This window comes from Actinosynnema pretiosum, assembly GCF_024171695.1.
GTDB classification, from domain to species: domain Bacteria; phylum Actinomycetota; class Actinomycetes; order Mycobacteriales; family Pseudonocardiaceae; genus Actinosynnema; species Actinosynnema pretiosum.
Genome location: NZ_JAMTCF010000018.1, coordinates 55,456 through 169,581 on the forward strand (window position 1 = coordinate 55,456; position 114,126 = coordinate 169,581).

A 114,126-nucleotide genomic window follows, 5' to 3' on the forward strand; every position below is an offset into this window, starting at 1 on the left:
CGTCCACCCGCCAGGCCAGCAGCCGCAACCGGGCGCTGTGCCGACCGCCCGCGCTCGGGTGCGGCCTGCGGCCGTCGGGCAGCGCCCCGTGCGCGGTCCACAGCAGCGTGGCCAACCGCGCCGCGTCCAGCCCGCCCGCCAGCTCCGCGCCGCGCACCGTGCGGCGGTCGGCCAGCGCCTCGACCAGGGACGTCGACGGCGGCGCCGGGTCGGGCAGCCGCACCTGGCGCTGCCACGGCAGCGGGGTGAACGGCGTGCGCGGCTCGGGGCGGGGGCCCTGGTCCGGCTCGCCCGCGTGGTACCTGCTGGCCACCAGGTACCCGCGATCGGCCGCGCCGCCGTGGATCGGCTCGGGCGGCGCGGGGGACTCGGCGGTCAGCGCGACCAACCGGCACACCACCCGTTCCTCCTCCGGTGGCACGCCGAGCCGGTTGAGCAGCATGTGCAGCTGCGAGGCCCACACGTGCGCGGGCAGTCCGGCCTCGCGCACGTGGTCCGCCCAGTACGCGATCGCGCCCGTCGCGTTCGCGTCCAACTCCTCCCAGCGCGCGGCCAGCTGCGGGCCTCGGGCGGTGTGCAGGGACCTGGCCACCGCGTGCGAGGCCACCCCCGGCGGGGCGACCGGCTCGTCCGCCCGCCGCCACCCGGACGCCAGCGACCGCAGCCACGACGCCGCCCCCGCCCGGTCGAGGCCCACCGCGCTCGCGGTCGCCATCACCAGCTCGACGGCGGCGGTGAACCGGGCGCCGCGCGTGCGGGTCGCGCGCAGCACGGCCACCGCCACCTCGGTGCTGCGGCAGAACACCTCCTCGGCGATCGGGAGCAGCTCGGGACCGCCGTAGCGCGCCACCTCCGGCTCGTACCGCACCTCCCGGACCTCGCCGTGCTGCCACTCCGGGTCGTCGGCTGGCGTCGGGGCGGCGGTGGGTGTCGGGGTGGCGGCAGGCTTCGGGTCGTCGGCGGGTGTCGGGTGCTCGACCCCGGCCACGAGCGCGCGCAGCTTCTCCGGCAGGTCCGCGTCGCGCGCCCGCACCCGCAGGTGCGGGCCGCCCTCGCCGTACCGCACGAAGAACCACTCGCCCGTCATCGCCGGGGCGAGCACGTCGGCGATGAACGCGTCCACGTGCTCCACCGCCCACGACAGCCGCACGTGCGCACCGGTCCACGTCATCGGGCCTCCAGCGGGCTCAGGTCGTAGGTGAACCCGGACCCGCGCGGGCGGCCCACCACGAGCAGGTACAGCAGGCAGTGCGCGGCGGGCGCGCCGACCAGGGCCTCCAGCGCGCCGTCGTCCGCGCTGCGCGCCGGTCGGCAGAACGCGCCGGTCCCGGCCGCCGCCTCGCACACGTGCTGCGCGGTCGCGCCCGCCGCGCGCAGCAGCGCGCGGTAGCCGTCCGGGCCGCGCGCGGCCACGGCGGCGGACGGGTCACCGGTGGTGACCAGGGCCAGGTTCGCGGACGCCACGTCGATCACGGCGGGCGGGTGCCCGAACACCGGGGCCAGCGAGGGCACGGCCGCGCCGGGGGAGATCAGGCGCAGGCCGTCGTCCACCGCGTACCAGCCGTCCGCGCGGCCCTCGGCGTCGCGCACGGCCAAGCGGTGCCGCAGCTGCCCCGGCGACCGCGCGACCGCGCGCGCCACCGCGTCCAGCACGGCGGCGGGGAGCGGCCTCGGGTCGGCGGCGATGCCGCGCGGGCCGACGCCGGAGCTGCGCGCGGGCGGCGGCGCGGCGGGCTCGCCGGTCTCCCGGTGCGAGGACACCCGCACCACCGCGCCGTCCGCGTGCGCGCGCAGCCCCAGCCGTCCGGCGTGCTCGACCAGCGCCGCCGCGACGTGCCCCACCTCCAGCTCGGTCAGCACGTCGCCGAACTCCCGGTAACCGGCGGAGAGCCGGTCGCGGCGGCGCACCAGGTCGACCTCCACCGCGTCGCCGAGCGCGGGCGCCCCCGTCCCGACCAGCTCGCGCCGCACCGCGTCCAGCACCCACCGGCCGCCCGCCACCAGCACCAGGTCGACGGTGTGCGCGGCCCGCGCTGAGGGGTGGAGGCGGTGGTCGTTGTACTGGTTCCACGGCTCCCAGCGCAGCGGGGTCGCCACCGCCGTCAGCAGGTGCGCCAGCGCCGCCCCGAACCGGCCGTGCGCGGCCAGCGCGCGCAGCGGGGCGCGCGGACCGGGTGGTGGCGCGGTGGCGGGGGACGGGCCCGGTTCGACCACCCGGCCGGGGCCGTGCGCGTGCGCCTCGGCGAGCGCCGCCCGCTCGGCCCCGGTCACGGGAACGGGTGGGGCAGCGGGGGACCGGACAGGCGCAGGCGCGGGAGGCCGGTGGTGCGCCGGTTCAGCTCGCCGAACGTCATCGGCGCCGATCCCGGCACGATCACCTTCGCGGAGAACAGCCCCAGCCGCTCGCGCACCACCGGGTCGCTCTGGTCCACCGCGATCACCTCCAAGCCGAGCGCCTCCCAGCGGCGCACCCAGTGCTCCAGCAGCGCGTCCAGGTCGCCGGTCGGCACGTCCGGGACCGCCAGGTCGCGCTCCGGTCCCGGAACCAGGAAAGCGTGCCGCCCCAACGCTTCCGGCAGGCCGTTGACGTTGACGTGGTCGTCCATCGTGCGCACCAGCCGGGGGTCGCGCAGCATCCGCCGCAGCCGCTCCGGGTCGTAGTCGCCGGGGTCGGTCCGGTACCGCTTGGCCCCGGCCTCCACGTCCATCACCACCTCGGCCGCCGCCGCGCGCACCGCCGCGTCCGGGTCGAGGCCCGCGCCCGCCGCGTAGAACGCGCAGGGCAGGTTCGGTTGGTCCGGCTGGCCTGGCTGGTCCGGCAGGTCCGGCAGGCCTGGCTGGTCCGGCCGGTCCACCGCGCGGCGGGCCAGTGACAGCACCGACGGCACGCCGAGGTCGTTCGTGGCGTCGTACAGCTCCAGCCGGTAGCCCAGCTGCTCCAGGCGGTCCGCGACGTGCGCGGTCAGCTCGTCGTCCGAGCGCAGCGACGGCAGCGGGGTGCGGCCGTACCAGGCGGTCAGGAACGCGTCCCGCTCGGCGACCTCGAACAGGCCGTGCAGCACCGCCTCGGTGAGGCTGTTGCCGGTGCCGCACCCGTTCGAGGTCTCGTCGACGAACCTCGGGCCGGTCGACGGGCCCCAGTAGGCGACGTGCTCGGGCACCGCGATCGGCCTGGCGCGGGTGTAGGACCAGCCGTGCACCCAGCGGGTGCGCGTGTCCGGGTGGTACGGGGTGATGTGCGGCGAGGGCAGGTCGGGCAGGCCGAGGCGGGTGGGGTCGAGCGCGCGGTCCGGGCCCAGCTCGGCGAACGAGGCCTCCAGGGTGGTGGTGACCCGGCGGGGGCGCAGGCCCGCGTGCCGCTCCACCGCCTCGCACAGCGCCACCCGCTCGGCGTGCGCGTAGTCGCCGGTGCGGCCGAAACCGGCCTGCCCACCGACCAGTTCGGCGCTCACCGCCGCCACGGCCAGGTCGCCGATCCGGTGCAGGCCGCCTACCGGGCCGTGCCGCAGGTCGAGCAGCTCGCGGCGGAGGGAGTCGTTCGCGGTCAACGGGTTCGCGCCGCGCAGCGAGCCTGGGTCGACGGGGATCGGCGCGCGGACGACGGTCGCGGTGTGCGGCGAGTCCTCGGGGAGCGGGCCGCAGGTGGGGCAGCCGCCTGGTCTCGGGCGCACCCGGTGCTCGCTGACCGTGCCGAGGTCGGTGCGCAGGGCCAGGACGCGGTCGCGGTGGGCGGCTGGGTTGGCTAGGACGCGGTCCAGCAGTGCGGTGATGGCCGGGCGCAGGGCAGGGGACGCCAGGCCGCCCAGGCGCAGGGCCGGGTTCGCGCGCGGGGTTGACGGGCCGAGCGCGGCCAGGTGGGCGTCCTCGGCGCAGGGCAGGCACACCCCGCCTCGGTCCAGGACCGGGCCGATCAGCACCAGCGCGCCGTCGAAGCGCACCGGCAGCACGGGGTCGTCCGCGTTGAGCCGGTCGAGGTCGTGGAGCTGGTATCCGGTCAGCTCGATGACTTTGACGACCTCGACGATTTCCACGGCGCTCACCGGAAGGCCGCCAGACCGGCCGCGGTCAGGACCGGGCCCAGGGGGATCGGGGTGACCTCGCCGGTGAGCGCGCGCAGTGAGGTCTGGAGGGTCTCCTCGGTGTCGCGCAGGCCGTGGGGCCAGTGCCAGTCGCGGTTGCTCCACGGGGCTGCTGCCGCGGCGGGCTCGGGGAGCGGTGCGGCTCCGCACAGCAGCGTTGGAGTGGGGTCGCCTTGCGCGCCAAGGGCTTGCTCGGCTTGGGCGCGTCCGGCTGCGGCCAGGGCGGCGAACGCGACCGCGTCGGCGGCTTCCGCCTCCACGGCCCAGGAGAGCTCCGCGCCAGCGGAGCGCACGACCGCTCGGACCACGCCTGGGGCCAGCCGGGTCACCTCGACCTCGGCGGGCAGCGCGAACCTGAGCACCACGGCCTTCCACCAGCGCCTCGCGGTCGGGTCGGTCGACCAGTCGGGCTCGTCCACCGGCTCGCCGGGCAGGGTGCGCGCTGCGGTGCGCAGGGCCAAGCCCTTGGCGTGCAGTGGATCCGCGCCGAGCAGCACGCCGGGTGGGGCGAGTCGGGACGCGGAGCGGAGCAGGGCGTCGAGCCTGGCGGCGTGCTCGGTGACGCCGAGGCCGATGTGGTCGCCGGAGGCGGCGAGCTTGACCGGGAGCTGCGGCAGCGCGCCGGGGAGCGGGGTGGGGACGGGGCCGAGTTCCGCGTCTCCCAGCACTTCCAGGGGTGAACCGCCTGGGTTGTGGGGGCGGGCCGTGGACAGCCAGGGGTGGTAGTCGGCGCGCAGCGGGTCGAGGCGGGCGACCAGCACGGCTTGGTGCGGGGGGCCTGAGGGCGGTACGTCGTACCACATGTCGACCACCTCGGTGGACGGGTCGGGCAGCCCGGCCAGCGCGCACACCAGGCGGTGCGCGGCGGCGGACGCGACCAGCGCGGCCAGCACTTCCGGCGGTTCACCCGGCGCGCCCGCGAGGCGTTCGGCGACGGCTGTCGCGTCGGCCAGCACGGCGGCGGTGGGGCCGGGGGCGACCGCGAAGCCGACGTCGGCCGCGCACCCGGCGGCGATCGCGTGTTGGCCCGCCACGAGCAGCAGGCCGGGGCCTGGGCGTGGTGGGGCGACGTCCAGACCGGTGGCGGTGAGCGCTCGGTGCGCGGCGGCGGCGAGCGCGCCTTCGCCGACGACCTCGGCGCGGGTGGCGCGGAGGCGTCGCCAGGAGTCCAGGGGGTTGGTGGCGACCGACTCCAGCCAGCTCGCGATGTCGGGTGGGGGGTGGTCGGCGCCGCCCCGGCCCCAGCCTGCGGGCACTTCCACCAGCAGGTCGTGCTCGTGCAGTTGGCCGATCAGCAGTTCCAGCGCGCGGGCCACCACCGGGGAAGCGTTTTTGGGCGCGGCCAGCTGTTCCGGCGGAACGCCGTCGGCCAGCGGGGCGGCCAGGCGCTCCCAGATCGTCCACAGGCCGCGACCGCCGTCGAGCGTGAAGCTGGAGCGCCAGCCGCGCACGTGCAGGCCGTTGTCGGTGGGCGTCGCGTGCACGATCGGCCGCAACCGCAGCAGGACCTCGTTCACCGGGCCGCCTTCGCCATCCGTGCGACCTGCTCGTCCCACGCCACCCCGGTCACCCGCTGCACCGCCCGCACCAGCAGGCTCGCGGCCAGGTACCGCTCGACCGGGGTCACGTCGCACACCGCCAGCAGCCGGTAGAGCGCGTTGGTCCCGTTCCGGTAGACGGTCACCGGGCGCAGGTAGTCGGGGTGGTCGAAGTCGACCTCGATCAGTCGTCGGTGGTACTCGCCCGGCGCGTCCAGGTGGTCCCGGTGCCACCGCCGCAGCGCGTCGGGCTCACCCAGCTCCAGCGCGCGCTCCCCGAGCAGGTCGGTGGGGCCGGTGGGGAGTTCGCCCCGGTCGAAAGCGGCTTCGCCGAGTTCGCGGGTCGCGTCCGACCAGCGCGCCCAGACCGTCCCTAGCGAGCCGTCCAGCACCGAGCGCACGGTTTCCTCGGCGGCGTCCGCGTTGCGCTCCCAGAGCGCGTCGAACCGCGTTCGCAGCGCACCGTTGGGGTCGCTGTGCGCCAGGAAGCCCTCCAGGTGGGACAGGAACGAGTGGTAGCCGTTGGCGATCCCGGCCGGGAAGCGGCTGGCGTGCGCGGCCATCGCGATCAGCGCGAGCTGGGCGCGGCCCTGGCTCGTGCGGTCGGTGGACACCGCGTCGGTGATCGCCGGGACGCCCAGGCGCAGGCAGCGGGTGCGCAGCTCCACCAGCTCGGTCGAACCGGTCAGGCGCAGTATTGAGGTCAGGTCGGTTGGTTCGACCAGCACGGTGTTGTCCGGGTGGATCGGCTCGTAGGGTGGGGGGATAAGTTCGGCGATCCCGCTCTGCCGCGACCGTTCGAGGAGTTCGGCGTCGGTTGTGTCCACTGTGGATGGATGGTCGGTCAGGTGCGCCCGCAACCGGTCGGCGACCAGGGTCGCGGATTGGTTGATCGTCTCCGGGGGACCGTCCAGGCGCACCCGCACGTGCGGCCCGCCCAACCAGTGCCGCTCCAGGTGCCCGACCGCGCCCGCGTCGGTGGCCGCCGCGAGCGCGGGCAGCACGGCGGTGCGGAGCAGGGGCGCCTTGACCGGGTCGCGGTAGTGGCAGACGACGTCGATCACGAGTTCCTCCAGTAGGTTTCCGCGACCAGTTCGACCACTCGGCCGTCCGGTGCGGCGGTTCCCGGCACGGGCAGCGCCTCGGTCAGCCGCACCCCGTTCGGGAAACCTGCCAGCAGGCGCGGCAGGCAGCGCAGGTGCAGCGGGTCGCCGAGGTCGGCGTACTGCGGCTTGCGCGCCGTGAGCGCGTGCCGGTACGCCTCGGCGGAGTCGGGGGCGGCGTCCGGGCCGACGAACACGTGCTCGGGCAGGCCGTGCCTGGCGCGCAGCAGGGCGACGTCCAGCGCGGCCTGTGCCTCGGTGCGGATCGTGGGTGGGGTGGGGAAGCTCCAGGACCGGCGGGCCAGCACGGTGTTGCGGTGCGTCAGCGGGCCGAGTGAGGTGACGCCGTTCTTTGTCGCGCGCGAGCGCAGGGCGTCGAGGTCGATCCAGCCGCAGGACAGGTCCGAGTACAGCGGCGCCTGGCGGTCCGGGAGCGCGATCGGGACCATGAAACCCAGGTACAGCACGTCGAGCGGCTGACCGGCGCGGGTCACCCGGACCTCGTCGGTGACCGGGTCGTGCCGCACGTCCAGGTCGTCGGCGGGCAGGTCGGCCCAGCGGGCGTCCTCGCCTACCTCGCGCGCGCCTACCAGGGGGTGCAGGTTCGGGTTGAAGCCGCGCACGGGGCGGAACTGCACCGGGTCGTCGGTGTGTCGGAGGACCTGGGCGGTGACGGCCTCGCGTGCGCCGGGTAGTAGGGGGAGGAAGCGGCTGGTGAACTTGCCGAACCCGGAGTAGATCCGGTTGACCACCAGGCGGCCGTCGCCGGTGGGCTGGGCGAAGAAGCTGTAGGAGCCGGGACGGCGGGTGGTCCACGCGGGCAGGAGTTCGGCGGCCCGGTCGAGGGTGGCGTCGGTGATTGCTCCATTGTGGACTGTGGAGGTCAGTTCCTCGCGCACGGCGAGGAGTTCGAGCGCGGCGGGGTCGGTGAGGGTGGTGGGGGTGGTGGCGCAGGCGGAGGTGCTGTCCTGCCAGGCCTGGGTGATCGGGCCCGCGCTGTCGGCCAGGGAGGCGGCGCCGCCCTCACCGAAGCGCTCGGTGAAGCGGGATCGGATCAGGCGGCGGAGCAGGACGTGCTGGTCGAAGGCGATGAGCAGCGGGGTGAGCAGGGTCAGCTCGGGGAACGCGCCGAGTGGGGTGGTGGTCGGTTCGGGGAGGACGACGTCCTCGACCAGTGGGGGGATGTCGGACAGGTCGGCGCCTACTGCGGCGCCCAGGTCTTGCCAGGCCTCGGACAGCTCGGTGAGGACGGCTGATCTTGCGGGCGCTGGGGTGTGGGCGAAGGCTGCGGTGGTGGTGGCGATGGCGGTCAGCTTGGTGGCGAGGGTGGTTGTTTTGGTGGAGGGGGTGGGGGTGTTCGTGGTGGTGGGGAGGGTGTCGGGCGCGGAGGTGGTCAGCCAGGTCGCCAGCGCGGTCAGGGGGTCCGGGGTCTGCGGGTGCACCGGGGGGATCGGGGTGAGGAGGCCCATGTCCTTTGCCCGTGCGACGAAACCTCGTGCCGAGGCCGCCGAGTCTTTGGGTAGGCGGGCTGCCAGTGCTGATTCCACGTCGGGCAGGGTGAGGCCTGTCGGGCTGGCGTCGCGCACCAGCGCGATCACGAACCGCAGTGGGCCGGTGGCGGCTACGTCCACTTCCTCCTCGCGGGTGATGTCCGCGCGGCCCGTGCCCTTCACCGGGGTGTCGCGGCGGAACAGCACGCGGTCGCCGCGCAGGCGCAGGCCCGCCGCTAGGCGGTGCGGTAGGAGGGGGCCCAGCGCGTCGGTGAACCTGGTCACCAGCAGGCGGTGCGCGGCCGGGTGGGACACCGGGGTTTGGGGTGGTGAGGGGTGGGGCGGTGGGACCGCCCGGTCGTCCCACGTCGACCAGCCCACGTGGGTGTACCAGGACAGGGGGCTGGTCTTCGCGGTGGCGCGCAGGGCGTAGCGCAGGAGGGTCGGTTCCGCCTTGCGCGCCTTGCGGTCCGGGGTGCCCGAGGCGCGTGCGGTGCGGTCGAGGCCGTGCAGCAGGTCGGGGCCGGTGAGGGTGCTGGCCAGGCGGAGCGCGTCCGCCGCGCAGACCTCCGCCAGCCATGACCTGGAGGTCGCGAGCGCGTCCGGCCAGGCGGCCAGGGTCGCGGCCTCTGCTGTGGCGCGGGCTTCGTGCGCCGCCAGCCACTTCGCCAGCAGGGGGATCCGTTCTGGTAGGTCGCCCAGGGGGCGGGCGGGGTGCGGCGGGCGGTCGTTGTGCACGTCGCGGCGCAGTGGGAGCACGACCGCGCGGTGGAAGTCGGCGGGGTGGTGCGCGGCGCTGTCGTGCAGGGCGTCGGCCAGGTTCGGGGCCAGTGCGGCGAGGTCGGACTGTGCGGCGACCAGCGCGGCGAGCGCGGTGCGGAAGTCGGAGCGGGTGGGGCGGGGGTGGGGCAGCGCGGCCACCCGGACCAGCGCGTACGGCGCGAGTTCGGTGCTGGTGCCGTCGCCTGTCATCGGGTGCTCCTGGATCGGTCGCTGGTGGGGCCGGGGACGTTCGTTCGGGGTGTCCCCGGCCCCGTTCGGTCAGCCCTGCGGTAACTCCGGCTGCTGGCAGCAGCAGCACGAGGTGCTGCTGCACGAGCAGGCCGCCGTGGACGCGCCGGTCTCCGGCAGGGCGACCGCGTCGCGCATCGCCGTGACGGCCAGGTCGCCCAGGTCGAGCTCGGATTCGTCGAAGGTCAGGTCCATCGCCAAGTCCTCTCCGTGATCGTGCTGCGGTTCCCCGAATCGGGATCGGCGCAGGTCAGCGCGCGCCTGCCCGAGTGGCGGGGCTCGGGCCGCACGCTCCCACGTCGCGGTATACGTCGGGTATGCGCCGGGATTGACCTCCCCTATGGGCGCGTGCGGGAGCGACCCGAGGCTCCGGGTAGGACATAACTGAGGGTGAGCGGGTGAGTGGGTGAGCAGGGCGTCGGGGCGTCGGGACCAGGGGCGGTGGAGGAGCGGGGATGGTGGTCCGTGCGGGGGTGCGCGCGCAGCTGGGTGTGGCGATCCGGCTGTTCGGCGGGCCCGAGCTGAGCGGTCCCGAGGTGCGCGGGGTGGTGCCCCTCGGGGTGAAGGCGCGCACGCTGCTCGTGGTGCTGGCGCTAGAGGCGGGGGTGGCGGTGTCGACCGGGCGGTTGCTCGACGCGCTGTGGGAGCAGGAACCGCCGCGCAGCGCGGGGAAGAACCTCCAGCTGTACGCGAGCAGGTTGCGTCGGTGCCTTGACTCGGTGGGGGGCGGGGGCGGTAGCGGTGGTGGCGGTGGGCTGGCGCGGTTGTTGGTGCACGTCGGGCACGGGTATCGGTTGGACGTGCGGCCCGAGTCGGTGGACGCGCTGCGCGCGGCCGAGCGGGCGCGTGGTGGGGTGGCGGCGTTGCGGGGTGGGGACGCTGCGGTGGCCGAGGTGGAGCTGGGGGCTGCGTTGGCGGGGTGGCCGGTGGACGGGCTGGTGGGGTTGGTGCCGTCTGAGCCGGTGGTGGCGGTGGCGGGGTTGTGGCGGGAGCGCAGGTTGGCTGTGGTGGAGCACTTGGCGGCGGCGAAGGTGGAGTTGGGGGCGTGGGAGGAGGCGGCCGATTTGCTGGCCGCGCAGGTGGCGGCCAACCCCACTCGGGAGTCTGCGCACGCCGCGTTGATGCGGGTGCTGGTGCTGCGGGGGGATCGGGTGGGGGCGGTGGAGGTGTACCGGCGGTTGGGGCGGGCGTTGGAGGCGGAGTTGGGGGTTGGGCCGGGGGCTGAGGCTCGGGAGGTGTTCGAGGCGGCGTTGGGGCGGGGGTGAGGTGGGGGTGAGGTGGGGGAGGATGTCGGGCCTGTGCGGGAGGGTGTGGTCGTGGAGACGACCTTGCAGGTGACGATCGACTGCGCCGATCCCCGGCGGTTGGTGGCGTTCTGGGCCGAGGCGTTGGGGTACGTGCCCGAGCCGCCGCCGGGTGGGCACGCGACGTGGTGTGAGTACTGGGTGGCTATGGGGGTGCCGGAGGAGGAGTTCTTTGACGGTGCCGGGGAGGAGTCGGAGTCGGTCGTCGACCCGGCTGGGGTGGGGCCGAGGGTGTGGTTCCAGCAGGTGTCTGAGGTGAAGGCGGGGAAGAACCGGGTGCACCTGGATTTGAAGGTGGGGGGTGGGCGTGAGGTGCCGTTGGCGGTGCGGGTCGAGCGGGTGACGGCGAAGGTGGCGGGGCTGGTCGCTGCGGGGGCGAGTGTGCTGCGGGTGATGGACGAGCCTGGGATGGGGCACTACGGGGTGGTGCTCCAGGACCCGGAGGGCAACGAGTTCTGCGTGGTGTGAGCTTCGGGGCGCCGGTTTTGCGGGGGTGCGGTTCAGGACGTCGCCTCGCCGGCGGGGCAGGCCTCCAAAAACGAGAGGGACGAGCCCTGCCGGCTGGTGGTTGTTCCGGGGGTGGTGCGGTTGTACCCCTGCGGTGGTCCGGGTCCCTCGTCTCCGTTTGGCCTCCTTTCAGGCAAGCACACTCGTCAAGACGCCGTTTGACCAGGCAGTCTGCCGCGCGGTGCGGCGGCGTCTTGACACCTGCGCTCGGGCTTCGCCAGGCCACACGGAGACGAGGGACGCGGGAGTGGGGCTGCTTGGGCTCGCTGCGCTCGCCCCGCAGCCCGCTAGTGCGGTGAGGTGTGCGGGCCGCGTGCCACCAGGAGTGCGATTACCGCTAGTGCTAGTGCCAGGCCCAGTAGGCCGAAGCCTAGGGTGCTCGCCGTTGCGATCGCGCCCACCAGCAGCGGGCCGCCCGCGTCGCCCAGTTCGCGGCCTACCTCGGCCGCGCCCATGGTCTGGCCTACCCGTTCCTGCGGGGTGTGCGCGGCCAGGTGGGCGAAGCCGATCGGTGTTGCCAGGCCGGTGCCCGTGCCGATTGTCAGCGCGGCTGCCAGCAGGCCGGGCACGCCGGGGAGTGCTGCGGCTGCCACTGCGCCCGTTGCGGCCAGCAGCAGGCCGCCTGCCATGCCTGCCGTGTCGCCGATCCGGCCCGCGTCGCGCCATCGGCCTGCCAGGGGTTGTACTAGTGCTGCCGTGGCCGCCAGCAGGGAGACCACGGCGCCGGTCGCCAGTGGGCCCAGGGGTGCGCCCGCCACTGGGAGGAAGCCGACGCCGACCGCCAGGACCGCCGTCGCGCCCGCCAAGGTCGCGGTGGGGCGCAGGAATGAGGCGGAGCCCAGGCGGCGGGCCAGGTCCAGCACGGTTTGCCTGGTCCTGGGGAGTGGGGGGACGGTGGGTACTGCCGCTAGCGACCACGTGGCCACGGCCAGTGCCAGGGTGGCCAGCACGCCGAACAGGAGCGGGTGGCCGCCCAGGTGGATCAGGACGCCGCCCAGCAGTGGGCCCAGCGTGTAGCCGAGACCCTTCCAGGCGCCGTAGCCGCCGAAGACTCGGCCGTGGGTGGTTTGTGGGGAGAGTCTGGCCACCAGGGTGCTCGCGGCCGGGGAGAACGCTGCGGCTGCGGCGCCTTGGGCGAGTCTGGCCAGGCCGACCAGGGCGGGGTTGCCCGCCAGCACGAACGCGGCCGAGGCCGTGGCGAACGCCAGGAGGCCGGCTAGTAGGACGGGGCGCGGGCCGATTCGGTCGGTGAGGGCGCCGAAGACCGGCTTGAGGACCACCTCGGCGCCGTCGTAGACGGCCAGCAGCAAGCCCAGTGCGAGCAGGGACGCGGCGTCGCCGGTGTAGTCGCCGAGGCTCGCGGCGATGCTGTGCGCGCCGAAGGCGGTGACGAAGCCCGCCGCGTAGAGGGGGAGCAGGCGGGCTCGGGGGGAGTCGTGGGAGTCGGGCACGGTGGCGTTCACATCTGGTGCAGTGCTTGGAAGACGCGGTTGGTGTAGTCGGACAGGCGGTCGGCGCAGTGCGCCAGCCTTCGGTCCGCCTCGGCTGCCTCGGGGGAGCCGAACAGGTCGCGCACCTTCACGTCCCGGTGCCAGCGCTTCAGCCGCTCCAGGCTCTGCTCCTCCTCTTCCAGTTCGGCCATGGTGAACTTGCCGTTGCGGATCTCCTTGTCGATCTCCGCGTCGAACTTGCCGCAGTCGGCCAGGAACTCGGTCCACTCCTCGGCGCGCTCGGCGGTGAACATCGCCTCCAGGCGGGCGGAGTCGGTCTCTGCGCGGCCGGTGGCGTCCAGCACGAGCACCTCGCCCGCACCTCGCTCGGCCAGTTCGACGACGCGGGTGACGCCGTCGGCGAACACCGGCGCGTCTGGGACGACCCAGGCGCCCTGTCCCAGTGAGAGGGCGCCGATGCGGCGCAACTCCCGCCACACCGCGACCCGGTGCCTGCTCGGGGTCGCTGGGACTTGGACGACGAGCACCAGCCAGGGGGAGGGAGAGGGGGAGCGTTGATCCGTCACGGGGGTGAATGTAGCAGCCGTTACAAACGGTGTGGTGACGGATTGTGGGGAAATTTTTGGAAAGCCTCGGGAAACGCGCCTGACCGCGACCCGATCCCCACGCGGATCGGGTCGCGGCCGGTTCCGGGGATCAGATGAGGGCGAGGGTGGCGGTGCTCGTGGCGGACGAGATGCCCGAGCCGAGCAGGCAGTCGAGCAGGTCCAGTGACAGCGCCGTGACGACCAGCGTGCCGGTCGACCCGCTGAACTTGCCTGCCGTGATCAGCCCGGTGAACGTCGTCACCAGTTGACCCGCGACCGCGACCGTGGTCCTGGTGTAGTCGAAGAAGCTGCTCTCACCGGTGTTCCACAGGATGCTCACCGTGCCTGACTGCGAGCCCGGCACGGTGACCAGGCAGGACAGCTCCACGGCGTCGCTGTTGGCGATCTGCGCGCTGGTGACGAGCGGGTCGACCAACGATGTGCAGGGACCCAGGTTCAGGGTCTCGCCGACGGTCGTCGAGCCTGCTGTGGCGGTGATGGGCGGGGTGTAGGTGGTGACGCCGGTGCCGAGGGCGCAGGTCGCGTCACCGGGGGCGGCCTGGGCCGGGGCGGAGAACAGCAGCAGGGACGTGAGCGTGGCGGCGACGGCCGCGAGGAGGCGAGTTCTCATGCCCCTAACTCCAGCCCTCGCCAACCCCCTGCGGCAATCGCCGTCGCACTACCGGGAAGCGCTTTCACGCCGGTGTCCGAACCATTCCCGGTCGTGCCGGGGAAGTGGGTCGGAGGTCTGGTCCAGGTGGGTGAGTCAATCGGTAACGGGACAACCCGACCGGGAAGTTCCACGACGGGGAAGGGGAGGAAGGGAAAGATCCGGCCGCGACGGCCGTGACGGTCGCGCGGCGGGAGGTTCCCCTCCCGCCGCGCGACCGGTCTCACGGGTGCAGCAGGCCCGCCGGTTTGCTCAGCACGGTCAGCACGGTGTCCAGGCCGGTCAGGCGCAGCATCTTGTGCACCGGCGGCGGCGGGCCTACCAGGCTGAACGCCGCCTGCTCGGCCTCCGCCCGCTCGTGCGCGCCGATGAACACGGTCAACCCGCTGGAGTCGCAGAACGCCAGCGAGCTCAGGTCCAGCACCAGGTGGTGCCCGCAGCCCAGCGGCACCCCGGCGATCGCCTCCCGCAGGCGTGCCGCGCTGCGGTGGTCCAGCGCGCCGGCCGCCGTCACGACGTGCCTGGTCGCGGTGGTCGTGCTGGTGATCGTCAGCTCGCTCACGCCGGTCCCACCCCGAACGCGAGCACCGCGGCGTCGTCCTTGCCTCCGCCGCCTGCCAGCCGCTCGGTCAGCTCGTCCACCACGTCCCGCGCCGAGCCCGGCCGCACCCCGTCGAGCAGGTCGTCGCCGAGTCCGTCGGTGTGCAGCACGAGCACGTCGCCCGCCGCGAGCCTGGCGGTGCGGCGGGTGAACCTGGGCGCGGCCAGCAGCCCCACCAGCTGCGCGCCGGGCGTGTGCAGCACCTCCACGGCGCCGTCCGCGCGCACCACCAGCGCGGGCGGGTGGCCGCCGCTGGCCAGCGCCACCGCGAACCCGTCGTCGGTGGGGCGCAGCACGCCCACCACGGCCGTGCAGAACTCCGGCACCCCGTCGCGCTGCCCGCGCAGCACCTCGTTCAGCCTGCCCAGCGCCGCCGACGGGCCGGACTCGGTGATCGCGGCCCCGCGCAGCGCGTACCTGGCCACCGAGGTCAGCTCGGCCGCTGCGGGGCCGCGCCCGCTGACGTCGCCGACGAAGAACCCCAGCCGGTCGCCGCCGCACAGCGGGTACACGTCGTAGAAGTCGCCGCCGACCTCGTCGGAGTTCGCCGCGCGGTAGTGCGAGGCCACCTCCAGGCCCGGCAGCGACGGCAGGGTCGGTGGCAGCAGGGTGCGGCGCAGCGCCTCGGTGAGCCTGCGGTGGTGTTCGCGGTCCCGCTCGGCCTCCTGCCTGGCCCGCACCAGCTCCCGCTCGTACGAGCGGCGCTCCCGCGCGTCGAACACGGTCAGCCGGATCAGCTGCTGCTGCCCGTCCGAGCCGTTCTTGGCCTTCGCGGTCACCAGCACCGGCAGCCGCTGCCCGTCGGCGGCGACCAGGTCCAGCGCGATCTCCCTGGCCTCGCCGTGCATCCGCAGCATCGGCGCGTAGTGCGTCTCGTGGTACAGCTTGCCGCCCACGGTCAGCAGGTCCACCAGGTACCGGCGGCCCACCAGCTCCTCGCGGCGGTAGCCGAGCCAGTCCAGCAGCGTCGAGTTGACCTTGGCTATCTCGCCGTCCAGCAGCGTGGACAGGTACCCGCAGGGCGCGTGGTCGTACAGGTCCTCGACGCTGTCCTCCAGCAGCGCGGAGAACGCGACGGCGGCCTCGTCGCCGTCGAGGTCCGGCACCACGCGCTGGTCGGTGGGTCGGGTCACGGCTGGCTCCTCCCCGGCTGCTCGGCCAGGAATCCGCGGATGGCGTCGGTGGTCGCCTCGGGGGCGCTCAGGTTCGGGCAGTGCCCGGTGGCGTCGAGCAGCACCATGCGCGCGCCGGGGATCGCGTCGCGCACGTACGCGCCGATCCGCTGGTCGGCGATCACGTCGTTGCGGCACTGCAGGACCAGCGTGGGCAGCGACACGGCGGGCAGGTCGGCCCGGTTGTCGGAGGTGAAGGTGACCCGCGCGAAGTGCCTGGCGATCGCCGGGTCGGTGCGGCAGAAGCTCTCGGTCAGCTCCTCGCCCAGCTCGGGGCGGTCCGGGTTGCCCATGATCGCCGGGGCCATGGCGGCGGACCAGCCGAGGTAGTTGCTGTCGAGGGACTCCAGGAGCTCCTCGATGTCCGCCGGGCTGAAGCCGCCACGGTAGTCCTCGTCGTCCACGTAGCGCGGCGACGGGCAGACCAGCACCAGCGCGCCGAAGCGGGACGGGTCGCGGTTGGCGGCGAGCACGCCGATCATGGCGCTGACCGAGTGGCCGACGAACACCGCGTCGCGCAGGTCCAGGTCCGCCAGGACCTCCAGCACGTCGGTGGCGTACCCCTCTAACGTGTCGTACTTGTCGCGCCGGTAGGCGGTCAGGTCCGACTTGCCCGCGCCGACGTGGTCGAACAGCACCACGGGGTGCTCGGCCTCGAACGCCGGGGCCACCAGGCGCCACATGTTCTGGTCGCAGCCGAAGCCGTGGGAGAAGACCACTGGCCGACCGGTCGGCGAGCCGGTGACCAGCACGTTGTTCCTGCTGCGGATGTTCATGAGCGGGAAGTATCTCATTGCGCCGTTCGCTTGGGACGACATCACTCGTTCGTCCTAACATCGGCACGAACGGGTAGATCCTTGAGGGGCTAGGGCATTTCTTGGTCACGGGGAATTGCGGATAGGTGGGGCATCCCCCGTGCGGGTGGGTGAAGTGCGGTCACGAAAGAGGGGTGCTCACCCGAACGAGTAGTCCTACCGATGCTCCGGGGCTGGCCGGATCGCCACGATGATCACATGCCCCCTGGGCGGAACCTGCTGGTGCACCTGCTCTGCTTCGCGGTGTCGGCGGGGCTGGCGCTGGCCCCCCTCTTCCCGATGAGCGAGGAGATGACCTTCGGGGATTGCTGTTCCTCGGGTTCCTGCTGTGGGTGCTGTCGGTGCCGAGCACCGTCGCGGCCGGGATGCGGCGGCGTGGTCGGCTCGACGCGAACGTGGTGCTGCCGCTGCTGCTCCTGTCCGGCGCGCTGGTCCTCGCCGCCGTGCTGTTCTCCTGGCCGCACGTCCCGGCGGGACCGCTCGACATCGGCGACGCGGGCCGGGTGGGGCTGCTGATCTCCGTGTTCGGCGTTCCGCTCCTGCTGGCCTGGGTCGTGTTCGAGGTGCTGGCGGCGCGCCTGGACCGGGGGGACCGGCCGCTGGTGCGGTGACGCCGCGATGATGATCGGGTGGACGAGGTCGAGGTGGTCGTCGCGCACCACGAGCGGGCGACGTTGCGGGTCGGTGGGGTGTTCCTGAAGGTCGACGCCGACCGGGCGCGGGCGGACGTCGAGGTCGCGGCGATGGGGCTCGCCCCGGTGCCCACGCCCGAGGTGCTGTGGCGCAGGCCGCCGGTGCTGGCGCTCGGCGCGCTCCGGGGCGCGGCGCTGGCCCGGATGGGGGAGCCGTCGAGCGCGCCCGCTTCGGCGTGGGCGGCGGTGGGCGCGATGGCGCGGGCGCTGCACGACGCGCCGCCGCCGTGGCCGGGGCGCTCGGCGGAGGAGGTGGCGGCGGAGGTCGACGGGGTGTGCGCGTGGCTGGTGGACAACGGCGTGCTGTCCACCGACGTGGTCGCGCGGGCGGTGAGGGCCGCCGCTCCCGCGCTCCGGCCGTGGACGCCGGTGTTCACCCACGGCGACCTGCAGGTGGCCCACGTGTTCCTGGACGGCGACGAGGTGACGGGTGTGCTCGACTGGTCCGAGGCGGGTGGGGGAGACGCCGCCTACGACCTGGCCTCGTTGACGCTCGGGCACCCGGAGCGGCTCGGCGACCTCGTCGCCGGTTACGGGGACGTGGACCTCGACGTGGTCCGCGCCTGGTGGGCGGCGCGGAGCCTGAAGGCGATCCGGTGGCTGGTCGAGCACGGGATCGAGCCCGCGCCGGAGCTGGCGGTGCTCAGCCGCCTGGGCTGAGCAGCTCGCGCCGGGCGGTCCCGCCACCGAGGGGGACCGCCCGGCGCGAGCGGTCAGCCCGTCGCCACCGCGAACACGTGCAGGCCGTCGTCCACCGGCAGCACCACCGCCGCGATCCGCTTGCCCTCCGGCGCGGTGTACGGCTTCGTCGCGAAGATGTGCGTCGCCACCGACTCGTTCCCGCCGCCCGACTGGTTCCGGTACGGCGTCGTCGCCACGACCACGTTCCCGTACGCGGGCGCCGACCCGCCGCCGCCGAGCGTCCAGTCGCTGAAGCCGAGCTGCGTCGTCGCGGTGGTCCCGTCGGTGAACTCCACCACCGCGTCCTTGGCCCGCTGCCCGTTCGTCGCCGACCCGACGAACGCCAGCCGCGTCCCCTCGGCGGTGATCCGCTGCTTGTTCGCCACCGCGTTGTCCGGCAGTCCGGCGGGGGAGTCCGGCCAGGTGAACGCCAGGCCGTCGACCGATCCGGTCCCGCCCGCGACGAGTCCGGCCGCCGCGAGGGCCTGCCGCGAGTAGCTGTACCCGCCGCCGTCGAAGTCCGCCGCGCCGGTCGCGTCGTCGGAGATCCCGGCGTTGTCCACGGCCGCGAGCATCGAGTCCTCCGGCGCGACCTTCACCACCAGCGGCAGCTCCACCGGTTCCGCGCCCGCCACCAGCACCCGCACCGAAGCCGGGTAGAAGCCCCGCGCGGCGTCCGGCGCGGCCGTCACGGTGAACTCGGACCCCGTCACCGGGCCGAACTCCAGCCCCGGCGGCCCGGACACCTCGTAGCGCACCTCGGGATCGCCGTCGTACAACCGGGTCTTGACGATCCGCGCGGTCAGCGTCCCGCCGGGCTGCACCACCGGGGCGCCCGGCTCCACGGCGAAGTGGAACGGCTGGTCGTGCCTGATCGGCTTCTCGCCCTGCCGGAACGACGGCGGCGCGTCAGCGGCCCCCGTGCCCCACGTGGTGGGCGTCGTGGACAGGGTGAAGTCCAGCTTCCCGCCGCGCCGCACCAGCGAGTCGTCGACCCAGGTCCTGGTGCTGGCCCGACCGTTGACCTTCAGCGCGCGCACGTACTTGGTCTGCGCCGACGCCCCCGGCGCGGTGATCCGGATGTCCCGGCCGCCGTCCCGGTGGATCGTCGCCGAGGTGAACAGCGGCGCGGACAGCACCAGCTCGGCCCGCGACGGCACCTGCGGGTACAGGCCCAGCGCGGCGAACACGAACCACGACGACATCGCGCCGAGGTCGTCGTTGCCCGGAATCCCGCCCGGCCCGGTGGTCCACAGGGTGTTCACGACCTCCCGCACGGTCTCCTGGGTCTTCGCGGGCCGACCGGTGTAGTTGTACAGCCACGGCACGTTCAGCGACGGCTCGTTGTCCAGCTCCGACTTCGCCCCGCCGTGCTTGGAGAGCGCCCAGCTCCCGTCCGCGTCGTGGAAGAAGTCGTCCAGCCGCCGGTTCACCCGCTCCGCGCCGCCGAGCGACTCCACCAGCCCGGCCACGTTGTGCGGCACCATCCAGGTGTACTGGGCGCTGCTGCCCTCCACGAACCCGTTGCCGGTGTCCGGGGTGAAGCCGGGCGCCCACTCGCCGCTCTCGTCCCGGTTGCGGACGTACCCGCCGGTGCTGTGCGCCACCGGGTCGTAGTTGTTCTGCCACCACTGGGCCCGCTCGGCGAACCGCCGCGCCGTCGCCCGGTCGCCGGTGCGCTCGGCGAGCTGGCTCAGCGCGAAGTCCGCCCCGGACACCTCCAGGGTCTCGGCCGCGCCACCCCAGGCGTTCGACACCGACGGCATGTAGTTCAGCCGCAGGTACTTGTCGAGCGAGGGCCGCTGCCCGACCGACATGACCGCCCAGCCCTCCTTGCTCAGGTCCAGCGCGGTGGGCGTGGTGGCGGCCTTGACGAGCGACTTCGTCGCGGCCCGGACGTCGAACCTCTCGCCGCCGAACGCGAGGATGCCCGCGAGGGCCTGGGCGGACGGGTCGCCGCTCATCACGTGCGTGCCGCCGGAGGCGTGCGTCCAGCGGTCCCAGACGCCGTCGTTCTGCTCGGCCTGGTTCAGCAGCGACTGGGCGATGTCCGAGCCCACGTCCGGTTCGAGCAGGGTGAGCAGCTGGACCTGCGAGCGGTAGACGTCCCAGCCGGAGAACGTGGCGTACTGGGCCTTCTGCCGCCCGGACACCTTGCGCGCCCTGCCGTCGAAGCCCGCGTACCGGCCGTCCACGTCGCTGAACACGTTGGGGTGCAACAAGGAGTGGTAGAGCGCGGTGTAGAACTTGGTCCGGTCGGCGTCCGAGCCGCCGCCCACCTCGACCTTGCGCAACTGGTCCTGCCAGGCGCGGTAGGCGTCGTCCCGCAGGTCCTCGAACGGCCTGCCGGTGTTCTCCGCGCGCAGGTTGCGCAGCGCCCCGTCCTGGCTGACGTACGAGATCCCGACCCGCACGCCCACCGTCGAGCCGGGCTCGAAGCCGAGGTACGCGCCGGAGCCCTTGCCCAGCACGGGCCAGCCGTTCGTGCCGTAGGTGGTGCCGCCGCGCGCCGAGGTCGAACCGGGGGTGACGGTCGTGTCGGTCCAGGTGCCGGTGCCGGTGAACGGGCGGTCGAACTCCAGGGCGAAGTGCAGGGTGTAGTAGCTGCGCCTGCCCGCCTGGTTGATGTAGCCGCAGAAGTTGCCGCTGGTCACCGAGCCGGTGACGGTGCGCCTGGCCGCGTCCACGGTCGTGCTCGCGTCGCTGCTGCCCACCTGCGACTTGGCGGTGTTCACCAGCACCGTGGCCGGTTTCCCCGCCGGGAAGGTGAAGCGGCCCGCGCCGGTGCGGGCGGTCGCGGTCAGCTCCACCTGCGCTCCGGACTTCAGCCGCACGTCGTAGCGGCCGGGCTTCGCGGTCTCGTCGGCGTGCGCGAAGTCGCTGGCGTACAGCGCGTCGGTGGCGTCCGAGGCCGGGCTGGTGGTGACCTCGCCGACGTGCGGGAAGATCGGCACGTCGCCCGACCCGCCCGCGCACCCGGTGCCGGACATGTGGGTGAGGCTGAAGCCGCGCAGCCGGGTCGCGTCGTGCCGGTAGCCGCCTGGCGCGGCGGCGCGCAGGGTGTTGCCGCGCGTGCCCTCGGGGCTGAAGGAGAACATGCCGAACGGCAGCACCGCGCCGGGGAAGGTGTTGCCCAGGTTGGTGGTGCCGATCAGCGGGTCGACGTGGGCTGCGGGATCGGGGACGACCAGGGGTGCGGGCTGGGCGGCGACCGGGGTCGCCATCGTGGCGGTGAGGACCGCCGCGAGCGCGGTGACCAGTGCTCCTCTTGGGTGCATGGTCCTCGAACGTACTGAGAGTGCGCGGCTGTACCCAGAGCGTGAGCGTGTTCTGTCGTCAACCGGACAGGTGGTGCTGCGGGCGGGGCGACGATTCTTGCGCTCCCCGTGCAACCCGCGGCGGCCGAGGGCCGCTATCTGAAGATCATGAGAACCCTCAAGCTCTCCGCCGCCACCGGGCTGGCCGTGCTGCTCGGCGCCGGGCTGGCGGGCGGCGTCGCGCTGGCGCAGCCGTCGTCGACGGCACCGGCGGCCACCCCGTCCTCCACGGCCCCGGCGGCGACGCCGTCCTCCACCCCGGCGGCCACCCCGTCCTCGACGCCCGCGCCGACGGGCTACAGCGTCACGCCGTGGCTGTCCGCGAACATCCGCGAGTGCCCGTACACGTCCTGCGAAGTCGTCGGCCGGACCACCGTGGAGCAGGCGCTGCCCGCGTACTGCTGGACGCACGGCCAGACGATCACCGACTACGGCATCACCAACGACGTCTGGGTCGCGGTCGGCTTCGGCCCGTCCGGCAGGCGGCACTACGTCAGCGCCGTGTACCTCAGCGGTGACGAGCGCGGCAACCTGCCCGCCCACCTGACCTGCGGTCCGATCCTGGTGCCGCCGGTGCCGAGCGCCAGCCCGACGCCGACGCGCGGGACCGTGGTCCTGCCCACGCCGTCCAGCGTGCCCAGGGCCGAGCCCGCCCCGTCCAGTTCCGCTCAGCCGCAGCAGGTCCCGGCCAGTTCCATCCAGCCGGAGCCCGCCCAGTCGAGCGTTCCCCAGGCCGAGCCCGCGCCGTCGAGCTCCGTCCAGCCGGAGCCCGCGCCGTCCAGCACCGCCCCGGCCAACTGACCCCGGCGAGCTGACCCACCGCGAGCTGATCGCGGCGGGCTGATCGCGGCGGGCTGATCGCGGGGCGGCGGGACTACCCGGTCCCGCCGCCCCACCGCCACGGCCCGCCCGCCAGGAACCCGTCCAGCACCCCGGTGTGCCCGCCGGGCAGCAGCGACTTGTCCCGCGCCCAGCCGTCGTCGTGGTACGTCGCCAGGTGCCGCTCCGCCGCGTCGCACACCAGCGTCACCACCCGCCCGCCACCGCGCTCGCGCAACCGCGCGGCCAGGTGCAGCGCGCCCCACAGGTTCGCCCCGGTCGACCCGCCCACCGCGAGCCCGGTCCGCGCCCTGGCCAGCCGCGCCCCGGCCACCGACGCCGCGTCCGGCACCGGGATCACCAGGTCCACCACCCCCGGCAGGAACCCCGGCCCCATCACCGGCCGCCCGATCCCCTCGATCCGCGACGGCATCCCGGTCGCGTAGTCGGCCGCCCCGGTCACCCAGCCGGGGAAGTGCGCCGAGCGCTCCGGGTCCACCACGGCCAGGCCCGTGCGCAGCCCGTGCGCCCGGATGTGCCTGCCCAGCGACGCGGACGTCGCCCCGGTCCCCGCGCCGACCACCACCCAGTCCGGCTCGCCCACCTGCGCGAACAGCTCGGCCGCCAGGTCGTCCCCGCGCCAGTCGACCACCCGCGCGGCGTTGGCCTGCTGGTCCAGGTGGTGCCCGCCCAGCTCGGCGGCGAGCCTGCGCGCCTCCTCGTGCACCCCGGCGGGCGGGGTGAAGAAGCGGGGGGTGAAGCCGGTGACCCGCCTCGGCCGCCCCGGCACGACCACCAGGTGCCGCACGCCCAGCAGCCGGGCGAAGTGCGCCTGGGCGAGCGCCCCGGTGCCGCCGGTCGCCTCGACCACCACGCCGGACTCGGTGAGCTGGCCGGAGGCGATGGCGTGCCGGAACAGCGCGCGGGCCGAGCGGTGCTTCAGGGTGCCGGTGGGGTGCGCGGACTCGTCCTTGAGCAGCAGGTCGACGCCCCACTCCGGGGGCAGGTCGAAGCGCAGCACCGGGGTCGGCGCGGCGGCCACGCGCTCGGCGTCGAGCAGGGCCAGCGCCCGCGACGCCCACCGGTCGGAACCCACACCACCGGGTGTACCACGGCGCGGGGCGGGGGTGGTCCGGCTAGCTCGCCGTTTCGCCGACGGCGATCGCGAAGACGCCCGGCAGCGCCGCGAACGCCTCGCGCGCGCACCCCGCCAGCTCCGCCCTGCCCGGCGATCCCGGCAGCCCGGCCCAGCGCTCCTGTGCCCGCTGGAACGCCGCCACCAGCACGTCCACCGCCAGCCGCAGCCGCAGGTCGTCCTCGGGCAGGCCGGTGCGACCGCGCAGGACCTCCAGCGCGGCCAGGCTCGTGCGGTGGCAGAAGTGCAGGCCGTGCGCGTCCACCGACGGGACGCGGGCGGCCAGCTGCCTGCTCAGCAGGAGCCGGTCGGCCCAGCCCTCGTCCGGCATGTCCGCCAGGGTCGCGAGCAGGGCCTCCTGCAGCAGGTCCACGACCTTCCCGCGCCCCTCGTCCCGCGCCAGCCTGGCCAGGAACGCGCGCCACATGTCGTGGCCGGGCGCCGTGGCCACGTCCTCCTTGCTGGTGAAGTACCGGAAGAAGGTCCGCTTGGACACCTCGGCCGACTCGCACAGCTCGTCCAGGGTCGTCGCCGCGAACCCCCGGTCGGTGAACAGCTCCAGCGCGGTCGCGACCAGCGTCTCGCGGGTGCGGTGCTTCTTGCGCTCGCGCAGCGTCTCCACGCGGCGAGTCTAGGGCGCGCGCCCGGTTGGCCGCTCGGAAGCTTGTGCCACTGAGTGGCACTTTGGGCTAGGGTCGGTCGCGGGCACACCCCAGCCCCTCCCGAGGAGGACCACGAAGTGCGCGCACTGCTCGTCGACCACTCCGCGCCCCGCCACCTGCGCCTGGGCGAGGCGCCCGACCCCGTCCCCGCGCCTGATCAGGCGCTGGTGCGGGTCGCCGCCACCTCCCTCAACCCCGGCGAGCTGACCGCCCTCGCCGACCTGCCGGGCGGCGCCGTCCCCGGCTGGGACGCGGCCGGTGTCGTCGTCCGCGCCGCCGCCGACGGCTCAGGACCCGCCGAGGGCGCGCCCGTCGTCACCCTCGGCCTCGCCGGGGCGTGGGCCGAGCTGCGCGCCGTCGACACCGCCCACCTCGGCCCCGTCCCCGGCGGCGCGGACCTCGGCCCGATCAGCACCGTCCCGGTCGCGGCGGGCAGCGCACTGCGCGCGCTGCACCGCCTCGGCCCGCTGCTGGCCCGCCGGGTCCTGGTCACCGGCGCGACCGGCGGCGTCGGGCGCTACGCCGTCCAGCTCGCCCGACGCGCGGGCGCGCACGTCGTCGCGGTCACCTCCGACCCGGCCGGGAGCGCGGACGGGCTGCGCGCCCTCGGCGCCCACGAGGTGGTCGGGCCCGACCTGGCCACCGAGCCCGTGCACGGCGTCGTGGAGCTGGTCGGCGGACCGGTGCTGGTCGCCGCGCACGCCCTGCTCCTGCCCGGTGGCACGCTCGTCTCGGTCGGCCGGGCCTCCGGCGGCGAGTCGGTGTTCACCGGCGCGGCCTTCGAGGGGACCTTCCTGCCGGACCGGGTCATCACGACGTTCTTCCTGCCCGCCAGCGGCCCCGGCCTCGGCGCCGACCTGGCCTGGCTGGCCGCGCGGGTCGCGTCGGGGGAGCTGGACGCGGGCGTGGCCTGGCGCGGCTCGTGGACGCGGGCGGACGAGGCGGTGGCCGCCCTGCTGGACGGGCGGCTGCGCGGCAAGGTGGTGCTGGAGCTCGACTAGTTCCCGGTCGGGTGGAAACCGTTGCGCCGCAGGGGTTCCCGTCACCTGCGGCGCGCGGTGGCTTGGCCGGGTGGGGTGCCGGGTACTTCCCCGCGTTTGCGCGCTCTTCGGTGGAACCGTTGCCGGGCAAGGGAAAACCCGCCCCCGCGTTGCCGCGCGAGAGCGGGTCGAAGATCCCCGTGTCGCAGGTTCAGACCATGCGCACCGCCTCCGGCGCCCGGCTGAGCGGGCTGCCCTCCGGCTTGAGGCCCAGGTCCGCTCCCGTGCGCACCTCGGCCGAGTCGATCAGGATGTCGTGGTGGTCCGGGTGGTGGCGGGCGTCGAAGCCGACCACCCGCGCCGCCCCGCCCGGCGGACCTGCCGCCCGCACGTCCCGCTCCATCACCGAGCCTCCCATCGGCAGACCTCGTCCACGGGGGCGAGCGCGGCCGGACCGCCGTCGCCCCACCCCGCTCCCACCCGCACCGCGCGGCGCCCCCGCGCATCCGTGCCGCAGCGCGGACCAGATCGTGGTGCGTCCTTCCCGCGCGTCGGCGCGCAGCACCGTCCCGTCGGCCATGCGCACCTCCACGTCCTCGTGCCCGCCGGGGGCCTGGGTCGAACGGGTGCCGAATTCACCCGAACCGGCGAGGCCCGTCGCGTCGAACGCAGAACCGGGGGAGTGCGGACCCGCGCCGTATGGGGAAGCCGAACCGGGTGAACCGCAGGCGGGGACACCCGCGATGCCGCCCGCGATGCCGCTCGCGACGTGGACCGGGCCGCCGGTCGGGTTCACGTCGCGAGTAACCCCGGCACCGTCCGCCACCGGCGTGCCGCCACCGTCCACGGTCGCCGCGAACCCAGCCCTGTCGAGCCCGACCCCGGCGCCGCGTCCAGTCCCGACGTCGCGCCTGACCCCGGCACCGAACCCGGTCCCGTTGCCGAATCTGGTCCCGCCGAGCCCGGTTGCGCCCGCGCGGGCGGTCACCGCCGCCACCGCGCGGACCTCGTCACCGGTCTCCCTCGGACCCGCAGCCGGCAGGCGTGGCAGCGGGTCCCGGTTCAGCGCGATCACCGCAGCAGCCGGGACATCGCCCGGCCCGCCGAGACGAACGCGGCCGACGCGCCGACCGGCGGCCCGGCCGACTCGCGCGGGCGCGGCGCCACGTGCGGTTCCAGCGACCACGCGCCCTGGTACCCGTTGGCGCGCAACAGCTCCACGCACTCGGCGACCCGCGCGTCCCCGGTTCCGGGGTCCACGAACCGCTCGCCCACCGCGTCCTTCACGTGCACGTGCTCGACGTGCCGGGCGAGCTGGGCCAGCGCCGCGAGCCCGTCGTACCCGTGCGCGACGGGGTTGCCGGTGTCGAACAGCAGTCGCAGCGCCGGACTGTCCACTTCAGACATCAACTCCAGCGCCCGCTCCGCGCTCGCGCCCGCCCACCCCGAGCAGTTCTCGTGCAGCAGCACCACCCCGGCCACCTCCGCGCGCACCGCCAGCTCCCGCACCCGCGACACCACCCGCGCCCGCCACAGCGGCTCGGCCAACCCGTCGTTGGGGTAGGACATGATCCGCACGTACCGGGTACCCAGCTCGGCGCACCGCCGCAGCAGCACCTCCAACTCGGCCAGGTCCCGCTCGAACGGCCCGGTCACCGGCCGCGCCCGGTTGCCGATCCGCGAGTCCAGGCACACCGCCCGCACCCCGGCCGCGCCCAGAGCGTCGACCACACCCGCGAACACCTCGTCGCTCAGGTCCGCGACCGCGACGCCGTCCACGGTCCGCAGCTCGATCGCCGACCAGCCCAGCTCCGCCAGCACGGCGAGCTGACCGTGGAGGTCGGACGCGGCCTCGTCGGTGATCCCGGCGAGCACGGGACCGGCGGGGGCGTGCGGGCCCGAACCCGGCGACCCCGAGGCGGACGGGTCGGTGACCGCGTCGGGCTGCCGCCGGGCGTCCGGCGAACCCTGGGCAGGCTGCGCGCCTGACGACCATTCGCCGCCTGCCGCCGATCCTCCTACCGCAGCCCCACCGGCCGCCGCACCGCCGCTCCTCGCGCCGCCACCCGCAGGCCCGCTTGCCGTCGACCTACCAGCCGCCGATCCGCCGCTCGCAGACCTGCCGCTCACAGCCCCAGCGACCATCGGCCCACCGGTCGCCAGTTCACCGCTCGTCGTCCGGCCGCTCGTCGTCCCGCGCGCCACCGACCTCCCGGCCGCAGCCCCACCGGCCGCAGCCCCACCGCCCAGCGCAGCCCCACCGGCCACCACGCCCGTCCCCACGCCCATCACCCCGCCGAGCCCCGCCAACCCGGTCACCCCCACCGCCCGGCCCCCCGTGCCGTCAGCGCGCACCGGTCGGCGTCCTGCTCTCGGCGCGCGCGGTCGGCACGACCGGTTCGGCGCTGATGTTCTTCGCCACCGACAGCAGCCGCACCACGTCCCCCGCGAACGCGAACCCCTGCGAGTGCGGGTCCCCGGTGCCCCGGAACAGCCGGTAGGCGCGCAGCACCCACTCGGTCAGCGAGTCGTCCCGCAGCACGGTGTGCTCGCGCCGCCCGTGCCCGGTGACGGTCAGCTGCGAGTGGTCGTCGTCGCCGCTCACCGCGTAGTGGCCGACGGCCCGCCCGCGCTCGAACTCCACGGTCACCCGCCGCTCGCGCACCGGCGAGGTCAGGTCGGAGCTGATCTCCGCGCGCACGCCGCTGTTGTGCCGCAGCCCCAGCCGCGCCCCGCCCATCCTGGGCACCACCACGTCGCCGAACGCCAGGTCCGACCCGGCCGCGTGGGTGACCCGCGCGCTGCCCGCCAGCCGCAGCGCCAGGCCGACCCCGTGCGGCAGCTCCACGTCGAACGCGGTCGGGTGGCTCGGCGCGGTCAGCGAGCGGCGGAAGCGCGGCTTGTTCTGCACGATCGACACCGAGCGCGCCTCGCCCAGCTCGCCGCCGCGCACCAGCTCGGTGAGCCGGGCGGTCAGCGAGCTCATCTGCCACGGCTCGGCCACGGCGATGCGCAGGCCGTGCCTGCGCCGCAGCCGGGCGATGCGGGCCAGGTCGTCGGTGTCCGAGGCCAGCGGCTTCTCCACCACCAGGTTCCGGAAGCCCAGTTCGGCGATCTCGCCGATGACCTCGGGCCGGGTGGTCGGTGGGGTGCACACGTGCACCACGGTGCGCGCCGGGTCGAGCAGCTTCGCGGCCTCGGCGGTGGTCGCGGTGGTCACCAGGCCGGGGCGGTCGGTGAGCACGCGGCGCGGGTCGCAGGCCACCACCGGCTCGGCGGAGAACAGGCCTGGCGCGGTCGCCCGAGCCCTGGCCAGCACCGGCAGGTGCAGCTCGGCGCCCGCCCTGCCCAACCCAACCACCAGTGTCCGCACGTCCGTCCCGTCTGCCGCAGTCCCCGTCGACCCGGCTGAAGAGCCGGGCCATTCGGGCGCAGACGTTCTCGACAACGGGACTCGATTGTCAACTTAGCGCCCATTAATTGACCAGGAAGAGTGAATGCATTGCGCTCGGAGAGTTCTTCTCCACAACTGCCCTACGCTGCGCCGCGTGCTTCGACAGCGGCGGTGGACACCCCTGCCGGTCCCATTCTTCACGCAATCCGCGACTTTTTCACGGTTGTGGCCGGTGACGCGCCACCACGTCGAGGACGTGGTGGAGAACGGCGAGTACTCGCACGGCCGCAAGGTCGTGGAATTGGAGCGCGCGCTCGCCGAGCACACCGGCGCGCGGCACGTGATCGGCGTGAACAGCGGCGCCGACGCGCTCGTGCTCCTGCTGCGCGCCTGCGGCCTCGGCGCGGGCGACGAGGTCGTCGTCCCGGCGTTCTCCTCCGGCGCCACCGCGACCTCCGTCGTGCTCGCGGGCGGCACGCCGGTGTTCGCCGACGTCGAGCCGGACGGCTACGGCATCTGCCCCGCCTCGGTCGCCGCCGTCGCCACCGGGCGCACCCGGTTCGTCGTGCCCGCCCACCTGTTCCACCACACCGCCGACCTGACCGGTGTGCGCGCGGTCGCCGACCGGCTCGGCCTGGCCGTGGTCGAGGACAGCGCCGAGGCGATCGGGATGCGCTACGGCGGCGAGCACGCGGGACTGCACGGCTTCGGCGGCGTGCTCTCCTTCTCCCCCACCAGCACGCTCGGCGCGCTCGGTGACGCGGGCGCGGTCGTCACCGACGACCCGAGGGTCGCCGAGATCGTCTCCGCGCTGCGCCACCACGGCCGCCCCGGCCCCAGCGCAGGCGCGATCGACACCGCCGCCGCGCTGCCGGGCGTCAACAGCAAGATGGACGACGTCCAGGCCGCCGTGCTGCTGGCCAAGCTCGGCCGCCTCGAACAGGACGTCCGCCGCCGCGCCGAGCTGGCCGCGCGCTACACCGCCGGGCTCACCGGCGTGCCGGGCGTGCGCAAGCTCCCCGAGGTGCTGCCCAGGGCCGAGGCGGTGCGCGGGGTCTTCCACGGCTACGTCGCCGAGTTCGCCCGCCGCGACGAGCTGGCCGAGCACCTGGCCGCGCGCGGCATCGGCGCCGAGACCCGCTACCCGCTCCCAGCGCACCTCCAGCCGTGCTTCGCGCACCTCGGGCACGCGCCCGGCGACTTCCCCAACGCCGAGGCCGCGTCCCGGCACGCCCTGGCGCTGCCGCTGTACCCGGACCTCACCGAGGAGCAGGTCGACCGGGTCTGCGCCGAGGTCCGCGACTTCCACGCGGCCTCCGGCCTGCACCTGTCCGCGCCCACCGCGAACCGGGGGAGCCGCCGGTGACCGCCACCGTCCCGCTCTCCCCGCCGGACCTGTTCGACGACGAGCGCGAGGTGCTGCTCGACCTGCTGCACGAGGTCGCCACCGATCCCGAGCAGAAGTTCGTCCTCGGCTGGCGCACGGCCGGGCTGGAGCGCGCGATCCGCGACTCGGTGGGCGCCGCCGACGCGGTGGCCTGCGGCAGCGGCACGTCCGCGCTGGCGCTGGCGCTCAGGGCGTTCGGGGTCGGGCCGGGCGACGAGGTCGTCGTCCCCGCGTACGGGGGCGCGCCGCTGGCCGCCGCACCCGTGCTGCTCGGTGCGACCCCGGTGTTCGCCGACGTGGACCCGCGCGCGCTGGTGGTCGACCCGGCCGAGGTCGAGTCGCTGATCACCGAGCGCACCAGGGCCGTGCTGCCCGCGCACGTCTTCTCCACCATGGCCGACATGCCCGCGCTGCGGCGGATCGCCACCACCGCGGGCGTCCGGCTGCTGGAGGACGCCGCCGTCGCCCAGGGCGGCGTGCTCGGCGGGCGCGCGGCGGGCGCCTGGGGCGACGCGGGCGTCTACTCGTTCGCCAAGGACGCGGCGTTCGGGATGCCGGGCGAGGGCGGCGTGGTCGTCACCGGCGACCCGGCGCTCGGCCGGGCGGTCCGGGTGCTGCGCGACCACGGGCAGGACGGCGTGCGCCGGTCCGTGCACCGCGCGGTGGGCTGGAGCAGCCGGTTCGACGAGGTCATGGCCGCCTTCCAGCTGCACCGGTTACCCGGCCTCCCGGCGCGGCTGGAGCGCGGGGCGCGGATCGGCGACTACTACGCCGAGCGGTTCGCGCACCTGGCCCCGCTCGGCGTCACCGCGCCGCCGCCGGGCCGGGAGGGGCGCTGCTTCTCCGCCTACGCGCTGCTCGCCGAGCGCCGCGACGAACTGCGCGAGCACCTGCTGGCGAACGGGGTGGGCTGCCACGCCCGCCACCCGGCCCCGCTGCCCCACCAGCCCGCGTTCGCCCGGCACGCCGACCCGCGCCGCGACTGGCCGAACGCCCGGCGCGGCTGCGAGCGCTCGCTCGCCATCCCGATCAACCCCCGGCTCACCGACGCCCAGGTTGAGCACGTCGCCGACCAGGTCTGCCGGTTCGCCGAGCGGTCCCGCTGAAGGAGAGACATGCAGCAGGCAACACACGCGCTCGCGGCGGGCGAGGTCGCCGCCGAGCGGGAGCGCGGGACCGCCCGCGCCGGGCTGGCCGGGGTGCCGCGCGCCTCCCGGCCCGCCGCGCCCGCCGAGACCACCACCGCGCACACCCGCGAGAGCGTCGCCGGGCTCCCCCGCGAGAGCGTCGCCGGGCGCCCCCGGCCGCTGCCACGGGCGCGGCTGGTGGACCGGTGCGGGCCTGCTCGTGGCGGCGACCTGTCGTTCGCGGTCCCGGTCGGGCCGGGGTGCCGGGCGTGAGCGGCGCGCCCACCCGCGCCGGGGACGGGCTGGACGCCACCCAGCCGCTCGGCTCGGCGACCCAGCCGGTGGACCTGAGCGAGATCACCGCCGTCACCCCCGCCGTGGTCGTCGCGCAAGCGCACGTCCCACCCGCCCACGTGCAACCCGCGCACGTCCCACCAGCGCAGGTCCCGCCGGGGCACGTCCCACCCGCGCACGTCTCGCCAGCACAGGTCCCGCCGGGGCACGTCCCACCCGCGCACCTCCCACCAGCGCACGCCCAGCCCGCGCCCGGCGTGACGCAGCCCGTCGAGTCCCGGATCGGGTCCACCCAGCGGATGGCCGCCGTCACCGGCCGCGTCCCGGTGGCCGCCTACGCCCGGCTCGCCAAGCCCGACGTCGTCGACCACCACCTCGGCGTGCTGCTGGTGTGGGCGCTGCTCTCGCCGGACCTGCGCCTGGACGGCCACGTGCTGGCCACCACCGCCGTGTTCCTGCTCGGCCAGGTGTCCGTGCTCGCCGCCACGGGCGCGCTGGACGACCTGACCGGCTTCCGCGACGGCCGCGACGCCACCGGCCACGGCCCCGGCAGCGCCAAGCGGGTCCGCGAGCCGCTCGTCACGGGCGCCCTCACCGAACCGCAGGTGGTCCGCTTCGCCCTGGCCACCGGCGTCGTCGGCACTGCGCTGTGGGGCGCCGCGATCCTGATGGCCCCGCACCGCCCGTTCTGGGTGGTCGCGCTGATCGCGCTCACCTGCTTCTCCTCGTTCCGGCGCTCGTGGGGCGCGAAGTTCAGCCACCGGGGGTTCCGGGAGTTCCGCACCGCGAGCCTCGGCTGGGCGCTCGTGCTCGCCCCCTACGGGCTGGCGGTCGGCTCGGTCGACGGGTTCGCCCTGGTCCAGGCCCTGCTGTTCGGCATGGGGCCGCTGCTGTTCGCCGTCTACTCCGGCACCGCCGAGGGCGACCGCTCGGCAGGCCGCCCGACCTCGGCCGCGCAGGCCACCCCGCCCGGCAGCGCGCTGTTCGTCATGTCCCTGACCACCGCCGAGATGGCGCTGATGGTCATCGCGCCGATCGTGGGCGCGCCCTGGTGGTTCCTGGCCGCGATGACGCCCACGTTCTGCCTGCGCGTCGCCCAGCTGCGGATCGGGTTCGGCCGGGGCGACGTCCCGCGCGCCAGGACGCTCGGTGTCCGCACCCACCGGCTCACCACCGCCGTGCTGCTCGTGATCGACCTGGCGGTGCGGTGATGGACCTCGACGTCGCCGTCGTCGGCGGGGGTGTCGCCGGGCTCGCCGCCGCGCACGCCGCGCGCGCCTCGGGCGGCCGGGTGCGGGTGTTCGAGGCCGCCGACCACGTGGGCGGGCGGACGTCGACGCTGCGCGTGGACGGCTTCCTCGCCGACACCGGGGCCGAGTGGCTGCCCGAGCGCGGTTGCGAGGCCACCTGGTCGCTGCTGGCCGAGCTGGGCGTCGACCGCGCCGACGTGCCGCTGATCGGGCGGCGGGTCGGGGTGTGGCGCGACGGCCGGGTCCGGCCCGGCGTCACCGACCTGGTCGGGCTGCTCACCGGGGCCGGGCTCGGCCTGCGGGCCAGGCTGGACGCGCGGCGCGCGCTCGGCTCCGGCCACGACCTGGACCGGCCGGAGGCCTCCGGCAACGCCACCGTCGTCGAGCACCTGTCCCGCCACCACCGGGACGTGCTGGAGTACCTGCTCCAGCCGGTCGTGTCCGGGCTCTTCGGCTGGCGGCCCGAGCGCTCGGCCGTCGCGCCCGCGCTGGCGCTGCTCGGCTCGGTCGGGCCCGCCTCCACCTGGCGGGTCCACCCCGACGGCATGGACCAGCTCGCCCGCGCGCTCGCGGACCGGCTCGACGTGGAGACCTCCGCGCGGGTCACCGAGGTCGTGGCCGACCGGGACGGCGCCCGGCTGGTCGTCGGCGGGCGGGAGGTCGCGGCCCGCCGGGTCGTGCTGGCCGTGCCCGCCCCGGTCGCGCTGGACCTGCACGCCAACCCGCCCGAGCAGGAGGCGGAGTTCCTGCGCGCCTGCACCTTCACCCCGGTGGTGAAGGTCCACCTGCTGCTGGACCGGCCGCTGCCGTCCAACGCCCACCTGGTCGTGGTGCCGCGCGCGGAGAGCGACGTCGTCTCCGCGATCGCCTTCGACCACCTCAGGCACCCCGGCCGCGCACCCGGGGGAAGGGGCCTGCTGACCGTGATCGCCAACCCGGTGCTCGCGCCCCGGCTGGCCAGGCTGTCCGACGCGGACGTCGCCGACATGCTCACCCGCGCCGCGGGCACGTTCGCGCCCGGCCTCGAGCAGGCCGTCACCGGCGCGCTGGTGCACCGGTTCCGGCACGGGCTGCCCGAGGCCACGCCGAGGGCGCTGGGCCTGCGCGCCGGGTTCGCCGCCGGGCTCGGCTCGTCCGCCGTGGACTACGCGGGGGACTGGGTGCTGCTGAGCCCGTGCGGCGAGGCCGCCGTCCGCACCGGTCTGCGCGCGGGCGCCCGCGCCGTCGCCAGGAGGGGTGAGCTGGTGTGAGACCGCACGACGTGGGACTGCTGTTCGAGGAGTGCGCGCAGCGCGGCCACCGCACCGCCGTGGTGCTGGACCGGCCGCTGGACATCGCGCCCGAGCTGGGCGCGCACCTGACCGTGCCGGAGCTCGCCGACCTGGTCGCCGAGGCCTCCGGGTGGCTGGCGGCGGCGGGCGCGCGGCCGGGGGACCGGGTCGCGATCGTCAAGCGCAACCACTGGGACTACGACCTGCTGGCCTGCGCGGCGGTGCGGATCGGCGCGATCCCGGCCCAGCTGTCCGGGCACCTGTCCGACGAGGTGCTGGAGATCCTGCTCAAGCGGCTCGACCCGGCGGTGCTGGTCACCGACCGGGCCCTGCCGGGCAGCGGCGCGCGGACCGTGCTCGCGCTCGCCGAGGACGTCGACGGCGCGCTCACCCTGGACCAGGTGCGCGGCAGCGCCCGCCCGGCCCCGCGCCGCCGCCACGACGACGAGCCGCTGGTGGTCAACCACACCTCCGGCACCACGGGCGTGCCCAAGCTGGTCGCGCACAGCACCCGGAGCGCGGTGCTCCTGCTGGCCCGCAAGGAGTCCGTGCGCTGGCCGGTGATCGGCCTGCGCCCGGACGACGTGCTCGCCAACGCCAGCTCCTACGCGCACGCCCGCACGTTCCGCTGGACCGCGAGCGCCCTCGCGTCCGCGCCCGCGCAGATCACCGTGCTCAGCGACCCCTCCTCCGCGCCCAGGGTGCTCTCCGCGCACCCGCCGACCGTGGTGGAGGCGCTGCCCTCGGCGTACGCGCGCTGGCAGACCGTGGTGGGCGTGCCGGACAACCCGTTCCGCAGGGTCCGGCTGTACGCGAGCGGCCACGACGCGGTGCACCCGCCCACGGTGCGCCGGATGCTCAACGCCTCCCGGCACGAGCACCCGGTGTGGGTGCAGGGGTGGGGCCAGACCGAGACCGGCCCGCTGACCCTCCGGTTCCTCACCCGCCGCGCCGTCACCGGCCCCCGGCCCAGCACCCGCCACCTCGGCAGGCCGCTGCCCGGCGGCGCGAAGCTGCGCGTGGTCGACCCGGAGACGTTCGAGCCGCTGCCGCGCGGGCGCGTCGGGCTGCTGCTGGCCCGCACCCCCGCGCTCGGCTCCGGCTACCTCGGCGAGGAGGAGCGCTGGCGCGCCAAGGAGGTCGACGGCTGGTGGAACACCGGCGACCTCGGCTCGATCAGCCGCACCGGGGCGGTCCGCCTGCTCGACCGGGAGGTCGACTCGGCGCCCGGCGTGAGCTGCCTGAACGTCGAGGACCTGGTGGAGAACCGGCTGCCCGAGGTGGTCGAGTGCGTGCTGCTGACCCCGACCGGCCGCCCGCCGCTGCCGGTGCTGGTCACCTCGGACGGCCTGATCGGCGAGCGCCGCTGGCGCACCGCCGTGGCCGACCTGCCGGTCATGGCGGCGCCGGTCGTGCTCGGCTGGGACGAGGTGCCGCGCACCGGGACCGGGAAGGTGCGCAGGTTGGAGCTGCTGGCCAGGCTGGACGGCCGGGTCGAGCCCGACGCGCGCGGGCGCTGGACGTGAGGCGCCGCAGGAGCGCCGGGACACCACGAGGGGAGCGGCCTTGACCGCGATCGACGCGGGGTACGTGTTCGACAACCACAGCGACCACGCGGGCGAGCAGCACCGCTGCCTGGCCGCCGCCTACGACCCGATGACCTTCACGCGGCTGGCGCGGACCGGGGTGCGCAAGGGCTGGCGGTGCCTGGAGGTCGGGGCGGGCGGCGGCAGCGTCGCGCACTGGCTGGCCAACCGGGTCGCGCCCACCGGGTCGGTGCTGGCCACCGACATCAGGCCCGAGCACGTGCCGAGCGCGCCGGGGCTGACCGTGGCCAGGCACGACGTGGTCGTCGACCCGCTGCCGGAGGGCGAGTTCGACCTGGTGCACGCGCGGCTGGTGCTGCTGCACCTGCCCGAGCGGGAACCGGTGCTGGACAAGCTGGTGCGCTCGCTCAAGCCGGGCGGGTGGTTGCAGCTGGACGAGTTCGACCTCACCTACGGGCCGGTGCTGCTCGCGCCGGGTCCGCGCGCCGCCGCCGTGTACGAGAAGTTCCTGGCGGCGAAGGAGGAGGTGCTCGTGCGGGCGGGCGCGGACCCGTCCTGGGGCCGGCGGGCAGCCGCCGCGATGGCCGGGGCCGGGCTGGTGGACGTGGACCCGGTGCCCGCGCTGTTCCCGTGGCGGGCAGGGTCGCCGGGGGTGCGGCTGATCGCGCACCACACCCGGCACCTGCGCGACCGGCTGGTGGCGGCGGGCATGACGGACGGGGAGCTGGCCGAGGTGCGCGAGGTCGTGGCGGACCCGGCGTTCCGGGCGACCTCGTGCGCGGTGTACTCGGTGCAGGGCAGGCGACCCGCGTGACCGCGCTGCTGGACGCGCTGTCCTGGGCGGGGCCGGTCGACCTGCCGCTGGAGTGCGAGGCTGACGTGCAGGCGGCGTGCGGGCTCATGCACGTGCACGGGCGCGCGCTGGGCGGACCGGCCCGGTTGGGGCTGGACTACGCGTCGGCGCTGGCCGGTGAGCTGGTCGGGCTCGGGGGGCTGGCGGTGGAGCTGTCGGTCGCGCGGGGCGGGCCGGTGCGCGGGTTCACCACGTCCGTGGCGCAGGCCGGGCTGCTGGCGGTGTCCCAGCACCTCGCGGCGGCCACCGCGCGCGACGACGGCGCGCCACCGGAGGTCCACGCCCCCGGCGGGCCGCCGTTCACCTCGGCGGAGGGGGTCGAGTTCGAGCTGGAGGCCCTGGACGCGGGGGTGTGGCTGCGGTTCTGGACCAGCGCGGGCGCCTCGCCGAGCGCGGTGGCGTCGGGCTGGCGCCCGTTCCTGCACCGCGCTGCCACCGCGAGCTGCCCGCTGCCCGCGGAGCTGCACGCCGTCGCGGCGGGGCACCCGCTGCCGGTGCTGCGGGCGCTTGCCGAGGACACCGGGATGACGTTGGTGCGGGTGTCCGCGCGTCGGGTGGTCGACCTGGCCGCGCACCGGGTGACGGCGTTGGGTGGGGCGGTGTTGAGCGGGGTGCCGGGTGGTGCTGCGCTGGGTGGTTCGGCGCTGGGTGGTGCGGCGCGGGAGAGTTCGGTACCGGGTGGTTCAGCGCTGGGTGTTGCCGCGCGAGGGAGTTCGGCGCCAGGGGGTTCGGCGTCGGGTGGTTTGGCGCAGGGCGGTTCGACGGTGGGCGGTGTCGCGCTGTCCGTGCCACCGTTCCAGCCCTCGGGCGCGCTCCCGCTGGCCGGGGTGGTGGTGCTGGAGTCGTGCGGTCGGGGGCAGGGTCCGCTGGCCGGGCACCTGCTGCGGATGCTCGGGGCGAGCGTGGTGCGGCTGGAGCAGCCGGGTGGTGACCCGCTGCGCGCCGTGCCGCCGGTCGTCGTGCCGCAGCCGGGGTCGGCCGCCGTGTCCGCGCGGTTCCACGCGCTCAACCGGGGCAAGGGCGTCGCGTTCGCCGATCTGTCCACTTCGGATGGTCGGGAGCGGGCGCTGGAGCTCGCGCGCGGCGCGGACGTGTTCCTGCACGACTGGGCTCCCGGCGAGCAGGAGCGCAGGCGGCTCGGCCCGGCGGAGGCGGCGGCGCGGCCGGGGATCGTGCACGCGCACGCCTCCGGGTGGGGCGCGGAGCTGGGGCCGAACCCGCCGCTGGGCACGGACTACGCGGTGCGGGCCCACGCAGGTGTGCCGCGTTCCCTGATGACGCTGGTCGACGTGTTCGGGGGAGTGGTGTGCGCCCGCGCCGTGCTGGACGGGCTGCTGCGCCGGGCGCGGTCCGGGCGCGGGCAGGCGGTGGAGTCCTCGCTGCTGTCGGCGGCGTCGCGGCTCAACGCGGTGTCGGCGGGCGGGCCTTCCGGTGGCGCGCCGTCCGTGCCGGTGTGCGACGACCTCGCGGCGCTGGCGCGGGACCCGGCGTTCGCGCGGGCGGTCGGGTTCGACGGGTGCGCGCTGCCCGGTCCGCCTTGGGAGTTCCTGACTTGATCAGGGGGCGGGGGTGGCTGGGCTCGCTGTTCCGGGGGCGGGGTGCCGCGCACCCTCGGTCGGGTCGCGGCGGTTGACCTGGGGCAACTGCGGTAGCGGTGCGGCTGACGTGAGGGCGGGGGATGGTCGGCGCTCGTGCACTGGCCGCCCCCGTGCCTGCCGCCTTCCTCGCCCCCGCGTCTACCGTGCCCGCGTCACGCGAACGGCCCAGTGCCGGCTAGGCTCGGGGGATGCCGCAGATCACCGTCGAGTACTCCGCGTCCCTGTCCGACGCTTTCGACCGGCGTGCGTTCGCGCTCGCGCTGCACCCCGTGCTCGCCGAGGTCGCAGGCAGCGAACTGGGTTCGTTCAAGACCCGCTCCTACCGCCTGGACGAGGCCGTCGTGGGCGACGGCGCGTCCGGGGAGTCCATGGTGCACGTCCGCGTAGGCCTGTTCTCCGGCCGCGACGCCGCGACGAAGGCCGCCGTGGCCGACGCCACGCTCTCCGTGCTCACCGCCCACCTCGCGACGGTGTCGGGCCAGCGGGTCCAGGCCACCGTGGAGATCGCCGAGCTGGACAAGGACAGCTACCGCAAGCAGTACGTCGGCGGCCTCTGACCGGTTGCGAGACCGACGGCGCGGGTGGCGCTCCGCGCCCTCGCGCCGTAGTGCGGACCGTTCGCGCCGTAGTGCGGACCGTTCGCGCCGTAGTGCGGACCGTTCGCGCCGTAGTGCGGACCGTTCGCGCCGTAGTGCGGACCGTTCGCGCCGTAGTGCGGACCGTTCGCGCCGTAGTGCGGACCGTTCGCGCGCCCCCACACGAGCGGCCCCGCCAGGGAACCTCGGTTCGGCGAAACCACTGCCCGCGGATTCTCGTGCGTCGGCTGCCAGTCGCGCTCCGCCGCGCCCCGCTCCCGTCCCGCCGCGCCCCGCCAAGCGCGCTCTCTGTCAAGATCCCCGCGCCTCGCCACCGCCTCCCCGAGCGCCACCCCACCCCACCCGCCCACCAACCGGCCGATCGCCCCCGGCAAGCGCTTTCCCGCTCACCGCGAAAACCCCAGGTCACCGCGTTCTCCGCACAGCTGCGGGGAAAACTCCTTCTGCATATGATCCCGTTCTGCCCCGAAAGGGGGCATCCGAGGGTGATAATCGAGCACATGGGTCGTCGGGGGGCGCGCTCGTTCGGAACGACCGCACCCGCCGCTCGGTGCGCGCGCCGGGCGGCCCCGTGCTCGTGCCGGGTCCGAGGAGGGCGTCGCACACGTCGAGGAGACCGCGGTTGACTTCCGCTGGGAGTGGTGACGGCAGGGTGTCCGTGTCGCTGACCGGGCCGAACAGCCACGTGCTGGTGCGGCGACCCGGTGTCGGGAGCCTGTCGGTGGGGCAGGCCGGTTCGGACAAGGTCGACCTGGTGGTCGGCCCCGACGACCCGGTGGACTGGACCGCGCTCGACGGGCTGGAGACCCCGGCGGGCGGGTTGTGGCCGCGCTGGGTGGACTACCGGGGCAACGACCTGTCGGTGTTCGAGTGGGCCCGCGACCGCCGGGTGGAGGGCCTGCACTTCGCAGCTGCCTCGGACGTCGCGATCGACGCGGGCCTGTCCCGGTTCGGCTCGCTCACCGTCAACTCCGGCGGCCACTGCGTCCGGCTGCGGCTCGCGCCCGCCGAGCTCTGCCCGCGCGTTGCGCTGCAGGGCGCGCCTGCCGACTTCGTGCTGTCCACGACCGGCGCGCTGCCCGAGCTCGCCCTGGCGCTGCCCGCCACCGCCGCCCGCGCGCTGCCCCGGCTGCCGGTGCTGGCCGATCTCACTCACCTGATGGTGTCCACCGGCCCGCTGGACGAGCCGTTCGACTGCCGCAGCCTGCTCCAGTTCCCGCGCCTGCGCTCGCTCGCCCTGTCCGGCTCCCTGGCGCACCTCGCCGCGCTGGAGGCGCTCCCGCTGCGCCAGTTGCAGATCCGCTTCTGCCCCGACCTGTCCGGGCTGCCCGCGCTGCGCGCCTTCCCCGACCTGACCTCGTTCCTGGCCTGGAACGTGGACGCGGCGGTGGGCCGCAGGCTGCGCACCGAGCTGCGCGGCCCGATCGCGCAGCGGCTGACCGGGCACAGCGGCGTGTCCCAGCTGCGCGAGCGGCCGTGGTTCGTGGAGGAGTACGGGCTGCCGTTCGCCGGGTGGGCGCCCAGGACGGCGGGGGCGGCGACGAAGGCGTTCAAGGTCGCGTCCAAGGCGATTGGACGGGGCGGGGACGTGCGGGAAGCGGTCACCGGGTTCGTGCGCCGGGTGGGCGAGCTGCCGGGGGTGGAGACCGGGGAGCGCGAGGACGCGGCTGAGGCCGCCGTGCTGCTGGGCGAGATCGGCGGCGTCGACCGGGACACCGCGCTCGGCTGGTTCGAGGCCGTCCGGGACTTCTGACCGGTACCAGGCTTCTGAGCGACACCTGACCGTCGAGCGACACCTGACCGTCGAGCGGTACCGGACTTCCTGGCTGCGCCGGACCGCCCGCCCAACCCCGCCCGCGCACAACCCCAAAACACCGAAGACCGGAAAGCCCCCAAAAAACACCGAAGGCCGGGCGCGCCCCGCGCACCCGGCCCCCGAAGGCCTCACTTCCCCGCCGGTTCCTCCCCGGCCTTCACCGGCGTCACCGGCACCTCGTGGTCGACCGCCTCCGGCGCGGCCTCGGCGCTCGGCGCGAGCCGGTCGTCGATCACCTCGCCCAGGTACCTGGCCACCACCGCCGCCGTGGCCACCACCGGCACCGCCAGGAACGCCCCCGCGATCCCGTACAGGCTGCTGCCCGCCGTCACCGCCAGCAGCACCACGGCCGCGTGCAGCCGCAGGCTCCGCGACTGCAGGATCGGCTGGAGCACGTTGCCCTCGATCTGCTGCACCGCCACCACGACCACCAGCATGATCACCGCGGCGGTGAACCCGTTGCTCACCAGCGCCACCAGCACCGCCATCGCGCCCGCGATGAACGCGCCCACGATCGGGATGAACCCGCCGAGGAACGTCAGCGCCGCCAGCGGGATGGCCAGCGGCACCCCGAGGAACACCAGGCCGAGGCCGATGAGCACCGCGTCGAACAGGCTCACGATCGCCTGGGTGCGGATGAAGTCGCCCAGCGTCCCCCACACCCGGTCGAGCACGACCGCCAGGTGCCCGCCCGCGCGCTCGCCGACCACCGCGCGCAGCCACGGGATGAACCGGGGCCCGTCCTTGACGAAGAAGAACGCCAGCAGCAGCGCCACCAAGCCGGTGACCACGCCGGAGGTGACCGTGCCGACCCCGGTGAGCAGGCTGTTCGCGATCGACCCGATGCTCGCCTGGAGCTGCTGCACGCCCTTCTGGATCAACCCGTCGAACTGCCCGTCGCCCAGGTTCAGCGGCGGCCCGCTGACCCACTGCTTGGCCTGGCCGAGCGCCTCGGTGGCGCTGTCGGCGATGTCGTCGGCGCCGGACGCGATGGAGGAGCTGATCAGCGCGATCATCCCGCCGAGCACGCCCAGCCCCAGCAGCAGCACGATCGACGCGGCCAGCGCGGGCGGCATCCCCTTGGCGCGCAGCCAGCGGGCGGGCGGCCACAGCACCGTGGTGATGAGCAGGCCGAGCAGCACCGGCATCACCACGACCCAGAGCTTGCCGATCAGCAAGCCCAGCAGGTACGCGCCGATCGCGACCAGCGCGATCCGGGTGCTCCACCTGGCCAGCCAGGTGACACCGTGGCCGATGGCCTGCCCCCGATCGGTCCAACGGCGGTCAGTGGCGGACACGGTTCTCCCTCCGGATCGCGGCACGACCCCCGCGCCGCTCCTCGTGCCGATCCTGCCAGAGGGGACGATCAGGGCGGCTCCGGCGAGCCGTGGCCCGACCGGGTGGTGCGCGCGATCACGTCCCCGGTTCCCCGCAGGTCACACGTTCGGGGTTCCCGGCCGGTGCGAGCGGGGGCGGTGTCGGATAGTGCACTCCGGGTCCCGCCGCCGTCACACCCCGGAGTGGTCACATGCGCGCCAGCAGGTTCTCCTCCTCGGCGGCCTGCCTCGGGCTGCTCTCCGCGCTGCTGGTGGCCCTGCCGCAGCAGGCCGCGTCCGCGCCCGCGCGCGACCTGGACCTGCTCTACTCCGCCGAGTCCTACGGCGACTTCCTGCTGGTGGGCAACGGCAACACCCGCTGTCCCGACCCCGGCGACCCGGTGGACCCGCTGCGCGGCACCCCCATCGCCACCTGCCAGGACGCCCGCGCCAAGACCGGCGTCGACCCCGACCGCACCAGGGGCGCCTACTTCACCCGCTGGGCCGACGTGGACGGCGACACCTCCACGTTCAACTCCTCCACCGCCGAGCTGACGATCCCGTACGGCGCGTTCGTCGACTACGCCCGCCTGACCTGGTCCGGCAACACCGGCACCGTGCTCCAGGCCGACTCGTCGGCCACCTCCGGCTGCGACGCCCGCCAGCAGGGCGCGGGCGTGGTGCTGCCGGAGCTGCCGCCGGAGGCGGACATCCCGGTGTCCGGCCCGGACGTGACCCCGGCGTTCCTGCGCGTGCAGGGGGTCCCGGCCGCGAACGTGTACGCCGAGGACTACACCGAGGACGACCTGGACTCCCTGGCCCCCGAGCAGGCCCAGCTGTACTCGGCGGGCTCCGAGGTCACCTCGGCGCTGGCGGCGGCCCCGACCGGCGTGCCGCTGGCCATCGGGGTGGGCAACGTGTGGACCCCGGAGGGCTTCGGCTGCTTCGCGGGCTGGTCGCTGACCGTGGCCTACTCCTACGACGGGCCCGACCCCGGCGCCCCGTTCAAGACCCAGGTGCAGCTGCGCAGCGGGCACGTGCGGGTCTCGCCGACCGAGGGCCCCCACCAGGTGACCGCCCCCGGCCTGCGCACCTCGGCGCAGCGGAGCCTGCTGGGCCTCACCGCGTTCGGCGGCGACCACGACCGAGCGGGCGACCGGGCGCTGGTGGACTCCCGGGCGCAGCCGGGCCTGGGCACCCAGGGCAACTACTTCAGCGGCGGCGTGGACGGGGCGACCTCACCCGCCGACGCCAACACCATGGGCGCGGACGTTCACTCGTTCGTGAGCGGCGACGTGCCCACCGCCCCGCCGGGCGGGACGCGGGACCTCGCGTTCCGCTTCGAGCCCGGCGCCGACGACTACGTGCTCACCGACCTGGCCGTGTCGACCCCGGTGGACACGGGAGTGGTGTCCGGACGGGTGTTCAACGACCGCAACAACAACGGAGCGTACGAGCCGTCCGACGGCGACACCGGCATCGGGAACGTCCGCCTCACCCTGGAGCCGGACGCGCCCGCCACCCCCGCCGCCGTCCCCGAGCGGTTCACCGCGCCGGACGGCACCTACCGGTTCGACGGGCTGGGCGAGGGCGCCTACACGCTCACCGAGTTCCAGCCCGCCGACTACGCGGACGGGATCGACACCCCTGGCTTCAACGCCGTCGCGCAGGCCGACGACCAGTTCCGGATCGGGTTCCTGTCCGACCTGGACGCCTCCACCGACAACGCCTTCGCCGAGCTGGCCGGTGGCGAGCTGTCCGGGACCGTGCGGGCGGGCGGCGTCGGCGTGCCCAACGCGCTGGTGCGGCTGACCGGCGACAACGGCCTCTCGCTGGACTTCACCACCAAGAGCGACGGCGCCTACGACTTCCCCCGGCTCCCGCCGGGCGACTACACCCTGCTCAACACCCACCCCGGCGGCTACGCGGACGTGTCGGCCAGCGCGGGCACGGCCGGGGGAGTGGTCACCGGCCGCAACAGCGTCACGGGTGTGCCGCTGGCCGCGAACCAGGTCGGGACCGACTACGACTTCCTGCTCGCCAGGGCCGCCTCGATCACCGGCCGGGTCACCGACCAGGCGGGCAACGGCATCCAGGGCGTGCGGCTCGACCTGACCGGTCCGGTGGACCTGACCACGACCACGGCCGTGGACGGCGGCTTCTCCTTCAGCCCGCTGCCGCCGGGCGGCTACACCATCACCGAGACCCAGCCCGTCGGGTACGGGCAGGGCGGCGCGACCGCCGGTGACGCGGGCGGCGTCGTCGGCGTCGACGTGATCTCCTCGATCACCCTGGTGGAGAACCAGCAGGCCATCGGCTACGTCTTCGCCGAGAGCGCCGCCTCGGTGTCCGGGGCGGTGTTCGCCGACCGGAACCGCAACGGCCTGGCAGACCCGACCGAGCTGGGCCTGGACGGGGTGCGGGTCGACCTGGTCGGGCCGGGCGGGACGCTCACCACGACCACCTCGGGCGGTGGCCGGTACTCGTTCACCGCGCTGGCCGCCGGGACCTACGAGGTGGTGGAGCGCAGGCCGGTCGGGTACGCGCGCGGCGCGGTCGTCGTGGGCAGCGCGGGCGGGACGGCGGGCGCCGACCGGGTCACCGGGATCGCGCTGGGCGCCGCGACCGCCGCCACCGGCTACGACTTCGCCGAGCTGCCGGGCTCGCTGTCCGGCGCGCTGTACGTGGACGCGGACGGCGACGGGACGCGCGGGCCGGGGGAGGGCGGGGTGTCCGGGGTGCAGGTCACCCTCCTCGGCGTCGACGACGCGGGTCAGGGCGTCTCGCGCACCGCCACGTCCGGCCCGGACGGCGGGTACGCGTTCCCCGACCTGCTCTCGGGCACGTACTCGGTGCTGCGCGGCCCGTGGTTCGGCTACGCGGACGGCGTGGACAGCGCGGGCACCGCCGGTGGCACGCCGGTCCCCCCGGACGTGATCTCCGGCGTCGCGCTGCCCGCCGGGGCCCAGGCCACCGGGTACCTGTTCGCGGCGCTGGTCAGCGACGTGACGGGCGTGGTGTTCCTGGACGACGACGGCGACGGCGTGCTCGACCCGGAGGAGACCGGGCGGCTGGCGGACGTGGTGGTGACCCTGGACGACGGGCTCGGCCGCCGGGTGCGCACCGCCACGACCGACGCCGACGGCCGGTACCGGTTCCTCGCGGTGCAGCCGGGCGACTACGTGCTGGCCGAGGAGCAGCCGGTCGGCCACGGCTCGTCCACGCCGGACCGGGTGCCGCTGACCGTCGTGCTCGGCGCGGTCGTGGACTTCGGCGAGGAGCTGGGCGCGCTCGGCGGTCTGGCCTGGCAGGACGTCGACGGCGACGGGGTCAGGGACGGCGACGAGCCGGGCGTGCCGGGGGTGGTGGTGGCGCTGGAGGGGAGCGCGGCGTCGACCGGGGCGACCGGGCCGGACGGGCGCTACGACTTCCGGGACCTGGCGCCGGGGACCTACCGGGTGCGGATCACCCCGCCCGCCGGGACCCGCGTGCGGGCCGGGTCCGCGTTCGACCCGGTCACGCTGACCAGCCGGGACGTCGTGGTCGAGGTGGTCGGGGCGGACATCACCCAGCGCGCGGACCTGGACGCGGCGCTCGTGCCGGTGGACCCGCCCGTTGATCCGCCCGTGGACCCGCCGGTAGATCCGCCCGTCGATCCGCCGGTCGACCCTCCGGTCGATCCGCAGCCGCCGGTCGACCCGCAGCCGCCGCTGGACCCGGTGGACTCCTCCACGTCCCCCGTTCCGGCCGATCCGGTTGCGCCGGTTGACCGGGAGCCGCTGGTGGACCAGGCTGGTCCACCGGGGTCCGCTGGCAACGCGCCGCCGCCCGCCCAGGGGCAGGGGCTGGCCGAGACCGGCGCGCGGGGCGTGCTCCCGCTGCTCGTCCTCGGCGCGTCCGCGCTGCTCGCGGGCCTGGTGCTGGCGCTGCGCTCCCGCCGCCGGGCCTGAGCCCACCGGACGCCTCCCGCGCAAGGGACCTGGGTCCCGGTGGATCAGGACCGTCGTCCCCTCGTGCCGCGCGCCCCCGAGGGGCAGCATTGTCCGCGAGGCACCGGAGAGGGGCGGGGCGGACGGGGTCCGCCAGGCGCCCGGCCCTCTCAGCGACGGTGTCGGTCGGAGCGGTGCACGTCGGGTTCGGGGGCAGGGCCCGAACGCGGTAGCGGACACCCTCCTGGGAGGGAGCGGAAGGGCGGGCACTCGCGGTGGCGTCGCGGGAGCCCCGCCCTCCGCCGTCCCCACCCCTCGTTCGCGAAAATCCTCCGGTCCCCTTTTCCGGAAAGCGGTCGCACCCCCGCGCGGGAAAGCTGACCGTGGGTGTGGGGGCCGTCACGGGAAGTGCCCGAATTGTGGTGGAACGTCCACGGTCGCTCCGCCGTCGAAGGCATTGAAGGGGTCGGTGATCGCGCTCGCGGCCATCCGGAGCGCGTCGACCCCGTGTCACCTACTGCCTGGCGGGAGCACAGCCGTGGACCACAACCAGAACGGATATCCGGGCGGCCAGGGCGGCTTCCCCGGAAATCAGGGCGGCTTCCCCGGCGGCCAGGGCGGCTACCCGGCCGCACCGGGCGGTCAGCCCGTGGGTCAGGGCGGTTATCCGGCCGCGCCCGGCGCATTCCCCGGCACGCCCGGCGGATATCCCCAGGCCTTTCCGCCCGGCGGTCACCAGGGGCAGTACGGCGGTCACCCCGGCGGCGGGGGAGTGCCGCCGAAGAAGAACAACGGCCCGGCCGTCGCGATCGGGATCGTCGTGGCCGTGCTGCTGCTCGGCGGCGCGGGCTGGGGCGTGTTCGCGCTCACCCGCGACGACTCCCCGAGCACGGCCTCCCCGGTGGCGGCCAGCTCCACGCCGACCTCCGCGTCCAGCGCCGCGCCGAGCAGCTCCAGCGCGAGCCCGTCCACCCGCAGGTCCAGCACCAGCTCCACCCCGAGGGGCGACTGGAGCAGCATCAAGGCCGGGTCGTGCGTCAAGGCGACCACGATCGCCGGGCAGATGGAGCTGACCGAGGGCGCCTGCGACCCGACCAAGACGAACTTCCTGGTCGGCAAGGTGGTCGTGGACGGGTCGTGCGAGCCCGCTTACACGACGGTGTGGCGCGCCGAGGGCGCCGAGCGCACCGACTACTGCCTGATCCCGAACCTGGTCATCGGCGAGTGCTACGACACCGGCGCTGGGCCGCTGGACGTCCCCGTGGCCCAGCCGTGCACGGGCGCGGGCACCGACCTGCGGAAGGTCACCGAGTTCCTGAAGGACACCCAGGACCACAACAAGTGCAACGCCCAGGGCGCCTACTCGTACTTCACGTTCCCGCAGCCCGCGCTGGTCATCTGCATGGTCAAGCCCTAGTCGGGAGGGGCGCGGGGGCGGTGGTCCACGCGGGGTGCGGGCGAGGTCACGGGAAATGGCCCGGCTTTTTCGGTGAAAGCGCTGTGCGGGGTCGGGCGCGCATATAACGTGCGCCCGTCCAGCTTTCCTCGGGCAGCACCAGTCACACGAAGGTCCCCATGAGCACACCGCAGCCCCCGCACAACCAGGGCGGCTATCCCACCGGAAACCCCGTTAACGGGCAATACGGACAGCCCGCTCCCGGTTATGGGCAGCCCACCCCCGGTTATGGCCAGCCTGCCCCCGGTTATGGCCAGCCTGCCCCCGGTTACGGGCCCCCGCCCCAGCCGCTGAATTACCCGATGATGCCGCCCGGTGGCGTCCCGCCGCAGAAGAAGGGGCTGCCGAAGGCGGTCTCGGCCATTCTCAGCGTGCTGATGATCGCCGGTGTCGGCATCGGCGTGCGGCTGGTCGCGCGGAGCCTGTTCTCCGACTCGGACTCCACGTCCACCGCGTCGGCGCCGCTGACCGGGACCCAGACCCCCGAGGTCAGCGTCGCCCCGGTCAAGCAGAACTGGGTGGCGACCATCAAGGCCGGGATGTGCGTGCACGCCACCGAGGCGGGCGGCGAGCTGTCGATGACGGAGCGGGGCTGCGAGGCGGCGGACGCGAACTACACCGTCGGCAAGGTGAGCACCATCAAGTGCGACATCCTGGACAAGTCGCACTACCAGGTCCTGACCCAGACCGACTCCCTCACCAAGTTCACCACCAACTTCTGCCTGGTGCCCAACCTCGTCGTCGGCAAGTGCTACAACGCGAACCCCGACGTCGCGATGGAGGCGTACCCGACGCCGGTCTCCTGCACCGACACCTCGGTCCCGGAGCGGGTGAAGGTGACCTCCGTCGTCAAGGGGAGCACGGACTTCGCCAAGTGCGACCCGGAGAGCGACAGCAGATACCAGTACACCGAGCCCCAGCAGCTGTTCTGCCTGGCCACGCAGTGATCGGGCGCGCGGCCGGGGTTCCGCGCCGCGTGGACGGCCTCCTTCCACCCGGACGACCCGCCACCGGGGCGCGCGGCAGAACCTAGGGTGGGTTCCGGGGCGGGGCCCCCGTCCCGGAACCACACTGGAGGACTGCGACCCGTGCGGCACGTGAAGCTCGGCAGCACCGGACTGGACGTCTCGCCCCTGTCCCTGGGGTGCATGACCTACGGCGAGCCCGACCGGGGCAACCACACCTGGACGCTCCCCGAGGAGCCCAGCCGGGAGCTGATCAAGCAGGCGCTCGAGGCGGGCGTCAACTTCTTCGACACCGCGAACGTGTACTCCGACGGCTCCAGCGAGGAGATCCTCGGCCGGGCCCTGCGCGACTTCGCCCCGCGCGAGGAGGTCGTCATCGCGACCAAGGTGCACGGCCGGATGCGGCCCGGCCCGAACGGCGGCGGGCTGTCCCGCAAGGCGATCCTCACCGAGATCGACGCCAGCCTCACCAGGCTCGGCACCGACCACGTCGACCTCTACCAGATCCACCGGCTGGACCGCTCGGTCCCGCTGGAGGAGACCCTGGAGGCGCTGCACGACCTGGTCAGGGCGGGCAAGGTCCGCTACCTGGGCGCGTCGTCGATGCACGCCTGGGAGTTCGCCAAGGCGCTGTACACCCAGAAGGCGAACGGGTGGGCGCGGTTCGTCTCGATGCAGAACCACTACAACCTGCTCAGCCGCGAGGAGGAGCGGGAGATGCTGCCGCTGTGCGCGGACGCCGGGGTCGGGGTGATCCCGTGGAGCCCGCTGGCGCGCGGCAAGCTGACCCGCGAGTGGGACGCGACGACCGAGCGCTCGACCACCGACCGGTTCGGCACGACGCTGTACCGGGTGGAGGAGAGCGACCGGCGGATCGTCGCGGCGGTGGGCGAGGTGGCCGCCGCGCGCGGGGTGTCCAGGGCGCAGGTCGCGCTGGCGTGGGTCTCGCGCAACCCGGTGGTGACCGCGCCGATCGTGGGCGCGCGGACCTCGGAGCAGCTCGTGGACGCGGTGGCGTCGCTGGAGCTGGAGCTGACCGACGACGAGGTGGCCGCGCTGGAGGCGGCCTACACGCCCCGGATCAACGAGGGCATCCACCTCTGACCGCCCTCCCGGACCCCGCCCCCGCGCGGCCGGGGTCCGGGGGCGCGTTCAGGCCCCGGCCCCGGTGAGGCCCGACATCAGCGCGACCAGGGCGTCCGGGCCCGACGGCTCGAAGCACGCCGCCAACCCGGCCGCCGACATCACCGCCGCCGCCTCGGCGCGGGGGAACATCGCCGCCTCGTAGGTGGTCAGCGCCGCCTCGACGTCACCGGGGTGGGCGAGCAGCGCCGCGCCCAGCTCGGCCCCGTCCAGCATCGCCAGGTTCGCGCCCTCGCCCGCGAACGGCGACATCACGTGCGCCGCGTCGCCGAGCAGGGTGACGCCGGGGGTGCGCGGCCAGCGGTGGCCCACCGGCAGGGCGTTGATCGCCCTCGGGACCAGCGGCGCGGGCGCCTCGGTGATCAGCGCGCGCAGGGCCGGGTGCCAGTCGGCGAAGTGCCGCAGCAGCTCGGCCCTGGCCGCCTCGGCGTCGGTGAAGTCGATCGAGCCCAGCCAGTCCGGGCCGATCCGCAGGGCCGCGTACGCGTGCAGCGCGCCCGAGCCGTCCCGGTGCGCGAGGAAGCCGCGCTGGTCGCCCAGCGCGAACAGCCCGCCGGGGCCCGCCAGCGCGGCGATCTCCGGGTGACGCGCCTCGACGTCCGGCAGGGTCAGCTCCACGAACGACACCCCGGTGTGCTCCGGGACCGCCGTCGACAGCAGTGGCCGGACCCGCGACCACGCGCCGTCCGCGCCGACCAGCAGGTCGGTGGTGATCTCGCGGCCGTCGGCGAACGCGACCCGGTGCCCGCCGCCCGTGAGCGGGTGGACCGCCACGGCCTTGGCGCCCCACCGCACCTCGCCCGCCGCGTCGAGCAGGACGCGCCGCAGGTCGCCGCGCGCCACCTCGGGGCGGCCGTTGCCGCCGTCGTCGCTCAGCCGGGTGACGCCGTGCCGGTCGAGGACGCGGGTGGCGTCGCCGCCCCGGTGGACCGCCGCCTGGAAGGCGTCGAACGCGCCCGCCGTCCGCAGCGCGGCCTGGCCGGACTCCTCGTGCATGTCCAGCATCCCGCCCTGGTCGCGGGCGGTGGGGGAGGCGTCGAGGTCGTGGACGGTGACCGCGACGCCGTTCCGGCGCAGCACGGCGGCCAGCGTGAGACCGCCCAGGCCCGCGCCGAGGACGGTGATCTCCTGGTGCTCGGTCATGGCGTGCGCTCCCTCGGGGTGTGCCGCGCGCCGGTGACCAGTGCGACGAACGCCCAGGTGAGGCGGTCGGGGCCGGTGCCGGAGAGCAGGTGGTCGCTCGCGCGGGCGATGTTGGGGTGGGTGGTGGCGTCGGCGGTGCGCACGACCTCGGACAGCGCGGCCCACCGCTGCGCGTCGTCCGGCTGCGGCTCGGAGTGCTCGGCCGCCGTGGCGGTGGCCAGCTGCAGCAGCACGTCGACCGCCCACGCGGCCCGGTCCACCGGCACGCCGCCCTCGTGCAGCAGGCCGAGGACGGCGTCGACCAGCGCGGTGTGGTTCGGCCCGTGCGGCCTGCTGACCAGCGCGGAGCGGGCCAGGCCGGGGTGGGCGAACAGGACGCGGGTGTAGGAGGTCAGCACGGCGGTGAGCCGGTCGAGCCAGGGGCCCTCGGCGGAGGGCCGGTCGACCTCGCCGAGGAGCGTGTCGAGCACGGCGGCGTGCAGCTCGCCGGTGTTGCGGACGTAGACGTAGAGCGAGGCGGGACCGGTGTCGAGCTCGGCGGCGAGCCTGCGCATGGTGACCTTGTCGAGTCCCTCGGCGCGCAGGACGTCGACCGCGGTCGCGATGATGCCGTCGCGGGTGAGGGCCGGTTTGGCGGGGCGCTCCCGGCGGCTTGGGCGGGTGGTCATGGGGGAAGTATGACGAACATGTTCGTTGCGAACAAGTACGTGACGAACGTGTTCGTCGCCACGGTGGGGGTTGAGAGGGCCTGACTCCGGGGCGGTCCGCTCGCGGCCTCCCGATCGCCGGACGACCGTCCCCCGCGACCCCCTTCTGTCCACAGTGGACGATCAAACCCCGGTTGCCGTGCGCGCTTCGCCGCCCGGCCATACGGTGGGGTTCCCACCGAGATCCAGGAGGTCGGCCGATGGAGGACCGCTGGCACTACCTGCTCGTCCTGCTCACCTGCCTGCTGGTCACCGCGCCCCTGGAAGCGCTGGGCCGGGGCGTCTACCGCAGGGCCGACGACCTCGTCCGGGCGATCGGCCCGGTCGTCGTGGTGTTCGGCGTCTGGGACCTGGTCGCCATCGCGCGCGGCCACTGGGACTTCAACCCGCGCTTCATCACCGGGGTGTTCCTGCCCGGCGGGGCGCCGCTGGAGGAGCTGCTGTTCTTCGTCGTGATCCCGCTCTGCGCCGTGCTCACCTACGAGGCGGTCCAGGGCACGGCCGCGCTGGTCGGCGGGCGGCGGCGCGAGCTGGAGGCGGTGCGGTGAGGGAGTACCTGATCGCCTCGGCCGCCTCGGTGCCGCTCACCGTGCTGCTGGAGCTGCTCGTGCTGCGCACGGGCCTGTTCCGCAAGCGCGCCTACTGGATCACGATGGTGATCGTCCTGGCCTTCCAGGTCCCGGTGGACGGCTGGCTCACCAAGCTGGACGCGCCGATCGTGGTCTACGCCGACTGGGCGGCCAGCGGTCTGCGCTTCCCCTGGGACATCCCGGTCGAGGACTTCCTGTTCGGCTTCTCGATGGTCACGGTCACGCTCCTGCTGTGGGAGCGGGCCCGCGCGAGGAAAACGGAGCACGCGGATGCGCGTTGATCAGGTGCCGGTCGCGTTCGACGCGGCGGCGCGCGGTTACGACGGCCTGGTCGGGATGAACCCCGGCTACCACCGGGACCTGCGGCGGGCCGCCGCGAAGTTGCGGATCCCCGAGCGCGGCCGTGGGGCGCGGCTGCTAGACCTGGGCTGTGGCACGGGCGCGTCCACGGCGGCGCTGCTGTCGGTCGCCCCCGAGGCGGAGATCACCGGGGTGGACGCCTCGGCGGGCATGATCGCGCGGGCGCGGGCCAAGGACTGGCCGGAGTCGGTGCGGTTCGTGAACGCCCGCGCCGAGGACCTGGCCGAGGAGGGCCCGTTCGACGGGATCTTCGCCGCCTACCTGGTGCGCAACCTCGCCGAGCCGGACCCGGTGCTGCGCGCCGTCCACGACCTGCTCAAGCCCGGCGCCGCGTTCGTCGCCCACGACTACTCGGTGCGCGACTCGTGGGCGGGCGCGGCGGTGTGGACGGCGGTGTGCTGGTCGGTGATCATCCCGGCGGGCGCGGTGGTCACCCGCGACCCGAAGCTCTACACCTACCTGTGGCGCAGCGCGCTGCGCTTCGACGGCGCGGGCCGGTTCCGGGACCGCTTGCGCCGCACCGGGTTCACCGCCGTCTCCAGCACCACCGCCGGTGGCTGGCAGCGCGGGATCGCGCACACCTTCCGGGGCGTGCGGGCGTGACGCGGGACCGCAGGGCGCGCCGGTTGCCCGGTCCGCGCGGCACGGCGGTCGCGTCCGGGGAGCCGCCGGTGGTCGTGGTGGTCGGTGGCGGCGTCGCCGGGCTCTCGGCCGCGACGGTGCTGTCCGAGCGCGGCGTGCGGGTGGTGGTCTGCGAGCGCGAGGACCACCTGGGCGGCCGGGTCGGCGGCTGGCCGACCGACCTCGCGGACGGCAGCCGGGTGACGATGACGCGCGGGTTCCACGCGTTCTTCCGGCAGTACTACAACCTCCGCTCGCTGCTGCGCCGCGTCGACCCGGCCGGGTCCGCGCTGGTCCCGATGCCGGACTACCCGCTGTGGCACGCGGGCGGGCACCGCGAGGGCTTCGCCGGGCTGCCGCGCAGCACGCCGTGGAACGCCGCCGGGTTCCTGCTGCGCAGCCCCACGTTCCGCTGGCGCGACCTGCCCGGCGTGGACGCGCGCGCCGCGCTGCCGCTGCTGGACGTGTCGGTGCCGCGCACCTACCACGAGCTGGACCACCTGGACGCGGCGAGCTACCTGGAGCGCCTGCGGTTCCCGGAGGCCGCGCACGCGCTGGCGTTCGAGGTGTTCTCCCGCAGCTTCTTCGCGCACCCCAGCCGGATGTCGGCCGCCGAGCTGGCGACGATGTTCCACATCTACTTCCTCGGCTCGGCCGAGGGCCTGCTGTTCGACGTGGCCGCCGATCCGTTCCCGCACGGGATGTGGGACCCGCTGGCCCGCCGGATCACCGCGCGCGGCGGCGAGGTCCGCACCGGGTGCGCGGTCGAGTCGGTGCGACCGGGCGGGCCGCGCCGGTTCACCGTGCGCGCGGGCGGCGAGGAGCTGCACGCGGACGCGGTGGTGCTGGCGCTGGACGTGGGCGGGCTCAAGTCGGTGGTGTCCGGGTCCCGGCTCGGCAGCGCGAAGTGGCGCGACCGGGTCGCGGCGCTGGAGAGCGCGCCGCCGTTCCTGGTGTCGCGGTACTGGTTGGACCGCCCGGTGTGGCCGGACCGGCCGGGGTTCCTGGGCACCAGCGGGTACGGGGCGCTGGACAACGTGACGGTGCTGAACGCCTACGAGCACGAGGCGCGGGCGTGGGCGGCGCGCACCGGCGGGTCCGTCGTGGAGCTGCACGGCTACTCGCTGCCGTCCGGCGTCGACGAGGCGGGCGCGCGGCGGGGGCTGCTGGAGCAGCTGCGGGTGGTGTACCCGGAGACGCGGGAGGCGCGGGTGGTGGACGAGCGGCACGAGCTGCGCGCGGACTGCCCGCTGTTCCCGCCGGGCGGGTTCGCGCGCAGGCCGGGGGTGCGCACCCCGGACGACTTCCTCGTGCTGGCCGGGGACCTGGTGCGGATCGACCTGCCGGTCGCGCTGATGGAGCGGGCCGCCACCACCGGGTTCGCCGCGGCGAACCTGCTGCTGGAGCGGTGGGGGATCGCCGGGCAGGACCTGTGGACGGTGCCGCTGCGCGGACGGGGACCGGTGCTGCGGCGGATCGCCAGGAAGTGGGGGCGCAGCCCTGGGCCGGGGGAGGACGACGCGGTCCGACCGGTGCTGCACACGGCCTGACGGGACGCGCGGCGCTGCGAGATCCGGCCCGGCTCCGGCTGACCGGACCTGGGCCGGGTGGGATTCGACCTGTCCGGTGCCGCGCCGCGTTCGGTCTGACGTGACCGGGCTGGGTGGGATTCGACCAGTCCGGACCCGCGCCGCGCTTGGTCCGGCGGGACCAGGCCCGGCGGGACCCAGCCCCCACCCAGGTGCGCGGAAAGGGCTTCCCCCCGTCGGGGAAAGCCCTTTCCGTCCGCCGCCGCTCCCGGCTCAGCCGGGGAACAACCCCTTGCTGCGCAAGGCGTAGCGCCGCTCGGCGTAGTCGAGGTCGTCGCGCCACAACCGGGCGGCGGCCATCCGCATCAGCGGGCGGATCACCGGCGCGACCGCGCGGGCCGCCCCGAAGCCGGGCCGGTCCGAGTGCGCGATCGTCGCCTCCACCACGGCGGTGCGGGCCGCGCCGTCGCGGCCGGGCGACAGCGGCGTCGCGTGCGTCTCCACGACGCTGCCCGAGCCCTCGCCCTCCACGATGTGCATCACGATCGTCCTGGGCTCCGGGCAGCTGAACGCGGCGATCACCGGCACCCCGACCTTGCCCGCGACCTTGAACGTCACCTCGACCAGGAACCGGTCCTGCTCCTCGGTCGGCGTCTCCAGCACGGACAGGTTCGCGAACGAGTACGGGTGGAACCACGCGCCGTGCCACGGGTCCAGCCGGTTCGCGATCACGTCGTCCGGCTCGCAGCGGCCCACCAGCGTGGCCACCGCGTCCACGAACGGCGCGGACGGCCGCTCCGGCAGCACCGGCTCGGGCAGCGGCTCCTCACCGCCGAGCGCGTCCAGCCGCACCCACACCAGCACCCCGTCGTCGTGCGCCGGGTACGGGCTCCAGCCGCCGAACTTCCCGCCGCCCAGGGCCAGGCCGTGCCAGCGGCACACCACCTTGCCCGCGTGCACCGCCCCGTCGCACAGCGGCGCCCCCAGGTGCGGGCAGGAACCCGGTCCGGCCAGCAGCTCGCCGTCCTCTCCGCGCCACAGCACCACCTCGGTCCCGCCGATCGAGCGGCCGAACGGGCGGTCCGGGGTGATCTCGCGGCTCGCGCCCACCACGTACCAGTTGCCGGACGGGCGGGCGGTGGCGCGCTTGAGCGCGGCCTCGATCAGCGCGGGCTTCGCGTCGCGCCAGGTCGGCTCCTGCTCGGGCCACGGGCGCGCGCTGAAGCGGCGCAGCGGCATCCGGTAGGGCATCGGCACCTCCTCCAGGTCGGATCTGACTTCAGGGTGGAACGGGACTCTCAGGACCGCCGACCCCTTCAGGCCGACCGGGCCACCGCCGCCTTCGCCAGCGCGGGCAGCGCGATCGCCAGCCGCCGCCCGGTGGACACCACGACCCGCCGGGACAGCACGTCGTAGTCCGCGTCCTCGATCAGGTCCAGGATGCGCCCGTACAGCCGGTACGCGGTCGCCACGCACGGCCGCGAGCGCGGCGCCAGCATCGCGATGCCCGGCTCGGCCTGCCGGTACACCGACCTGGCCCGCGCGACCTGGTGCGCCAGCGCCTTGCGCACCCTCGGGTCGGTGCGGTCGCGGCGGCGCGCCCACTCCAGCAGCTCCCGGTCGACGCCGAACGCGGCCAGCTCGTCCAGCGGCAGGTACACCCGCCCCCGGTCCAGGTCCTCGCCGACGTCGCGCAGGAAGTTGGTCAGCTGGAACGCCACGCCCAGCGCCGCCGCCGCGGGCTCCGCCTCGGCGCGCGGCACGACCGTGCCCAGCACCGGCAGCACCTGGAGCCCGATCACGGCGGCCGAGCCGTGCACGTACTCGGCCAGGTCGTCGTAGGTGGCGTAGTCGGCGACGGTCAGGTCCATCCGCATCGAGCGCAGGAAGTCGGTGAAGTGCGCGCGGTCGATGTCGTAGCGGCGGGCGGTGTCCACCACGGCCGCGACCACCGGGTGCTCGCTGCGCCCGGCGTCCAGTCCGGCCGTCAGCGCCCGGTCCACTTCGGACAGTCCGGCCGCCCGCTCGCGCGCGGTGCGGCCGTCGTGCACCTCGTCCACCACGTCGTCGGCCCAGCGGGCGAAGCCGTAGAGCGCGTGCACGGCGGGACGCTGCTCGCGGTGGAGCAGCCGGGTCGCCAGGTAGTAGGTGCGCCCGTGCTCGGCGTTCAGCTCGCGGCAGCGCCGGTAGGCGTCGCGCAGCAGCGGGTCTCGCACGTCGGCGGCGTCGAGTTCTCGGTCGACGGACATGGTGGGGACGGGTCCTTCCGCGGGGGTGGAGCGCCTGGCGGGCGATGGTTCGCCTCACGCTAGGGCGCTGTGGTGTCCCCCGCACAACGGCGGCGTTCGTTGTGCGGGGCGCTGGGGGCGCTGCTTAGCTCATCCCAACCCACCACAGGCCCCCGTCCCAGGAGGCGCGCCATGACCCTTGCCCACCGCACCCGACCGGAGGGTGTCTCCGCCGAGGCGGTCGTCCCGCGCTTGGACGCCGCGCTGGAGGAGTTCTTCGCGGCGCGCCCCGACGCCGGTCTCGCCCCCGAGCTGGTCGGGGAGATCAGCGAGCTGTCCGTCCTCGGCAAACGGGTCCGGCCGATCTTCGCCTGGTGCGGGTGGCTCGCCGCCGGTGGCGCGGAGACCGGTCCCGAGTCCGACGCCGTGGTGCGCGCGCTGGTCGCGCTGGAGCTGCTCCAGGTGTGCGCGCTGGTGCACGACGACGTGATGGACCGCTCCACCACCCGCCGGGGCCGGGCCGCCGCGCACGTGGCGTTCGCCGCGCGGCACCGCAGGCTGCGCTGGTCCGGCGACCCGAAGCACTACGGCGACTGCGCGGCCGTGCTGGTCGGCGACCTGGCGCTGGCCTGGTCGGACGACGCGATCGTCACCGCAGGGCTGGAGCCCGCCGCGCTGTCGCGGGCGTGGGTGGCCTGGCAGGCGATGCGGGTGGAGATGATGGCCGGGCAGCACCTGGACCTGCTGGCGGGAGCCCGCCGCGAGGAGTCGCTGGAGCAGGCGCTGCGGGTCGCGGCGCTCAAGACCGCCGCCTACACCGTCGAGCGCCCGCTGCACCTGGGCGCGGCCATGGCGGGCGCCGGGCCGGAGCTGGTGGAGGCGCTGCGCTCGTTCGGGCGGGACATCGGTGTGGCGTTCCAGCTGCGCGACGACCTGCTCGGCGTGTTCGGCGACCCCGGCGTGACCGGCAAGCCGGTGGGCGACGACCTGCGCGAGGGCAAGCGCACCCCGCTGATGTCGATCGCGCTGGGCCTGGCCCGCAGCGCCGGGGACGACGCGGCGGCCGAGCTGCTGCGCGACTGCCTGGAGCGGCGGCCGGTGAACTACCGGGCGGTGGAGGCGGTGCTGGTGGAGACCGGCGCGGTGGCCACCGTCGAGAGCAAGATCACCGCGCTGGCGGCGAGCGCGGTGCGGGCGCTGGACGACGCGCCGGTGCGCCCCGAGGCCAGGTCGGCGCTGCTGCGCATGGCCGGCCGGGCCACCGACCGGCGCAGCTAGGTCGGCGCTCCCCGCGCTCCGGCCTCGTGGGCCGGGCGCGCGTGTGGTGATCAGGTGTTTTCCAGGGCGGGGTCCACAGCGGACCGCCCCCCGGGTTTCCAGTCAACAGCGGTTCCCGGTCGTGGCACGGCCGGGGCGAGCGGGAAGAGGTCTTCTGATGGTCGCGGTGGTGAGGGGGCGCACCGACCGGGTCGTCGTGGTCGGCGCGGGTCTGGCGGGGTTGTCCGCGGCGCTGCACCTGCGGGGCGCCGGGCACGAGGTGACCGTGGTGGAGCGCCTGGCGCACCCCGGCGGTCTGGCGGGCAGGTTGGACGTCGGCGGCTACCGGATCGACCCCGGCCCGACCGTGCTGACCATGCCCGAGCTGATCGACGACGCGCTCGGCGCGGTCGGTCGCAAGCTCGACGATCTCGTCGAGCTGCTGCCGCTGCACCCGGCGTACCGGGCGCGGTTCGCCGACGGCACCAGCCTGGACGTGCACACCGAGGCCGAGGCCATGCACCGGTCGATCACCGACTTCGCCGGTCCCGCCGAGGCCGACGGCTACCTGCGGCTGCGGGCCTGGCTGCGCAAGCTGTACGAGGTGGAGCGGGACCGGTTCATCGGGGCGAACTTCGACACCCCGCTCGACCTGGTCGGCCCCGACCTGCTGAAGCTGGCCGCGCTCGGCGGGTTCTCCTCGCTGGAGCGGGGCGTGGGCAAGCACCTGCGCGACGAGCGGCTGCGCAGGGCGTTCACCTTCCAGGCGCTGTACGCGGGCGTCGCGCCCCGGCACGCGCTCGGCGCGTACGGCGTCATCGCCTACATGGACACCATCGCGGGCGTGTCGTTCCCGCGCGGCGGGATGCGCGCGGTGCCGCAGGCCATGGCGGACGCCGCCGAGGGCGCGGGCGTCGAGTTCCACTACGGCACGGCCGCGCTGCGCCTGGAGCGCGCGGGCGAGCGGGTCACCGCCGTGGTCACCGAGGGCGGGCGGCTGCCGTGCGACGCGGTCGTGCTGGCCGCCGGTCCCGCGCTCAGCGCCGAGCTGCTCGGGGACGTGCCGCGCCGCCCGGTGCCCACCCGCTGGTCGCCGTCGGCGGTGGTCGCGCACCTGGCCGCCGACGCGGTCAGCGAGGACCTGGCGCACCACACCATCTCGTTCGGGCGGGCCTGGAACGGCACGTTCGACGAGATCGTGCGCGACGGCAAGCTGATGTCCGACCCGTCGCTGCTGCTCACCACGCCGAGCCTGACCGATCCGGGCCTGGCGCCCGAGGGCAAGCACCTGCACTACCTGCTGGCGCCCTGCCCGAACCTGGACCGCGCGCCGCTGCGCTGGGACGCGCTCGGCCCCCGGTACGCGGAGGAGCTGGTGGAGGAGGTCGTCAAGCGCAAGCTCGTCGGCTCGGCCTCGGACGTCGAGCTGCTGTCGCTGAGCACCCCGGACGACTGGGCGCGCGACGGCCAACCGGCGGGCACGCCGTTCTCCGCCGCGCACACGTTCCTGCAGACCGGTCCGTTCCGGCAGCGCAACCTTCCGCGCCGCCGGGGCAATGTCGTGCTCGCCGGAAGTGGGACCACCCCTGGTGTCGGAATTCCGCCAGTGGTGATTTCCGGTCGGCTGGCTGCGGCCCGACTGCGGGCCCCGCAGTAACGGCCTGAGCACTCTTTGTAGTGATATTTCTGCTCCGTAAGAGTGAGCAGGGCAATCATAAGATTTCTGTTAGTAACGATTCTCACCTGATCGATGGCTTTATGGCCCTGTTCTGTAGGCGAAACGGCCGTCACCCTAGGTACTCTGCGTGGCAGATCGGGAATGAATCCAAGTGTGGAGGTCCGAGGGTGAACATCGACGAGGCGTTGCGCGAGGCGATGGCTGTGGAAGGCGCCGTCGGCGTGTCGCTGGTCGACTACGACAGCGGCATGACCCTCGGTCAGCAGGGCGGGAACGCGCTGCTCGACCTTGAGGCTGCGGGTGCGGGCAACACCGAGGTGATCCGGGCGAAGCTCCGGACGATCGCCTCGTTGCAGCTCGACGACACCATCGAGGACATCCTGATCACGCTGCAGCGGCAGTACCACATCATCCGGCCCCTGCCGGAGGCCAAGGGCAGCAGACTGTTCCTCTACCTGGTGCTCGACCGCACACGGGCGAACCTCGCCCTGGCGCGCCACCACCTGCGCCGGGTCGACCAGGCCCTGATCGTATGACGCGGCCCGGCGGCAACCGGATGCAGATCCACCTGAGCGACCCCGCGGTTCTCGCGGAGCTGCTCGGGCGGGTCCGCCGGGAGATCGAAGGCATCGAGAGCGCCATTGCCACCAGCCGCGACGGCATCGTTCTGGCGCTCGACACCGAGGCGGACACCCCGGAAGCGGACCAGATGGCCGCCCACGCCGCGGCCATGGCCGCGGCGGCGGCGGGAATCGGGTTCCGGTTCATCGAGGTGTCCAAGCTCGGCAGGCTCCAGGGCGTGCTGCTGGAGGGGGAACGGGGCTGCATCGCGGTCCTGCCCCTCAGCGGGACGCTCCTGCTGCTGCTGATGGGGTCGCCGGGGGTGGCCCTCGGCCGCTTCACGGTCGCGGCCAAGCGGGCGATGAACATCATCCTGTCGCCCGAGGCCTACTGACCGAGGCCGATCCGGAGGGGACACCCCTCCACCAGGGCCGGAACGGCGCCCCCTCGGGGCGCGGCAGTCCCGGCCCGCGCGGGTGTGCGGGCCGCCAGCACCGCTGGCGGCCCGACCCGCGCCCCTCCGCACGTCCCACCTCCGGCACGTCCCACCACCCCTGTCTTCCCGCAGGGCGGCGGACGGCGCGAGCCCCGCGACGTGGACAGCCCTCGGGCATCCCGGTAAGCATGGTCGCGGAGTCCGGGATGTTGGAGGTTCGAGCTGTGCGGTCGCTGCGCATCCACTTCACGATGCTCGACCTGGCGAGGACGAGGGTCGCGGGGGACAGCGACCCGCTGTGGGAGGTCGTCCTCAGCGGCTTCCGGCTGAACTACCGCTACCGGGACAACGAGCACCTCTTCGGCGCGTGGAAGCGGAGCGTCCTCACCGACCCCAACCGCGCCGGACCGGCCCGCGCGGGCGCCCGGCTGCTGTCCGTGCTCGCCCCGAAAGGCCCGTACTTCCCGGACTTCCTCACCCCCACCGGAACGGCGGGCGGGTTCGAGGCCGGGCTGGAGGCCATCCGCGCCACCCCGCGCCGCAGGCTGCGCGCCGAGATGGCCAAGCTCGCGCAGGAGTCCCCGGTCCCCGCGCGGTTCCTGCCGGTGGCCGAGGGCAGGCCCGACGCGCTCGGCGCGCTGGCCACCGTGCTCCGGTCCTACCGGGACGCCGTGATCACCCCGCACGACGGCGCGGTGCGCTCCGTGGTCTCCGCCGACGCGGCCCGCCGCACCAGGGTGCTGGCCGAGCGCGGCGTCGAGGGGCTGTTCGAGACGCTGCCGTGGGCGCGCTGGCGCCCACCGGTGCTGGAGGTCGAGTACGGCGTCGACCGCGACCTGCACCTCAACGGCCGGGGCCTGGTGCTGGTGCCGTCGTTCTTCTGCGACCGCCAGCCCATCACGCTGGCCGACCCCGACCTGCCGCCCACGCTCATCCACCCGGTGGACAAGACGGTGGGCTGGGAGGGGCTGGTTGCCGAGACGCGCGGTGGGCTCGCCGCGCTGATGGGGCCCACCAGGGCCGCGGTGCTGCTGGAGATCGCCGAGGGCGGCGGGCTGACCACCACGCAGGTCGCGCAGCGGCTGTCCACCTCGGCCGCCGCGGTCAGCAGGCACGCGGCGGTGCTGCGCTCGGCCGGGCTGGTCGACACCCGCCGGGACGGCCAGCACGTGCTGCACACCCCGACCCTGCTCGGGCTGGGGCTGCTGGAGACGTCGGTGGTGCGCTGAGGCGGTGCCGATGCCGGTGCCGGTGGCGGTGCTGTCGTCGTGCCGTGCACCAGGTGTCCGGTCGGGACTGGGACCTCCTGCTCGCGACCGGTGGAGCCGGGCTGTCCGGACGCCCCTGGTGCAGGACGTCCCCGGCTCCTGCGGTGGTGCGGGGAGAACTAGCTCGCGGCCTGCTCGGGCACCGGGAGCCGGTCGGCGCCGCTGGTCCACAGGTCGGAGCCGAACACCTCGAAGCGGATGCGCTCGGTGTCGACGCCGCGTCGCAGCAGCGAGGTCCGCACGTCGCGCATGAACGGCAGCGGGCCGCACAGGTAGAAGCCCGCGTCCGGGTAGGCGGGCACCGCGTCCGGGTCGACCAGGCCGGTGCGCGCGCCCTCCGGGGCGTCCTGCTCGTAGAACAGCGTGCTGGTGAACGACTCCAGCCTGCCGCCGAGCCGCTGCGCCTCCTGGGCGAGCGCGTGCCTGGCGGGGGAGCGGTCGGCGTGCACGAGCGCGACCGGGCGGTTCGGGGCGTGCTCGGCCAGGTGCTCCAGCATCGCCACCATCGGCGTGACGCCGATGCCCGCGCTGGCCAGCACGACCGGCCCCGAGCCCTCGGCGAGCGCGATGTCGCCCACCGGCGGGGTGACCCAGACCTTGTCGCCGACCTTCGTGGTCGTGGTCAGCAGCGTGGACACCTCGCCGTCCGGGGTGGAGCCGGTGCCGCGCACCCGGCGGACGGTGATCCGCAGCGCCTCGTGCCCCGCCGCCCGCGACACGGTGTACTGCCTGCCCTGCCGCACGCCGTCGGCCATCTCCAGCGCGACCGTGACGTACTGGCCCGCCAGGTGGTGCGGCACCGGCCCGGACTCGGGGGTCAGCAGCAGCGACACCGAGTCCTCGGCCTCCTCGACCCGCCCGGTGACCACCCACGGCGCGTAGATGCGCCTCGGGTCCGCGTGCAGGTCGTGGTACATGCGGGTCTCGATCGCGATCAGCTTGACCGCGAACAGCCAGTACACCTCGTCCCAGGCCGCCGCGACCTCCGCCGTGACCGCCTCGCCGAGCACCTCCTTCACCGCGCCCATCAGGTAGCGGCCGACGATCGTGTACTGCTCGGGCGTGATGCCCAGCGACACGTGCTTGTGCGCGATGCGGCTGATCACCGCGTCGAGCGGGATCTCCTGGCCCTGGCCGACCAGGTGCGCGGCGTACGCCACCACCGATCCGGCAAGCGCTTTCCGCTGCTCGCCGCTGGCCTGGTTCCCCCGGTTGAACACGTTCAGCAGCTCGGGGTTCTCCCCGAGCATCCGGCCGTAGAAGCGGGTCGCGATCTCGACCACGTGCTCCCGGACCACCGGCAGGGTGGCCGTGACGATCTCCCGCGACTGTGCGGACAACATGGCGTGGTTCCCCTCATTCCCTCGTCAGCGACAGCAGGACCGGTCCGGTCGGCGGGGCGATCAGGTCGCGCAGCAGCACGGTGTCCAGCGAGGCGAAGAACGCCTCGCGGGCCGTGCGCAGCGCACCGCGCAGCAGGCACGCGCGGTGCAGCGGGCAGGGACCCTGCTCGCAGTCGACCACCTCGTCCTCGCCCTCGAACCGGCGCACCACGTGACCGGCCGACACCGCCTTCGCCTCCGGCGGGACCGAGACCCCGCCGTTGCGCCCCCGCGCCGTGGTGACCAGGCCTTCCTTCTGCAGGCGCTGGACCACCTTGGCCACGTGGTTGCGCGGCACGTTCATGGTCGTCGCGAGGTCGTCCACGGTGAGCTGGGCGTCCTTGGCCGCGGCGAGCATCAGCACGCGCAGGGCGATGTCGGTGGCCTTGCTGAGGTGCATGATCCATAGCCTATCGATAAGAGGTATCTGGGATACCTCTTTTATGGCCTGGCTCACGGGCCAGCACTTCGGTCAGGTGGTCCGGAGGGGGTCGGGCGCCGGGCGTACGGTGCGGCACCGGAGCAGTTCAGGCGGGAGGAGCGGGCGTGTCCGAGTCGGTCGCGGTGCTGGGGATGGGGCTGATGGGGGCGGGCATGGCCCGCAACCTGCTGCGGGCGGGGCTGGAGGTGCGCGTGTGGAACCGGGACCCGGCCAAGTCCCGGCCGCTCGCCGACGACGGGGCGCGCGTCGCGTCCAGCGCCGCCGAAGCCGTCGCGGGCGCGGACGTCGTGCTGACGATGCTGTTCGACGCCGAGGCCACCGTCGAGGTCATGTCGGCCGCGCTGCCGTCGGCGCGCGCCGGGGTGGTGTGGGCGCAGTGCGCCACGGTCGGCGTGGACGGCGCGGCGCGGTTGGCGGCGCTGGCGGCGGAGCACGGGGCGGTGCTGGTGGACGCGCCGGTGCTCGGCACCCGCAAGCCCGCCGAGGACGGGACGCTCACCGTGCTGGCCGCAGGCCCCGAGTCGGCGCGCGCGGCGGTGGAGCCGGTGTTCGCGGCGGTCGCGTCGCGCGTGGTGTGGGCGGGCGAGCGGGCCGACGACGGGCAGCGGCTCAAGCTGGTGGCCAACTCGTGGGTGCTGTCGGTGACCGGGGCGACCGCGCAGGCGGTGGCGCTGGCGCGAGGTCTCGGGGTGGAGCCGCAGCTGTTCCTGGACAGCGTGGCGGGCAGCGCCGTCGACACGCCGTACGCGCACCTCAAGGGCAGGGCGATGATCACGGGCGACTTCACGCCGTCGTTCGGGATCGACGGCGCGGTGAAGGACAGCGCGCTGATCCTGGAGGCGCTGGCGGCGGGCGGCACGGACGGGCGGCTGATGGCGGCGCTGCACGGCCTGTTCGCCGACGCGGCGGAGGTGGACGGCGCGGCGGACATGGCGGCGGTGGTGCGGGCCTACCGCACGTGAGCGCGGGGCGGCTCACCCGCCGCCGGGCTCGGTGGCCTCGGCGATCCCGGTCTTGGCCGCGCTGACCAGCTCGACGCCGGTGCGCTCGGCGTGCGCGGCCCCGAGCCCGCTGCTCGCGCCCCCGATCCGCTCGGGGGCGCTCGTCCCTGCGGCGGGCGCGCTCACCTCGCCCACCCCGCTGCTGCCCGCTTTGCTCGGGGCGGCCTTCCCGGCGCCCACCCGCCGGTTCGCCGCACCCTGCTTGCCGCTGGTCTTAACGCCGGGCCTGCCACCGGGCTTGCGACCAGCACCGCCCCTCGTGCCGCCGCTCGCGCGGTCCTGCCGAGGAATGGCCCGCCGAACCCCTTGCTCGACCAGCACCGCCCGGCACCGCTCCACCTCGGCCGTGACCGCTTCGAGGTACCAGCTCAGCACCGCGAACGGGATGGACTCCCGAACCCCGGCCTCGAACCGCACCACCGCCTCGTGCTTCGGGTCCGCGTCGGACACCAGGGCGGTGGCGAAGGCGACCCCCAGCAGGTGCCGGTCGGCCTTGGGCACCGGCATCGCCTCGCACAGCTCGACCTGCCACAGCTCGGCGTCCACGTTGTAGACGTACTGAACCCCGTAATGACTCCCCGCGTGCTCCAGCGTCATGCCCCTCAAGCTGCCACGCCAACGCGGTTCCGGCCATCGGACGTGCGGTGACGCCCGTCCGGATCACCCGATGCCGACCCCGCACCGGCGCGGTAAACCGCGCGCCACCCGCGTCCCGCAAACCCCATCATGATCACCACAACACGATCACCGGGGGACCGGATGCGCACAGCCCGAAGACTCACCAGCCTGCTCGCCGCCATCGCGGTGGTCGCGGCGCCCGTCGTCACCACCGGCGTCGCGCACGCGGCCGACAACCTGCCCACCCACACCACCTACGGCGGCGTCCACCACAACACCGACTCGCTCGCCCCCGACACCGTCGACCAGGGCGGCGACCCGCGCACCGGGGCGCGGGTGGACGAGCAGGGCCGCACGCGCACCGGCAAGGCGTACTTCACCTTCGACCTATCCCGGCTCACCGACGCCACCGCGCACTCCGCCGTCCTCGGCTACGCCGAGCGCGACGTCGCCGACTGCTCCGCGGCCACCGCGCTGGAGGTCTGGGACGTCGACGTCACCGGCCCGATCACCTGGGCGGACCAGCCCGCCGAGGTCCGCGCCCTGCCCGCCGAGCCGCGCACCGCCTGCCCCGACCATGCCGCCGAGGCCGACGTGGTGGACGCGGTCAACCGCGCGCTCGCCCAGGACCGCTCCACCCTGACGCTCGCGCTCCGCGTCCCCGAGCAGCACGCCACCGACCCCGCCCACGGCCGCACCCTGCACACCTGGCCGTCGCTGCGGATCACCTACAACACCCCGATCGAGCCGGTCGCCGAGATCCGGTTCGACGAGCAGCAGCTGACCTGCGGCCCCACGCCCCTGTCCGCCCGCCTGCGCTACGAGACCAAGGTGACCGCGAAGGTCTCCGACCCGGACATCAGCCGGGGCCAGGAGATCACCACGACCTTCGCGGTGTGGCCGCTCGACGCGCCCGAGCAGCGCCAGGAGCAGGTGCGGCGCGGCACGTACACGGGCCGCTTCACCGCGACCTACCCGCAGGGCGCGTTCGAGGACGGCCGCGCCTACGGCCTCGCGGTGCGCGCCACCGACGGGCACACCACCACGCCGTGGAGCCCGACCTGCGAGTTCGCCAACGACCTCACCGCGCCGGTGGCCCCGCAGGTCACCTCCACCGACTACCCGGAGAACGGCCCCGCCCCCGTCCTCGGACAGGGCGTGCCCGGCCTGTTCGCCTTCGACGCCAACGGCTCCGCCGACGTCGTCGCGTTCGAGCACTCCGGCAGCGGCATCCCGACCGGCGCCGTCCGGGCCGACCGGCCCGGTGGCTCGGCCACCGCGCTGATCGCCCCGGCCGCGTCCGGCGCCGTGCACCTCCAGGTCGTCTCGCTCGACCGGGCGGGCAACCGCTCCGCCGCCCGCACCTACGTCTTCCTGGTCGTCGACACCCGCCCGGTCGTGGCGGCGCCGCAGTCCACCGAGGTGGGGGAGCCGTTCGAGGTGCGGATCACCGCCGTCCAGCCGGGCGCGGTGGCACTGCGCCACGCGGTCGGCCAGGGCGCGCCGACCACGGTCCCGATCACCCGGGGCGAGACCGCGACCGTCACCGTCGTGCTCGGCTCGCACGTGCCCGGCGGGTTCCACCGGCTCCGGGTGTGGACCACCGACGCGGCGGGCAACGAGTCCGGGACCGCGCAGGTGTCCGTGCTCGTGGAACCGCACCAGCCGACGATCACCATCACGCCCCGTGTCGGCACGCCCGGCCAGGTGACCACGTTCGAGTTCCGCACCGACCAGCCGGGCGCGGTGCGCGTCCAGTACGAGCTCGAGGACGGCCCGACCGGCACGGCCGACGTCGTGAACGGGCTGGCCACCGCCGGGTGGACGCCGCAGCAGCCGGGCACCGAGTGGCTGCGGGCGCGCACCGCCACCGCGGCGGGCGCCTGGTCCGCGTGGAGCGAGTACCACGCGGTGCGCACGGACTAGCGCGACACCGCCCGACCGGGGAACCCCCGGTCGGGCGGCGCCACCGCCGCTCACATGTCGTCCCACCACCACGCGATCGCCGCGATCGGCAGCGGCGACGGGTCGGCGTCCGTGGGGCTGTCCGCCCACTCCCGGCCGCGCTGCCCCGGCACGGCGGGCGCCTCCGTGAACCCCACGAACCTCGGCGCCCCCAGCGCCCAGTCGATGTTGCCCCGGATCGCGTGCCCCAGGCTGGCCAGGTACCCGCGCAGCGCCTCGCTCACCGGCCCGATCAGCACCTGCTCCCGCAGGTCCAGGAACCGCATCAGCACCCGGTCCCGCATCGCCCGCGCCTGCTCGGTCGCCCGCTCCACCGACGTGCGCCCCTGCTCGGCCAGCACCTCCACCACCCCGCCCCCGGTGTGCAGGTCGGTGTCCCAGCCGGTCACCAGCACCGCCATCTCGCTCAGCGCCCGCACCGGCGGCGAGTCGGCCTCGTGCGCGGGCACCTCCTCGCCGACCGCGATCTCCAGCAGCGCCGCCGTCGGCGCGCCCGACGCCGCGTTGAGCCGCATCATCACGTGGTCGTCCAGGCTCGGCGCGAGCCCCATCGAGTCCAGCGACGCCTGCCACGCCGCCGTGAACAGCCACGCCCGGTGCGCGTCCGCGAACCGCCGCGCCTGCTGGCCGCTCGCGCAGCCGTGCATGGCCAGCGCGATGTCCTGGAGCGCCAGCGCGAACCGGTCCTCGGCGACCGCGTGCCACGGCACCTCCAGCGCCCGCTGCACCTCGCCCGCCGTGGTCATGAAGTCCTCGTCGCCGCCCCGCTCGCGCAGGAACAGGTGCGCCCAGCACGCCCACCGCACCGCCACCTGCATCGGCTCGTCGTCGGCCTCCGGGGCGGCGCGGGCGAAGAACTCGGCCACGTTCAGCCGCACCACCTCCGCCCGCAGCCTCGGGTCCGCGCCGAGGCCCACCCGGTCCAGCCACTCGGTGGCCCGCACCTCGGTGACCCCCACGTGCGGGTTGATCGCCGGTTCGACGGGGCAGTAGAAGCCGCTCATGCCGCACTCCTGTCCAGGAAGCGCTCCACGCCGTCGGCGATGCCCGCCGCGTCCAGGCCGTGCAGTCGCAGGATGTCCGACCGGGAACCGTGCGCCAGGAACTCCGAGGGCAGCCCCAGCACCCGCACCCGGCGGCTGAGCCCCGCCTCGCGCAGCGCCGCCGCGATCGCCTCCCCGACCCCGCCCGCGCGCACCCCGTCCTCGGCGCACACCACCACCCGGTGCTCGGCGGCCAGCGCGATCAGCGACGGGTCCACCGGCAGCACCCAGCCCGGATCGCACACCGTCACCCCGATGCCCTGCCCGCCCAGCCCGACCGCCGCCGCCACGCCCTGCGCGGCCAGGCCGCCCACGGTCACCAGCAGCGCGTCCCGCCGCGAGGCGCTGTGCAGCACCTCCACCGCGCCCACCCGCGACACCGCGTCCAGGTCGATCCCCACCGGGCCCTGCGGGAAGCGCAGCGCGGTCGGGCCGTCCCGGTCGACTGCCTGCGCCAGCAGCTCGCGCAACCGGGTCGCGTCGCGCGGGGCCGCCACCCGCAGGCCGGGCACGCCGCGCAGCAGCGCCAGGTCCCACGCGCCGTGCTGGCTCGGCCCGTCCTCGCCGGTGATCCCGGCCCGGCCCAGCACCAGCGCCACCGGCAGCCGGTGCAGGGCCACGTCCATCAGCACCTGGTCGAGCGCGCGCGGCAGGAACGTCGAGGACAGCGCCACCAGCGGGCGCAACCCGCCCATCGCCAGACCGGCCGCGCAGGTGACCGCGTGCTGCTCGGCGATGCCGGTGTCGAGCACCCGGTCGGGGAAGCGGCGGGCGAACGGGCCGAGGCCCGTCTGCTCCAGCATCGCGGCGGTCAGGCAGAACAGGTCGGGGCGGGTCTCGCCCAGCGCCACCAGCTGCTCGCCGAGCACGGCCGTCCACTCCGGACCGCCGGGCAGCGACGGCGGGGCGATGGCGTGCATGTGGTCGGACTCGTCCTGCTCGGCGGGCGCGTGCCCGAAGCCCTTCCGCGTCAGGCAGTGCACCACCACCGGGCCCCGGTACTCGCGGGCCGAGGTGAGCGCGGCCTCCAGCTCGGCGATGTCGTGGCCGTCGACCGGGCCGAGGTAGCGCACGCCCAGGTCCGCGAACACCGACGACACCGCCGTGCCCCGGCGCAGGGCGGCCAGGTGCCGCCCGACCGCGCCCGCCGTCGGCCCGTACGAGCGGCCGTTGTCGTTGAGCACGACCACGACCGGCAGGTCGCTCACGGCGATGCTGTTGAGCGCCTCCCACGCCATGCCGCCGGTGAGCGCCCCGTCCCCGACCACGGCCACCACGTGCCGCTCCTCCCCGCGCGACCGGGCGGCCCGCGCGAGGCCGTCGGCGTAGGACAGGGCGGTGGAGGTGTGCGAGTTCTCGACCAGGTCGTGCGGCGACTCGGCGCGGCTCGGGTACCCGGACAACCCGCCCGCGCGGCGCAGCCCGCCGAACAGGTCGGCGCGGCCGGTGAGCATCTTGTGCACGTAGGTCTGGTGGCCGGTGTCGAAGACCAGGCGGTCGGTGGGGGAGCGGAAGACGCGGTGCAGGGCGAGGGTCAGCTCGACGACGCCGAGGTTCGGGCCGAGGTGCCCGCCGGTGCGGCTGACGGAGTGCACCAGCAGCGCCCGCAGGCGGTGGGCGAGGGCGGGGAGCTCGTCGGGCGGGAGGTCGCGCAGGTCGAACGAGCCACCCGGCGCGGGTTGGGGCGGCCTGGTCGTGGTGTCGGACATGCGGCCACTCCTCAACGGGTCGGTGACGACGCGGGCGGGGTACCCGCTGGCCCGTGGGGAGGGGGAGAGGTTGAGTCGAACGTGCCTCACCCGATGCGGGGCGGCAACCGGGGGTGTTCGGAGGTCAGGCGGGCGGGGGCGGGGGACCACCCGGAGTGGTGGCGCGCGGGTGGGGGAGGGGTGGACGGAGGGGAAGTGGGTAGGGCGGAGGGGGAGGGTGCGGCGGGTGTGCTTGGTGGGGTGTGCGGGTGCGGCGGGCAGGTGCGGCTGACAGGTGCGGAGAGTGGGTGCGGCTGGCAGGTGCGGGGAGTGGGGGCGGGGAGTGGGAGAGCGGGGGTTTGTTCGGCGGGCCGGGCAGCGGTAAGGCGTGCGGGCGCGCAACGGTGGGGCGCAGGGCGGTGGGCGCTGTTCACAGGGCCGCTTAGGCGGCATGGCCGCAAGACGGTGGGGCGCGGGCCGCTGAGCCCCTAGGCACTGGGCTCGCAAGGCACGCGGGGCGCGGGGCGCGGTAACGATGGGCCACGCGCGGTTGCGGGGATGAACGGTCCGCACGCCTGGGGTGAATGGTCCGCACACCTGTGAGCGAACGGTCCGCACGCTCGTGAGTGAGGTGAACGCTCCGCACATCCGCGAGTGAACGGTCCGCAGGGTCGGGGTGAACGGACCGCACACCCGTAGGCGAACGGTGCGCCCGCCTGCGGATTAGGCGAACGGACCGCAGGGCCGAGGTGAACGGTCCGCACGCCTGTAGGTGAACGGTCCGCTCACCTGTGAGTCAGGTGAACGGTCCGCACGTCTCTGGGTGAGCGGTCCGCACGGTCGTGGGTGAATGGTCCGCACGCTTGCGAGACAGGTGAACGGACCGCACAGTTGGGGTGAATGGTCCGCACAGTCGGGGCGAATGGACCGTTCACTCCCCCCCCGCTGAAACTTAAAGGGGGCCAGCGTTTGGCCTGGTGGGGTGGCTCAGCGGACCGTGCCGACTCGGCGTGGGCGGATGCCGGTGAGCGCCACTTCCTCGCCGCAGTGCACGCAGACCGGGCGGACCGCCAGGTCGTGGCCGCAGCGGTGTTGCCAGACCGCGGGTGGTGGGCCGGGGGTCACGTAGCGGTCGCCCCACTCCATCAGGGCCTGGAGCACCGGTTGCAGCGCCTGGCCCGAGTCGGTCAGCGCGTACTCGTAGCGCGGCGGGTGGTCCTCGTAGCGCCTGCGTTCCAGCACGCCAGCCGCCACCAGTTTGCGCAGCCGCGCGGCCAGCACGTCGCGGCTCACCCCGGTGTTGCGCACGATCTGGTCGAACCGGCGGAAGCCGATCATCACCTCGCGCAGCGCCAGCAGCGTCCACCGCTCGCCGACCACCCCGAGCGCGTTGGCGATCGAACACTCCCGGCTGCTCATGGGCAACTCCCTGCGCGCTCGGTCGGAAGAGCCAACTTAGCAGGTGAAGATCATCAACAGAGGCCGGAAGCGGCCTCGGCCTGCGCCCGCGCCGCGCCCTCCGGGGGGATCCGGGAGTTGATGTGGGTGCTGTCGAGCTCGTGCACCTGGAACGGTGCTCCGGGAGCCAGCGCGTCCGCCTCCGCGATGAACCGGTCCTGCAGTGCCAGCGGCATGATCTCGTCCCGCAGCAGGCGTACGTACGTGCGCAGCACCTCTGCGGTCAGCCGCTCCTGCCCGGCGTGCGGTGACTCGTCCGGCTCCGGGAACGCCAGCAGCTCCGGATTCCGGCTTGGCACCGTGCAACCCGGCTCGCAGCCCGGCCAGCGTCGCCGGGTCACCACCGTGCCAGTTCACCCGGAACACGCCCGACCCCGCCGGATCGCCGACCAGCGCACCGGACAGGTCACCGCGCCTGTCGGACGCGACCTCCGGCCGTGCCACGTAGTCCGCGACGCCGCTCGCCGCGCAGCACCACGCCGACACGTGCACCGCCCACTACTGTGCCGCGACCTCGGAGAGTCGGGTGGCGGTGGTGGTGTCACCCGAGGTGGTGGCCACGACCGTGATCGTGTCCCCGGTCGCCAGATCCTCAACCGAACCGGTGGACGACGAGTCCGCCGACCCGGCCGAACTGCCGGAACCGGCGGGGCCTGCCGTTCCGGCTGACCCGTCGGAACCCGCCGACCCACCGGGACCGCCCTGGCCCCCGCCCGGACCCGTCATCGCCCCGAACACCGTCTCCGCGTCGATCACGTACGTGCGTGTGTACCCGTCCGAGCTGGCCGCCGTCACCGACGTCCCGCTGATCGCGGTGATCGTCCCCGTCTGCACCACCTGCGTCGCGTACCCGCCCTCCCCGTCCGACACCACGTACTCCCCGTGCACCGCGTCCGCCACAACCCCTCCGCCCATCCCGCCACCGGCCCCACCCGCACCGCCGAACCCACCCGCGCTCCCACCCGGCGCCTGCCCGATCGCAGACGACGAGCTGTCCGACGACCCGGAGGTCGCGTAGACGACCCCGCCGCCCACCGCCACCGCCAGCGCGATCGCCCCCGCGACCAACCCCCGCCGCACCCGAGGCAACGGCTCCCCACCCGCCTGCTCCGCTCCCCACACGCCCCGCGCGGACTGCTCGCGCTCGTCCGGGGTGAACGGCTCGGTCGTGGTCATCGGGTCCTCCAAGTGGCTCGCTCGTCCGACACCGACCACTCTGCGAGCCGCCCCTGTGCCGGATCTGTGCCGGAGGTCAGCGATCCCTGTGCGTCGACCGGACCACCCCACCCCCGCCGCGAAATACGCGAAAATGCGGTGAACAAATCCGCACCAATGCGCCTCCGAACAATTTTTTCACCCGGTTCCAGCCCCTTTCCGCTGCGGATTCCCGCATTGCCCACCGCCACCCCGCCCGTAACCCGCGCACCTGCTGAAACCCTGTCCCCGCCCGAGATCGCCAAGGGGAGAGGAACAGCGTGTGAGACGCACGTCGACCGGTTTCGCAGCCGCGCTGGGCGGACTGGCGCTGGTGCTGGGGGCAATCGCGCCCGCCGCCGCCCAGGCCCGGAACGGGGAGCCGCCGCCCGCCGAGGGCGAGGTCGTGCCGGACAGCTACATCGTCGTGCTGAAGGACCAGGAGGGCTCCGCGGGCCACGCGTCCACCGCCGCGCTCGCCGCGTCGCTGGCCGCCGCGCACGGCGCGGACGTCACCTCCACCTGGAGCAGGTCGCTGCGCGGGTTCGCCGTCCGGGCGGACGCCGAGCAGGCCCGGCGCCTGGCCGCCGACCCGGCCGTCGCCTCGGTCACCGCCAACGGCAGGCTCAAGGCCCACGGCGCCCAGTTCGACCCGCCCTCGTGGGGCCTCGACCGGGTCGACCAGCCCGACCTGCCGCTAGACGAGGTCTACAACCACCGCGCGGACGGCGCGGGCGTGCGCGTCTACGTCGTCGACAGCGGCATCCGCACCACGCACGCCGACTTCGGCGGTCGCGCCAGCTGGGGCGCCGACCTGGTCGACGGCAGCGGCCGGGACTGCGCGGGGCACGGCACGCACGTCGCGGGCACCGTCGGCGGCGCCCGGCACGGCGTCGCCAAGGGCGTCCAGCTCATCGCCGTGCGCGTCCTGGACTGCGCCAACGGCACCACCTACGAGACCGCGCTCAACGGCGTCGAGTGGGTCACCGCCAACGCGGTCCGCCCGGCCGTGGCGAACCTGAGCTTCGGCGGCTCCACCTCCCCGCAGAGCGCCCCGCTGGAGCAGGCCGTCCGCAACTCGGTCGCCTCCGGCATCACCTACGTGGTGTCGGCGGGCAACGACAACCGCAACGCCTGCTCGGCCACGCCCGCCCTGCTGCCCGAGGTGATCGCCGTCGCCGCCACCGACCAGGCCGACCGGCGCGCCGAGTACTCGAACTCCGGCGGCTGCGTCGACCTGTTCGCCCCCGGCACCGCGATCCGCTCGGCGTCCGCCGCCGACGACACCGCCTCCCGCGAGGAGACCGGCACCTCCATGGCCGCCCCGCACGTCGCGGGCGCCGCCGCGCTGCACCTGGCCGCGAACCCCGCCGCCACGCCGCAGGCGGTGCTCACCGCGCTCGCCTCGGCGGCCCAGAACGGCAAGGTCGGCGGCGCGCTGAGCGGCACGCCCAACCGGCTGCTGTCCACGGCGGGCACCACGGGCGCGCCGCAGGAGGTCGACCTGGTCCGCGCCTGGCGGCACCCCGACCACCTCAGCGCCAGCGCGGGCGTGCCGTCCGGGTACGGTGCGGAGGGCAGCCTCGGCAGGCTGGTCACCGCCCGCAAGCCCGGCACCCGGCCGCTCTACCAGTGCAAGGTCGGCGGCTGGGACCACATGACCTCGCTGCGCGCCGACTGCGAGGGCCTGGAGCGGGTGGGCCTGCTCGGCTACGCCCTCACCGACCGGGGCGAGGGCGCGCACCCGGTGTTCCGCTGCCTGATCCGCGAGAGCGGCGACCACATGGACAGCCGCGACCCGAACTGCGAGGGCCAGACCGTCGAGGGCGTCCTCGGGTTCGCGCTGGACTAGCCGGTACCGGCGCCGCGACGGCGCCGCACCCCTGAAGCTCGGTGAGCGCCTGACCGGGGCGCGGGCGGGACAGCGCGCACTGGCCCGCCGCGCGCCGGAACAGGCGCTCACCGGACCGGGCGCGCCACCCGGTGAACGACGGAGGGCGGTCCCCGACCAGGGGACCGCCCTCCGTTCGCGTCGCGGACCGCCACCAGGACCGCTACCAGGGCGGCGTCACCCGGTAGCTGTCCGAGTAGTACTCGCCCAGCCGCTCGCGGTACGCGGGCACGTCCAGCTCGTCCGGGTCGAACTCGGGCGCGCCCGCCACCTGCTCGGTGCTGCGGTCGACCTGCACCACGCGGGCCTCCCGGTCCACGCCCGACACCACCCCGACCGGCAGCGCGACCCGCTTGCCGCCGGACACGTCCACCACCAGGCAGTCGGCGGGCAGCAGCGCGTTCTCCGAGTCCACCACCCCCACCCGCCCGTCGGTGGCGCGCACCTCGAAGCCGAGCAGACCGGTGTCCGGCCGGTCCGCCAGCGACACGTCGGGGTCCGCCGGGTGCTCCTGCTCGCGCAGCGCGGTGATGGCGTCGCGCCAGATCCACGGGGCGAAGGGGAACGGTTGCACGGTGACCTCCTCGTCACGGCTGCCTGACAGGGCTGACTGCCACGGCTGACTGTCACCCGCCGGGTACCCCTCATCCCCCGTCCGGGAACGGACCAGCCGGTGCGGGAAGCGGAGAGCCACCCGCACCGGCCCCGTTCAGGACAGCCCGGCCCCGTTCAGGGCAGCGCCAGCCCTGCTCAGGGCAGCACCACCCCCGCTCAGGACAGCGCCCACCGCTGCGAGGTCCGCCCGTCGCACGGCTGGACCACCACCGCCGTGCCCGCCGCGACCCCGCGCGCGTCCAGGCACCGCCCGTTCCCGGCGTTCACCAGCCGCTGCCCGTCGCGCGTCCACCGCTGGGTGGCCCGCCCGTCGCACACCGCCGTCACCGCCGGGGTGCCCGGCGTCCCGGTCGGCTCCAGCAGGTCGAGGCACTGCGACCCGTACAGCCGCACCTCACCGCCCTGCCACAGCGTCCACAGCTGGTTCGCCGCCCCGTGGCACGCCCACAGCGCCAGCCGCGCCCCCGGCCGCGTCACCGCGCCCGGCACGTCCACGCACTGCCGCGACGCCACGCCGCGCAACCCGCCGGTCTCCTGCGCCAGCGGCCCCGCCCCGGTGACCCGGAACGCCGCGACCCCGTGCGACGGCACGTCCGCGACGACCTGCGGACCGGACGAGGTCGCCCCGGTCCACAGGTCGGTCAGCGCCAGCGAGGTCCCGGCCAGCCCGACCTCGGCGGGCCCCGCGCCGATCCGCGCGGGCTGCGCGCCCCGGTTGAACAGGCCCACCGCGACCGACCCGTCGGCCAGCGGCTTGACGAACACCTCGGTGTCGCCGTCGTCGCGCACCCGCCGACCGCCCGCGCCCAGCGGGTCCTGGTTCACCGCGATCAGGCCGGGCGTGCGCAGGATCGCGGAGATCTCGGCGGGCATGGCGCGCACGTCGTTGCCCGCCATCAGCGGCGCGGCCATCAGCGCCCACAGCGCGAAGTGCGCCCGCGACTGCTGCACGGTCAGTCCGGGCCTGCCCACCACCAGCATGTCCGGGTCGTTCCACCGGCCGGGACCGGCCTGCGCGGCCAGCGGCGCGTTCACGTCGACGACGTTCACCACGCCCATCGGGTAGCTGTTGGTGTTCTCGTTGCGCCAGATGTCCAGCAGGTCCTCGGTGGTGCGCCACAGGTCGGCCACCTCACCCCAGTCGTGGGTGTCGCCGGTGATCGCGTGGTAGCTGTTCGGGTTGATGCTGTACACGATCGGGCGGCCGGTGGCCCGCAGCGCGTCGCGCATCAGCGCGAACCGGGCGATCTGCTCCTCGCGGGTCCCCTCGGGGGAGCACCAGTCGTACTTGAGGTAGTCCACGCCCCAGGAGGCGAACGTGCGGGCGTCCAGCTCCTCGTGCCCGACGCTGCCGGTGGAACCGGGGTAGGCGCCGCCGCGCTGGGCGCAGGTGCGGTCGGTGGGCACCTGGTAGATGCCGAACTTCAGTCCGCGCGCGTGGATGTAGTCGCCGAGGGCCTTCATACCGCTGGGGAACCTGGTCGGGTCGCCGCGCAGGCTGCCGTCGGGCAGGCGCTGGACGTCGAACCAGCAGTCGTCCACCACGACGTACCGGTAGCCGGAGTCGCGCATCCCGGAGGAGACCAGGGCGTCGGCGGCGTCCCGGATGGTGCCCTCGCTGATGTTGCAGCCGAAGGTGTTCCAGGAGTTCCAGCCCATCGGCGGGGTGGTCGCCGGACTGCCGGGGGCCGCCGGGCGCACGTCCGGGACGGCGGCGGCGGGGGAGCGGTCGGCGCCGGTTCCCGCCGGGACCGGCGCGGCCGAACCGGCCGCAGCCTGGGCGGGAACGAGCCCCACCGCGATCAGCCCCACCGAGATCAGCGCCGCCGCGACCAGCGCGGCGAGCCTGCCCGGCGGTCTGCCCGCCGGTGGGAAGCGTCGCGCGCCGATTCCGCAGGGGGTGGACCGAGGCATCGTTGCCCTCCTCTCGCGGGGAGGGACCAGCACCTCGCCCGCGTTCGGTGTCGGTGGTTCCGCCGTGCCCACGGGCTCGGGCGGGACCGCCCCGCGCCCGTCTCGCGGACGCTACCGGCGGCCGGTGCCCCCAGGCGAGACGCCGGGGAGCCGCGACCGCCAGAGCCACACCAACGGAGGCGTCCGGGGCGCGCCCCGGACCGCGAACCGGTCAACCCTCCCAGCGCCACACCAGCGGCGGCCGTCCGCCCTTCGCGCGGGCCGCCGCGTGCTGCTCGGTGCGGCGCAGGCCGGGGACGCGGTCCATCAGCCTGCCCAGGTTCGCCGGGTACGGGCGGTCCCCGGTCAGCGCCTCGGTCACGTCCAGCGCCTGCGCCGTGGTGAACTCCGGCCCGAGCAGCCCGGCGGTGAACACCGGGTCCCGCCACAGCCGCTCGGCCAGCAGCGCCCGGCAGTCCGCGACGATCCGGTCGTGGTCGAACGCCAGCGGCGGCACCTCGGACAGCGGGGCCCAGCGCGGCCCGTCCGAGCGCGCCGGGTCGAGCGCCGCCCACAGCGCGACCGACAGCGTCGGGCCGCGCGGGTCGCGGGAGGGCTCGTCGAACGTGGCCAGCTGACCGGTCGCGCGCACCGCCCCCGCCGGGACCCCCAGCTTGCCCGCGACCGCCCGGACCGCCGCCTCGCGCAGCCGCTCGCCCCTGCCCAGCAGCACGCCGGGCAGCGCGTCCCGCCCGAGGAACGGCTCCAGCTCGCGCCGCGACACCCCGAGCAGCACCGCGCCCGACTCGGCGTCGAACCGCAGCGCCAGCACGTCGACCGACACCAGCGACGACTCGATGGCACCCGGCGGGACGTCCCCCGGCCGGATGTCCCCCTGCTGGGCGTCCTCGGATTGCGCTTCCACGGAAGGCATTGTCCAGCACTCGCGCCCCACCACACCCCCTGACCTCGTCCCACCCCACCGGAACCACCCCCACCCGCGCGAAGGCGGTGGGCGCCCCCCGCACCCACCGCCCCGTGCCGCGACCCCTCAGCGCGGCACGGGAACCCGCACCCGGTAGTCCGACCGGTCCGGCCCGGCGCCGGTCACCACGACCGGCGCGCCCAGCTCCCGCTCCAGCCACCCCACCGGGTCGGCCTGCTCCACCAGCACCGGCTCGACCCGCCCGAGCAGCTCCGCGACCCGTGGATCGGGCGTCGGACCACCCGGCCCGACCACCTCCTCCAGCCGCGCCACCCGCCGCCCGTCGACCTCGTACGCCTCCGCGACCAGCACCCCGGCCCCCACCGCGTCCAGGTGCGTCACCGCCAGCCCGTCGACCCCGCCGCACGCGGCCACCGCGTGCCGCAGCAGCACCGCGTCCAGGTGCCCGGCCCGCCACGCCCCCTGGTACCGCCCGATCCCGTTGTGCCGCTCCGGGAACCGCGCCGCGACGGCGGCGTCCTCGGTCGGCATCGGCCCCGCGCCGTGCCGGGTCTGGTAGGTCCGCGTCACCCCGACCACCCGCGCCGGGAGCCCGCCGAGCAGCGCCCGCGCGTTGTCCGGGGTGACCGTCGACCAGGTGGTGTGCGGGTGGAAGCCGCGCCACTGGTCCAGCAGCACCCCCTGCGCCCCCTCGAACACCAGCCGCCCCCGCGCGGCCAGTCGCCCCACCTCGTCGTCCCCGGTGATCCGCACCGCGTCGGCGAAGTCCCGGTACATCGACACCAGCTCGGCCACCGACCAGCGCGCGGTCGCGAGCGGCGCGTAGAACCGGGCCAGCGCGTCGAGCTTGCGCCGCAGCACGTCCGGCCGCAGGCAGTCGGCGACCACCGGCGCGTCCCCGAACGCCCCGAGCACCTCCTGCCCCTCCACCACGTCCCCGACCCGCGCCGCGCGCTCGGACAGCAGCGAGTACCAGACCGTCTCCCCGATGCCCTTGCCGCACGACCCGTGCCTGCCCGCGCCCCTGGCGTCCTCCCGCGCCCGGTTCGCCAGCACGTGGAACGGCGTGGTCAGCAGCGCCCCGCCCGCCACCGACACCAGCGACAGCGGGTCGGGCACCCCGATCCCGGCCAGCTCCCGCGCCTCGGCGGCCAGCGCCATCGGCTCGACCAGCACGTGCGGCGACAGCCAGGTCGGCACGCCCGCGAGCGTGCCCGACCCGAACTGGCTGAACGTGTGGTGCCGGTCCCCGTCGACCACGTTGTGCGCGGCCTGCGCGCCCCCGTTGAACCGCACCACCGCCGAGGTCTCCCCGGCCCGGCACAGCGCGTCCACGACCGCGCCCTTGCCCTCGTCGCCGAAGCCGAGGCCAACGACGACGACGTGGTCAGACGAGGCTGACATCGTCCGGCCCGTCCAGCGCCGGGGGAGCGGCCGAGGTGGCCACCGACCGCGCCCCGACCTTCTGCAGCGCCTTGCCGACCGACCTGCTCTCCGCGCCCGACCCGACCTCGGCCAGGTCCACCATCGCCTGGTCCAGGTCGACGACCCGCTCCTCCAGCCCGATGGTCGCCGCGATCAGCTCGCACACCGCGCCGGGGTCGTCCAGCTTCAGGAAGTTCTGCCCCAGCAGCCCGCGCCAGTGGTCGCCGATCTCCGGGTCGTCGAAGTAGTGCGACTGCTTCGGCAGCACGAAGTACACGTGCCAGCGCCGCGCCAGCTCCCGGTACACCGACGCCGGGTCGACGTCCTGGCCGAGGTCGTCGCCGATGATCCGCTTGATGTGCCTGGCCTCCAGCCTCGGCTTGTTCAGCTCGTCGCCGATCAGGAACAGGTAGCCCTTGCGCCCGCGCTTGCTCCAGGCGTCGGTCTCCACGTGCCTGGCCATGAAGTAGGCGGCCAGCTCGTACGACTCGCTCTTCTGACCGCCGCCGTTGCCCTCCAGGAAGATGTTCCGCAGCTGCTCGTCCATCCGGTTGTCCGACTCGAACTGCCCCACCTGCAGCGGGACCCGGTCGCTGTCGGCGTCGCCGATGCCGCCGAACAGCACCTGCGGGTCGCTCAGGTAGCCCTTGCGCTTGATCAGCCCGTGCAGCTTGCCGAGCTTGCCCTGCATGATCCGGGGCACCTGCCCCATCGAGCCGGTCACGTCGAACAGCACCGCGATGGGCGTCGAGTCGGCGTGCTCGTCCGAGTCGCGGCACTCGCGGGCCACCACGCCGTGCGGGTCGAGCGAGGGGTGGGCCTTCCAGTCGGCCGACGGCTTGCCGCGCGTGGCGCTGGTGTAGCCGAAGTCCGAGATGCCCTTGGCCGCGCGGAAGGTGCGCGCCGCCGCGAAGGCGTTGTCGTCCCAGCTGCCGTGTCCCATGTCAGGCTCCTTGGTCGGTCATCGAGAACGGGCGGAACACCCGTGGTCCGTAGAGGTCGTCGAGCAGGTCGTCGTACTCGTCGAGCAGGTCGGCCGCCTCCGGCCGGGCCGAGGGGACGTCCTGCGAGCACCCCTCGGCGAACAGGCGTTGGCGGTGCTCGCCGGGGGCGAGCAGGTCGAGCATCAGCGCGTGCGCCATCCACACGTCGGTGGCGCCGGTGAGCGCCTCGCCCGCCGCGACCTCCGGCGGGTAGGCGGTGGTCCGGTCGCGGGCCAGCGGGCGCTGGCCGCGTTCGACGGCGAACGACCAGCCCGCGAGCACCACCCCGTGCCGCTCGGGGTGGACCAGCACGTTGTCGGCGGTGATCGCGCCGTGCACCAGGCCCGCGAGGTGGGCGCCCGCGACCGCGCGCAGCAGCCTGCGGTGCATCCACGCCCAGTCGCGCCCGTCCAGGCCGCCGGGGTGGGCGCTCTTGACCTCGGCGAGGGTGTGGAAGCCGTCGACCAGCGGGGCCAGCACGGTGAACGCGCGCTCGCCGCGCCCGACCTCGCCGGAGGCGTCGACCAGCCTCGGGAAGTACGGGGCGAGCCAGCGGTGCTCGGCGGTGAGGCGGCCCAGCGCGGTGAGCGCGTCCTGCTCGGCCAGCAGCAGCGGGCTCAGCGCCGGGTTGCGCACGACCTTGACCACCTCGGGGCCGTCGGTCAGGTACACGTTCGCGACGCTGCCGACCCGGTGCAGCGCCCCGGTGCGGTAGGCGCGGCGGGCGGTGCGCAGCTCGACCGAAGCCGACCCCGAACCCGACCACTCGTCGTGCAGCCGGGTGACCTCCGAGGCCGCGGCGTGCGCCCGGTGGTCGTCCGGGCCGGTGCGGTCGGGGTGCAGCGCGACCAGCAGGTCCCGCCACAGCCGGTGAGCCGACTTCGCGCGATCGGGGGAGAAGTCCCCGAACAGCCCAGTCGAAGAGTTGGCGCCCTCGACCAGCCTGAGGGCTTCGTCCCTGGTGAACATAGTTTGAGTTTAGGTGACTTAAACCGGTCGTGCAACCCTTTCGGGCGAAGTGGGCGTTCATAGGGGTGAGGACTCTTGTGGCAACGGAGTGATCTGTGCCGATCACGGCTAACGTCCGGGCCGGACGCGGAGACATCCGTCCAGAACCGTGATCACCCGAACCCCGTCCCCACCCACCCCTGCCTGAAGCAGCCGTCCCGCCGATTGCCAGAGTCCTGGCTAGGGCGACGTCCCTACCCGTCGCCCGCGCACCACCCGCCGCGGCGTCCTACCCGCCTCGGCGCCCGCAAGGCGCGCGACGTCCTACCCCGCCGCGCGAGCACCGCCCCGCCCTGCCCGCCCACCACCGCACCAGCCCTGCCGACTGCACCAGCCCTGCCGACTGCGCGCCCCTGCCGCCGCACGAGTCCTCGTCCCGCCGCACGAGCCCAGGAGAAGAACCCGGTGAAGCCGTTGACCCCGACCCGACCGATGAGCACCTGCGCGGTCACGCCCCGCCCCAAACCCGTCCGGCTGCCCGCGCGCGGGTTGCAGAGCCGGTCGTCCCGGCCGAGGCGCTGAGCGCCGCTCATGATCTACTTGCGCCCCCTGCGAATGGAGGCGCGAGTGCCGGAACTGTTGTTGCGCAACGGAATCAACCCCGAAGACCCGGACGCCCCGGTGCTCCTCGTGATCATCGATCCCGAGCGGTCACCGGGCGAGCGCGCGGTCTGCCTGCTGGGCAACCACGGCTACGAGCGGGACAACGCCCTCTACCTGGTCCCGACCGACGGCTGGGCGGAGCGCGCGCTCGACGGGGGCTCCCTCGTGGTCGACCTGGTCGCCTACCCGCTGGTCCTCGGCGGCTACGACCTGGACCTCGGCCTGTTCACCGAGCCCGCCGCCCAGGACGCCGACGCGGTCCGGCTGCTGCGCGTCACCGGCGAGGTCGACGCCACCGAGCTGCCCGAGGCCACCGTCGTGGTCGCGGTCTCCGAGGGCGCCACCGTCGACGACGTCGTCGAGGAGCTGCGCTCGGGCGAGCTGTGGCCGGTGGTCCTCGCCCCGGCCAGAGCTCCCGAGGAGGGCTGATGCGGGTCACCACCTTCCCGGTGCCCGGCGCGGACGGCCCCTACGGCGTCGCGGTCGGCCCGGACGGCGCGATCTGGTTCACCGAGGTCGGCGCGGGCAGGCTCGGCCGGATGACCACCGACGGCGAGCACACCCCGGTGCCGCTCAAGCTGTCCCCGTGCGCGCCGACCGTGCTCACCGCCACCGACGACGCCCTGTGGTTCACCGACTTCCGCCACCACCGCCTCGGCCGCACCACCCCGGCCGGGCGCACCACCGCCGTCGACCTGCCCGGCGCCGGTCCGTACGGGGTGACCGGCGGCCCGGACGGCGCGGTGTGGTGCACCGCCGCCACCACCGGCAAGATCGGCCGGATCGAGGCGGGCCGCGCCACCTGGTTCGACCTGCCGGTCGGCAGCTTCCCCGCCATGATCACCACCGGCCCGGACGGGGCGCTGTGGTGCACGCTCAACCAGGCGGGCGCGATCGCCAGGCTGAGCGTGGACGGCGAGCTGCGCGTCCACCCGCTGCCCACCCCCGGCGCGGGTCCCGTCGGCATCACCGCCACCGCCGACGCGGTGTGGTTCACCGAGGTGCTGGCCGGGCGGATCGGCCGGATCACCCCGGACGGCGAGGTCACCGAGTTCGCGCTGCCCGACCCCGGCGCCCGCCCGCACGCCATCGCCGAGGGCCCGGACGGGGCGCTGTGGTTCACCGAGTGGGCCACCGCCGCCGTCACCCGCATCACCCCGGACGGCGAGCTCACCGGCACCGCCGCCCTGCCGCCCGGCAGCGAGCCGCACGGCATCGCGCTCGGCCCGGACGGCGCGCTGTGGACGGCCCTGGAGTCCGGGGCGCTCGCCCGCGTCGAGCCCTGACCCGCTTCCCGGCGGGCGAACAATCCTCGGCCGCCGGGAAAGCGCTGTCAACGGACTTCGCGGACTTCACCTGAACCGGGTCGCGGCGGGGTGAGGTGAATTCCCGCACGCACTTCGGGCAAGCGGCCTGCGCAGGTGTGCTGAACTGCGTCGATGACTCTCCGGCGCACGTTCTCCGATTACCCGCAGATATCCCCTCCGGGGTCACCTCGCCCCCGCTCGGGCACTGTGTGGCGACGCCCGATGCCGGCAGCGTGAATTCCCGTCCGGACGGCCGCCCGAGCACGGGCCGAGCCGAGGACGCTCGATCTCGGAGGGGAATTCCGACCATGAAAGATCGATTCGCCAGACGACTGCTCGCCGGGGCCGCGCTCGCCGTGGCCACCCTGCTGCCCGCCGCACCGGGCGCGGTGGCCGAGCCTGCCGATACCCAGCCCGTCGACGCCTCGCCGGTCTCGGCGGGCCCCACCCTGTCGTCCGCGCAGGGCGTGGGCGACAACCAGGACGGTCGGCTGGAGGTGTTCGCCCGAGGGGGAGACGGGGCGCTGTGGCACATCTGGCAGACCACGCCGAACGGCGCGTGGGGGAACTGGGCCAGCCTCGGCGGCTGGTTCACCGGGACGCCCGCCGTGGGCAGCAACGAGGACGGCAGGCTGGAGGTGTTCGTGCGCGGCGGTGACGGCGCGCTCTGGCACATCTGGCAGACGGTCCCCAACGGCGGCTGGAGCGCGTGGGCGAGCCTGGGCGGCTACCTGACCTCGGACCCGGTGGTGGGCCGCAACGCCGACGGTCGGCTGGAGGCGTTCGCGCTCGGCGGGGACAGCGCGCTCTGGCACATCTGGCAGACCTCGCCTAACAGCGGGTGGGGTGGCTGGTCGAGCCTGGGTGGCTACCTGACCTCGCCGCCCGCCGTGGGCAGCAACGCGGACGGTCGGCTGGAGGTCTTCGCGCTCGGTGGTGAGAGCGCGTTGTGGCACATCTGGCAGTCCGCGCCGAACAGCACCTGGAGCGGGTGGTCGAGCCTGGGCGGTTACCTGACGTCCCCGCCCGCCGTGGGCAGCAACGCGGACGGTCGGCTGGAGGTCTTCGCGCGCGGTGGCGAGGGAGCGTTGTGGCACATCTGGCAGGCCACGCCGAACGGCTCCTGGAGCGCCTGGAACGGCCTCGGCGGTTACCTGACCTCGCCGCCCAGCGTGGGCAGCAACGAGGACGGTCGGCTGGAGGTCTTCGCCCTGGGCGGTGAGAGCGCCCTGTGGCACATCTGGCAGACGACGCCCAACGGCTCCTGGGGCGGCTGGTCCAGCCTGGGCGGTTACCTCACCTCGGAACCGACCGTGGCGAGCAACGCCGACGGCCGCCTGGAGGCGTTCGCGCGCGGCGGTGACAACGCGCTGTGGCACATCTGGCAGACCTCGCCCAACAGCACCTGGGGAAGCTGGTCCAGCCTCGGCGGCTACCTGACCCGCGCGGGGACCGGGCAGGCGGCGGCCTGACACCGCGGGGCGCGGCGGTCCGGGGACCGCCGCGCCCCACCCGTCAGACCCGCGTGCGCCACTCCTCCTGCCACCCCACCCGCGCCTCGTACACGGTCGCCAGCAGCCGCAGCGTCGGCTCGTCCGCGAGCCGCTCCACCTCCTCGCGCAGCAGCTCCGCCTTCCGCTGGAACGGCACCAGCGCCTCGTCCTCGGTGGCCGCCACCCCGCCGCCGGTCAGCAGCAGCCCGCGCCCGTCGTCGGTGCGCAGCAGGCTCAGCCGCCCCTGCTGCTCGGCCTCCACCAGCAGCGGGACCTTGCCCTGCTCGGCCCGGCGCTCGTCCTCGGCCAAGCCCTCCAGCACGAACCGCCGCATCTCCTGTTCACCCATGCCCCACGGTTCTCCACAACCACACCCGTTCAACCCCACCCGTTCGTCCGCGCCCCGGTCCACGATGTGGTCCCGGTTGGACAGCGGGTCCGCCCCGGACGGATGATCCCTCCCGGTTTCCGGCCAGGAGGAGGGCGCATGTCACCGCTGGACAACCCGTCCTGGTCGGCGCTGACCGGCGAGCAGGCCCGGTTCGCCGAGGGCTCGGGCGGGGCGAGGCGCTACCGCGCGGACGTCGCCCCGTTCCACTCCGTGCCCGCCGACCCGGACGCCACCGCCTGGCGCGACCTGGCCCGGTTGACCGGACCCGGCGCGCTGGCCGTCCTCAACACCAACGCCGACCTGCCGCCCGACTGGGAGCTGGTGCAGCACATCCCCGCCGTGCAGCTGGTCGACGACGGCATCACGCCCGCGCCGGACGACGAGGCGCTGCGGCTCGGCGCGTCCGACGTGCCGGAGATGCTCGACCTGGTCGCCCGCACCCAGCCGGGGCCGTTCCTGCCGCGCACCGTCGAGCTGGGGAACTACCTGGGCGTGCGGCGCGGCGGCGCGCTGGTCGCGATGGCGGGGGAGCGGATGCGCCCGGACGGGCACACCGAGATCAGCGCCGTGTGCACCGACCCGGCCCACCGGGGGCAGGGGCTGGCCGCCCGGCTGGTGCTCGCGGTCGCGGTCGGCATCGCCGAGCGCGGCGAGACGGCGATGATGCACGCCGCCGCCGCCAACACCGGGGCGATCCGGGTCTACGAGAAGCTCGGGTTCGCGGTGCGCCGCGAGACGAAGTTCGTCTCGGTGCGCGCGCCGCTGGCGTGAGCCGCGCTCAGGCCTTCGCGGGGGTCCCCCCGCTGGTCGTCCCCTCGCGGGGCGCCCCCTCCCCGGTCCTCTCCTCGGGGGCGCTCTCGTCGACGCCGAGCGAGCCGTCCAGCAGCTCCCGCCCGCGCGCCTCGAACACCGAGGCGTAGGCCGCCGAGTACTTGTCGTACACCGCGAGCTTGTCCGCCTCCCGCACCGCCTCGGCCCGGAACTCGTCGCGCAGCCTGCGCATGGTGTTCACGTCCGAGCGGCGCTTGCGGCTGTGCAGGTAGGGCTTGAACGTCACGTTCAACCCGCCCACCACGGCGGCGAGCAGCAGCAGCGCCTTGCCCAGCGCCGTCTCGGACGAGGCGAACCCGGCCGCGAGCACGGCGGGCACCGCGATCAGCACCACGCTGTAGGCCATGCCGGTCGTGCGGTGCACCACCCGCCACAGCGCCATGCGGTCGCAGTCCCGCCGCATCCTGGTGTCCAGCTCGGAGATCAGCGCCTGCGCGTCGTCGGCCACGGCCCACATCCTGGCAGCCGCGACCGCCCCCGGACGGCGCTTCGACGCGCGCTCGCCCGTCCGGCCCAACCACCCGGTCGGGTCAGGGTTTCACCCGGCGGCCAGGTCCAGCTCGGGGACCGTCCCCAGCAGCCGGGCCCACTCCGGGTGCGCGGCGGCCTTCTCCCGGTGCAGCGCGTTGACCGCCTCGGCCAGCTCGGGCGAGCCCTCGTCGGCGAACCGCGTCGCGGACAGCCTGGCCAGCCTGGGGATGATCACCGAGTCGGCCGCCAGGTGCGCGGGGTCGTTCACGTACCGGCGCAGCGCGTCGAAGTCGGCCAGCGCCACGCAGTAGGCGTGGGTGAACCGGGGGTCGTCGCCGATGTCGGGTCCCACCGAGGAGAACGACACCGGCTCCAGCTCGGTGAGCCCCCGCAGCACCGCCAGCACCTCCGCGCGCTCCTGCGCCGTGGCCTCCTGCTTGAACGCGAACCGCAGCAAGTTGACGATCATCGTCCCGCCCTCCCCGGAAATGAACCAACGGGTTCAAGTTATTGGTTTCGCTGGTTCAGGCGCAAGGGGTCGATAGGCTCGACCCGTGATCGACGGGGGTGCGCGTCGCGGGCGCGCGGACAAGCGGACGGCGATCCTGGCCGCCGCCTTCCGGGTGTTCGCCGCGCGCGGCTACGCCCAGGCGTGCGTGCGCGACATCGCCGACGAGGCGGGCGTGGCCAAGCCGACCGTCTACAACCACCTGACCGACAAGGAGTCCCTGTTCCGGGAGTCCCTGCTCGCCGCCGCCGACCGGGCGCGGGTCCGGCTCGACGCGGCGCTCGACGGCCTGCGCGCGCCCGGCGACCCCGCCGTAGCGCTCGCCCGCGCGGTCGGCGAGCTGGCCGAGGTGCTGGCGTCCGACGAGGTGCGGTCGCTGCGGCTGCTCGCGCTCGGCAACGCCGCCCTCTTCCCCGAGCTGGTCGGCGAGGCGCACCGCCGCACGTCCGCCGCGACCGCGACCGCGCTCGCCGACCGGCTGGCCAGGCTGGTGCTGTCCGGCGCGCTGCGCCGCTGCGAGCCCGACCGCGCCGCCGGGCACCTGCTGTCCCTGGTGGACGGCGCGCTGGACGCCCGCTCGGCGTGGGGGAGCCGCGAGCTGCCCGCCGCCGAGGCGCGGGCGGCGGGGGAGGACGCGGTGGAGGTGTTCCTGCTCGCGTACGGGGGTCAGGCTTCCGAGTGAGTCGCCTTTTTTAGGTCACCGAACGTGACCGGGTCCGCCCGCGCGGTGCCTGCGGTGTCACGCGGGCTCCGGCCGGGGGACCGGCGAGGCCCCGGCCTCCAGCAGGTCCAACCAGCCGATCAGCACCCGGAGCACCGGCGTCCGGCCCGCGTTGGCGCGCTCGTGCGCCAGCACGACCGACAGCTCGTCGCACCCCAGCGCCCGCACCCGCTCCCGCAGCTCCTTGAGCCCGAGCAGGTCGTAGTCCGGCAGCGGAAAATCACCCACGAGGACCGGCTACCCGCACCCGTTCGTCACAAACCGTGCACACCCGGTTACGCCACCACGGGGAAATCCCGTGTGCTGGAACACATGAGGGATTATCGGATGTTTGTCCGGGTACAGGGGCTGTACGCCGAACAGCTCGGCGAGAGGGGCATGACTACTTCACGGGGTGAGTTGATGGACCTCGATTTCGATGACACTGTGGTGCGGGAGCTCGAGCTCTACGCGCGGAGGGTGACCAGGGCGCTGGGTCTGAGCGGCGACAGCTCCTGCCTGCAGGGCGAGGAGCCCGCCTCGGTCTACCTGGCACTGGACGGCGTGCTGCCCGACTTCCCGGACCGGGACGTCGCCCTGCTCTGGGACGAGGACCGGGGCTGGGCCGCCGCCGTCGAGGCCGACGGCCAGGACCCGGTCGTGGTCGCCCGGTTCGGCGCGGAGGTGCGTCCCGCGCCCGCCGACGTGGCGACCTGGGTCGACGGCCTGCTGGAGGACGTGGAGGTCCCCCAGTCGCGCATCGCGTGAGCGCTCGCTAGCGCCGGTTCGCCGGAGCACCGGCCCAGCGCCGCGCCGGTGCGAAGGAGTGCCGCACACGTGGCGCCGCAGTGCGAAAGGGCCCGCCCCCTGAACCGGGGGCGGGCCCTTTCGCGTGCTAGGGGTCGGCGCGGTGGTCGCCTCTCGGCGAGTGGCACGTGGCGGCTCCAGCCTGACGGTATTCCGCGACGGCGCTAGGTGAGGCCCGGGGACACGACCGCGCCGACCGATCCGTACAACGGCGGGGGGTCGCCGGATGTTCCCGGTTCGGCCAAGTGGCGCTCGTCACGCCGGGATTGCTCCGAGCGGCAGCGGGTACACGCGTCCCATGAGCCGAGACGAGCAGGCGGAGGAGCTGGTCGGGTACGCCCCGCAGACCGGTCCCGACGAGGTCGCCGAGGAGCTGGACGAGGACCGGCTGCGCCTCGACCCCCTGGAGGCGGGCATGGACCCGCCCGAGCACTGGACCGCCGCCGACAAGTACGGCACCACCCCGTACGAGCAGGCCCACCCCCGCCCGCTGGACGACCGCCTCGCCGAGGAGCAGCCGGAGTTCGACGACCGCCCCCGCGCCGAGGCCGACCCGGACGCGCAGACCGACCCCGACTCGCCCGGCGACCCGGACCTGCTGGCGGTCCCGCTGAGCGAGGCCGAGCGCCGGGGGCAGGCCGCCGACGAGGCGGGCGGTTCCACGGCGGGCGCGGTGCGCGCGCCGGACGAGGCGCCGGAGCCCGACGAGGAGTGAGGTCGCGGCGCCGCGCGTCGGTGACGTGCCGGGCCCCCGGTGGGTGAAGTCCGTCCCCGCCGCTTCCCCGGCGCCGCCCGCGCGGGCCTGGTCGACCCGCCCCGCTGAACCCCCGGCCCCCGAGGTGCGATCCACCTCGGGGGCCGGGCTCGTCCCCGGCGTCGCAGCCCCGTGCGTGCTTTCCCTTGCCGCACAACGTGATCCGCGCCCCGGCCCAGCCCAGCCCACCGCGCTCCCGCCGCTCGCGCTGCGAACCCCGCCCGCCGCCTGCACGATGTGCCCGCCGCACCCGCGCCCGCAGCCCGCGCACCAGGAGGTTCCGCCGTGGTCTCCCGACTCAGCCCGTACATCAGCTTCCGCACCGACGCCCGCGAGGCCATGGAGTTCTACCAGCGGGTCTTCGGCGGGACCCTGGTCGTCTCCACGTTCGGGGAGTTCGGGATGCCCGACCCCGAGTTCGCGGACAAGATCATGCACTCGATGCTCCAGACCGACCGGGGTTTCACCCTGATGGGTTCCGACACCCCGCCGGGCATGGAGTACGGCGAGGGCAGCCGGATCACCGTCACCCTCAGCGGTGACGCGGGCGACCACGAGCTGCGCGAGTACTGGGCCGCGCTCACCGAGGGCGGCACGACCCTGGTGCCGCTGGAGAAGCAGATGTGGGGCGACGAGTTCGGCACCTGCGAGGACCGGTACGGCGTCCGCTGGATGGTCAACATCGCGGCGGCGCACGCCTAGCCGTCGCCACCGGGGGCGGGACCGGAGCGGGCCCACCCCCGGCGACGCGGGTCAGACCGCTTCGAGCAGCGCGGAGATCCGGGCCACCCGGTCGTCCCGGCCGAACTCGAAGTGCAGGTAGTGCCCGTTGGCCTCGTACCGCTCGAAGGTCGGCCCGCTGCGCTCCGGCGCGCCCAGCAGCGCCGCCACCTCACCCCGCGAGGCGACCGGCGACAACCCGTCCACGAGCGCCTCCGGGCGCGGGTACAGCCCGTACGACGGGTCCTGCTCGTCCGGCTGCGTCCGCACCATCACCGACACCAGCACGTCGTTCTCGAACAGGACGTCGGTGCCCGTCTGCTTGAAGACGAAGTACACCGACTCCTCGCCGTCGAGGTCGATCTCCTCGATCTCCATGTCCGGCCCCGCCAGGAGGATCGCCTCGAGGAGCCGGTCCTCTCCCTGGCTGTCCCCTCGGCGGTGCCCCAGCACGTCCAGGAACACGGCCACTTCGCCGGTCACGATCGCCACTAATACCCCTTTGCTTTGTTCATAGCCCGCAGGTTCGCCAGGGCCGCGTCGACTTCTTTGGGACTTTTACCTGCGGCGATGAGGTTCGTGCGGGTGGTAGCGTAATCCCTCGCGGCCGCCGCGCTGAGGTTCGCCGCGTCTGCTTTGATCTGAGCCGGGGTGTTCTTGCCCCGGTACGTGTCGCTCTTGGCGTGGACGTCCTTCGGGACCTCGATCGCGTTGGCCTGGTTGTGGATGTCCTGCTTCTCCTTCAGGGTCAGCGGACGGCCGAGCCGGATGCGCTCAGCCTCCTTGAGGGCGGCCGAGGACGGGATGTGGTCGTGCTCCAGGTTGTCGCCGACCTTCTCGCGCTTCTTCAGCGACGCGTACGTCCCGACGTCCAGGGGCTGCACGTGGTTGTTGTTCGCTGCCCCCGCAGGCCGCTTGCTCGTGCGCAGCTTGTTGGTGGCGGGCGCGAAGATCCCGGCGCTCGCGCCCGCCGTGCCCGCCGGTGACGGCTTGGGCTTCTTCGTCTTAGGCACCGAGCACCTGGCTGACGGCGAGGCTGATCACCTGGTCGAGGACGAGCGAGGTGATCTGCTTGAAGATCGGGATCTGGACCAGCGAGAGCCCGAACGTCGGCACCGCCGTGGCGATGGCCTGCGCGATCTGCACGGCCAGCACGACCAGCTGCACCACGACGGCGATCTTCAGCGCCACCACGACGCCCGCGCACACGTACAGCCCGGCGCCGACCAGCGAGGAGGCCGTCGCCCCGTCGTCCAGGTTCTGCTTCGGCGCCTCGCCGTCGGTCCAGAACGCCTTGAACCGCTCCACCGCCGCGCCGCTGTTGGTGTCCAGCACCAGCTGGGCGTGGCCCTCGGCGGCGGTGGCGGCCGGGCCGACGCGGTCGGCGAACCCGGACCACAGGCCGCCGAGGTCGAACATCTTGCCCTCGTCGCTCTCCGGCCAGGAGAAGCCGAGGGTGTTGAGCAGCCCCGACAGCTCGGGCGGCAGCATCATGCCGGTGGTCATCCCAGGTGTCCCATCAGTTGCTGGAAGGCGTCGCTGGCGGCGGTCTCGGTGGCCGCGTACTCGTCGGCCATGCCCTGCAGGTTGAGGCCGATCTCGCCGAGCGCCTCGGCGTTGTCCCCGAAGGACTCGAACGCGGCCTCGGAGACGACCTGGTAGATCGTGGCCAGCGCCGAGCCCAGCTCGTCGCCGCCGAACGCGCCCACGAGCGCGTCGGCCTGGCCCCGGAACGCGGCGAGGTCGTTCGCCAGCGCGGTCCCGGTCTCCTGGATCTTCTGGGCGGAGTCGCCGATCGCCCGCGTGTTGACGTCCATGTCCTTGAACACCGCGCGCCCCCTAGTCGATGTTGCGCATGATCGAGGTCAGGCTGGTCGTGTACGTCCGCAGGTGGTTCAGGCTCTGCTCGCGGACCTGCTCGGCGCGCTCGCCGATCTTCTGCAGCGCCTCCAGGTCCAGGCCCGGCCGCTCCACCGCGCCCGCCCGCTCCTCCCACTCCTCCAGCGCGGCGTTGACCGCTTCGAGGACCGCCTGACCCAGTTCGGCGGGGGAGAGCCGCACCGCCGCGGTGGTCAGCTCGAGCACGTCCACCGAGCCGTCGGTGACGCCTGCGAAGACCTCCTCGGCCTCGTCCCGCCCCTCCCCGGTGACCGGGGGCGCGGGGTCCGCCGAGAGCGCGGCCTGGGTGGAACGCACCACGTCGAGCGCGTCCTGGAAGAGGAATTCGACGTACTGCGGCGTGCTGTCGCCGCTCAAGCCGGTCTTGCCCGCGAGCTTGGCCATGGACGCGTCCAGCAGTTCCTGGACCCTGGTCAGGGCCTGCCCGCCCTGGAGCGTGAACTCGGTCAGCTGGGCGTTCACCGCGCCCAGGTCGGGGCCGGGATCACCGGCCGCCGGTGTGTCGATCCTCGATTGCGCCAGCGCGGGGTTGAGGGCCTCCCGCAGCAGTTCCGACACGGCGCCCGGGGTCTGCTGGAGCACCCCCTGGTCGATCGCCACGGCTAAGAGCCTGCGGTCCCGCACCACGGCGCGCACCGCGCCCTCGCCCGACGTGCCGATCGAGTCCTCGTACTCGCGCCCCTCCGGTTCGGGGAGCGCGCCTCCCGCTCGCACGTACGCTAACCACTGGCGCTGCAAGTCCAGTCGAGCCTCGAAGTCCTTGTCCGGCTCCAAACCCGTCCTCCCCGTCGAGTGAAGATCACACAAAGTACCGTTCCGCCGCGACGGCCCCCGTTCGCGTCCCCGTTCGGGCGATAAGCCCCCTCCGCAGGGTGAGCACCTCGATCTGGGACCCTCCACCGGGTGAGCACTGGGAGAGGCGGCCTCGGCAGGCTGCTGACGACGTCCGGGGTCTCGAACCTGGCGGACGGGATGTACAAGACCGCGTTACCGCTGCTGGCCCTCCAGCTCACCCGGTCGCCCGCGCTCGTCGCGGGCGTCGCCGTCGCGGTGAACCTGCCGTGGCTGGTGTGCGCGCTGCCCGCGGGCGTGCTCGTGGACCGGGTGGACCGCCGCCGCGCCATGCTGGTGGCCAACGCCGTCCGCGCCGCGCTGCTCGTGGTGCTGGGAGGCGCGGCGCTGGGCGGGTTCGCGCCCATCTGGGCCCTGTACGCGGTGGCGCTGTGCGTGGGCGCCGCCGAGGTCGTCCACGACACGTCGGCGCAGTCCGTGGTCCCGGCGGTGGTCGACCGCGCGGGCCTCGACCGCTCCGGCCTCGACCGCGCCAACAGCGCGCTGCAGGGGTTGGAGCTGGCGGCCAACCAGTTCGTCGGCCCGGCGCTGAGCGGTCTGCTGGTGGCGGCGGGCGCCGTGGCCGCGTTCACCGCGCCCGCCGCGCTGTGGCTGGTGGCGGTGGTCGCGCTGTGGGGCCTGCGCGGGGCGTTCCGCGCCGAGCGTGCCGAGCCGACGACGGTGCGCGAGGACCTGCTGGTGGGCGCGCGGTTCCTGGCGGGCAACCGGTTGATGCTGACGATGGTCCTGTCGGCGGGCGCGGTGAACCTGGCGCTCCAGGCGGTGTGGGCGGTGCTGCCGCTGTTCGCGGTGGGGGAGCGGTCCGCGCTGCACCTGACCGAGCGCGGCTACGGCCTGCTGCTCGCGGGCACCGCCGTGGGCGGCCTGCTGGGCGCGGCGCTCGCGCCGAGGCTGGTGGCGCGCGTGGGCGCGCGGCTCGCGCTCGGCGCGGGCCTGCTGGTGCTCCCGCTGACCCTGTTCGGCGCGCTGCTGGTCGACACGGCGTTCCCGGCGGTGGTCGAGGGCGTCCCGGTGGGGGCGCTGGCGGTGGTGCTGCTGCTGGCCGCGCAGAACGCGAGCGCGGTGGTGTGGAGCGTGGTCGTGATGGGCCTGCGCCACCGCGTCGTCCCGGACGCCCTGCTCGGCCGCGTGACCGCCGCGCACCGCGTGGTGTCCTGGGGCGCGGTGCCGCTGGGGGCGGCGCTGGGCGGGGTGCTGGGGGAGCTGCTGGGCCTGCGACCGGTGTTCGTGGTGTCGGGGGCGCTGCTGGCGCTCACGGCGGCGCTGGTGCTGCCCCGGCTGCGGGACGCGGAGCAGGCGGTGCCGGTGGGGTGAGGGCTTTCCGCGCGGGGCCTGGGTTTCCCGGCCCCGCGCGGGCCCGTCCCTACGAGTGCAGCGCCCCCAGGAACTCCACCAGCAACCGCTCCCGCACCCGAGCCCCCGCCGCCGCGAGCAGCGTGTTCACCGCCGCCATCTGCTCCGGCAGCACCCCGCCCCCGCCCACCCCCGCCGCCGCCAGCAACCCGCCCAACCCCTCCGCCGTCACCTGATCAGGCGTCAACCCCCGCACCGCCGCCAGCACCCCCTCCGGCACCTCCGGCGCCCCCAGCTCCCGCGCCGCCGTCACCGACGCGCGCAGGTCCGCCAGCAGCTCCGCCTCGTGCCCCGAGTTCGCCGCCGTCAGCGTGAGGTGCAGGTTCACCGGCGACGCCCCGTGCGCGAACTGCGGCTGCGCGTACCACCCGCGCGCCTTCAGCTCGTCCGCCACCACGAACACGTCCACCCCGTCCCCGGCCACCGCCAGCAGCGTCGCCTCCGGCTCGCCCAGCACCCGCAGCCCCGGAATCGCGCCGATCCCCTCCCGCACCACCCGAGCGCTCTCCAGCGCCCGCCCCGCCAGCTCCCGGTACCCGTCGTCACCGATCCGCCGCAGCACCGCCCACGCCGCCGCCACCGGTCCACCCGAACGTGTCGACTGCATCGTCGTGTTCAGCATCGTGTAACCGGGCCAGTCCGCGCTCGCGAAGAACTGCGCCCGCCGCAACCCGGCGTCGGCGTGCAGCAGCACCGACACCCCCTTCGGGCAGTACGCGTACTTGTGCAGGTCCACCGACACGCTCGTCACCCCCGGCACCCGGAAGTCGAACGGCGCCACGCCCGCGTGCGGCAGCACCCACCCGCCGATGCACGCGTCCACGTGGCACCGAACCCCGCGCTCGGCGGCCACCGCCGCGATCTCCCCGACCGGGTCCACCACCCCGTGCGCGTACGACGGCGCGCTCGCCACCACCAGCACCGTCGACCCGTCGACCGCCGCCGCCATCGCCACCGGATCGGCCCGGAACGTCACCGGGTCCACCGGGACGGCCACCACCCGCACCCCGAAGTAGTGCCCCGCCTTGTGGAAAGCCGCGTGCGCCGTCTCCGGCACCACCACCGACGGCCGCGCCACGTCCGGCCGCGAGTCGCGCGCCGCCAGCACCGCCAGCAGGCACGACTCGGTCCCGCCCGACGTCACCGTCCCGACCCCGCCGCCGAGCAGCCGCGCCGCCGTCGCCACCACCTCCCGCTCCAACCGCAGCAGCGACGGGAACGCGGTCGGGTCCAGCCCGTTCGCGGGCGCGGCCAGCGCGTGCGCGGCGGCGGCGAGGGCATCCAGCCCCGGCAGCGCGCTGTCGTACACGTAGGCCAGGGTGCGCCCGCCGTGCGTGGGCAGGTCGGCTGCGCGCAGCTCGGCCAGCTCGGCCAGGGGATCAGTCACCGGAAGTCCTCCTCACGGGGCAGCAGCGGAAGGGGAAGCACGGCCAGCAGCGCGGGCAGCGCGGTGAACCCGACCAGCGCGGCCAGCACCGCGCCGCTCGACTGGGCGACGTCCCCACCGGCGCTGGCCGCGTACCCGCCCACCGCCAGCACCACCCCGTACGCGCCGGGCCCCAGCGCCAGCCCGAGCGTCTCGCCCGCCGTCCACACCCCGGAGAACAGCCCGGCCCGCCGCCCGTCGACCGAGCTGATCACGTCCGGCAGCATCGCCATCGGGAACACCTGCATCCCCGCGTACCCGACGCCCGCCACCGCCATCACCGCGACCACGGCCCCGACCGGCAGCACCCCGGACGCCCCGAGCCCGGCCGCCGCGCCCGCGAACACCACCGAGGCCACGACCAGCCCGGTCCGCTTGCCGACCCGGCGGCCCACCCGCTGCCACAGCGGCATCACCAGCAGCGCGGGCCCCACGAACGCGGCGAACAGCGCGGTCTGCGCCGACCGCTCGCCCAGCACCAGCCGCGCGAAGTAGTCCACCCCGGCGAGCATCGTGCCCAGCCCCACCGCCTGGACCGAGAACACCACCAGCAACCGCCGGAACGCCCGGACCCGCAGCGCCGCCAGGAAGTCGCGGGCCGACGGCGCGGCCGGGTCCCGCCGCACCGGCGCCCCGCGCGTGCCCGCCACCGAGGCCAGCGTCCCCACCAGGATCAGCGCCCCGACCGCGACCCCCATCACCCGGTACCCGTCCGCGCCCCCGACCAGGTCCCGCACGGCGGGCGCCCCGGCCCCGCTGACCAGGATCGCCAGCGCGAGCACCGCGACCCGCCAGGCCAGCAACCGGGTCCGCTCGTGGTAGTCGTCGGTGAGCTCCGCCGCCATGGCCACGTAGGGCACCTGGAAGAACGCGTAGGCGGTGGCGCACAGCAGGAACACGACCGCCACGTACGCCGCCGCGCCCCACCCGTCCCCGACCCCGGCGAACAGCGCCGCGAACAGCGCGGCCGTGGCCGCGCCCCCGCCCAGCAGGAACGGCCGCCGCGCCCCCGCCCGGTCGCTGATCCGCCCGGCGACCGGGTTGAACAGCACGTCCCACGCCTTGGGGACGAGCACCAGCGCGCCCGCGACGGCGGCGGGGACGGCGAGCGAGTCGGTGAGGTAGGGCAGCAGGAGCAGACCGGGGACGGTGCCGAACGCCCCGGTGACGAGGGAACCCAGCGCGTAGCCCGCGCGCACGCGCGTCGTGGTCGGCTGCATCGTGCGGGTGATCCTCGCACGGGTGAACGGCCGGATCGCCGTCACGGCTGCGGGGTTCCGCGCGGTAATCGGCTTCTGGATTTGATCTTCGCTGCATATGCTCCCTGCGCACCGGCGGGGCCGCCCCGCCGACAACACTGGGGGAAGAACGTGTCAGCAGCGTTGAAGACAGGCGCGGTCCTCGCGGCGGCCCTGGTCGGAGCGGGTGTCGCGACGCTGCCCGCGCAGGCGCAGGAGGCCACCGGCGTGATCACCGGAACGGTCTGGATCGACCGGGACGGGGACGGGCAGGTCAACCGGGTCGGCGAGGGGCCGCGCTACGTGACGGAGCGGCTCAGGTCGTACACCGAGGTCGAGGTAGTGGCGCGGGAGACCGGTCAGCGCTGGACGGCGCAGACCAACCCGTACGGTGAGTTCCACTTCACCGGCCTGCCGCAGGGCGTGTTCGACGTGTCGGCGGACGCGGTCGGGATGCGGTCCCTCGGCCCGGTCACCCGGCAGGTCGAGCTGACCGCAGCCGCCCCTGCGGCGGTCCCGCTGATGTTCCCGCAGCTGGGCAACAACATCGTGGTCAACGCCGTGGTCGACTCCAACGGCGACGGGATCCTGACCGACGAGCGCGGCAAGCTCAACCAGACCTTCTACGTCAGGGGCCGCGACGTCGAGGGCAAGCCGTCCTACGGCGACACCGTGACCCTCGGCCCCGCCAACGTCATCGAGGGCCTCCCCGCCGGGGTCTACACGGTCTACTCCTACACCCCGCCCGCCGGGACCAAGCTGACGAAGCCGAACGTGCGCACCAACGCGGACCCGGTGGACCAGGACTCCGACTTCGTGCAGTCCTACTACGGCCCGACCACCCTGCCGCACGTCTTCACCGGCGACGACGAAGTGTGGACCCCCGGCTTCGGCGTGACCGAGGGCCAAGGCGAGACCAACCCCGTGCTGACCAACGCGGCCAGCGGTTGGTGCCTCGACCAGGAGCACCCGACCGGCAGCGCGACCGAGGTCGTCGGCGCGCACCACTGCAACAGCGGCGACAACCAGCGCTGGGTGCTCGACTGGGCGGGGCCGGACGTGGTCAAGCTGGCCAACGAGCGCACCGGGCACTGCGTCGACCAGGGGCAGCCCAACGCCGTGGTCGCCTACCCGTGCGGTGGCGGGAACGAGGAGTTCTGGCGGGTCGTGCACGACGAGCGGGTCGACGAGGCCGCGACGCTGGTCAACGTGGCGACAGGGCACTGCCTCGACCAGGAGTACCCGAGGGGCAGCGCCACGACCAAGGTCGGCGCGTACCCGTGCAACGGCGGGGCGAACCAGAAGTGGCTGGTGCGCTGATGGCGGTGGCACGGAAGACCTTCGCCGTCCTCTCGGCGGCGCTGGTGTGCGCGGGCGTCGCGGCGATTCCCGCGCAGGCGCAGGCCGACGGCAGGATCAGCGGCACGGTCTGGATCGACCGGAACCGCGACGGCCGGGTCGACCTGCTCGGCGAGGGACCACACTACCCGGCGGAGCGGCCCAGGGCGTACATCGAGATCTCGATCCTGTCGGAGGAGACCGGTCAGTTCCGGCACGCGCAGACCAACCGGTACGGGGAGTTCAACTTCTCCGGCTTGCCGCATGGCACCTTCTCCGTGCTGGCCGCCCAGATCGGGATGCGGTCGCTGGGACCGATCGTCCAGACGGTCGAGCTGACCGCCGACGCCCCCGTCGCGCCCCCACTGCTGTTCCCGCAGCTGGGCAACAACATCTCGGTCAACGCCGTGTTCGACTCCGACGGCGACGGCATCCTGACCGGGGAGAGCGAGAAGCTCGACCACGGCTTTCATGTCCAGGGCATCGACGACACGGGCAGGCCGGTCTACAGCGCCACCGCGCCGCTCGGCCCCGCCAACGTCATCGAGGGCCTCCCCGCAGGGGTCTACACGGTCTACGCGTCCCCACCGCCCGCCGGGCGCAAGCTGACGAAGCCGAACGCGCGCACCAATGCGGACCCGGTGGACCAGGACTCCGACTTCACGTGGTCCCTCTTCGGCCCGGCCACCCTGCCGCACGTCTTCACCGGCGACGACGGCGAGTGGTCCCCCGGCTTCGGCCTCGCCGAAGGCGATGGCAGGACCAACCCCGTGCTGACCAACGCGGCGAGCGGGTGGTGCCTGGACCAGGAGCACCCGACCGGCACGGCGACCAAGGTCATCGGCTCGCACCACTGCAACGGCGGCGCGAACCAGCGCTGGGAGTCCACGGACGGCGGTGCGGACGTGGTCGTCCTGAAGAACGAGCGCACCCGGCACTGCGCCGACCAGGAGCACCCGGCGGGCGTGGCGACCACCGTCGTGGGCGCCCACCCGTGCAACGGCGGGGCGAACCAGCGCTGGCGGGTCGTGCACGACGAGCGGGTCGACGAGGCCGCGACGCTGGTCAACGTGGCCACGGGGCACTGCCTGGACCAGGAGTACCCGAGGGGCAGCGCCACGACCAAGGTCGGCGCGTACCCGTGCAACGGCGGGGCGAACCAGAAGTGGCTGGTGCGCTCACCCCTGGAAAGCGGAAGGCCGGGGCGGTCCAGGAGATCCTGGACCGCCCCGGCCCGTTCCACGGGAGAACCGGGGACTAGGGCGTGTTTCAAAGGTGAGGTGACCGGCGGTGTGTCGGTGCCGGAATGTGGCGAGGTCTCCGGTAGGTGGGTTAGCGACCAGGCAAACCTGCAGTACCGGAGACCTCGTGGCCAGCGTAGTGGCAGCGGGGCGGGCCGACCTGACCGACGCGCAGTGGGCGATGCTGCAACCTCTGCTGCCCGTCGGTGTTAAGCCGGGCCGCCCGCCGAAGTGGAGCAAGCGGCAGTTGATCGATGGTATCCGGTGGCGGGTGCGCGTCGGTGCCCCGTGGCGGGACGTCCCGCCCGACTACGGGCCCTGGCAGACCGTCTACGGGTTGTTCCGCCGCTGGCAGCGGCTCGGCGTCTGGCAGGGGGTCCTGACCGCGTTGCAGGCCCAGGCCGACGCCGCCGGGCTGATCGTGTGGGACGTGGGCGTGGATTCCACGGTCATGCGGGCGCATCAGCACGCGGCGGGTGCGCGTAAAAGGGGGATCTGCAGATCGACCCGCCCGACACCGACGCGGGCGGGGCGGAGCCCGAGGACCATGGGCTGGGCCGTTCCCGGGGCGGGTGGACCAGCAAGCTGCACTTGGCCTGCGAGCAGGGACGACGGCCGTTGTCGCTGCTGGTCACCGCCGGACAACGGGGTGACAGCCCACAGTTCGTCCCGGTGATCGAGGGCATCCGGGTGCCCCGACTCGGCGATGGACGTCCGCGGACCCGACCCGACCGGGTTCTGGCCGACAAGGCCTACAGTTCCAAGGCCAACCGCGCCTACCTACGGCATCGCGGGATCAAGGCGACCATTGACCAACCCCGCGACCAGGCCGCCCACCGCAAGGCCAAAGGCTCTGCGGGTGGACGGCCACCGGCGATCGACAGGGAGATCTACAAGCAGCGCCACGTCGTCGAGTGCGGCATCAACCTGCTCAAGCAGCACCGCGCGGTGGCCACCCGGTACGACAAACTCGCCGTCCGCTACCAGGCCACCATCGACACCGCCGCCATCAACATCTGGCTACGCCACATCTGAAACACGCCCTAGTGCCCCCTGGTGATCCAGTCGCCCAGGTGCGGGCTCTCGTCGCCGATCTTCGTGCTGTCCCCGTGCCCGGTGTGCACCACCGTGTCCTCGGGCAGCGACAGCAGCCGCTCCTCGATCGAGCGCACGATCGTCGGGAAGTCGCTGAACGACCGCCCCGTCGCGCCGGGCCCGCCCCGGAACAGCGTGTCCCCGGTGAACACCACGCCCAGCTCCGGCGCGTGGAAGCACACCGCCCCCGGCGCGTGACCGGGCGTGTGCAGCACCACCAGCTCGGTGCCCCCGACCGTGATCCGCTGCCCGTCCGAGAGCTCCCCGTCCGGGCGGCGCTCACCGTGCGTCAGCTCCCACACCGGCAGGTCCGCCGGGTGCAGCCACACCGGGGCCTTGGTCGCCTCGGACAGCGCGGGCGCCACCCGGACGTGGTCGTCGTGCGCGTGCGTGGCCAGGATCGCCACCACCCGCCGGTCGCCGATCAGCTCCAGGATCGGCTCCACCGCGTGCGGCGCGTCGATCACCACGCACTCGCTGTCGTCGCCGACGACCCAGATGTTGTTCTCGACCTCGAAGGTCTGCCCGTCCAGCGAGAACGTCCCGGACGAGGTGGCGTGGTCGACGCGCGCGGTCACAGCTGGACCACCGAGCGCAGCACCTGGCCGCCGTGCATCTTGTCGAACGCGGCCTCGACGCCGTCCAGCGCGATCGTCTCGGTGACGAACGCGTCCAGGTCGAGCCTGCCCTGCTGGTACAGGTCCACCAGCATCGGGAAGTCGCGCGAGGGCAGGCAGTCGCCGTACCAGGAGGACTTGAGCGCCCCGCCGCGCGAGAACACGTCGATGAACGGCAGCTCCAGCGTCATCTCCGGCGTCGGCACGCCCACCAGGACCACGGTCCCGGCCAGGTCGCGGGCGTAGAACGCCTGCTTCCAGGTCTCCGGGCGGCCCACCGCGTCGATCACCACGTCCGCGCCGAACCCGCCGGTGAGCGCCTGGATGGCCTCCACGGCGTCGGTCTCGCGGCTGTTCACCACGTCCGTCGCGCCGAACCCGCGCGCCCACTCCAGCTTGGCCGCGTCCACGTCGACGGCGATGACCTTCGACGCGCCCGCCAGCTTCGCGCCCATGATGGCCGCGTTGCCGACGCCGCCGCAGCCGATGACCGCGACCGTGTCGCCCCGGCTGACGTTGCCGGTGTTGATCGCCGCGCCGATGCCCGCCATGACGCCGCAGCCGAGCAGGCCGACGGCGGCGGGGGAGGCCGACGGGTCGACCTTCGTGCACTGGCCGCCGTGCACCAGGGTCTTCTCGGCGAAGGCGCCGATCCCCAGCGCGTTGGTCAGCGGGGTGCCGTCCTCCAGCGTCATCGGCTGGGCGGCGTTGTGCGTGTTGAAGCAGTACTGCGGCTTGCCCTTGGCGCACGCGCGGCACGAGCCGCACACCGCGCGCCAGTTGAGGACGACGAAGTCGCCGGGCACGAGGTCGGTGACGCCCTCGCCGACCTCCTCCACGATTCCCGCGGCCTCGTGGCCGAGCAGGAACGGGAACTCGTCGTTGATGCCGCCCTCGCGGTAGTGCAGGTCGGTGTGGCAGACCCCGCAGGTCTGCACCTTGACGACGACCTCACCCGGACCGGGGTCGGGGATGATGATCGTCTCCACGGTCACCGGCTGGCCCTTGGCCTTGGCGACGACGCCACGGACGCGGTGCGGCATGTACCGCCCCTCCCTGCTTGTTGCGCTGACAACTGATCGGTAGCGACGTTACGCGATCCCCTCGGGGGCGGCGCACGTTGACCTTGAGGCGTCGCGCACGTCCGGAGGTCCACAGTGGACGAGGGGTCACCAGGGGAGTTGCGCGCACACCCCGCCGAGAGATGAAATCACTATCGGTGATATCAAGCGCGTTCGCCGTACCTCCTGGTGGGGTACACCCTTTGTTGAACGTGTGCGCAGACGTGAGGAGCACCGTGGAGGACCGCACGATCGCAGATCGCTACCGGTTGACGGAGCGGATCGGCGCAGGTGGCATGGGCGTGGTCTGGCGCGCCCAGGACCAGCGGTTGCACCGCGTAGTCGCCGTCAAGGAACTGCGCCCCGGAATCGCGTTCGACGAGGCCTACACCGAGCGGGCGATCCGCGAGGGCAGGATCGCCGCACGGCTCCAGCACCCGAACGTGATCGCCCTCTACGACGTGGTCGAGCACGACGACCGGCCGTGGCTGATCATGGAGTACCTGCCGTCCAAGAGCCTGGCGGCGCTGCTGTCCGAGCGCGGCAGGCTGCCCGCCGACGAGACGGTGCGGCTGGGCATCCAGCTCGCCGCCGGTCTCGTCGCCGCCCACCACGCCGGTGTGGTGCACCGCGACGTGAAGCCGGGCAACGTGCTGGTGACCGAGTTCGGCACGGTCAAGATCACCGACTTCGGCACCTCGCGCGCGGCCGACGAGGTCACGATGACCGCGTCCGGGCTGCTGATCGGGACGCCCGCGTACCTCTCGCCCGAGGTGGCGCGCGGCGGGCGGGCCGAGTTCCCGGCGGACGTGTACGGGCTGGGGGCGACGCTGTACGCGGCCGTCGAGGGCGAGCCGCCGTTCGGCACGGACGCCAACACGATCGCGATGCTGCACCGGGTCGCCGAGGGCAAGTACGCGCAGCCCGAGCACGCGGGCCCGCTCGCGCCGGTGCTGAACCGGCTGCTGGACGTGGACCCGGCGACCAGGCCGACGATGACCGAGGCGGTGCGGCTGCTGCGCGAGGTGCGGCCGGACTCCTCGCCGACGGCGATCGTCGCCGCGCCCGCCGGGACGACGGTGATCGCCGAGCCCGCCGTGGAGGCGCTGCCCGCCGAGGCCGCCGCAGGAGCGGCAGCGGGGGCGGCCGCGGTCGCCGCCGCCGCCGACATCGCCCAGTCCACCCCGCAGCCGACCAAGGTCGACGACCTCGGCGTCCCGCCGGAGCCGGAGCGCGCGGCGGAACCGGAGCAGCGCCACCCCCCGACCGTCGTGGACGAGCCCGCGACGGCGTTCACCCCGGCGCCGCCCACCCCGTACGTGCCGCCCCGCCCCCAGTACCGCACCCAGCCCGACGAGCCCGAGGAGGAGGGCGGCGGTCGCAAGGTGCTGCCGATCGTGGCGCTCGCGCTGGCCACGCTCGTCATCGCCACCCTGGTCACCTACCTGGTGAACCAGTCCGGCCAGGACGACCAGGCGGCCACCCCGCCCCCGCAGACCACGGTCACCACCGAGATCACCGGTGGCGAGCAGCCCGGCGGCCAGCAGCCCGGCACTGGCGAGGAGAAGCCGACCAGCGACGCCCCGTCGTCCCCGCCCGCCTCCAGCTCGCCCGCGCCGTCGACGCAGACGAGCACCCAGGAGCAACCGCCCCCGCCGCAGACCGCGCCGGTGGACCAGGGGCTGCGCGACTACTACTCGCTGTTGCCGGGCAACACCGAGGCCGGGTACGCGAGGCTGACGGACAACTTCAAGGCGGGGCGCGCGGGCACCTACCAGGGGTACGCCGGGTTCTGGCAGACGATCAGCTCGGTGTCGCTGACCGACGTGCAGGTCGTCGGCCCGAACCAGGTGCGCGCGACCGTGGTCTACAACGGCGGCTCGCGCGAGACGAACACCTTCACCCTGGTCCAGTCGAACGGCCAGTGGCTGATCGACGGCCAGTACTAGCGCGCGGGACTCGTCCCCCGACCCGGCGTTTCGCCGCCCCGCGCCGGGTCGGGCGTCACTAGCATCGGTGACCGTGGGCTTCGACCTGGCGGCGTGGCGGGAGAGCGCGCCGATCACCGCCGAGGCCGCGCTGGAGAGGTACCGGGACCTCGCGGCGCGGTCACTGGCCGGTGCCGTGGAACCGGAGCTGAAGGGGTTCCTGGAGGAGCTGGGGACCGCGTTCGCGGCGGGGGTGACGCCGTGGGCGCAGGAGCCGAGCGCGCGCGGCGGCGTGGTCGTGATGTCGGTCCGCTGGTCGCAGAGCGCGCGGGTGCACGCGGTGGTGCGGGAGCTGGCGCGGCGGCACGGGCTGGTGTGCTTCGACCCGCAGGAGCGGCAGGTGCTGCACCCGTGGGTCGCGCTGTCGCTGTCCGACGGGACCCGCGTCGAGAACCCGGACGCGGAGCGCATCGCGGCGGCGCTGGGGAGCCTGTCGCGGAGCAGGTACTACGCGATCCTGGAGCGCGCGGAGCAGGACTACGTGCAGGTGGGGTACGGGGAGTCCGCGGAGGGCGGGGCGAGCTACGCGCTGGAGCGCAGATCGGGCTCGGCTGACCGGCACCACCGGTGCGAGCTGCCGGACCTGGCGCGGGTGACGCGCGCGTTCGAGGCGTTCGCGGCGGGGGAGGACGGGTGGGAGGCGGGGTTCGAGTGGTACCGGGTGGAGTTCTGAGGCGGCGCCCCACCGGTGCGCTCCCCGGTGGCGCGCGCAGCTCCCGCTCGACCCGACGGGGTCAGGCGGCCGTGTTCCGGGGGCCGTCGATCTCCTCGATCCGGTGCGCCCAGGCGCGCATGACGTCCCGTCCCTCGGCGACGATGGTCAGCGCCTTGCGGAGCCTGCGCATCACGGGCCGCAGGTTGCGGGACCCGCTCTCCACCGGCTGCATGAGCGCCACCAGCTTCTCCAGGGCCCCGAGCCCCTCCTCGCTGCTGCCGGTGAGCATCCTGATGCCGCTGAAGAAGGTCTCCACCTCCTCGGGCTTCGTGGTGCGGTTCTCCAGCTCCTCGGGGATCCGGTCGAGGATGGCGTTCATGCCGGAGTCGATGTCCAGCAGGAGGCTGCTGAACCTGCCCGCCAGCGCCTCCACCGCGATCGACGGCTCGGCCAGCTCCTCGGCGAGCCTGGCGAAGACGACCAAGCGCGCGGTGGCCCCCTCGCCCCGCTCGTTCGCCGCCTGCAACTCCTCGCTCGCGCGCTGGGTCAGCTCCCCGACGGCGGTCATCTGCTCCCCGAGCGCGGTCACCGTCTCCGCCCACTCGGGCATCGCGGTCTCCGAACCGGCCACCAGGTCCCAGAAACCGGGGGTGTCCTCCTCGGGGCTCTCCTGCTTCCTCCCCGGCAGGACGACCGGTTCGGCGGACTCGGTGGTGGCGATCGCCTGCGCCAGGCGGCTCGCCAGGCCCGCCACGGCGCTCCGGTACTCGGAGGAGCCCGGATCGGCGAACCGCAGTTCCGTCCACCTCACCCAGTTGAAGGTGCCGGTCAGGTCGATCAAGGGGTCCGAGTTGGAATCGTCCTTGAGCGTGAGGGTCGGGACGTCGACGTAGAGGATCGGCAGGACGAGCTCCCTGATCCCCAGTTCCGTCGCGCGATTGGCGAAGAAGCTCAGCTCCCGGCGGCACTCCTTGCTGAGGAAGTAGCGCGGGGTCAGGATGGGGATGAAGAAGGCGACGGTCGACAGGTTGTCGTCGATCCTGGACTTCCAGTCGTCGCCCCAGTTCAGCTTCTCCCGGTCGAGGAACAGGTCGATCGCGTCCCCGGTGATCATCTCGTACTGGGCGCCCACGTCCTTCGCGAGCCGGGTGATGCGCTTGTTCTCCGCGTCGTCGTCCGCGTGGACGTACGACCAGAAACCGCCGGGTGATGCCATGTGCTGTTCCCTCTCCGGGTTCGTCGCCAGGCCACCGGAAGTCGGTTCGGGAATTTCCCCGTCATCGCGACTTCGCTGGTTCGGCAGCCTAGGCGCGCGACGAGAAAGGCGAGCAGCACAAATGCGGAATGCGGGAAAAGCGCTGTCCTCAGCTCACGGCAGCAGCAGATCCGGTGGGATCTGGAGCGCGATCGTGATCAACGACTGCACCCGCCCCGCGATCACCGCCAACAACCCCTGCAACTCCGGCGCCGCCGCGTCCGCCGCCCCCTTCAGCAGGTCCAGGTCCGCCCCGATCCGCTCCAGCGCCCCCGTCACGTCCGCCTCCCCGGAGGTCATCGCCTTCGCGATCTCCTCCAGCGGCAGCCCGCCCGCCTCCAGCTCCTTCACCAACCCGATCACGTCCGCGTCCTGCTCCCGGTACAGCCGGTAGTTCCCCCCGGACCGCCCGGCGGGCGCCAGCAGCCCCAGGTTCGTGTAGTGGTCGACGGTCCGAGGACTCACGCCGGCCTTCGCCGCCAGCTCGCCGATCCTGATCAACGCCTCGGCCACCGCGCCACACCACCTTCCGCCCGTGCCCACGGCAATCAACACGCAAACCATACAGTGTCACGTGCTACTGTCACGCTCAGTGCCCGTCTCGACCGATTTGCGTGGTCACCGCAGCACGACCGCACCACGGCACGACCCCCACCCCGTCCTTCCCAACGGAGGAAATCCTGATGTTCAAGCGGATGCTGAGCGCCTTCGGCGTCGGCGGCCCGTCGGTCGACACCGTGCTGGACTCCCCGCACGCCGCGCCCGGCCAGCTGATCAGCGGCCAGGTGCGCATCCAGGGCGGCAGCTCGGAGGCGGTCATCGACCAGGTCGTGCTGTCCCTGGTGACCCGCGTCGAGGTCGAGCGGCACGACGACGAGTACGCGGGCGTCGCCGAGTTCCTGCGCGTCGCGGTCGCCCACAACGTCCGCGTGGCCGCGAACCAGCCGCTCTCCGTGCCGTTCCAGATCCCGGTGCCGTGGGAGACCCCGATCACCGCCGTCGGCGGCGCGCCGCTGCCCGGCGTGTCCGTCGGCGTGCGCACCGAGCTGGTCATCGCGGGCGCGCCCGACAAGGGCGACCTCGACCCGGTGCTGATCTCCCCGCTGCCCTCGCAGGACCGCGTGCTCCAGGCGTTCGGCCAGCTCGGCTTCCAGTTCCGCAAGGCGGACGTCGAGGCGGGCCGCATCCACGGCGTCAACCAGGAGCTCGGCTTCTACCAGGAGCTGGAGTTCTTCCCGCCGCAGCAGTTCGCGGGCCGGGTCAACGAGGTCGAGCTGACCTTCGTGGCCAACCCGCACGAGCTGGTCGTGGTCCTGGAGGCCGACAAGCGCGGTGGCATGTTCAGCTCCGGTGGCGACGCCTTCGGGCGCTTCCACGTGTCCCACAACGACGCCATGCACACCGACTGGGCCTCGGCCGTCGGCCAGTGGCTGACCCAGGTGGTCGAGCGCGGCGGCCACGGCGCGTTCGGCGGGCAGCCCGGCTACGGCGCGAACCCGGCGTTCGGCGGCAACCCCGCGTTCGGCGGCCAGCCCGGCGGCTTCGGCCAGCCCGGTTACGGCGCCCAGCCGGGTTACGGCGCGCAGCCCGGCTACGGCCAGCCCGCGTACGGCCAGCCCGGCTACGGGGGTCAGCCGGGTTACGGCGGCCAGCCCGCCTACGGCTACGACCAGCACCACCACCAGGAGCGTCGCGGTCCCGGCATGGGCGCGGTCGTCGGCGGTGTCGCGGCGGGCGTCGTCGGCGGCATGATCCTCAACGAGGTCATCGACGAGGTCGGCGACTCGTTCGAGGACGAGGGCGAGGACTTCGCGGGCGGCTTCGACGAGGAGTGACCCGCCTCCCGCCGTCCCGCCGGACCACCCGGCGGGACGGCGGGAAACCTCACCCCAGCAACGGGATCAGGTTCTCCTCCTCGTACCGCAGGTGCGCCTCCAGCTCCTCCGCGAGCCGGTCCACCTCGTCCGCCACCCCGGCGCCCCCGCCCGCGAGCACCTCCTTGAGCCGCGCCAGCAGCGCCGCGATCGCCTCGTGCTCGCGCGCCAACCGGTCCATCACCGGCTCCATCTCCGGGTACCGGTTCCGCAGGTGCGGGAACAGCATCAGGTCCTCACCGGTGTGGTGGTTGTGCAGCCCGGCGCACACGGTCAGGCAGTTCACCCGCAACTGCGCGCCGAGCGTCCCGCCCGAAGCCCGGATCTCCTTGCGCACCAACGCCAACTCGCGCCGGAACGCGTCGTGCACGGCCAGCAGCGCGCCGCTCATCGACTTCTCGTTCGGCGTCGGCGGCCCCGGCACCGGGTTGAGCGCCACCACCGGCAGCACCCGCGTCGTCTTCTCCTGGTACGCGCCCCACCCCGGATCGGCCTCGACGGCGCGCGCGAACATCCGCGCCCGCTCCTCGCCGCGCAGCACCTCCGCGTCCGCCTCGTAGGTGAAGACCCCGTTCTCCACGGTCACCCTGGGGTTGGCCACCAGGTTCAGGTACCAGTCGGGGTGCTTGGGCGCCCCGCCCGCCGACGCGATCACCAGCACCCGCTCCACGTCCGGCAGGTAGCCGACGGGGTTGGTGTGCTTGGCGCCGGTGCGCGCGCCGGTGGTGGTGAGCAGCAGCAGCCTGCCGCCCTCGAACATGCCGCCGACGCGCCCGGCGTTGGCCCGGAACTCGTCGATCACCTGCTGGTTGAACTGCTTGAAGGCATCGGTCATGGGGTCTCTCCAGGGTTTTCCGGGCAGGCCGAGGACACCGGCGGCGTCGGGCGTGCCTCGGTGGGAGGTGGTTCACAGGGCGCGTCGCGGCGACCGGTCAGCGCGGACCGGTGGCGAGGACGCGAGTGGGACGGCGCTCAGGCGCCGTGAAGAGCCGACCAGGCAGCGGAAATCGGCGCGCGGACGTCACAGAGGGCGCGCGGAACCCGTGCGTGGTCGTGCGAGGGGGAGAACCCGGACGTGGCGGACCTCGGGCCCGCCCGGCGATCAAGCCTGGGCCGGGAGCCCGTCTCGGTAGTGGCCAGAAGCGGCCGACCCGGCAGTCACGGGCGTGAGACTAGCCCCAGCGGGCCTTCGGCGGCAAGCGGGGTGAACACCCGGTGGCACGGACGTGGAATCGCTCCCGCAAGTCCCTGTCCGGTGGACAGAAACCCCGTCGCGCGCTTCCCCGCGCCCAGGGACGCCCGGTAGACCCGAGGCGTGTCCGGGTCCGGCGGGAAAGGGCGGTGTCGCGTGCGCGCGTTCGCGGTGGGACTGGTGGGCCTCGTGCTCGCCTCAGGACTGGTGGCCACACCCCAAGCCCTCGCGGCGCGACCACGACCGGTCACCGACCCGGTCGCCCACGTCGACCCGCTGATCGGCTCGGCGAACGGCGGCAACACCTACCCCGGCGCGGTCCGCCCGTTCGGGATGATCTCCTGGAGCCCCACCAGCACCTCGGGCGACCAGACCAACACCGCCGCCGCCAACGGCTACTCGTACCACGCGACCCGCGTGCGCGGCTTCAGCCTCACCCACGTCAACGGCGCGGGCTGCCACCCCGGCGCGGCGGGCGACGTGCCGATCATGCCGTTCGTCGGCGAGGTGACCTCCTCGCCCACCGCCGACGTGCGCGACCAGGTCTACGCCAGCGACTTCCGGCACGAGGACGAGACCGCCACCCCCGGCCGCTACACCGTCGCGCTCGCCTCCGGCGCGTCCGCCGACCTGGCCGTCACCACCCGCGCGGGCATCGGCGACTTCGCCTTCCCCCAGGGGAAACCGGCCGCGCTCCTGTTCCGCGCCTCGAACTCGCTCAACGGCAGCGAGGACGCCGAGATCACCATCGACCCGGCCGCCCGCACCGTCTCCGGCTCGGTCCTCACCGGCGCGTTCTGCGGTCGCCGCGCGAACGGTGGCGCCAACAACAAGAAGACCTACTACCGCCTGCACTTCACCGCCGCGTTCGACCGCCCCTTCGCCGGGACCGGCACCTGGCGCGACGGGACCCTGAACCCCGGAGCCACCACCGCGTCCGGCGGCGAGGGCTACGAGACCGGCGCCGCCCGCCAGGGCCGGGGCTCCGGCGGCTACGTCACCTTCGACACCACCGCCGACACCGACGTGCGGGTGCGCGTCGGCATCTCCTACACCAGCGCGGAAGCCGCCCGCCGCAACCTCGACCACGAGATCGGCCGCGACGCCACCACCGACCGCGTCGCGGCCGACGCCCGCCGCGAGTGGAACCGCCAACTCCGCGCGGTCGAGGTCTCCGGCGGGAGCGACGACCTGCGCACCACCTTCCACACCGCGCTGTACCACGCTTTCCTGCAACCGAACGTCACCAGCGACGTGGCGGGCACCTACCTCGGCTCGGACCGGAAGATCCACCGCCTCGAACGCGGCCAGCGCGCCCAGTACGGCAACTTCTCCGGCTGGGACCAGTACCGCGCCCACACCCAGCTCCTCGCCCTGCTGGAACCGGAGGTCGCCTCCGACTACGCCCAGTCCCTGTTCAACCTCGCCAAGCAGAACGGCGGCGTCTGGGACCGCTGGGTGCACGTCAACGGCCCCACCCACGTGATGACCGGCGACCCGTCCGCACCCGCCCTCGCCGGGATGCACGCCATGGGGGCCGAGGACTTCGACGTGCGCGGCGCGTTCGACTCCCTGGTGCGGCAGGCCACCACCCCGCACCCGGACGGCCTGTCCGACAAGGGCTGCCCCGGCCAGTGCGAGGGCCAGCGCCCGAACCTGGCCGAGCACCTGCGCCTGGGCTACGCCCCGCAGGACACCTGCCACTGCTGGGGCGGCGCGGCCGAGACCCTGGAGGCCGCCGTCGCCGACGCGGCCCTCGCGGACTGGGCCGGGAAGCTGGGCCGCGCCGACGTGCGCGCCGCCCTGCTGCCCAGGGCGAGCTGGTGGCGCAACACCTTCAACCCGTCGGCGGGCGACAGCGGCTACCAGCAGGCGCGCGCCGCCGACGGCGCCTGGACGTGGCCGTTCAGCCCGTCCTCCGACCTCGGCTTCGCCCAGGGCACCAGCTCCACCTACACCTGGATGGTCCCGCAGGACGTGTCCGGCCTGGCCGCCGCGATGGGCGGCAGGGACCGCGCGATCGCCAGGCTGGACGCCTTCTTCCACCGCCCCGACGGCTCGTGGGCCACCGGCGGCGACGGCCTGCGCTACGACCCGACCAACGAGCCGGGCATCCACACCCCGTGGCTGTACAACGCGCTGGGCGCGCCGTGGAAGACGCAGGAGACCGTGCGCGCCATGACGTCCCTGGTCTACGGCACCGGCCCCGGCGGCCTGCCCGGCAACGACGACCTGGGCACGATGTCCGCCTGGTACGCGTTCGCCGCGCTCGGCATCTACCCGCAAACCCCGAGCCGCGCCGAACTGCTCCTGTCCAGCCCGCTGTTCCCGAAAGCCGTCCTGCGCCGCGACGGCGCACCGGACATCACCATCACCGCCCCGAACGCCGCGCCGGAGAACACCTACGTCCGAGGCGCGAAGCTCAACGGCCGCCCGCACGACCGCTCCTGGCTGCCGGAGTCCGTGGTCCGCCACGGGGGAGCAGTCACCCTCGACGTGGCCCCCACCCCGAACCCCGCCTGGGGCGCCCGCGACCTGCCCGTGGACCACGTCACCCCGGCCCCGACCCCGATCCCGAACCTGCCCGCCCCCTGCACCCCGGTGAACGGCTGGTGCGCCCACGACCTGACCGCCCAGCGCGACGTCGACGGCACGGCCACCGCGGACGCCAAGCACCAGGGCGACCTGGACGGCAAGGGCTGGAGCTTCCCCGCGGAACACCTGCCCACCCCCGGCCCGCACACCCTGAACGGCACCGGCTTCACCATCCCCGACACGACCGGGACCACCCGCAACCTCACCTCAGCCCGAGGCCAACGCCTGCACCTGCCAGGAGGCGCCCGCACGTCCCTGGACCTGCTGGTCGCGGCGGTCAACGGCGACCAGCACCTGACCGTGACGGCCGAACGCGCGGACGGCGCCACGACCACCACCCCGCTGTCCCTGACCGACTGGGCCGCCCCCGCCCCGAAGTTCGCCGAACGGGTGGCGGCCACCGCGCCCACCCGCTACCGGACCGACGGCACGTCGGACGGCCGGACCGTGCGCCTGTGGCACGTGACCGTCCCCCTGGACCCGGACACCCGCACCACGTCTGTGGTCCTGGGCGCAAACCCGAACGTGAAGGTGTTCGCGCTCAGCACGGGGGACTGAGCGGGCTCGGCGGAACCCTCCCCCGAGCGGGGAGCGGGTGCGGCATGATGGCCGCTGGTCCCGACGTGCGCCCGGACCCGTCCGGGCGCACGTCGACCACCTGCCAGGGGGATGGTCCGCGCGGGCGGGGTGAGCGCGTCGCCCGCCCGCCACTCGATCGGCCCACGCCGCCCGCGCCGCCGGAGGACCGCCGTTGCGCCGGTCCGACCCAACCGCGTGGCATCCGTGGCACAGGTGGGGCTTTTCGGTGACCTTCGGTGCACCTTGGTAGTGGGCGAGCTAGGGGTCGACGCCTGCCCCCGCCGCCCACCCGGACCGCGCAACGACCTGCGCGGCCCGACCGGAAGGGGCCCCGATGATCCATCCCGCTCCCATCCCCCGTCCCGACGAGGTCGGTGACCGGGCCGAGACGATGGCCCGGTTCCTGCGCGAGGTTCCGCTGCCGTTCACCAGGGTGCTGTCGCTGTGGGTCGGCTACGGGGTGCGCCGCGAGCCCCGGCTCGCCGACCGCGTCCACCACCTCACCGCGCGCCAGGGCAGGCTGCTCGGCGGGCTCCCCGAGGGCACGCCGGTCACCCGGCGCGAGGGCTACCTGGTGCCCTACCTCGGGCCGTCCGGGCCGAGGCTGGCCGCGGTGACCGCGCTGCTGCACCAGCCCGCGCTCCACCTGGACGCGCCCCGCCGCACCGAGCTCGCGAACGGGTACGCGCCGCTGGGGACGCTGCTCAGCGACGTGCGGCGGGTCACCCACTACGCCTGGTCCGTCACCGGGCCGAGCGACGACCCCGACCCGGACCTGGAGGACCCGCTGCCCGACCTGGCCGACGACGTCCCGGCGCTGCGCTGCCAGGCCACGCTGCTCAGCTGCGGCCGTCCGGTCGCGCTCGCCCGCGAGACCGTCTACGAGGCCGCCCTGCTGGCCCGCCGCCCGCCCGACCTGCTGCCCCACCTGCGGTCGAGGCCGTACGGCATCGTGTCCTGACCACCCGCGGTTCGGGGACGTGCCGGAGCGGTCAGGTCCCCGAACCGCGAAGCACCCCGCACGACCGGGTCGTTCACCCGGATGGTGTAGTTGCGGCGTGCTCAAGAAGGTTGCCCGCTGGGTCGTCCCCGGCGCGTGCGCGGCGGTGGCGGTGTGGGTGCTCGCGACGAGGTGGGGCAGCGTGCTGTCCGCGCACCCCGCCTACCTCGTCCTGCTCCTCGTGGTGGGCGCGGCGGGGCTGCTGGGGCTGGTCGGGCCGGTCCGCTACCGCTGGCTCGCGCTGCCGCTGGTCCTGGTGGTCCCGCTGGTGTGGCTGCGCCCGTTCCCCGCCGACGACACCCCGCCTGCGACCGGCGTCCAGGTCGTGGACCGCTGGGACTCGATCGAACTGCGCCCCGACCGGGGGACCCCGACCGAGGGACTGGTGTTCTTCCAGGGCGCCCGCGTGGACGCCCGCGCCTACCTGCCGCTGCTCTCCCGCGTGGCCGAGCGGGGCGCGCTGGTGGTCGTGGTCAAGGCCCCGCTGGACTTCGCGCTGCTCGCCTCGGCGGGCGACCTGCTCGACGGGCACCCGGAGATCACCCGCTGGACCTCGGCGGGCCACTCGCTGGGCGGCGTCGCGGCGTCCGGCCTGGCAGCGGACGACGACCGGGTGCGGGGCCTGCTGCTGTGGGCGTCCTACCCGTCGCAGGACCTGTCCGGCCGCGACCTGGACGTCACCTCGATCAGCGGCGACCGCGACGGCTTCACCACCCCGCAGGACGTCTTGGACAAGCGCCCCCTGCTGCCCGCCGACACCCGCTACGAGGTGGTGCCCGGCGCGGTCCACGCCTTCTTCGGCGACTACGGCCCGCAACCGGGGGACGGGGAACCTTCCACCGATCGGGCGAACGCGCAGGACCGGATCGTGGAGGTCAGCGCCGAGGCGCTGGGCCTCTGACCGGCCGCTGATAACCCGTTGCGGGACGCGGGATGATCTTCGACGGCGGGTGCTCCCGCCGTCGGAGGGGGTGCGGCGATGACGTCGTGGGGCGGGGACGAGGGGTCCCTGGAACGGGTGAGATCGGGCTTGCTGGTCAGACCGCCCGTCCCCGTGGCGCCCAGGACGGGGGGAGCGGTCGACGGTGGCGCGGTCGCCCGTCGGGTCGCCGGGTTCCTGCGCGAGGGGCGCGGGCTGCTGGTGGTGACCGGGGCGCCCGCGCTGCACGCGTGGGACGTCGGACCGGTGGACGCGGTCGTGCGCGTGCGCGGCCTGACCAGCGTCGAGGTCGTGGAGCGGCTGGTCCTCGCGCTGGGCGGGAACCCGGTGTGGGCGCTGCTCGCGGGACGACGGCTGCCCGCGCTGCGCGAGCAGGTCCGCACGACCGTCGCCGACCGGGAGAGCCTGACCGTCGTGCTCGACGGCCTCCACCACGCGGCCGACCCGGCCAGGCTCGCCGCGGACGTGGTCGGCCCGCTGCTGCGCCTCACCGGTCCCGAGGTCAAGCTGGTCGTCGGGGCCGACGACGAGCTGCTGCCCCTGCTGCGCCGGTTCGCCGGTTTCACCGAGCTGGTGCGAGCCGAACCGGCCCCGGACCGCCTGGGAGCGCTGCTCCGAGACCTGCGCGCGACGGCCACGCCCGAGCACCCGGTGACCGCGCTGCTGGCGGTCCTGCGCGCGGCGGCGCTGACCCGCGACGTCCCCCGAGGCCCGATCTGGGCCGCGCTCGCCACCGCCGTCGCGGGCGAACCCGTCGCCGAGGCCACCGTCGAGCACGTGCTGACCGCGCTCGGCGACCACCTGGCCGAGGACCTGCTGGACGGCGCGGTCGTGCACCGCCTCGCCGACGACGTGGC

General features: G+C 74.4%; 104 protein-coding genes and 1 pseudogene (2 of these 105 cut by a window edge). 51 read left to right on the plus strand and 54 right to left on the minus strand.

Annotated elements, in window-relative coordinates; genetic code table 11:
- The 7 genes from LV78_RS30880 to LV78_RS30910 all read right to left on the minus strand — a co-directional run.
- Nucleotides 1–1,171 carry the 5' portion of a thiopeptide-type bacteriocin biosynthesis protein gene (locus LV78_RS30880; RefSeq protein ID WP_253849545.1) on the minus strand. Its footprint begins 383 nt before the window's first position, so only the first 1,171 of its 1,554 coding nucleotides appear in the window; the start codon lies at nt 1,169–1,171; the stop codon falls past the left edge of the window.
- The gene (locus LV78_RS30885) at nt 1,168–2,271 is read right to left on the minus strand and encodes a hypothetical protein (RefSeq protein ID WP_253849546.1); all 1,104 of its coding nucleotides are present in this window, start codon (nt 2,269–2,271) and stop codon (nt 1,168–1,170) included. The genes LV78_RS30880 and LV78_RS30885 overlap by 4 nt, the downstream gene beginning before the upstream one ends.
- Nucleotides 2,268–4,040 carry a TOMM precursor leader peptide-binding protein gene (locus LV78_RS30890; RefSeq protein ID WP_253849547.1) on the minus strand — a complete coding sequence of 591 codons (1,773 nt, stop codon included), beginning with the start codon at nt 4,038–4,040 and terminating at the stop codon, nt 2,268–2,270. Before LV78_RS30890 ends, LV78_RS30885 begins: the two co-directional genes overlap by 4 nt.
- Nucleotides 4,037–5,596, minus strand: a complete 1,560-nt coding sequence (locus LV78_RS30895; protein WP_253849548.1) for a hypothetical protein — start codon at nt 5,594–5,596, stop codon at nt 4,037–4,039. Before LV78_RS30895 ends, LV78_RS30890 begins: the two co-directional genes overlap by 4 nt.
- Nucleotides 5,593–6,681: a lantibiotic dehydratase C-terminal domain-containing protein gene (locus LV78_RS30900; RefSeq protein ID WP_253849549.1), complete on the minus strand. Its 1,089-nt coding sequence runs from the start codon at nt 6,679–6,681 to the stop codon at nt 5,593–5,595. Before LV78_RS30900 ends, LV78_RS30895 begins: the two co-directional genes overlap by 4 nt.
- Nucleotides 6,678–9,182: a lantibiotic dehydratase gene (locus LV78_RS41155; RefSeq protein ID WP_301307658.1), complete on the minus strand. Its 2,505-nt coding sequence runs from the start codon at nt 9,180–9,182 to the stop codon at nt 6,678–6,680. Before LV78_RS41155 ends, LV78_RS30900 begins: the two co-directional genes overlap by 4 nt.
- Nucleotides 9,183–9,251: 69 nt before the next feature.
- Nucleotides 9,252–9,416, minus strand: a complete 165-nt coding sequence (locus LV78_RS30910) for a thiazolylpeptide-type bacteriocin (protein WP_253849550.1) — start codon at nt 9,414–9,416, stop codon at nt 9,252–9,254.
- Nucleotides 9,417–9,676: 260 nt separating this feature from the next.
- On the opposite strand from LV78_RS30910, the gene LV78_RS30915 reads away from it, so the two are divergent.
- Together LV78_RS30915 and LV78_RS30920 are read left to right on the plus strand one after the other, a co-directional pair.
- Nucleotides 9,677–10,486: an AfsR/SARP family transcriptional regulator gene (locus LV78_RS30915; protein ID WP_253849551.1), complete on the plus strand. Its 810-nt coding sequence runs from the start codon at nt 9,677–9,679 to the stop codon at nt 10,484–10,486.
- A 51-nt stretch (nt 10,487–10,537) separates the two neighbouring features.
- Nucleotides 10,538–10,993, plus strand: coding sequence for a VOC family protein (locus LV78_RS30920; RefSeq protein WP_253849552.1), 456 nt, complete (start codon nt 10,538–10,540; stop codon nt 10,991–10,993).
- Between the two features lie 326 nt (nt 10,994–11,319).
- Here the strand turns inward: LV78_RS30920 and LV78_RS30925 are convergent, their stop codons facing one another.
- The 6 genes from LV78_RS30925 to LV78_RS30950 form a co-directional block, all read right to left on the minus strand.
- Nucleotides 11,320–12,483: an MFS transporter gene (locus tag LV78_RS30925; protein ID WP_253849553.1), complete on the minus strand. Its 1,164-nt coding sequence runs from the start codon at nt 12,481–12,483 to the stop codon at nt 11,320–11,322.
- Between the two features lie 8 nt (nt 12,484–12,491).
- Nucleotides 12,492–13,049: a Chromate resistance protein ChrB gene (locus tag LV78_RS30930; RefSeq protein WP_253849554.1), complete on the minus strand. Its 558-nt coding sequence runs from the start codon at nt 13,047–13,049 to the stop codon at nt 12,492–12,494.
- A gap of 130 nt (nt 13,050–13,179) precedes the next feature.
- Complete coding sequence (locus LV78_RS30935) at nt 13,180–13,701, minus strand: hypothetical protein (RefSeq protein WP_253849555.1); 522 nt, start codon at nt 13,699–13,701, stop codon at nt 13,180–13,182.
- A gap of 262 nt (nt 13,702–13,963) precedes the next feature.
- Nucleotides 13,964–14,302: an STAS domain-containing protein gene (locus tag LV78_RS30940; RefSeq protein ID WP_253849556.1), complete on the minus strand. Its 339-nt coding sequence runs from the start codon at nt 14,300–14,302 to the stop codon at nt 13,964–13,966.
- On the minus strand, nt 14,299–15,474 hold the full coding sequence (locus LV78_RS30945; RefSeq protein ID WP_253849557.1) for a PP2C family protein-serine/threonine phosphatase: 1,176 nt from the start codon (nt 15,472–15,474) through the stop codon (nt 14,299–14,301). The genes LV78_RS30940 and LV78_RS30945 overlap by 4 nt, the downstream gene beginning before the upstream one ends.
- Nucleotides 15,471–16,289 carry an alpha/beta fold hydrolase gene (locus LV78_RS30950; protein ID WP_253849558.1) on the minus strand — a complete coding sequence of 273 codons (819 nt, stop codon included), beginning with the start codon at nt 16,287–16,289 and terminating at the stop codon, nt 15,471–15,473. The genes LV78_RS30945 and LV78_RS30950 overlap by 4 nt, the downstream gene beginning before the upstream one ends.
- 344 nt (nt 16,290–16,633) lie before the next feature.
- Between LV78_RS30950 and LV78_RS30955 the strand changes: the two genes are divergently transcribed.
- Nucleotides 16,634–16,939, plus strand: a complete 306-nt coding sequence (locus tag LV78_RS30955) for a hypothetical protein (RefSeq protein ID WP_253849559.1) — start codon at nt 16,634–16,636, stop codon at nt 16,937–16,939.
- An 18-nt stretch (nt 16,940–16,957) separates the two neighbouring features.
- Nucleotides 16,958–17,680 (plus strand): phosphotransferase family protein, encoded by a 723-nt coding sequence (locus LV78_RS30960; RefSeq protein ID WP_253849560.1) that lies wholly within the window; start codon nt 16,958–16,960, stop codon nt 17,678–17,680.
- Between the two features lie 53 nt (nt 17,681–17,733).
- Here the strand turns inward: LV78_RS30960 and LV78_RS30965 are convergent, their stop codons facing one another.
- Nucleotides 17,734–20,979, minus strand: coding sequence for a GH92 family glycosyl hydrolase (locus tag LV78_RS30965; protein ID WP_253849561.1), 3,246 nt, complete (start codon nt 20,977–20,979; stop codon nt 17,734–17,736).
- 147 nt (nt 20,980–21,126) lie between these two features.
- Here LV78_RS30965 and LV78_RS30970 point away from each other — a divergent pair, with 147 nt between their 5' ends.
- Nucleotides 21,127–21,819 (plus strand): hypothetical protein, encoded by a 693-nt coding sequence (locus LV78_RS30970; RefSeq protein ID WP_253849562.1) that lies wholly within the window; start codon nt 21,127–21,129, stop codon nt 21,817–21,819.
- Between the two features lie 73 nt (nt 21,820–21,892).
- Here LV78_RS30970 and LV78_RS30975 read toward each other — a convergent pair whose 3' ends face one another.
- Both LV78_RS30975 and LV78_RS30980 read right to left on the minus strand, forming a co-directional pair.
- Nucleotides 21,893–22,933, minus strand: a complete 1,041-nt coding sequence (locus LV78_RS30975; RefSeq protein ID WP_253849563.1) for a PLP-dependent cysteine synthase family protein — start codon at nt 22,931–22,933, stop codon at nt 21,893–21,895.
- A gap of 40 nt (nt 22,934–22,973) precedes the next feature.
- A complete protein-coding gene (locus tag LV78_RS30980) occupies nt 22,974–23,594 on the minus strand; it encodes a TetR family transcriptional regulator (RefSeq protein WP_253849564.1) in 621 nt (206 codons plus the stop codon).
- Nucleotides 23,595–23,711: 117 nt separating this feature from the next.
- On the opposite strand from LV78_RS30980, the gene LV78_RS30985 reads away from it, so the two are divergent.
- Nucleotides 23,712–24,635, plus strand: a complete 924-nt coding sequence (locus LV78_RS30985) for a zinc-binding dehydrogenase (protein ID WP_253849565.1) — start codon at nt 23,712–23,714, stop codon at nt 24,633–24,635.
- Nucleotides 24,636–24,825: 190 nt separating this feature from the next.
- Here the strand turns inward: LV78_RS30985 and LV78_RS30990 are convergent, their stop codons facing one another.
- From LV78_RS30990 to LV78_RS31000, 3 genes are read right to left on the minus strand one after another with little or no spacing between them, the layout of a single operon-like run.
- On the minus strand, nt 24,826–25,689 hold the full coding sequence (locus LV78_RS30990; RefSeq protein WP_253849566.1) for a DUF6917 domain-containing protein: 864 nt from the start codon (nt 25,687–25,689) through the stop codon (nt 24,826–24,828).
- The gene (locus LV78_RS30995; RefSeq protein ID WP_308208778.1) at nt 25,686–26,969 is read right to left on the minus strand and encodes a sugar phosphate isomerase/epimerase family protein; all 1,284 of its coding nucleotides are present in this window, start codon (nt 26,967–26,969) and stop codon (nt 25,686–25,688) included. The genes LV78_RS30990 and LV78_RS30995 overlap by 4 nt, the downstream gene beginning before the upstream one ends.
- Nucleotides 26,959–27,975, minus strand: a complete 1,017-nt coding sequence (locus LV78_RS31000; protein WP_253849567.1) for a Gfo/Idh/MocA family oxidoreductase — start codon at nt 27,973–27,975, stop codon at nt 26,959–26,961. Before LV78_RS31000 ends, LV78_RS30995 begins: the two co-directional genes overlap by 11 nt.
- Before the next feature lie 265 nt (nt 27,976–28,240).
- Here LV78_RS31000 and LV78_RS31005 point away from each other — a divergent pair, with 265 nt between their 5' ends.
- The 10 genes from LV78_RS31005 to LV78_RS31050 all read left to right on the plus strand — a co-directional run bounded on the left by LV78_RS31005 (nt 28,241) and on the right by LV78_RS31050 (nt 39,684).
- Nucleotides 28,241–29,374: a DegT/DnrJ/EryC1/StrS family aminotransferase gene (locus LV78_RS31005; RefSeq protein ID WP_253849568.1), complete on the plus strand. Its 1,134-nt coding sequence runs from the start codon at nt 28,241–28,243 to the stop codon at nt 29,372–29,374.
- Entirely contained in the window at nt 29,371–30,501 is a 1,131-nt protein-coding gene (locus tag LV78_RS31010; protein WP_253849569.1) for a DegT/DnrJ/EryC1/StrS family aminotransferase, read from the plus strand. The genes LV78_RS31005 and LV78_RS31010 overlap by 4 nt, the downstream gene beginning before the upstream one ends.
- Before the next feature lie 9 nt (nt 30,502–30,510).
- Nucleotides 30,511–30,795: a hypothetical protein gene (locus LV78_RS31015; RefSeq protein ID WP_253849570.1), complete on the plus strand. Its 285-nt coding sequence runs from the start codon at nt 30,511–30,513 to the stop codon at nt 30,793–30,795.
- Nucleotides 30,792–32,027: a UbiA family prenyltransferase gene (locus tag LV78_RS31020; RefSeq protein WP_253849571.1), complete on the plus strand. Its 1,236-nt coding sequence runs from the start codon at nt 30,792–30,794 to the stop codon at nt 32,025–32,027. The genes LV78_RS31015 and LV78_RS31020 overlap by 4 nt, the downstream gene beginning before the upstream one ends.
- On the plus strand, nt 32,027–33,316 hold the full coding sequence (locus LV78_RS31025) for an FAD-dependent oxidoreductase (protein ID WP_253849572.1): 1,290 nt from the start codon (nt 32,027–32,029) through the stop codon (nt 33,314–33,316). The genes LV78_RS31020 and LV78_RS31025 overlap by 1 nt, the downstream gene beginning before the upstream one ends.
- Complete coding sequence (locus tag LV78_RS31030; protein ID WP_253849573.1) at nt 33,313–34,863, plus strand: class I adenylate-forming enzyme family protein; 1,551 nt, start codon at nt 33,313–33,315, stop codon at nt 34,861–34,863. The genes LV78_RS31025 and LV78_RS31030 overlap by 4 nt, the downstream gene beginning before the upstream one ends.
- 40 nt (nt 34,864–34,903) lie before the next feature.
- Entirely contained in the window at nt 34,904–35,698 is a 795-nt protein-coding gene (locus tag LV78_RS31035; RefSeq protein ID WP_253849574.1) for a class I SAM-dependent methyltransferase, read from the plus strand.
- Nucleotides 35,695–37,293 (plus strand): CoA transferase, encoded by a 1,599-nt coding sequence (locus LV78_RS31040; protein WP_253849575.1) that lies wholly within the window; start codon nt 35,695–35,697, stop codon nt 37,291–37,293. The genes LV78_RS31035 and LV78_RS31040 overlap by 4 nt, the downstream gene beginning before the upstream one ends.
- Before the next feature lie 230 nt (nt 37,294–37,523).
- Nucleotides 37,524–37,892: a 5-carboxymethyl-2-hydroxymuconate Delta-isomerase gene (locus LV78_RS31045; RefSeq protein WP_253849576.1), complete on the plus strand. Its 369-nt coding sequence runs from the start codon at nt 37,524–37,526 to the stop codon at nt 37,890–37,892.
- Nucleotides 37,893–38,583: 691 nt separating this feature from the next.
- On the plus strand, nt 38,584–39,684 hold the full coding sequence (locus tag LV78_RS31050; protein ID WP_253849577.1) for a hypothetical protein: 1,101 nt from the start codon (nt 38,584–38,586) through the stop codon (nt 39,682–39,684).
- Between the two features lie 191 nt (nt 39,685–39,875).
- On the opposite strand, the gene LV78_RS31055 is transcribed toward LV78_RS31050, so the two are convergent.
- Nucleotides 39,876–41,045, minus strand: a complete 1,170-nt coding sequence (locus LV78_RS31055; protein WP_253849578.1) for an AI-2E family transporter — start codon at nt 41,043–41,045, stop codon at nt 39,876–39,878.
- Nucleotides 41,046–41,275: 230 nt separating this feature from the next.
- Here LV78_RS31055 and LV78_RS31060 point away from each other — a divergent pair, with 230 nt between their 5' ends.
- The 4 genes from LV78_RS31060 (at nt 41,276) to LV78_RS31075 (ending at nt 48,517) form a co-directional block, all read left to right on the plus strand.
- Nucleotides 41,276–45,013, plus strand: a complete 3,738-nt coding sequence (locus LV78_RS31060; protein WP_253849579.1) for an SdrD B-like domain-containing protein — start codon at nt 41,276–41,278, stop codon at nt 45,011–45,013.
- A 517-nt stretch (nt 45,014–45,530) separates the two neighbouring features.
- Complete coding sequence (locus LV78_RS31065) at nt 45,531–46,409, plus strand: hypothetical protein (protein WP_253849580.1); 879 nt, start codon at nt 45,531–45,533, stop codon at nt 46,407–46,409.
- 341 nt (nt 46,410–46,750) lie between these two features.
- On the plus strand, nt 46,751–47,395 hold the full coding sequence (locus LV78_RS31070; RefSeq protein ID WP_253849678.1) for a hypothetical protein: 645 nt from the start codon (nt 46,751–46,753) through the stop codon (nt 47,393–47,395).
- A gap of 141 nt (nt 47,396–47,536) precedes the next feature.
- Nucleotides 47,537–48,517 (plus strand): aldo/keto reductase, encoded by a 981-nt coding sequence (locus LV78_RS31075; RefSeq protein ID WP_253849581.1) that lies wholly within the window; start codon nt 47,537–47,539, stop codon nt 48,515–48,517.
- Nucleotides 48,518–48,565: 48 nt separating this feature from the next.
- Here LV78_RS31075 and LV78_RS31080 read toward each other — a convergent pair whose 3' ends face one another.
- Together LV78_RS31080 and LV78_RS31085 are read right to left on the minus strand one after the other, a co-directional pair.
- A complete protein-coding gene (locus tag LV78_RS31080; protein WP_253849582.1) occupies nt 48,566–49,699 on the minus strand; it encodes an FAD-dependent oxidoreductase in 1,134 nt (377 codons plus the stop codon).
- Nucleotides 49,696–50,367, minus strand: a complete 672-nt coding sequence (locus LV78_RS31085) for a TetR/AcrR family transcriptional regulator (RefSeq protein WP_253849583.1) — start codon at nt 50,365–50,367, stop codon at nt 49,696–49,698. Before LV78_RS31085 ends, LV78_RS31080 begins: the two co-directional genes overlap by 4 nt.
- Nucleotides 50,368–50,606: 239 nt before the next feature.
- Between LV78_RS31085 and LV78_RS31090 the strand changes: the two genes are divergently transcribed.
- The 4 genes from LV78_RS31090 to LV78_RS31105 are packed head-to-tail and all read left to right on the plus strand — an operon-like array spanning nt 50,607 to nt 53,527.
- The gene (locus tag LV78_RS31090) at nt 50,607–50,954 is read left to right on the plus strand and encodes a lycopene cyclase domain-containing protein (protein ID WP_253849584.1); all 348 of its coding nucleotides are present in this window, start codon (nt 50,607–50,609) and stop codon (nt 50,952–50,954) included.
- Complete coding sequence (locus LV78_RS31095) at nt 50,951–51,277, plus strand: lycopene cyclase domain-containing protein (protein ID WP_253849585.1); 327 nt, start codon at nt 50,951–50,953, stop codon at nt 51,275–51,277. Before LV78_RS31090 ends, LV78_RS31095 begins: the two co-directional genes overlap by 4 nt.
- Complete coding sequence (locus tag LV78_RS31100; protein WP_253849586.1) at nt 51,267–51,959, plus strand: class I SAM-dependent methyltransferase; 693 nt, start codon at nt 51,267–51,269, stop codon at nt 51,957–51,959. Before LV78_RS31095 ends, LV78_RS31100 begins: the two co-directional genes overlap by 11 nt.
- Entirely contained in the window at nt 51,956–53,527 is a 1,572-nt protein-coding gene (locus LV78_RS31105; protein ID WP_253849587.1) for an FAD-dependent oxidoreductase, read from the plus strand. The genes LV78_RS31100 and LV78_RS31105 overlap by 4 nt, the downstream gene beginning before the upstream one ends.
- 252 nt (nt 53,528–53,779) lie before the next feature.
- Here the strand turns inward: LV78_RS31105 and LV78_RS31110 are convergent, their stop codons facing one another.
- Both LV78_RS31110 and LV78_RS31115 read right to left on the minus strand, forming a co-directional pair.
- Complete coding sequence (locus LV78_RS31110; RefSeq protein ID WP_253849588.1) at nt 53,780–54,757, minus strand: DUF5914 domain-containing protein; 978 nt, start codon at nt 54,755–54,757, stop codon at nt 53,780–53,782.
- A gap of 65 nt (nt 54,758–54,822) precedes the next feature.
- Nucleotides 54,823–55,755: a phytoene/squalene synthase family protein gene (locus tag LV78_RS31115; protein ID WP_253849589.1), complete on the minus strand. Its 933-nt coding sequence runs from the start codon at nt 55,753–55,755 to the stop codon at nt 54,823–54,825.
- A gap of 171 nt (nt 55,756–55,926) precedes the next feature.
- On the opposite strand from LV78_RS31115, the gene LV78_RS31120 reads away from it, so the two are divergent.
- The 5 genes from LV78_RS31120 (at nt 55,927) to LV78_RS31140 (ending at nt 60,895) form a co-directional block, all read left to right on the plus strand.
- On the plus strand, nt 55,927–57,012 hold the full coding sequence (locus LV78_RS31120; RefSeq protein ID WP_015802576.1) for a polyprenyl synthetase family protein: 1,086 nt from the start codon (nt 55,927–55,929) through the stop codon (nt 57,010–57,012).
- Nucleotides 57,013–57,169: 157 nt separating this feature from the next.
- Nucleotides 57,170–58,648, plus strand: coding sequence for a phytoene desaturase family protein (crtI, locus tag LV78_RS31125; protein ID WP_253849590.1), 1,479 nt, complete (start codon nt 57,170–57,172; stop codon nt 58,646–58,648).
- Between the two features lie 188 nt (nt 58,649–58,836).
- A complete protein-coding gene (locus tag LV78_RS31130; protein WP_015802574.1) occupies nt 58,837–59,205 on the plus strand; it encodes a hypothetical protein in 369 nt (122 codons plus the stop codon).
- Nucleotides 59,202–59,624 (plus strand): roadblock/LC7 domain-containing protein, encoded by a 423-nt coding sequence (locus LV78_RS31135; protein ID WP_015802573.1) that lies wholly within the window; start codon nt 59,202–59,204, stop codon nt 59,622–59,624. Before LV78_RS31130 ends, LV78_RS31135 begins: the two co-directional genes overlap by 4 nt.
- Before the next feature lie 266 nt (nt 59,625–59,890).
- The gene (locus LV78_RS31140) at nt 59,891–60,895 is read left to right on the plus strand and encodes an ArsR/SmtB family transcription factor (protein WP_253849592.1); all 1,005 of its coding nucleotides are present in this window, start codon (nt 59,891–59,893) and stop codon (nt 60,893–60,895) included.
- A gap of 158 nt (nt 60,896–61,053) precedes the next feature.
- On the opposite strand, the gene LV78_RS31145 is transcribed toward LV78_RS31140, so the two are convergent.
- Together LV78_RS31145 and LV78_RS31150 are read right to left on the minus strand one after the other, a co-directional pair.
- Nucleotides 61,054–62,277 (minus strand): globin domain-containing protein, encoded by a 1,224-nt coding sequence (locus LV78_RS31145; protein WP_253849593.1) that lies wholly within the window; start codon nt 62,275–62,277, stop codon nt 61,054–61,056.
- 13 nt (nt 62,278–62,290) lie between these two features.
- Nucleotides 62,291–62,716, minus strand: coding sequence for an RrF2 family transcriptional regulator (locus LV78_RS31150; protein ID WP_253849594.1), 426 nt, complete (start codon nt 62,714–62,716; stop codon nt 62,291–62,293).
- A gap of 146 nt (nt 62,717–62,862) precedes the next feature.
- Between LV78_RS31150 and LV78_RS31155 the strand changes: the two genes are divergently transcribed.
- Complete coding sequence (locus tag LV78_RS31155) at nt 62,863–63,720, plus strand: NAD(P)-dependent oxidoreductase (protein WP_253849595.1); 858 nt, start codon at nt 62,863–62,865, stop codon at nt 63,718–63,720.
- A gap of 12 nt (nt 63,721–63,732) precedes the next feature.
- On the opposite strand, the gene LV78_RS31160 is transcribed toward LV78_RS31155, so the two are convergent.
- Nucleotides 63,733–64,356 carry a hypothetical protein gene (locus LV78_RS31160; protein WP_253849596.1) on the minus strand — a complete coding sequence of 208 codons (624 nt, stop codon included), beginning with the start codon at nt 64,354–64,356 and terminating at the stop codon, nt 63,733–63,735.
- 162 nt (nt 64,357–64,518) lie between these two features.
- On the opposite strand from LV78_RS31160, the gene LV78_RS31165 reads away from it, so the two are divergent.
- Nucleotides 64,519–66,303, plus strand: coding sequence for a hypothetical protein (locus LV78_RS31165; protein WP_253849597.1), 1,785 nt, complete (start codon nt 64,519–64,521; stop codon nt 66,301–66,303).
- A 50-nt stretch (nt 66,304–66,353) separates the two neighbouring features.
- Here LV78_RS31165 and LV78_RS31170 read toward each other — a convergent pair whose 3' ends face one another.
- The 5 genes from LV78_RS31170 to LV78_RS31190 form a co-directional block, all read right to left on the minus strand.
- Nucleotides 66,354–67,346 (minus strand): terpene synthase family protein, encoded by a 993-nt coding sequence (locus tag LV78_RS31170; RefSeq protein WP_253849598.1) that lies wholly within the window; start codon nt 67,344–67,346, stop codon nt 66,354–66,356.
- Complete coding sequence (locus tag LV78_RS31175; protein ID WP_253849599.1) at nt 67,343–69,094, minus strand: 1-deoxy-D-xylulose-5-phosphate synthase; 1,752 nt, start codon at nt 69,092–69,094, stop codon at nt 67,343–67,345. Before LV78_RS31175 ends, LV78_RS31170 begins: the two co-directional genes overlap by 4 nt.
- A gap of 966 nt (nt 69,095–70,060) precedes the next feature.
- Nucleotides 70,061–70,492, minus strand: a complete 432-nt coding sequence (locus tag LV78_RS31180; protein ID WP_253849600.1) for a winged helix-turn-helix transcriptional regulator — start codon at nt 70,490–70,492, stop codon at nt 70,061–70,063.
- 53 nt (nt 70,493–70,545) lie between these two features.
- Nucleotides 70,546–70,830, minus strand: a complete 285-nt coding sequence (locus LV78_RS31185; protein WP_253849601.1) for a hypothetical protein — start codon at nt 70,828–70,830, stop codon at nt 70,546–70,548.
- A 199-nt stretch (nt 70,831–71,029) separates the two neighbouring features.
- Nucleotides 71,030–71,707 (minus strand): hypothetical protein, encoded by a 678-nt coding sequence (locus LV78_RS31190; protein WP_253849602.1) that lies wholly within the window; start codon nt 71,705–71,707, stop codon nt 71,030–71,032.
- Between the two features lie 301 nt (nt 71,708–72,008).
- Here LV78_RS31190 and LV78_RS31195 point away from each other — a divergent pair, with 301 nt between their 5' ends.
- The gene (locus LV78_RS31195) at nt 72,009–73,577 is read left to right on the plus strand and encodes a S8 family peptidase (protein WP_253849603.1); all 1,569 of its coding nucleotides are present in this window, start codon (nt 72,009–72,011) and stop codon (nt 73,575–73,577) included.
- Nucleotides 73,578–73,779: 202 nt separating this feature from the next.
- Here the strand turns inward: LV78_RS31195 and LV78_RS31200 are convergent, their stop codons facing one another.
- From LV78_RS31200 to LV78_RS31225, 6 genes are all read right to left on the minus strand, one after another.
- Complete coding sequence (locus tag LV78_RS31200) at nt 73,780–74,190, minus strand: PRC-barrel domain containing protein (RefSeq protein ID WP_253849604.1); 411 nt, start codon at nt 74,188–74,190, stop codon at nt 73,780–73,782.
- Between the two features lie 197 nt (nt 74,191–74,387).
- Nucleotides 74,388–76,145, minus strand: coding sequence for a ricin-type beta-trefoil lectin domain protein (locus LV78_RS31205; protein ID WP_253849605.1), 1,758 nt, complete (start codon nt 76,143–76,145; stop codon nt 74,388–74,390).
- Nucleotides 76,146–76,356: 211 nt separating this feature from the next.
- Nucleotides 76,357–77,058 carry an NUDIX hydrolase gene (locus tag LV78_RS31210; protein ID WP_253849606.1) on the minus strand — a complete coding sequence of 234 codons (702 nt, stop codon included), beginning with the start codon at nt 77,056–77,058 and terminating at the stop codon, nt 76,357–76,359.
- A gap of 117 nt (nt 77,059–77,175) precedes the next feature.
- Complete coding sequence (locus tag LV78_RS31215; protein WP_253849607.1) at nt 77,176–78,474, minus strand: adenylosuccinate synthetase; 1,299 nt, start codon at nt 78,472–78,474, stop codon at nt 77,176–77,178.
- Entirely contained in the window at nt 78,458–79,438 is a 981-nt protein-coding gene (locus LV78_RS31220) for a hypothetical protein (RefSeq protein WP_253849608.1), read from the minus strand. The genes LV78_RS31215 and LV78_RS31220 overlap by 17 nt, the downstream gene beginning before the upstream one ends.
- Before the next feature lies 1 nt (nt 79,439).
- On the minus strand, nt 79,440–80,447 hold the full coding sequence (locus LV78_RS31225) for a serine/threonine-protein kinase (RefSeq protein WP_253849609.1): 1,008 nt from the start codon (nt 80,445–80,447) through the stop codon (nt 79,440–79,442).
- A 606-nt stretch (nt 80,448–81,053) separates the two neighbouring features.
- Between LV78_RS31225 and LV78_RS31230 the strand changes: the two genes are divergently transcribed.
- The 3 genes from LV78_RS31230 to LV78_RS31240 all read left to right on the plus strand — a co-directional run bounded on the left by LV78_RS31230 (nt 81,054) and on the right by LV78_RS31240 (nt 83,868).
- On the plus strand, nt 81,054–81,518 hold the full coding sequence (locus LV78_RS31230; RefSeq protein WP_253849610.1) for a hypothetical protein: 465 nt from the start codon (nt 81,054–81,056) through the stop codon (nt 81,516–81,518).
- Nucleotides 81,518–82,375, plus strand: coding sequence for a Vgb family protein (locus LV78_RS31235; protein ID WP_253849611.1), 858 nt, complete (start codon nt 81,518–81,520; stop codon nt 82,373–82,375). Before LV78_RS31230 ends, LV78_RS31235 begins: the two co-directional genes overlap by 1 nt.
- 329 nt (nt 82,376–82,704) lie before the next feature.
- Entirely contained in the window at nt 82,705–83,868 is a 1,164-nt protein-coding gene (locus LV78_RS31240; RefSeq protein WP_253849612.1) for a PLL family lectin, read from the plus strand.
- Between the two features lie 43 nt (nt 83,869–83,911).
- Here the strand turns inward: LV78_RS31240 and LV78_RS31245 are convergent, their stop codons facing one another.
- Entirely contained in the window at nt 83,912–84,238 is a 327-nt protein-coding gene (locus LV78_RS31245; RefSeq protein WP_253849613.1) for a hypothetical protein, read from the minus strand.
- A gap of 138 nt (nt 84,239–84,376) precedes the next feature.
- Between LV78_RS31245 and LV78_RS31250 the strand changes: the two genes are divergently transcribed.
- Entirely contained in the window at nt 84,377–85,051 is a 675-nt protein-coding gene (locus tag LV78_RS31250) for a GNAT family N-acetyltransferase (protein ID WP_253849615.1), read from the plus strand.
- Nucleotides 85,052–85,058: 7 nt separating this feature from the next.
- Here the strand turns inward: LV78_RS31250 and LV78_RS31255 are convergent, their stop codons facing one another.
- Nucleotides 85,059–85,559, minus strand: a complete 501-nt coding sequence (locus LV78_RS31255) for a hypothetical protein (RefSeq protein WP_253849616.1) — start codon at nt 85,557–85,559, stop codon at nt 85,059–85,061.
- Nucleotides 85,560–85,649: 90 nt separating this feature from the next.
- Nucleotides 85,650–86,051: a Dabb family protein gene (locus LV78_RS31260; RefSeq protein WP_253849617.1), complete on the minus strand. Its 402-nt coding sequence runs from the start codon at nt 86,049–86,051 to the stop codon at nt 85,650–85,652.
- 85 nt (nt 86,052–86,136) lie between these two features.
- Here LV78_RS31260 and LV78_RS31265 point away from each other — a divergent pair, with 85 nt between their 5' ends.
- Complete coding sequence (locus LV78_RS31265) at nt 86,137–86,772, plus strand: TetR/AcrR family transcriptional regulator (RefSeq protein WP_253849618.1); 636 nt, start codon at nt 86,137–86,139, stop codon at nt 86,770–86,772.
- A gap of 57 nt (nt 86,773–86,829) precedes the next feature.
- Here LV78_RS31265 and LV78_RS31270 read toward each other — a convergent pair whose 3' ends face one another.
- Nucleotides 86,830–87,039 (minus strand): DUF8129 domain-containing protein, encoded by a 210-nt coding sequence (locus LV78_RS31270; protein WP_253849619.1) that lies wholly within the window; start codon nt 87,037–87,039, stop codon nt 86,830–86,832.
- Nucleotides 87,040–87,213: 174 nt separating this feature from the next.
- Here LV78_RS31270 and LV78_RS31275 point away from each other — a divergent pair, with 174 nt between their 5' ends.
- The 3 genes from LV78_RS31275 to LV78_RS31285 all read left to right on the plus strand — a co-directional run bounded on the left by LV78_RS31275 (nt 87,214) and on the right by LV78_RS31285 (nt 89,053).
- Nucleotides 87,214–87,558, plus strand: coding sequence for a DUF6292 family protein (locus LV78_RS31275; RefSeq protein ID WP_253849620.1), 345 nt, complete (start codon nt 87,214–87,216; stop codon nt 87,556–87,558).
- 337 nt (nt 87,559–87,895) lie between these two features.
- On the plus strand, nt 87,896–88,312 hold the full coding sequence (locus LV78_RS31280; protein ID WP_253849621.1) for a hypothetical protein: 417 nt from the start codon (nt 87,896–87,898) through the stop codon (nt 88,310–88,312).
- 324 nt (nt 88,313–88,636) lie between these two features.
- Nucleotides 88,637–89,053, plus strand: coding sequence for a VOC family protein (locus LV78_RS31285; RefSeq protein ID WP_253849622.1), 417 nt, complete (start codon nt 88,637–88,639; stop codon nt 89,051–89,053).
- 51 nt (nt 89,054–89,104) lie between these two features.
- Here LV78_RS31285 and LV78_RS31290 read toward each other — a convergent pair whose 3' ends face one another.
- From LV78_RS31290 to LV78_RS31310, 5 genes are read right to left on the minus strand one after another with little or no spacing between them, the layout of a single operon-like run.
- A complete protein-coding gene (locus tag LV78_RS31290; RefSeq protein ID WP_253849623.1) occupies nt 89,105–89,563 on the minus strand; it encodes a DUF6392 family protein in 459 nt (152 codons plus the stop codon).
- Nucleotides 89,563–90,084 (minus strand): hypothetical protein, encoded by a 522-nt coding sequence (locus LV78_RS31295; RefSeq protein ID WP_253849624.1) that lies wholly within the window; start codon nt 90,082–90,084, stop codon nt 89,563–89,565. The genes LV78_RS31290 and LV78_RS31295 overlap by 1 nt, the downstream gene beginning before the upstream one ends.
- Nucleotides 90,077–90,577 (minus strand): WXG100-like domain-containing protein, encoded by a 501-nt coding sequence (locus tag LV78_RS31300; protein ID WP_253849625.1) that lies wholly within the window; start codon nt 90,575–90,577, stop codon nt 90,077–90,079. The genes LV78_RS31295 and LV78_RS31300 overlap by 8 nt, the downstream gene beginning before the upstream one ends.
- A complete protein-coding gene (locus LV78_RS31305) occupies nt 90,574–90,900 on the minus strand; it encodes a WXG100 family type VII secretion target (protein WP_253849626.1) in 327 nt (108 codons plus the stop codon). Before LV78_RS31305 ends, LV78_RS31300 begins: the two co-directional genes overlap by 4 nt.
- A gap of 10 nt (nt 90,901–90,910) precedes the next feature.
- Nucleotides 90,911–91,744 (minus strand): hypothetical protein, encoded by an 834-nt coding sequence (locus LV78_RS31310; RefSeq protein ID WP_253849627.1) that lies wholly within the window; start codon nt 91,742–91,744, stop codon nt 90,911–90,913.
- Nucleotides 91,745–91,873: 129 nt separating this feature from the next.
- Between LV78_RS31310 and LV78_RS31315 the strand changes: the two genes are divergently transcribed.
- Nucleotides 91,874–93,136: an MFS transporter gene (locus LV78_RS31315; protein WP_253849628.1), complete on the plus strand. Its 1,263-nt coding sequence runs from the start codon at nt 91,874–91,876 to the stop codon at nt 93,134–93,136.
- Between the two features lie 49 nt (nt 93,137–93,185).
- Here LV78_RS31315 and LV78_RS31320 read toward each other — a convergent pair whose 3' ends face one another.
- Together LV78_RS31320 and LV78_RS31325 are read right to left on the minus strand one after the other, a co-directional pair.
- Nucleotides 93,186–94,562, minus strand: coding sequence for a pyridoxal phosphate-dependent decarboxylase family protein (locus LV78_RS31320; RefSeq protein WP_253849629.1), 1,377 nt, complete (start codon nt 94,560–94,562; stop codon nt 93,186–93,188).
- Nucleotides 94,559–95,821 carry an MFS transporter gene (locus tag LV78_RS31325; protein WP_253849675.1) on the minus strand — a complete coding sequence of 421 codons (1,263 nt, stop codon included), beginning with the start codon at nt 95,819–95,821 and terminating at the stop codon, nt 94,559–94,561. Before LV78_RS31325 ends, LV78_RS31320 begins: the two co-directional genes overlap by 4 nt.
- A gap of 150 nt (nt 95,822–95,971) precedes the next feature.
- Here LV78_RS31325 and LV78_RS31330 point away from each other — a divergent pair, with 150 nt between their 5' ends.
- From LV78_RS31330 to LV78_RS31340, 3 genes and pseudogenes are all read left to right on the plus strand, one after another.
- Entirely contained in the window at nt 95,972–97,159 is a 1,188-nt protein-coding gene (locus LV78_RS31330) for an RICIN domain-containing protein (RefSeq protein ID WP_253849630.1), read from the plus strand.
- Nucleotides 97,159–98,631, plus strand: coding sequence for an RICIN domain-containing protein (locus LV78_RS31335; RefSeq protein WP_253849631.1), 1,473 nt, complete (start codon nt 97,159–97,161; stop codon nt 98,629–98,631). Before LV78_RS31330 ends, LV78_RS31335 begins: the two co-directional genes overlap by 1 nt.
- Nucleotides 98,600–99,453: pseudogene (locus LV78_RS31340) on the plus strand (IS5 family transposase). The gene LV78_RS31335 and the pseudogene LV78_RS31340 overlap by 32 nt, the downstream one beginning before the upstream one ends.
- A gap of 8 nt (nt 99,454–99,461) precedes the next feature.
- Here the strand turns inward: LV78_RS31340 and LV78_RS31345 are convergent.
- On the minus strand, nt 99,462–100,091 hold the full coding sequence (locus LV78_RS31345; RefSeq protein WP_253849632.1) for an MBL fold metallo-hydrolase: 630 nt from the start codon (nt 100,089–100,091) through the stop codon (nt 99,462–99,464).
- The gene (locus LV78_RS31350) at nt 100,088–101,173 is read right to left on the minus strand and encodes an S-(hydroxymethyl)mycothiol dehydrogenase (protein WP_253849633.1); all 1,086 of its coding nucleotides are present in this window, start codon (nt 101,171–101,173) and stop codon (nt 100,088–100,090) included. Before LV78_RS31350 ends, LV78_RS31345 begins: the two co-directional genes overlap by 4 nt.
- A gap of 254 nt (nt 101,174–101,427) precedes the next feature.
- Between LV78_RS31350 and LV78_RS31355 the strand changes: the two genes are divergently transcribed.
- Complete coding sequence (locus LV78_RS31355) at nt 101,428–103,140, plus strand: serine/threonine-protein kinase (protein ID WP_253849634.1); 1,713 nt, start codon at nt 101,428–101,430, stop codon at nt 103,138–103,140.
- Nucleotides 103,141–103,213: 73 nt separating this feature from the next.
- Nucleotides 103,214–103,852, plus strand: coding sequence for a hypothetical protein (locus LV78_RS31360; protein WP_253849635.1), 639 nt, complete (start codon nt 103,214–103,216; stop codon nt 103,850–103,852).
- A 61-nt stretch (nt 103,853–103,913) separates the two neighbouring features.
- Here LV78_RS31360 and LV78_RS31365 read toward each other — a convergent pair whose 3' ends face one another.
- Both LV78_RS31365 and LV78_RS31370 read right to left on the minus strand, forming a co-directional pair.
- A complete protein-coding gene (locus LV78_RS31365; protein ID WP_253849636.1) occupies nt 103,914–105,050 on the minus strand; it encodes a toll/interleukin-1 receptor domain-containing protein in 1,137 nt (378 codons plus the stop codon).
- Between the two features lie 153 nt (nt 105,051–105,203).
- Nucleotides 105,204–105,602 carry a MerR family transcriptional regulator gene (locus LV78_RS31370; RefSeq protein ID WP_253849637.1) on the minus strand — a complete coding sequence of 133 codons (399 nt, stop codon included), beginning with the start codon at nt 105,600–105,602 and terminating at the stop codon, nt 105,204–105,206.
- 170 nt (nt 105,603–105,772) lie between these two features.
- Between LV78_RS31370 and LV78_RS31375 the strand changes: the two genes are divergently transcribed.
- A complete protein-coding gene (locus tag LV78_RS31375) occupies nt 105,773–106,924 on the plus strand; it encodes a sporulation protein (RefSeq protein ID WP_253849638.1) in 1,152 nt (383 codons plus the stop codon).
- 49 nt (nt 106,925–106,973) lie between these two features.
- Here LV78_RS31375 and LV78_RS31380 read toward each other — a convergent pair whose 3' ends face one another.
- On the minus strand, nt 106,974–107,798 hold the full coding sequence (locus tag LV78_RS31380; protein WP_253849639.1) for a nitroreductase/quinone reductase family protein: 825 nt from the start codon (nt 107,796–107,798) through the stop codon (nt 106,974–106,976).
- A gap of 513 nt (nt 107,799–108,311) precedes the next feature.
- Here LV78_RS31380 and LV78_RS31385 point away from each other — a divergent pair.
- The 4 genes from LV78_RS31385 to LV78_RS31400 form a co-directional block, all read left to right on the plus strand.
- Nucleotides 108,312–111,308, plus strand: a complete 2,997-nt coding sequence (locus tag LV78_RS31385; RefSeq protein WP_253849640.1) for a GH92 family glycosyl hydrolase — start codon at nt 108,312–108,314, stop codon at nt 111,306–111,308.
- A gap of 355 nt (nt 111,309–111,663) precedes the next feature.
- Nucleotides 111,664–112,290, plus strand: coding sequence for a hypothetical protein (locus LV78_RS31390; RefSeq protein WP_253849641.1), 627 nt, complete (start codon nt 111,664–111,666; stop codon nt 112,288–112,290).
- A 97-nt stretch (nt 112,291–112,387) separates the two neighbouring features.
- A complete protein-coding gene (locus tag LV78_RS41835; protein ID WP_253849642.1) occupies nt 112,388–113,230 on the plus strand; it encodes an alpha/beta hydrolase in 843 nt (280 codons plus the stop codon).
- A 129-nt stretch (nt 113,231–113,359) separates the two neighbouring features.
- Nucleotides 113,360–114,126, plus strand: the beginning of a protein-coding gene (locus LV78_RS31400; RefSeq protein ID WP_253849643.1) for a WD40 repeat domain-containing protein. 1,768 nt of this gene lie beyond the right edge of the window; only the first 767 of its 2,535 coding nucleotides appear in the window; its start codon is at nt 113,360–113,362; the stop codon falls past the right edge of the window.

Excerpts from the sequence above, each read along its gene's own strand:
- LV78_RS41155 (WP_301307658.1), bottom strand. The coding sequence starts at position 9,182 with ATGACAGGCGACGGCACCAGCACCGAACTCGCGCCGTACGCGCTGGTC.
- LV78_RS30910 (WP_253849550.1), bottom strand. The coding sequence starts at position 9,416 with ATGGACCTGACCTTCGACGAATCCGAGCTCGACCTGGGCGACCTGGCC.
- LV78_RS30915 (WP_253849551.1), top strand. The coding sequence starts at position 9,677 with ATGGTGGTCCGTGCGGGGGTGCGCGCGCAGCTGGGTGTGGCGATCCGG.
- LV78_RS30935 (WP_253849555.1), bottom strand. The coding sequence starts at position 13,701 with ATGAGAACTCGCCTCCTCGCGGCCGTCGCCGCCACGCTCACGTCCCTG.
- LV78_RS30950 (WP_253849558.1), bottom strand. The coding sequence starts at position 16,289 with ATGAACATCCGCAGCAGGAACAACGTGCTGGTCACCGGCTCGCCGACC.
- LV78_RS30965 (WP_253849561.1), bottom strand. The coding sequence starts at position 20,979 with ATGCACCCAAGAGGAGCACTGGTCACCGCGCTCGCGGCGGTCCTCACC.
- LV78_RS30970 (WP_253849562.1), top strand. The coding sequence starts at position 21,127 with ATGAGAACCCTCAAGCTCTCCGCCGCCACCGGGCTGGCCGTGCTGCTC.
- LV78_RS31015 (WP_253849570.1), top strand. The coding sequence starts at position 30,511 with ATGCAGCAGGCAACACACGCGCTCGCGGCGGGCGAGGTCGCCGCCGAG.
- LV78_RS31025 (WP_253849572.1), top strand. The coding sequence starts at position 32,027 with ATGGACCTCGACGTCGCCGTCGTCGGCGGGGGTGTCGCCGGGCTCGCC.
- LV78_RS31045 (WP_253849576.1), top strand. The coding sequence starts at position 37,524 with ATGCCGCAGATCACCGTCGAGTACTCCGCGTCCCTGTCCGACGCTTTC.
- LV78_RS31060 (WP_253849579.1), top strand. The coding sequence starts at position 41,276 with ATGCGCGCCAGCAGGTTCTCCTCCTCGGCGGCCTGCCTCGGGCTGCTC.
- LV78_RS31070 (WP_253849678.1), top strand. The coding sequence starts at position 46,751 with ATGATGCCGCCCGGTGGCGTCCCGCCGCAGAAGAAGGGGCTGCCGAAG.
- LV78_RS31080 (WP_253849582.1), bottom strand. The coding sequence starts at position 49,699 with ATGACCGAGCACCAGGAGATCACCGTCCTCGGCGCGGGCCTGGGCGGT.
- LV78_RS31085 (WP_253849583.1), bottom strand. The coding sequence starts at position 50,367 with ATGACCACCCGCCCAAGCCGCCGGGAGCGCCCCGCCAAACCGGCCCTC.
- LV78_RS31090 (WP_253849584.1), top strand. The coding sequence starts at position 50,607 with ATGGAGGACCGCTGGCACTACCTGCTCGTCCTGCTCACCTGCCTGCTG.
- LV78_RS31100 (WP_253849586.1), top strand. The coding sequence starts at position 51,267 with ATGCGCGTTGATCAGGTGCCGGTCGCGTTCGACGCGGCGGCGCGCGGT.
- LV78_RS31110 (WP_253849588.1), bottom strand. The coding sequence starts at position 54,757 with ATGCCCTACCGGATGCCGCTGCGCCGCTTCAGCGCGCGCCCGTGGCCC.
- LV78_RS31115 (WP_253849589.1), bottom strand. The coding sequence starts at position 55,755 with ATGTCCGTCGACCGAGAACTCGACGCCGCCGACGTGCGAGACCCGCTG.
- LV78_RS31120 (WP_015802576.1), top strand. The coding sequence starts at position 55,927 with ATGACCCTTGCCCACCGCACCCGACCGGAGGGTGTCTCCGCCGAGGCG.
- crtI (WP_253849590.1), top strand. The coding sequence starts at position 57,170 with ATGGTCGCGGTGGTGAGGGGGCGCACCGACCGGGTCGTCGTGGTCGGC.
- LV78_RS31135 (WP_015802573.1), top strand. The coding sequence starts at position 59,202 with ATGACGCGGCCCGGCGGCAACCGGATGCAGATCCACCTGAGCGACCCC.
- LV78_RS31145 (WP_253849593.1), bottom strand. The coding sequence starts at position 62,277 with ATGTTGTCCGCACAGTCGCGGGAGATCGTCACGGCCACCCTGCCGGTG.
- LV78_RS31150 (WP_253849594.1), bottom strand. The coding sequence starts at position 62,716 with ATGCACCTCAGCAAGGCCACCGACATCGCCCTGCGCGTGCTGATGCTC.
- LV78_RS31160 (WP_253849596.1), bottom strand. The coding sequence starts at position 64,356 with ATGACGCTGGAGCACGCGGGGAGTCATTACGGGGTTCAGTACGTCTAC.
- LV78_RS31165 (WP_253849597.1), top strand. The coding sequence starts at position 64,519 with ATGCGCACAGCCCGAAGACTCACCAGCCTGCTCGCCGCCATCGCGGTG.
- LV78_RS31170 (WP_253849598.1), bottom strand. The coding sequence starts at position 67,346 with ATGAGCGGCTTCTACTGCCCCGTCGAACCGGCGATCAACCCGCACGTG.
- LV78_RS31175 (WP_253849599.1), bottom strand. The coding sequence starts at position 69,094 with ATGTCCGACACCACGACCAGGCCGCCCCAACCCGCGCCGGGTGGCTCG.
- LV78_RS31180 (WP_253849600.1), bottom strand. The coding sequence starts at position 70,492 with ATGAGCAGCCGGGAGTGTTCGATCGCCAACGCGCTCGGGGTGGTCGGC.
- LV78_RS31190 (WP_253849602.1), bottom strand. The coding sequence starts at position 71,707 with ATGACCACGACCGAGCCGTTCACCCCGGACGAGCGCGAGCAGTCCGCG.
- LV78_RS31205 (WP_253849605.1), bottom strand. The coding sequence starts at position 76,145 with ATGCCTCGGTCCACCCCCTGCGGAATCGGCGCGCGACGCTTCCCACCG.
- LV78_RS31210 (WP_253849606.1), bottom strand. The coding sequence starts at position 77,058 with ATGCCTTCCGTGGAAGCGCAATCCGAGGACGCCCAGCAGGGGGACATC.
- LV78_RS31215 (WP_253849607.1), bottom strand. The coding sequence starts at position 78,474 with ATGTCAGCCTCGTCTGACCACGTCGTCGTCGTTGGCCTCGGCTTCGGC.
- LV78_RS31220 (WP_253849608.1), bottom strand. The coding sequence starts at position 79,438 with ATGGGACACGGCAGCTGGGACGACAACGCCTTCGCGGCGGCGCGCACC.
- LV78_RS31225 (WP_253849609.1), bottom strand. The coding sequence starts at position 80,447 with ATGTTCACCAGGGACGAAGCCCTCAGGCTGGTCGAGGGCGCCAACTCT.
- LV78_RS31235 (WP_253849611.1), top strand. The coding sequence starts at position 81,518 with ATGCGGGTCACCACCTTCCCGGTGCCCGGCGCGGACGGCCCCTACGGC.
- LV78_RS31240 (WP_253849612.1), top strand. The coding sequence starts at position 82,705 with ATGAAAGATCGATTCGCCAGACGACTGCTCGCCGGGGCCGCGCTCGCC.
- LV78_RS31245 (WP_253849613.1), bottom strand. The coding sequence starts at position 84,238 with ATGGGTGAACAGGAGATGCGGCGGTTCGTGCTGGAGGGCTTGGCCGAG.
- LV78_RS31250 (WP_253849615.1), top strand. The coding sequence starts at position 84,377 with ATGTCACCGCTGGACAACCCGTCCTGGTCGGCGCTGACCGGCGAGCAG.
- LV78_RS31260 (WP_253849617.1), bottom strand. The coding sequence starts at position 86,051 with ATGATCGTCAACTTGCTGCGGTTCGCGTTCAAGCAGGAGGCCACGGCG.
- LV78_RS31275 (WP_253849620.1), top strand. The coding sequence starts at position 87,214 with ATGGACCTCGATTTCGATGACACTGTGGTGCGGGAGCTCGAGCTCTAC.
- LV78_RS31280 (WP_253849621.1), top strand. The coding sequence starts at position 87,896 with ATGAGCCGAGACGAGCAGGCGGAGGAGCTGGTCGGGTACGCCCCGCAG.
- LV78_RS31300 (WP_253849625.1), bottom strand. The coding sequence starts at position 90,577 with ATGACCACCGGCATGATGCTGCCGCCCGAGCTGTCGGGGCTGCTCAAC.
- LV78_RS31325 (WP_253849675.1), bottom strand. The coding sequence starts at position 95,821 with ATGCAGCCGACCACGACGCGCGTGCGCGCGGGCTACGCGCTGGGTTCC.
- LV78_RS31335 (WP_253849631.1), top strand. The coding sequence starts at position 97,159 with ATGGCGGTGGCACGGAAGACCTTCGCCGTCCTCTCGGCGGCGCTGGTG.
- LV78_RS31350 (WP_253849633.1), bottom strand. The coding sequence starts at position 101,173 with ATGCCGCACCGCGTCCGTGGCGTCGTCGCCAAGGCCAAGGGCCAGCCG.
- LV78_RS31365 (WP_253849636.1), bottom strand. The coding sequence starts at position 105,050 with ATGGCATCACCCGGCGGTTTCTGGTCGTACGTCCACGCGGACGACGAC.
- LV78_RS31375 (WP_253849638.1), top strand. The coding sequence starts at position 105,773 with ATGTTCAAGCGGATGCTGAGCGCCTTCGGCGTCGGCGGCCCGTCGGTC.
- LV78_RS31380 (WP_253849639.1), bottom strand. The coding sequence starts at position 107,798 with ATGACCGATGCCTTCAAGCAGTTCAACCAGCAGGTGATCGACGAGTTC.
- LV78_RS31390 (WP_253849641.1), top strand. The coding sequence starts at position 111,664 with ATGATCCATCCCGCTCCCATCCCCCGTCCCGACGAGGTCGGTGACCGG.